Consider the following 115343-nt stretch of genomic DNA (forward strand, 5'->3'; position numbering starts at 1 on the left):
GCACATTTGAGATAGCCGAACACGACGGCCTGTTCGTCCCTGCCCAAGCAGAGATTATCGGCGGCAAAGTCAAGGTATGGAACGAGAAGATTACTAATCCGAAACTGGTACGTTACGGCTGGCAGCCTTTTACCCGCGCCAACCTGGTCAATGGGGAAGAACTTCCTGCATCAACATTTAGAACTGAAATAAAACCGAAAGAGATCATGATTAACTGGAGTAAATTACCCGACCTGCCCGGAATGGCAGATACGGCATCCCTGGGAGTATCGGCTCCGTTTGTCGGCATCAGTAACGGAAAACTATTGGTAGCCGGCGGTTGTAACTTCCCCGACAAACCCGTTACGGAAGGAGGAGCCAAGAAATATTACAGCGATATATTCGCCCTCAACCTTTCTGCTCCGGCTGCCGGATGGAAGAAAGCAGGCAACCTGCCTCACCCGGTAGCCTATGGCGCAGCAGTCACTACCCCCGAAGGCATCGTTTGCATCGGAGGCAACAACAGCGATTCATTCTTCCCGGATGTCTACCTCTTGTCATGGAACAAGACCGATGAAAAGGCGAATATCCGCAAACTACCCTCACTTCCGGCTCCCATGGACAATCTTTCCGCCACATACATCGACAACACGGTTTACGTAGCCGGAGGAAACGAAGACACGCATCCCTGCAATACCTTCCTGTCAATGGAACCGGCCACGGAAAGCAACTGGAACAGTCTGCCCGGCTTCCCGGGAGCAGCCCGTGTCCAACCTGTTTTAGCCGCCCAAAAGTCAAAAGACGGTACCCGTATCTATCTGGCCGGCGGTTTCCAGCCGATACAAAACGATATGGACGCGATCGTACCGACAGATATGCTCTCGTACCATCCGGCATCAAAAACGTGGAGAACGGAAACGAAATTGCCTGTATTTGCCAACGGAGATCCCCGTACCTTTACCGGAGGTTGTGCCGTTTCATACGGTGACAGTTCGATCTTGCTGATGAGTGGCGTCAATTACGACTGTTTTTTTAACGCCATCAACCGTCCGAAACGAATGGCCAGGGCGGTAGAGCAATTTGACACAACCGGTATCGATTGCCTGGAAAGAGAAGCGAAAGAATACATGCATCATCCGGTGGAATGGTACAAATTCAACACTGCCTTGTTGCAATACAATACCTTTACCAAAGAATGGAAAGAGCTGGGTAACTACGAACAATTAGCCCGTGCCGGAGCCGGTGCCGTACTGACAGACGACAGCCTGATCATCGTCAACGGCGAACTGAAGCCGGGTATCCGTACCCCGCAGGTGAATTGTGCACAGATCAAATAGTTTATACACAAAGTTTTCAGAAAACATCTGTCATCTGTCACACAAACAGATAAAAGACTATAGATTAAGACATAAAGGGTTGCAGATAAAATAAAACATCTGCAACCGCATCTGCCACCTGTCACACAGCAAACATCTACGGCAACAACTAACCGGAATATAGTATACTACTAATTGTTAAGTGCCGACCTACTAGCACAAAAGTCCTTACCTACTAAAACTACCCTGTACAGGATAATCCACCAGGCTGTACAGGCTGAAAAGCTAGGGTGTACAGGATAATCAGCTAGGGTGTACACCCTAGCGATACTTAGTCGGAAGTTTTGAGTTAGTTTCTCCCTTAGTTGGATTTAAAAGGTAGTAAGCTTGATGATAGTTTCCCTTGAAATCATTAAAAAAGGCTGATCGAATGATCAGCCTTCTCTTCATATAATAACCTTTTATTATTTAACGTCCCACCATACACGTGAAGTGAAAGAATCACCATTATCCAGACGGCCGACAGCATCATTGTAGTTAGTCATATTAACCTGAGATTCTGTTGTCGGATAACGGAAACGACGAGGAATAGAACCGTCGGTAGCACATTCGGGATACGGGTTAGAAGCTTTCTGAGTCGGTGTTAATTCAGGATAACCCGAACGACGCCAGTTCGCAAAAGACTCATATTCATCGCAGAAACAAGTAATCCAGTATTGCGTATTGATCTGTTCCAGAGCTTTGCTCTGATTAAACGGATTTTCCTGCAAATAAGTTGCAATTGCACTCGGTGTTAAATACTGATTGTATAAAGCTGACGCACTTGAATACTGACTGAACTGTTCCATTGCCGCACGTACACCCTGTTCATAATAAGTTTGAGCATTTCCGCTTACCCAACCGCGTACGGCTGCTTCAGCCAGTAACAGTTGTTGCTGAGCATAAGTTAAAAGATAGGTATGCGATGTCGGATTGGAATAAGTATAACGGTTGACTGTCGAATAGTTACTTTGATAGTTATTCAAATAATCAGCTGTATTAAATTCCGGATAATCACGACCTATAAACCAATTATTTGTAGGGTCATTACTATATCCGCAAGGAAGACCTTTCTGGATGGCAGGATCTGAGTTTCCATATTGGAATGAGCTACCAGCCTGATGGGAGATAGTAGGATCTTCACAAACCGTTCCGATCAAAGCTAAACGGGGATCGTTGTCACTTTTCAGCATATCTACAAATACGTTACTCAGAAAGAACTCGCCGCGAGCTTCATGAGCAAAGATCTTGGCATACGGTTCGGATGAATCATCTGTTGTTACAGCTCCCGGATGATCCAACTTGACATTATCGGCAACCGATTCAAGTAAACCGTTGGATACAGCAGTCTGTACCCATGTCTGGGCTGTTGTCGGATCCACTTTCGACATACGCATAGCCAGGCGTAGCATCAAAGAATTGGCAAACTTACGCCATTTCTCAGTATCTCCCTGGAAGTATACATCATGTGATTCTAACGGAGCCGTACCGCCATTTCTCAAATTAGCCTGTGCCTCATTCAGCTCCTTCAACATATCCATATAAATATCCTGTTGTTTATCATACACAGGGTAGGAATACTCTTTTGGCTGACCTGCCTGTGAATAAGGAACATCTCCGTAAAGATCGGTCATACGGTGCATGATATATACACGTGTAACGCGTGCTATATTATAATCCAATGCATGCTTAGGATCATCTTTCCATATATTCAATACAGTTGTTACATCACGCACAGCACCACGATCGCCGGCATAAATGTCCCAATAAGCAGCAGAATAACCATCATTCCAACTGTAAAAAGCATATGTCCACCAATTGTAAATAGAAGCAATATGTTGCATCCATTGTCCCGAATAAATACAACCGGTACGCCAGATATCCCAATCAGAGCCTAAACCCTGATGCTGAGCATTAGTAAATAACATTTCATAAGGGGCATTCCCCTCGTTCATACTCTCCGGGTCGATATTCACATCGCCAAAATCACTACAACTTGTGGTAGCAGCCATCAACCCTACTGTCGCAAATGCATATTTAATATATTTATTCATAATGTATCAATCTAATTAAAATTTAACATTGACATTGAAACCAACACTTCTGGTTGCAGGGTAACCGTTCAATTCCAGACCCTGACCGTTTGAGTTGTTATAGGCAGCTTCCGGGTCAATATTGTCCGTATGTTTGATAATAGTCCACAAGTTACGTCCTACCAACGATACGTTCAAACCTTTCACGACTTTCAGTTTTGTCAACATTGTCTGTGGGAATTCGTAACCGAGAGATAGTTCACGTAATTTCAGAAAGTTCGCATTGTATACGAATTCTTCTGCAATATTATTTCTACTGATGCCACTGTAATACGTTTGTGCATCCACCGCAACCGTATTAGGTACATAATTTCCGCTTCCATCCAGCATAACACCTGCACCGACTACGCTTCCACCTGGGTTTTCAGCAGTACGTCCAACCAATGTATTCTTGTGCAAACCTTCGCTATACAGTGAATAGTTCGTTCCAGAGAACAATTTTGCACCGACCTTGAAGTCTAACAAGAATGAGAGAGAGAAGTTTTTATACTTGAATGCGTTACTCCAACCACCAGTAAAATTATAAACACCATTACCCAAGCTTGAAAGCTCATCTGCTCTCTGAGGAATACCGTTTTCATACACAATCTGTCCGTTATGACGTTTATATTTATAACCGACCAATTCACCATAGGAAGAACCCACGATATTCTGGACAGTTACATTTCCTGAGCGAGAGGAAGCACCGTCGATCTGCAAACGATCTACTCCTTCACCCAGATACTTTACTTCACTATCGTTATAAGCAAAGTTCAATGTAGTATTCCATTCAAAATCTTTTGTATGAACCGGAACTGCATTTACCATAAATTCAAAACCCTGGTTGCGGATTTCACCGACATTCATAATCATTGATCCGTAACCGGAAGCGGTAGAGGTAGAAACCACAGCGATATCATCCTTCGTATTCTTCACATAATAAGCCATATCGAATGATAAACGGTTATTCAGGAATGCCAGGTTCAAACCACCTTCCCACTCGGATATACTTACAGGTTTCAAATTAGCATTCGGATACTGGTTTCCGTTATTCTGTGTTATTGTATTTTGTCCGTTTACCGTATAATTTCTTAATTGATAAAGCAACAGATTTTTATAAGGGTCTGTACCATTAGAAGCAGTAGCAAACGAACCACGTACTTTACCGAATGTGAACCATTCCGGCATTTCAAATGAATCGGTAAATACCCAGGATAGAGTAACCGACGGATAGAAATAGCTGTTGTTATCCGGAGACAGGGTTGAGAACCAGTCGTTACGACCGGTCAGATTCAGGAATAACTGGTTTTTCCAACCGAAATCGGCTGTTGCATATACTGAGTTTACACGATATTCCGAATAATCCTTGCTGGCGCGTTTGTCTCCCAGGTTATTAACAGACCACAAGCCATCTACAATAAACGGACGACCACCATCTGACGGAGTATATTGTTTGGTTATGGTACGCTGACGGTTACCACCCAACGTTGCACCTATCGACCAGTCGCCAAATTCCTTATTGAAAGCAACCAGGTAGTTCAGGTTCATTTCAGAGAAACTCTTGGAATACTCTGTCAACCAACCGGCAGGGTCGGCAGCAGCACCAGTCGGCTGTACCTGCTTGAAGTCCATATTGAAACCATCACGCTGAATAGCTCCCTGAACAGACAACCAGTCGGTAATATCATATTTCAAGGTCATAGATCCCGTCAAACGGTTCTTGTTCATATCGTTGGTCTTGCGATACTGCAACCAGTACGGGTTATTGAAATAAATATTCGTACCACCCAGTAATTCGGATCCGTCTTCAGCCGTACCCCAGTCGCTATCGGCACTACCTCTTTCCAGCCAGCGGATATCGAACGAATTACCACGGTGTATCAAAGAAGCGTTGGTATTACCGTTACCATCCGATAAATTAGAACGACCATTTGCTTTTTCAAAGATATAGTTAGCATTCACCATCAAATGCAGATTTGACAAGATATCGTACGTAGTGTTCAAATTAATACCCTGCTGCTGGTTACTGGCATTAGGCAAAATACTCTTTTCATACACATTGGATATACCGAAACGATAGGTGATCTTATCCGCTGCACCGCTGATAGCGACAGAAGCCGATTCATTGATACCGGTACGGTAGAAATTATCCCAGTTATCGACGTAAGAATAGTTATAATTATTTCCTAAGAAGTTAACGGCATTACCGCCATCCAGAACTTCACCCCAGCTGGATTGTTCCGAAGCCTTGGCCGAGTTGATATCGGTCGGACGGCTACCATACGTACCCTGACCGAATACTTTCTGATAATCGCGGTAATCGTAAATAGCAGTAAATGTCAAGTTATTATTGAATTCGATTGAAACAGGTTTACCCTTTTTACCTGATTTAGTAGTGATCAGGACTGCACCGTTACCGCCACGATAACCGTATAGAGCAGAGGCGGCTGCTCCTTTCAATACCTGAATCGATTCAATATCATCCGGGTTGATGTTGTTCAAACCGTCACCCATATCCATACCACCCCAAGTTCCGGCGCTACCCAGGTTCTGATTACTGAACGGGACGCCATCCACTACATACAACGGCATATTATTACCTGTCAAAGAGGCATTACCACGAATAATAACGCGAGAAGAACCACCGGAGCCGGTAGCATTACCAGACACACTAACACCAGCTACTTTACCAGACAACGCGTTACCCAAGTTTGGGTCACGCGCTAAGGTGAAGTCTTCACCTTGAACTTGCGTCGTCGAATAACCCAGGGAACGTGATTGACGTTTGATTCCCAAAGCAGTAACCACTACTTCATCGATCTTCTGTGTGTCTTCCACCAACTTGATGTTGAAATTGGTCTGACCTTTCACCGGGATCTCCTGAGTGGTATAGCCAATGTAACTGATTTCAATAATAGCACCATCGGGCACTTCCAAGGAGAAGTTCCCATCCAGGTCTGTAATTACTCCATTGGTAGTTCCTTTTTCAATGATGTTGGCTCCAATAACAGGAAAACCTGTTTCATCCACCACTACACCTGTGATTTTCTTTGTTTGCTGTGTTACAGCTGAAACATAATTTGATGTTTCCATTGCATTGTCGGTCGGTGCGGCTTGTGCGCCTACAGCAGCGCAACATAATGTTAGACCAACGCACAAATGCTTGACAGAAGTAATGTTATTACTCTTTTTTTTCATACGTTTTTGTTTAAAAGATTAACCGATACTATAAAAAATTAACAAGAAGCCAGTAGGGCATTCATTTTAGTGTTTTCACATAGGCATTACTTTTTAATTTATTTTTGTCGTTTAGCAAAAATAGTAATAAATATATTCAATGCAATAAATCGATATGTTAATTTACTGTACAGGAGACACTCTGTCGCAAATAAGAATTGAATATCAACATCTACATAAATAGACAAAGTCAAACATTTAACATTTTCAAAATAAATAAAACTTTCTGTCTAACTATACGTTCATTAAAAGTAATTGTCAAAAAGATAGCGAAACAGTCAAACATCACAGTCATACCCAACTAATTAATTAATATTTTTTCCTCTTAATCGTTTGCTTTTATACCTAATTTTTCTGAATTTTGCACGCGACATCAATATGTATTTAATACAATAAGCATATTTAATATCATGAAACCTACTAATTTATTATTATTATCGATCCTTATTCTCTGTTCTTTCGCTCCGGCCAGTGAAATACCACCTTACAAAAATCCGTCACTTCCGGTAGAAGAACGAGTGAAGGATTTATTAGGGAGAATGACGATCGAAGAGAAGTTCTGGCAAACATATATGATGCCAGGTGATCTGGATAAAGGGAAAGACCGCTTTTCCCACGGTATCTTCGGATTTCAGGTTTCTACCGTAGGAGCCAGTAACCCGGAACTCAAACAATTGCTGCAATACAACCCGAAATTGACAGCAAAAGAAATGGCTAAAAAAATCAATGAGATCCAACGTTATTTTGTAGAAGAAACCCGTCTGGGCATACCGATTATTGCCTTCGATGAAGCTTTACACGGATTGATACGCGGGGGTGCCACAGCATTTCCCCAATCCATCGCATTAGCCGCCACATTCGATACAACTCTGGTACGAGAAGTTTCGCATGCAATCGCCATGGAAACCAAAACACGCGGTATCCGGCAAATATTATCGCCCGTGGTTAATCTGGCTACAGATGTACGCTGGGGACGTACGGAGGAGACATATGGGGAAGATCCGTATCTTTCGGCATGTATGGGTGTCAATTTCGTGAAAAGTTTTGAAGAAATGGGAGTGATCACCACCCCCAAACACTTTGCCGTCAATTCCGGTGACGGAGGACGGGATAGCAACCCGATCCACTTCACCGAACGGTTCCTGGAAGAAACGCATCTGATTCCTTTCAAAGCTTGTTTTCAGGAAGGAAAGTCACAGTCTGTAATGACAGCATATAATATGCTAGATGGAACACCTTGTACAGCCAATCACTGGCTATTGATCGATAAACTCAGGAACGAGTGGGGATTCGACGGATTTACGATTGCAGATGCAGACGCCGTCGGTATCATCCATAAGTTACATCATACTGTCAATAACTTCTCGGAAGCGGGAGCAGATGCCATTAACGGTGGCCTGGATGTGATTTTCCAGACAACTTACGACGAACACCGACCATTCTTACAAGCTTGCCTGGATGGTTTAGTTACGGAAGAAGCACTAGACAGGGCTGTGGGACAAGTATTAAAAGCAAAATTCCGCTTGGGCTTATTTGAACATCCTTATATCAACGAAAACGATGCAGAGAGATGGAACGCTTGCGCCGAACACAGGGAGCTAGCGCTCGAAGTCGCCCGTAAATCAATTGTATTATTGAAAAACGAAAACCAGGTTTTACCTTTATCCAAACAGGTAAAACGCATTGCTTTAATCGGTGAAGATGCTGCTGAAGCCCGCTTAGGGGGGTATAGCGGACCGGGAGTAGACAAAGTAAGTATTCTGGAAGGATTAAAAAATAAAGTAGGAAATCAGATTGTTATCAGTTACGAAGAAGGGTGCAAGCGGGTAAACCCGGAATACCTGACCGTTCCAACCGATTATTTATTTACTTCAGACGGGCAACCGGGACTGGAAGGACACTATTTCAATAATATCTCCTATGAAGGAATGCCGGATTTAATACGGATCGACGAACGTGTACAATTCTCCTGGACGTTGTTTGCCCCGGATTCCTGCCTGGCTGTCGATTGGTTTTCTGTCGAATGGAACGGGAAATTAAAATCTCCTGTCTCCGGAACATATCGGTTAGGGTTGGAAGGGAATGACGGTTACCAACTAACCGTTGATGGAAAAGTGCTAGTGGACAAACCACATAAAACCTCTTTCGGCCATACTTTGGTTCCTTTTACTTTTGAAAAAGGGAAAGAATATGACATTCGTATCCGGTTTTATGAGAATACGAAAAACGCACGTATCCGGTTAGTTTGGGACGTAGATACGAAAAATGAAGACCAGTCCATCGAGCAAGCCGTACAAGCTGCCCGCGAGTCTGACATCGCCATCGTTGTCGCCGGCATTGAAGAAGGAGAGTTCCGCGACAGAGGGTATCTGACATTGCCCGGCCGACAGGAAGAGTTAATCCGTAAAATTGCCGCGACAGGTAAACCCACTGTTGTCATTTTGATCGGTGGAAGTGCCGTTGTTATGTCTGAATGGCTGGATCAGGTTCCGGCTGTACTGAATGCCTGGTATCCGGGAGTAGAAGGAGGTAACGCGGTTGCCGATGTTTTATTCGGCGATTATAATCCGTCGGGCAAACTGCCAATCACTTACCCGATCGACGAAGCACAGTTACCACTCAATTACAGTCATAAACCGACCGGACGGAGCGACGATTATCTCAACCTGACCGGTGAACCGCTTTTCCCCTTCGGCTACGGATTGAGCTATTCTAAATTTGATTATTCAGGGCTGAAAGTGACGAAAGCGGCACAAGGCACAGCCTTCCATGTTACTTTCTCTGTGAAAAATACAGGAAAATATGCAGCGAATGAAGTCGTACAACTCTATTTACGCGACCTGATCGCTTCCGTAACCCAACCAATTATACGGTTGATCCACTTTAAACCGATATCACTGGCACCGGGAGAAACAAAAGAGTTGCACTTCACCGTAAACGAGAATGACCTGTCTATGTTGGATAAAAAGCTGAACCGCGTGATCGAGCCGGGTGACTTCAGGCTGATGATCGGCCGTTCATGCAAAGATATCCGGTTGAAGACAACACTTACGGTAAACCATCCAACGGCTTTAGAGACTAATCATAAATACAAATAATTACCATGAAACAATTGACTCAATGCATGAGCGTTCTCCTGCTGTTACTTTGTCTTTCGTTCAGGACATCAGCACAGATAACTCTTGTGAAGAATGGCAAAGCCACTTCACGTATCATATTAATTGAGAAAAATGAAGTAAATAAGCAAGCAGCCACCTTGCTGCAAGACTTTGTCAAACGGATCAGCCAGGCTACGCTTCCGATTGTTTCCGATACAAAGACTAAAAGCGGGGATATCCTGATTGGCGGAAAACAAGTTTCAGCCGGTGAAGACGGTTTCTTGCTGAAAACGACGGCAAACGGACAACTGCAAATATCCAGCGGAGGAGATAAAGGCGCCATCTATGGTGTTGTTACCTTACTGGAGCAATATCTGGGTGTATCCTATTTTGCAAAAGAGGTTTATACATTGACTCCGATGCAAACGATCACCCTTCCCGCCATCCACAGGGAAGAAACACCGGCATTCCGCTACCGCCAGACTTACAGTTATAACAATGACGATCCGATCTATAAACTGTGGTTTCGCCTGGAAGAGCCGAAAGATATGTTTATCGAAAACATGTGGGTACATACGTTCAACCGTATTCTGCCGTCCGACCGGTTTGGTAAGGAACATCCCGAATATTACTCATTCATCAACGGTGAACATCGTCCGGGACACAACAGCCAATGGTGTCTGACCAACCCTAAAGTATTTGATGCAGCTGTACGCCAGCTAGATTCGATCTTTAAAGCTCATCCGGACATGAATATGATTTCGGTCAGCCAGAACGACGGTAACAACACGAATTGTTCCTGTCCGGCTTGTAAGGAAGTAGACGAGTACGAGGGTTCACCTTCCGGTAACCTGATCCGGTTTCTGAATAAACTGGCCGAACGTTTCCCAGATAAAGAATTTTCCACACTGGCTTATCTGTATTCCATGCAGCCGCCCAAGCATGTGAAACCGCTACCCAACGTTAACATCATGTTGTGTGACATCGATTGTAAACGTGAAGTTCCATTAACCGACAATGCCTCCGGCCGTGATTTTGTGAAAGCACTGGAAGGATGGTCGAAGATATCCAACAATATATTTGTATGGGATTATGGCATCAATTTTGATAACATCGTCTCACCGTTCCCCAATTTCCATATCCTGCAAAAGAACATCCAACTATTCAAGAAAAATCATGTAACAATGCACTTTTCGCAGGTAAATGGTATCCGGGGTGGGGATTTCTCTGAAATGCGGGCTTATATGATCGGCAAATTAATGTGGGATCCGTACCAGAATGCCGATTCCCTGATGCAGACCTTCATGAATGGTTATTACGGAGCAGCCGCCCCTTATCTGTATCAATACCAGAAAATCATGCAAGGCGCACTGCTGGCCAGCGGACAACCGTTATGGATATATGATTCTCCGATATCTCATAAAAACGGCATGTTAAACCCTGTTTTGCTGAAAACATACAACGAATTGTTCGACCAAGCCGAAGAAGCCGTCGCCGGAGATACAGTATTGTTGCACCGCGTACAATTATCCCGCCTTCCTCTGCAATATTCGGAACTCGAGATCGCCCGTACACAGGTCGGTACAGATAAAACGAAGATCAGGGAACTGCTCGGGCTATTCGACCAGCGTACCCGTCAGTTCGGCGTCACGTCATTGAATGAACGCAAAAACGCACCCGGCGAATATTGTGAATTGTATAAGAAACGATTCTTACCGCAAAACAAACAAAGCAAAGCCTCCGGAGCTTCCCTCACCTGGATCATCCCGCCTCAAGAACGTTATAAAATATTGGGCGAAACAGCTCTGACGGACGAACTGTTCGGAGGAACAACATATGTAGAAAGCTGGGTAGGATGGAACGGCACAGACGGTGCTTTCATTCTTGACTTGGGAGAAGAGAAAAGTTTTACCCAGATAGAAGCAGATTTCCTCCATCAACTAGGTGGCTGGGTTTTATTACCTCATAGTGTCAGCTATTCTATTTCTTCGGACAATACAACATACAAACCTTTCGGCTCGTTTACATTTGCTGAAGACCGCGACCTGCAGGTTAAATTTGTCGGAGGAAAAGCAGAATCGGATAGCCCTGTCAAGGCCAGATACATCAAAGTTGAGGTCAAAGGGATCGGATTATGTCCAGACTGGCATTATGGTGTAGGTTATCCGGCTTGGTTTTTTATGGATGAGGTAAGTGTATATTAAAAAAATCCGATAAACTGATCCAATTATGAACAGAAAACTATTATTCTATATAACAGCAATCCTGCTTTGCTTTGGGATACTTTCCTGTAATAAAAAAGAATCCATCGCTACATGCAACTATGAAGTAGTACCTCTGCCGAAGTCGATTACTCCGGCCAAAGAAGCTCCTTTTATATTGAGTACATCTACCCATATCGGATATCCGGAAGGAAACCAGAAGTTGAAACAAACAGCAGATTTTCTTTCCGGATATATCCGCGAAATGACAGGCATCGAAACAAAAGTAACAGAAGATAGGGGTTCTTCCAATGGTATTCACCTCGTATTGGATCGTACTGCTGCATCTTCACCGGAAGGCTACCGGTTAAAAGTCAACAAGAAAAATATTACCATCACAGGAAACTCGGAGGCCGGTATATTTTATGGTATACAGACACTTCGCAAATCACTGCCCGTAACGACACAAAAGGAGATAAGTTTTCCGGCTGTACAGATTTTAGACGAGCCTCAATACCGTTATCGGGGAATGCATCTTGACGTAGGTCGCCATTTCTTTTCGACTGATTTCATCAAGAAATACATCGACATTATTGCTCTCCATAACTTGAATACTTTCCATTGGCACCTGACAGAGGATCAAGGATGGCGTATTGAGATCAAAAAATACCCGAAGTTGACCGAAATTGGTTCCAAACGGAAAGAGTCGTTACTGAATGACGGCTCCGGGAAATTCGACGGAAAGCCGTACGGTGGTTTTTATACGCAGGAGGAAGTACGCGACATCATCGAATATGCAGCAGAACGTTATATCACCGTTATTCCTGAAATCGATCTGCCGGGACACATCACTTCCGCACTTGCAGCCTATCCGGAGCTAGGATGCACAGGAGGGCCCTACGAAGTGGCTACTACGTATGGCGTCCATAAAGAGGTATTATGTGTTGGCAATGAACAGTCGCTTCGTTTTGCAAAAGATGTGTTATCGGAAATTATTGAGCTTTTCCCTTCCCATTACATTCATGTAGGAGGCGACGAATGTCCACGTGACCGCTGGCAACAATGTCCGAAATGTCAGGCTTTGATCCATAAAAACGGATGGAGAGATACGAAAGAACACAAAGCGGAAGACAAACTCCAGAGTTATTTTATGACAGAAGTGGAGAAGTTCGTCAACAGCAAAGGACGTCAGATTATCGGCTGGGATGAAATATTGGAAGGAGGATTGGCTCCCAATGCAACCGTCATGTCGTGGAGAGGTACGGAAAACGGCGTCAAAGCAGCCGAAATGCAACACGATGTCATTATGACTCCGGCAGGTGTAACCTATTTCAGTGGCCGCCAGTTATTAGAACTGGGAGGCAACCGGGGTGTTCGCCGTGTCTATGATTTCAAAATTTGCCCGGATACATTACCGGAAGCCGCCGCCAAACATATCATCGGTGTACAGGCCTGTCTATGGTCGGAGCGGATCGATACTCCGGAACGGGCCGAATACCTGATCCTTCCACGTCTGGCTGCATTAAGTGAATTGGGCTGGGCTGATCCGAAACAACACGATTTCGACGCTTTTATGGATCGTTTGTATCGTTTGATTCCTGTATATGACAAATCGCATTATACTTATTCGGAACATGTTTTTCAAATAACTGAAAACTTCCGAACAGACACGGTACAGGGTGCACTTGAGGTTTCCCTTTCCACTATCGGCAACCGCCCGATTTATTATACGATAGACGGAAGCCAGCCGGATACTACTTCCCTGATTTATACGGAACCCCTAAAAATACAGGAAGACACCGAACTAAAAGCCATTGTCATTACTACCAAAGATACCAGTGATATATTTGAAGAACATATCCGTGTAAACAAAGCGACTTTCAAACCTTCCTGGCTGGCCAATGCACCACATGAGAACTATACCTTCAATGGGGTAAGCACATTGACCGACGGATTACTGGGTAATCAGAACTACAACACCGGCCGCTGGCTCGGCTTCCTGAAAGATATGGATCTGACCATCGACCTGCAAAAGCCGACACCTGTCTCTTCAGTATCGCTGACTGTCAACGTATCAAAAGGAGCTGCCGTAATGGATGCCACCGGGTTGGAAGTATGGTGTTCGGAAGATGGGAAAGAATACCGGAAACTAGCTTCAGCCTCTTATCCGGTTTTAGGAAAGGAAGATAAAGATGGTATTTACCCGCATTCACTTTCTTTCTCCGAGGTAGAAACCCGTTATGTACGGATCATTGCTAAAGTAACGCCGAAATTGCCAGCCTGGCACATGTGGCCCGGCAATCCGGCATTTTTATTTGTAGATGAAGTTTGTATAAAATAGATCACTTCTCTCGGCCGGGAGTTTTACCACTTCCGGTTGAGGGATTATTAATATCATACCCAAACAATGCAAAATCCCCCAGGCACGGATCATCGGGAAATACTTTCTTCAAGGCTTCGGTAATCTCGACAGCCGTCTTAAGGGTGGCGACCTTTTGTTCGGTCAACCCTAATTCCAGGGATATCTGGTGAACATGGGTATCTAAAGGAATGATCAATTCATGCGGTTGGATCGAAGTACCCCAGATACCGAAGTCCACAATACCATCTTTTCGAACCATCCAGCGGAGAAACATAGCCAGACGCTTACAGGCTGAAGTGCCGGTTAACACAGGAATACCTTGAATGCCACGAAAGACATCCTGTATTTTAGTCACCGGATTAGGGTAGGGACTGGCAGCCAAAGCCTCTTCCAATGAGTCATACTGCTCGTAGACCGCTTTCAAACGGGCACACAACTGCCGCAGATCGGAATAGGTATAGAAGCGATAAAACGTATCCCGCTTACCTGGCTCCGGCTTACAAACAGGCCACTCGTTGTATCCCTCGTCCATAATCCACTGATAAGGGCTGGGACGCATGGCATCATGCAGTTCGTTAGCCTTCCGCAGAATCAATTCCCGGCGTCCATAAGAGATCCAGGAAGTGAGAAAGGCGGATATTTCAATATCCTTCTTCTCCGTATACCGATGCGGAAACTGCACAGGGTCGTCCGGGATAAATGTACTTACGTTATATTCTTTCGCCCACCGGCGAAGCTTCTCTTTTATTTGTTCATCCATTTTTTCTACCCGTATCTGTCTTTTTCCCTTTCAGTCGTTTTACATCCTCATCCAGTTCTTTAATACTATTCAGTCGTTCTACCGCACGCTGCACTTCTTTATATTGAGTATATTCCTGTCCGGCTTTTTGTACAGCCAATTGATGAGAGATATGGCCCGCATCTTCCAGAATACTTTTTTCGTTCATTGTCAAAACCAACTTCAATTTCTCTATCCAATCTCTCATATACAGCGGTTTATGAGCCATTGCCTGCGCCTCTGCAAAAGCTAGAAACTGTTCGACTATCAGTTTCAACATACTTACTTCTTCTTCATTCAGATAGTTTTTTCCAACGGTTATATCTGCTTTAACAACTTTATCGGGATGACTTGTAGAGGTCAATCCCATCATAGGTAACGAAGCATTAGCCCTGTAATAGATCAACTCCGCTGCAGTTTTACCACTAACAGCCCAAAGTAGCTTGTTTTGAACCTCTTTATAAAAAGAAAGTGTCATTTCATCAGTCGGATCATAGTCGATACTTGTGGCATAAATATCTTTGATTTGCTGGTAAAATACCCGTTCAGAAAGCCGGATTTCCCTGATACGTTCCAGCAATTCCCTGAAATAATTCATGGAAGAGCCCGTTTTGAAACGTTCGTCATTCAACGCAAAGCCTTTAATAATATAGTCACGAAGCCTTTGAGTCGCCCATATACGAAATTGGGTGCCTTGCTGTGATTTTACCCGATAACCGACGGATATGATGACGTCCAGATTATAGTAGTTAGTTTCGTACTCTTTCCCATCATTAGCAGTTGTTCGGAAATTCCGAACAACTGCCGACGGGTTTAGTTCTCCTTCCTCAAAAATATTCTTAATATGCTCACTGATTGTTGATTTCGACTTTCCGAACAAAGTACCGAGTTGTGACTGTGTCAACCATACAGTTTCTCCTTCAAACAGAACATCTACTTTGATCGTCCCATCCTGTGACCGGTATATTAATACCTCATTGTTACTATTATCCATGATATCAATTATTATTTCTTCTTCAGGAAATACTGCCGTTGTTCCTCCGGATAATGTTCGATAGCGTAACGGAGAGCCGTACGGGGGAGACGTGTCGCGTATTCTTCGAGGAATTCCGTTAATGTTTCCCGGTCTTTCTTGCCGACTTCGCGGAGCATCCAGCCAACCGCCTTATGCATAAGGTCGTGTTTATGCGTCATCAGCTTTTCGGCCAATGCCAACGTGTCGGTGAATTCGCGGTTACGGATAAAAGTAACGGTCGAAACCATTGCGATCCGTTGTTCCCACAGACATTCGCTTTCTGCCAGTTCATACAAGCGCGAACGGTCTTTATCCAACAAATAAAGCCCGACCACATACGGACAGGTGACATCTACCAAATCCCAGTTATTGATACGCCTGGCATTATCGAGATAAAAGTCATATAATTTCTTACGTTCGGCTTCAGTTGCCTTTTTGAACTGTTCGACAACGATCAGCAGGGCACAAAGACGTGCTTCGTGGTATTCGCTTTCGATCAGTATCTGCAATTCGTCCAGAGGTATTTTCTTGTTTGCCTTTGCGATACTGCGGGTCAGGGGAGCCACCAGCCCGAGGAAGACATCGCCTTCGGCATACTGCCCGGGGCCGGTCTTAAAGAAGCCCTGCAGGAAAGCGGCCTTCTCCGGATTAGCCATCGAGAGAAGCTCGCTCAGTATAAAAGCCGCCGTCATGGGCGTAAGACGCGTGACACAGGGCGGTCGCCTTCCAGGAACCCGATCACATTATTGCAAACCGTACGGGCCATTACGATACGCACATCCATCGTCTGCGTACCGATGTGGGGAGTTAATACTACGTTATCCATCTCCAGCAATTCCGGCAGGGGATAATCGCCGAACTCGAATACGTCGAGACCGGCACCGTGAATTGTCCCGTCCTGTAAAGCTTTTACCAAGGCATGTTCATCCACCAACGGGCCGCGGGCCGTATTGATCAGGATAGCCGACGGCTTCATCTGTTTCAATTCCGCTTCACCGATGATATGGTAGGTATCGGGAGTATAAGGAGCATTCAGGGAAACAAAATCGGATTTTGCCAGTAGATCTTCCATCGAAACATACGTTACATTCAACTTTGTTTCTTCCTCTACATAAAGAGGACGGCGGTTATGATAGATCACGTCCATGCCACAGGCATTTGCACGTTTGGCCAATGCTTTGCCAATACGTCCCATACCGATAATACCGAGTGTCTGTCCGGTGATGTTAACGCCCAGGTTTTCCAGAACGCCGATCTTCATTTCTTTACCGAGCGTACGCAGTTTGCGGTCGCATTCGGTGATACGGCGGGCGGTATCGATCATCAGTCCCAAAGCCAGGTTGGCGGTAGGGGCGGTGACGGGGTCAGGCGTATTGGCAACAGTGATACCTTTTTCAAGGCAGTAAGCCACATCGATGTTATTATATCCCACCGCATAGTTGGCTACCATTTTCAGGTTCGGGGCATGGTCGACCAGTTCCTTGTTTACCGGGAAGTCGAACATGGAGCATAACACATCATACTCCGGGATCATCTCCATCACTTCTTCATACGTAAAATCTCTTCCTGCGGGAAAAGTTACATCATATTTGCTTTCCAGCTCGGTGAAGCCTTCACGAAACATGTCGTAGGTCACTAATATCTTCATATTCCAGTGTATATTATTTTCTTTATCAGCCGTCAAATTTAAACAAACAGCCCTTTAATACAAAGAAGAATTGCTACTTTTGTCAAAACATTTAGTAAAATAAACGACTATTGATCTATGGTTTTAAACTATATCTGGATTGCCTTCTTTCTTATCGCGTTCGTTGTCGCACTGGGGAAACTGATCTTTGCCGGAGACACGGCGGTATTTACCGAAATTATCAATTCATCTTTTGCCTCTGCCAAAACAGGGTTTGAGATATCCCTCGGACTGACCGGGATATTATCGCTCTGGCTGGGTATCATGAAGATCGGTGAAAAGGGGGGAGTGATCCAGTCGTTCGCCCGCCTGGGGGCACCGGTTTTCAGTAAGTTGTTTCCGGGCATACCGAAAGAGCATCCGGTAACAGGTTCGATCTTTATGAACATCTCAGCCAATCTACTGGGGCTTGATAATGCGGCTACACCGATGGGCCTGAAGGCCATGCAGCAGCTACAGGAACTGAACACCGAGAAGGACTCGGCCAGTAACCCGATGATCATGTTTCTTTGTATCAATGCGTCGGGACTGACATTGATCCCGATCACCATTATGATGTACCGGGCACAGATGGGGGCGGCTAATCCGTCAGACGTTTTCCTGCCGATCATGCTGGCTACGTTTTCTTCTACACTGGTAGCCATACTGGCTGTCTGCATCAAGCAACGGATCAATATTCTTCAGAAAAATCTTATTCTATTCTTCGGTGGATTGGCTGCTTTTATAGGCGGGTTGGTCTGGTTGTTCAATTCGTTGGAGCAGGAACAGGTATCGCTTTACTCGGCTTTGTTTGCAAACACTTTACTGTTTACGATCATCTGCGGTTTTATCGTCAGCGGCATCCGTAAAAAGATCAATGTATATGACACGTTCATTGAAGGGGCCAAAGAAGGATTTAAGACAGCGATAACGATCATTCCGTATCTGGTAGCCATACTGGTCGGGATAGGGGTGTTCCGCGCTTCAGGTGCAATGGATTTTATCATCGAGGGTATTCGTGTGGGTGTTGGCGCACTGGGTGTCAATACTGATTTCGTAGGCGGATTACCGACCATCCTGATGAAGCCATTAAGCGGTAGCGGAGCACGCGGAATGATGTTGGATGCGATGAATACATATGGTGCCGACTCATTTGTGGGACGACTGGCTTCGATCGTACAGGGTTCGACGGATACGACTTTTTATGTCGTGGCTCTGTATTATGGAAGTGTCGGCATACGTAATACCCGTTATACAATACAATGTTCTTTATTGGCAGATCTGGTAGGGGCTATTGCAGCTATTGCATTGACTTATCTGTTCTTTGCCCAATAGGATTTACCGGTTATCAAAATGTCATTACTATAGCGGGTAATCGGGATTAATATAGCGACTAATTAGAATTAGTACCGCGACTAATATTTTTTAACGTATCATTTAGATCAGAAAATAAGAATAACAATAGCAATATGGCAATATCATTTTATGCAGAGGATATCGAATTCCCTGCCATCAAGAAAAGAGCAGTAGGCAACTGGATAAAGGCCGTTGCAGAAACATACGGTAAAAAAACAGGAGATATCAGCTATATCTTTTGTTCCGATGAAAAGATACTGGAAGTAAACCGCCAGTACCTGCAACATGATTATTACACGGACATCATCACCTTCGATTACACCAGCGGCAATAAAATATCGGGAGATCTCTTTATCAGCCTGGATACGGTAAAGACGAATGCAGAAGCATTCAAAACCGACTACAACGAAGAATTACACCGCACCATCATCCACGGGATTCTCCATCTTTGCGGCATCAACGACAAGGGGCCGGGGGAGAGGGAGATCATGGAAGAAAATGAGAATAAGGCACTGGCTATTTTGCCGGAAGAATGCCGGGAGAGTTAACCCCGGCATTCTCTTTAATCTTTCATATTTCTTTCAATCTCCTCAATCGTAGGCAAGCTACTTTTAAATTCTTCGGGCAAAATATCCTTTGGGGACAGATTCTCACCCAAACCCGCCATTCACTCATTTTTCAATCGAGGGAAAGTCTTTCATCTATACTTTTGAACTGTAATCGGATTTTTCATTTAAATTTACAGTTATGAAAGTGAGACTCTTATTTTTATTCCTATGCCTGACATGGAACGGCTGGGCGGACACATTCGTCCCTTACAATCCCGACTCCCTGAAAAAAGGAGATTGGATAACCCTCGAAGCTGTCCATTATTATCCCTATGTCGCCCCGGGGATTAAAGATGAAATTCCCTGGAGGGCGGAAAACATACGTCGGATCACTATACAAGCAACAGTGGCAGACAGAACCGATAAGTCCATTTCTATCGACTATACGCTGGGGAACTTGTATGATTGCCGTAATGACAAAGAGAAGCCAGGCTTTTATTATTTCGACAGCCGTTATCAGCAGGATTTCGCTTTTGATAATAATACGTCAAACAAACAAATTATGCGCGTTACGTACGACCGGAAAAGCCGGAAACCACTTACATCCGATAAAAAGGACTCATTCTATTCCTATTCGAAAACATATGTTCCTTTCGGAGTAAGACAAGAGGGATTACCTGCTTATTCGGAAACATCTGTACGGGATTCGTTAAACCTGGAGGAGCTAATCACCCCGGTAGCCAATGATTTCCTCATCGGCTGGAAAGAAGACGGGATTATCCAAACAACACCGGGTACACGAGTTATCGATGCCTCATTCGCTCTTCCACCGAATACGGAATTTACCTGTAGCAATTTCGATATCAATGCATCTAAAGATTCGACCATTCACAAGAAACTATTTATCGCTTATCCGACAGAATACAAGGTAGGAGAACGAGTAACGTTGTTGCTTACCCCGGGAGACTCCATTACTCAGGACAAAGAGGTATATGCAAATACACATACCTACCATTATGAGGGACGGGGAAATGAACAAAACAACCTCCAATACAACTACCGGCGGTTCTCTTACTACAATACCGATGACTTCAGATCTTCTCCCGACGAACTGGAAAAAGCCTTCCAATCCCGCGATTCGCTTTTTCAAACGGCTTTTGAGAAAGACTTTAAGAACATGGATCCTTATTGGTACAGAGTATTCGAACTCTCGGAACAGTATTTCAAAGGAGCATATATCCTACAACGATATTACTATGCCGACGATAAAGAGACCTGGCACAAAAGCAGCTTACTTGACTGGCAAGCTCCCCACTTCGCATCGGTCAATCCGATTATCGATTATGCATACAGCCTGAAAAAACCGTATGCGGCAAGCTACAATTATTTCCTGTACGCATATGCTATCCATAAAAAACAGGAACTCAAATCAGACAATCTATGTCTGAATAAGCAGAAAAAATTAACTCCGCAGGAAGATTATCTCCTGAATAAACAGATCCTCTCCGGTTATCCCCAATATCTGGTAAACGGAGCAAACCTATCAACTTTAATGTACAGTAAGATGCTATCTGAACTAGAAGAGGATTATAACGATTTTATCACTTCCTGTCCAGATACCAGCTTGACAAACAATGTAAAAAAAATATACAATAAACTATTACCTTTCGAAGCAGGAAAGAATATCAAGGAGACCGGTCTGATTATAACCGATAGTCTGCATCTGGTAAAAGGAAGCGATCGGAAATACATCCTGTTATTTTTATCAGCAAGCAAAGGTCTCTACGGAATAAACCTTCAAAATGCGCTCGACCTGAAACAACTCCTTAAGGAGAAAGGATTGGATTCTACCGTACATCTCGAACTTTACGCAGATTTTGAACGTCGTAATGCAGAAGTAGTAAAGCCATACAAAGCCATTCCTGAGAAGCAAGCACACGATTTGAATTATAATCTGGAAGTCGGTTGGATTACTATCCTGATGCGCGAAGACGGGACTATTCTCTATCGAAAATTCAGCAGTATTTTAGACACGGAACCAATCCTTGGATTAGTTGAAAAAGACCTGAACAGAGAAGACAAATCATTGAATGATTTTATGAAAGGATTCAAAGAAGGTATTCTAGGTGCGCTTTTGATCTCGGCAATCATTGGTATCATATACTATTTCCGGAACAAAAACAAACAGAAACAGGAACGTAACCGCCGCCGTATCCGCGAACTCGAGCTCCGTGCGATCCGTTCCCAGATGAACCCACATTTCATCTTTAATGCACTAAGCTCGATACAGAACCTGATCAATCGATCGGCTAACCAGGAAGCAAACAAATACCTGATCGATTTCTCACGTTTGCTCAGGAAAGTACTGGCAACATCCGAAAAGAAACTGGTTCCTCTCTCGGATGAGATCGAACAGTTGCAGCTCTATTTAAAACTCGAACAACTTCGTTTCCCCTTCTCTTACTCGCTGACAGTAGACGAGAACATCGAACCGGATACGATCGAGATTCCGGGAATGCTGATACAACCCTTCGTTGAGAACGCGGTTAAACATGGAATCGCTCCGCGCGGTACGGGGGAAATCACAATTCGATTATCTTTGCAAAACCAGTTGTTGATAATCGACATTACGGATGATGGCCCGGGATTGAGGACAGAGGCGAACGGTGGTTTCGGTATCCGTGCCGTCACTAACGAATTCGAGATATTAAAGACTTTGTACAATACGGAAATCGGCGTCACGATCGAAAACAGGCAGGAGAAAGAAGCCGTTTCCGGTTGCCATGTCCGGTTATCCATCCCTTTATAAGACGAAATATGGAAACAAAGATTACCGCAGCGATTGTAGATGACGAGCAGGGGAACCGGGAGAACCTGCTCCGCATGCTCGGAACCTACTGTCCGCAAATCAAAATATCGGTCATTTGCAGCTCTGTCACGGAAGCTTGCACCGTGCTACCCGAAGTCAAACCGGATATCCTTTTTCTGGATATCCGGCTGGGCGACGATACCGGTTTTTCCCTGCTGGAAAGTCTTCCGGATGTTCCTTTTGAGGTGATCTTTGTAACCGCCTACGACAGCTACGCGATCCAGGCGATCCGCTTCAGCGCACTCGATTATTTGCTGAAGCCGATCGACCCGGAAGAGCTGGCACATGCCGTAGAGAAGGCCGTCCAGGTCGTCCTGCAAAAACAGGAGAACAAACGGATGCAAAACCTTCTCCAAAACACGCGGGTATTGGATAAACAAAAGAAAATAGCATTGTCCGTAGCCGACAAAATAGAGTTTGTGGAGATCGGTTCGATTATCCGCTGCGAATCGGAAAGCAACTATACCACCTTCTATTTAAAAACGGGGGAGAAACTGGTTGTCTCCAAAACCTTAAAAGACTTCGACGAACTGCTAACGCCCCATAACTTTCTGCGCGTACACCAATCCCACCTGATCAACCTAGATGAAATCAAAAGCTTCATCAAGAGCGACGGGGGATATATCCGTATGAAAGACGGCTCGTCTGTCCCTATCTCACGGCAACGGCGGAACTATGTGATGGATGTACTGAAAGAATTATAATTCTATAACGAAACTAAGCATAAGCAAAATATCCTTCGGGATGGTGAGTAAAAGGCGGAGTATGACTATCTTTGCAAAAGAAACAAAGATAATTACGACAATGACTTTCAATTACGATGTGATCGTGGTAGGTGCTGGTCATGCGGGCTGTGAAGCCGCTTCAGCAGCCGCCAACCTGGGTTCGAAAACGCTTCTTATCACTATGGACATGAACAAGATTGCACAAATGAGTTGCAATCCGGCCGTTGGCGGTATCGCTAAAGGACAGATCGTCCGTGAGATCGATGCGTTGGGAGGTTATATGGGAATTGTTACAGACCGCACGGCCATCCAGTTCCGTATGCTGAACCGGAGCAAAGGCCCGGCCATGTGGAGCCCGCGTGCACAAAGCGACCGTGCCCGCTTCATCGACTGCTGGCGGGGGATCGTGGAAAACCTTCCGAACCTGTATATCTGGCAAGACACCGTTCAGGGATTATTACTCGACGGAAACACGGTCTGCGGTGTAAAAACCAGCATGAACGTGGAATTCCGAGCCAAAAGCGTTGTATTGACCAACGGAACATTCCTGAACGGATTAATGCATATCGGACGCACGCAAATACGCGGCGGACGTATCTCCGAACCCGCTGCAACCGGACTTACCGAACAGCTGGTATCCGCAGGCATCAGATCCGAACGTATGAAGACAGGAACCCCTGTCCGTATTGACGGCCGCAGCATCCATTTCGATGAAATGGGGGAACAACCGGGAGAGAACGACTTCCATAAATTCTCCTATCTCGATTTCCAGCCGCGCCCTTTAAAACAGCTTAGTTGCTGGACTACATTCACCAATGAAGCTTGTCATGAGATCCTGCGCGAAGGCCTCCCCGACTCTCCCTTGTACAACGGACAGATCCAGAGTATCGGCCCGCGCTATTGCCCGAGTATCGAAACAAAGATCGTGACCTTTGCAGATAAAACGCAGCACCAACTGTTTCTGGAACCGGAAGGCGAAACGACACAGGAATACTACCTGAACGGCTTCTCCTCCTCTCTCCCATTAGATATCCAGTTGCGTGCCCTGCAAGCTATCCCGGCCTTCAGGGACATTCAGATCTACCGTCCGGGATATGCGATCGAATACGACTTCTTCGACCCTACCCAACTGCATCACAACCTGGAAACAAAACAGATCAAGAACCTGTTCTTTGCAGGACAGATCAATGGAACCACCGGTTATGAAGAGGCAGGCGGACAAGGACTGATTGCAGGTATCAACGCACATATCAATTGCCACGGCGGTGAACCGTTTGTATTGGGCCGCGACGAAGCCTATATCGGTGTACTGATCGACGACCTCGTAACCAAAGGAGTGGACGAGCCCTATCGTATGTTTACCTCCCGCGCAGAATACCGTATCCTGCTCCGCCAGGACGACGCAGATATGCGCCTGACAGAAAAGGCATACAAAATAGGTTTGGCAAAACAAGACCGTTACGACCTGCTAAAAGAGAAAAAAGAGCACAGAGACGCTATTATTGCTTTTGCAGAAAACTACTCTGTGAAGCCGCAATACATCAACGACGGATTAGAAGCACTGGGTACTACCCCACTCGCTCACGGCTGCAAACTGATCGACCTGATCCTTCGCCCGCAGCTCACGATGGAAAGTATTGCCACCCTCGTTCCGGCACTCCGCGCAGAACTGGACAAGGTTCCCGTTTCACGTAAAGAAGAGATTATCGAAGCGGCAGAAATCCTGATCAAGTACAGCGGGTACATCCGGCGCGAACAGATCATCGCAGACAAGATAAACCGCTTGGAGAATATCCATATCAAAGGCAAATTCGACTACAATTCGATCCAGTCCTTATCCACGGAAGCACGTCAAAAGCTGACGAAGATAGACCCTGATACGATTGCTCAGGCAAGCCGTATCCCGGGTATCTCCCCAAGCGATATAAACATCCTGCTGGTACTGCTCGGAAGATAAAACGCGAATTGTTCCACGTGAAACATTTACTTTAGGTAAAAGAAGGTAAAACACTGGGAATAGGCCAGAAACAATTAAACAAGATGAGTTCAGAAACCGATAAACATATAAAAATGATCCTTTCGATCCTGCCGGACAAGCCTGGGTGCTACCAGTACTTCGACGACAAGGGTACGATCATTTATGTAGGCAAGGCTAAGAACCTGAAGCGCCGTGTATCCTCCTATTTCAACAAGGAACACGACAGCAACAAGACGCGTGTATTGGTGAAGCAAATACGCGACATCAAATACATTGTAGTCGATACGGAAGAGGATGCGTTATTGCTCGAGAACAACCTGATCAAACAGTATCGCCCACGATATAACGTGATGCTGAAAGACGACAAAACATATCCGTCTATCGTCGTAAAGAACGAATACTTTCCACGCATATTTCAGACCCGGAATATCGTGCGGGACGGTTCGCAGTACTACGGGCCCTACCCTTCCGTGTACACAGCTAAGGTGATGCTGCAAATGCTGAAAGAGCTCTATCCGTTGCGCACCTGCAAACTGCCGCTTACACCGGAATCGATTACCGAAGGGAAATACAGCGTTTGCCTGGAGTATCACATAAAACGTTGCAAAGGCCCCTGTGTAGGATTGCAATCCCTGGATGAATACCGGCAGAATATCTCCGAGATAAAAGAGATCCTACGCGGAAATATTTCCCAGATCAGCAAACATCTGTATGAAGAGATGCAGGTATTGGCAGGAGAATTGAAGTTCGAAGAAGCGCAAAAAATAAAGGAGAAGTATGAGGTAATAGAGAACTACCGCTCGAAATCGACGGTCGTTACTCCCATGCTGCATAATATAGATGTCTTTTCCATTGCCGAGAACGAGCGTTCCGCCTATATCAATTTCATGCATATCGGTAACGGGGCCATTGTACAGGCTTATACGTTCGAGTATAAAAAACGGTTGGACGAAACAAGAGAGGAACTGCTTAGCCTGGGCATTATAGAAATGCGCGAACGTTTTAAAAGTACGGCACGGGAGATCATCGTACCTTTCGATCCGGACATGGAACTGGCAAACGTCAGCTTCACGGTACCCCAGCGCGGCGACAAAAAGAAGCTGCTAGAGCTGTCTGAAATGAATGTAAAGCAATTCAAAGTAGACCGCCTCAAACAAGCAGAGAAATTAAATCCGGAACAACGCAGCACACGTATATTAAAAGAAGTACAGGATGCCTTGCACCTTCCCAAATTGCCGATGCATATCGAATGTTTCGACAACTCGAACATACAAGGCAGCGATGCCGTTGCCGCCTGCGTTGTGTTTAAAATGGCGAAACCATCGAAGAAGGACTACCGCAAATACATCATAAAAACAGTGGTCGGCCCCGATGATTACGCATCGATGAAAGAAGTGGTACGCCGCCGTTACCAGCGGGCCATCAACGAAGGTTCTCCCCTGCCCGACCTGATCCTTACCGACGGTGGAAAGGGACAAATGGAAGTAGTACGCGAAGTCATACAAGACGAACTCCATTTGGATATACCTATAGCCGGGTTGGCGAAGGACGGGAAACACCGCACATCCGAATTGCTTTTCGGCTTCCCCCCGATTACGGTCGGCATGCAGATACAAAGCCAGATGTTCCGTTTCTTTACACAGATACAGGACGAGGTACACCGCTTTGCCATCACCTTCCATAAGGATAAGCGCAGCAAGAGCCAGACACGTTCCGAACTGGATAATATCAAAGGGATCGGAGAAAAGACAAAAGTATTGCTTCTGCGCCACTATAAGAGTGTGAAAAGGATACGCGAGGCCAGCTTCGAGGAATTGAAGGAATTAATCGGAGAAGCCAAAACAAATACATTAATAAATGGTTTAAAGTAAACATACAAATGAGGACAGTTATACAGCGTGTACAGCATTGCTCCGTCACGATCGACGGAGAAGTCAAATCTAAGATAGGAAACGGGATGCTGGTTCTGGTAGGTATCGAAGACCGCGATACGCAGGAAGATATCGAGTGGCTATGTAAGAAGATCACCAACCTGCGCATTTTCGACGATGAAAACGGGGTTATGAACCGTTCTGTGATCGAATCGGGGGGCGAGATAATGGTGGTTAGCCAGTTCACTCTCCATGCGTCTACAAAGAAGGGAAACCGCCCTTCCTACATCCATGCATCCAAACCGGATATCGCCATCCCGATGTACGAAGCCTTTTGTGAAGAGATGGGGCTTCAGCTGGGCAAGGAAGTGGCTACCGGGACATTCGGTGCCGATATGAAAATAGAGTTATTGAACGATGGGCCGGTCACTATCCTGATCGACTCGCAAAACAAAGAATAAGATGGCGGATATTACCTTGCAGGAAGCCCAGGAGAAAGTAGACCACTGGATCAAAACATACGGTGTGCGCTACTTCAACGAGCTTACCAATATGACGATCCTGACCGAGGAAGTAGGCGAACTGGCCCGTATCATGGCCCGCACCTACGGCGAGCAGTCTTTCAAAGAAAGCGACAAACACCGCGATTTAGGCGATGAAATGGCAGATGTACTATGGGTACTACTTTGCCTTGCCAACCAAACCGGCGTAAACCTGACAGCAGCATTCGAAAAGAATCTGAAGAAGAAAACCGACCGGGATAAAGAACGACATATGAACAATAAAAAATTATAACCTATGGCACACGAACACAATTGCAGCTGCGGACACGACCATGATCATGATCATGATCACGATCACGATCATGAACACGACGGACAGATGGATAAATATCACGAAGCATTCAGTAAATTCGATCCCGCCGGGACAGAGGAAATAGTAGGCAAACACGTCAACTCGATCCTCGAAAACCATGAAAAGGAGAACTTCACTCCCGAGGTTCTGAAACAGATACACGGTTGTATCGACCTGACGTCGCTGACCAGTATCGATACGAAAGAAAGCATCTGGAAACTGGCGGACAAAGTGAACGATTTCGAAGGTACGCGCCCCGACGTTCCCAACGTAGCGGCGATCTGCACCTACCCTATTTTTGTCGAAACAGTGAAGCAGGCACTGACAGCCCAGAACGTAAAGATCGCTTCAGTGGCCGGAGGTTTCCCTTCATCACAAACCTTTATGGAGATAAAGATAGCGGAAACAGCGATGGCCGTCATGTCGGGAGCAGATGAGATCGATGTCGTTATGAACCTCGGCTATTTCCTGGAAGAGAACTACGAAGAGCTCACCGAAGATATCCAGGAGATCAAAGAAAGCTGCCGCGAAGCCAAGCTGAAAGTGATTCTGGAAACCGGAGCTTTGGTTACTCCGGAGAATATCCGTAAGGCAGCTATCCTGGCTCTCTATTCCGGTGCAGATTTCATTAAAACATCTACGGGCAAGGGTTATCCCGGTGCCACCCCGGAAGCTGTTTATACGATGTGTAAAGTGCTCAAAAAGTACCATTCCATCACAGGTAATAAGGCCGGCATCAAGATTTCAGGTGGCGTGCGTACAGCAGAAGATGCAGTGAAGTACTATACCATCGTGAAAGAGGTTCTGGGAAATGACTGGCTGAACAGCGAACTATTCCGTATCGGAGCCAGCAGCCTGGTGGAAGATATCGAGCATAGACTGGGGAAATAAAGTTGCCAGTTGAGAATAAAAAAAGGTTCAATCCATCGATGGGTTGAACCTTTTTTATTGGAATATTTACTTATTTCTGTCTTTCCATTATATAGTCGGCAAGTAGCAAAAGCCCCTCGCGGGCATCCGACTCCGGCAGCTCCATAAGGACTTCCACCGCCTTGGCGTGATACTCCTTCATACGCATTTCCGCATATTCGATACCGCCGTTCGCTTTGGCAAATTCGATCAGGGCATCGATATTCTCAGCAGAAAAATCCTTCTCGTGGATCACTTTCAGCAGAGACTCCACTTCCTCTCTCCTGCCCTGTTCAAGCGCATGCAACAGAGGTAAAGTAACCTTTCCTTCGCGTATATCATTACCGGTAGGTTTTCCGATATTCATTTCCTTGTAGTAATCGAAAATGTCGTCTTTGATCTGGAAGCAGTACCCCAGGTATTCACCGAACTTACGGCATTTCAACACCAATTCTTGTGAAGCATCCGCCGAAATAGCACCGATCTCGGTACAGGAAGAAAGCAGCGTTGCCGTCTTTTTCTTTATGACCTGCATATAGCAAGCTTCGTCCAGAATGCTTTCTTCGGCTGTTTCCAGCTGCTTGATCTCACCTTCCGACAGGTCGCGTCCGAGGTTGGATACGATATTTATGATCTGCAGGCTGCCTGTCTGGATAGAACGGATCAATGCGGTAGAAAGGACATAATCGCCCACCAGCACAGAGATACGGTTATCAAAAATAGCATTCAGGGAAGGTACTCCACGACGCTGTTTGGTCTCGTCGATCACATCGTCGTGTATCAGCGTAGCCGTATGCAGCAGTTCCAGGAAAACGGCCGAATTGATCGTATGATCGGTTACTTTTCCACAAGCTTTAGCGGTAAGCAGCACCAGCAACGGCCGTACATGTTTACCGCTGGCATGCAGTATCTGGTCAATAGCCGATTGCAATCTATGCGTCTCACTACGAAGTGAATCCGCAAATTCCTCGTTAAAGCGTTTAAACTCTTCAGCAACCGGTTGTTCTATTTTCGTTCTATCATTCATAATCTATCCAAAGATTCGCAAAAGTAACAAAAAGTATTGAGTAAGCGAGTTTTTTCGTACATTTACCGTCTATTGTCACCCTAAAACGTGTTAAAAGAGATGAAGTTATTCCTCATAGATGCGTATGCACTGATCTACCGGTCGTACTACGCTTTTCTTAAAAATCCGCGTATCAACTCAAAAGGCATGAATACATCGGCCATTTTCGGGTTCATAAACAGTCTGGAAGACGTTTTAAAACGTGAAAATCCGACGCATATTGCCGTGGCCTTCGACCCCAAAGGGCCGACTTTCCGTCATGAGGCCTACGAACTGTACAAGGCACAGCGCGAAGAAACACCGGAAGTGATCCGCCAATCCGTACCTATTATTAAGGATATTATAGAAGCATACAATATCCCTATCCTGGAAGTCCCCCGTTTCGAAGCGGACGACGTGATAGGCACCATCTCCAAGCAGGCGGAGAAAGAGGGTTTCGATGTCTTTATGATGACACCCGACAAAGACTACGGCCAGTTGGTATCCGATCATATATTCATGTACCGCCCCAAGTTCGGAGGCGACTACGAAATTATGGGAGTGAAAGAAGTGCTGAACAAATACTCGCTGACTTCGGTCGACCAGGTGATCGACCTGCTTGGTCTGATGGGCGACAGCTCCGACAACATTCCGGGTTGTCCGGGTGTGGGAGAAAAGACAGCACAGAAATTACTCGAAGAATACGGCTCGATCGAAAAACTGTTAGAGAATACCGACAAGCTGAAAGGCGCACTCCAAAAAAGAGTAACGGAGAATGTGGAACAAATCCGCTTCTCCAAATTCCTGGCAACGATCAAGACGGATGTCCCCATCCAGTTCGACGCCGTGAAATGCGTCCGCGAAAAACCGAACGAAGCCCGGCTGACTGAGATTTACACAGAATTAGAATTCAGAACATTTATTAACAAGTTGACAGCCGAGGAGAAAAAGCCCGCTCCGGCCAAGGTTGCGAAAGGCCCTGTTCAAGGCTCTCTGTTTGATATATTTGCGCCCGAAGAGCCGAGCGTTCCAAAATATTCGACTCTCGCGGACTTAAAATCGATCCCCCACACTTACCATCTCGTTGATAATGAAGAGAAAAGGAAGAATTTAGGCCGTTTTTTATTGAGTCAGGAATTTTTTGCTTTTGACACGGAAACCGATGGCATCGATCCGCTTACTGCCGGATTGGTCGGGATGTCGTTCGCCGTGAAGGAAAATGAGGCCTGGTACGTCCCCGTTCCCGCCGATGCGGAAGAAGCGGCAAAAGTGATCGCCCACTTCTCCCCTGCCCTGCAAAATCCCCAATCGTTAAAAATTGGACAAAACATAAAATTCGATATTCTCGTTCTCCGCAAGTATGGCGTCCGGGTAGCCGGCCCGCTGTTCGACACGATGATCGCCCATTACCTGCTGAACCCGGAACTCCGTCACGGGATGGACTACCTCGCGGATACTTATCTCAAATATAAAACCATCCCTATCGAGAAGCTGATCGGCCCCAAAGGGAAGAACCAGTTATCCATGCGAGATGTCCCCATCGCCCAGATCGCGGAATACGCGGCCGAAGATGCAGACGTCACCCTGAAGCTGAAAAACTACTTTGCCCCCGAGTTAAAGAAGGAAGGACTCGAATCGCTTTTCTTCGATATCGAAATGCCTTTAATATATGTATTGGCAGAAATGGAGGAAACAGGTGTCAAGCTCGACACGGTTGCCCTGAAGCAATCGTCGGATGTACTGACCGGCGAACTGAACAAGCTGGAAAAAGAGATCCACGAACTGGCAGGAGTAAAATTCAACATCAACTCGACGAAACAGGTCGGCGAAATCCTGTTCGAGCGGCTTAAGATCGAAGAGAAAGCCAAAAAGACAAAAACAGGAAGCTACAGCACCAGCGAAGATATTCTGGAGAAAATGCGCTCCAAACATCCTATCGTCGGCAAACTACTGGAGTACCGCGGACTGAAGAAATTGTTGAGCACATACATCGATGCCCTGCCCGAACTGATCAGGCCGGAGACAGGCAAAGTGCACACTTCTTTCAACCAGACAGTGACTTCGACCGGCCGTTTGAGCTCTACGAACCCCAACCTGCAAAACATCCCGATCCGTGACGACCTGGGACGTGAGATCCGCAAGGCATTCATCCCCGACAATGAAGATTGCATCTTCTTCTCTGCCGACTATTCGCAGATCGAACTCCGCATCATGGCGCATCTGAGCAAAGATGAACATATGATCGAAGCTTTCCGCAGCGGAGCCGACATCCACGCGGCAACGGCTGCTAAGATTTACGGTATCCCGGTCGAAGAAGTGACCAGCGATATGCGCCGCAAGGCTAAAACGGCCAATTTCGGGATCATCTACGGCATTTCGGTGTTCGGGCTGGCCGAACGGCTCAATATTCCCCGGGCGGAGTCAAAAGAGCTTATCGACGGTTATTTCAAATCCTATCCGGGCATACGCGATTACATGGATGAAAGCATCGAAGTAGCCCGTGACAAAGGATATGTAGAAACGATCTATAAACGTAAACGTTTCCTACCGGATATCAAGTCACACAATGCGATAGTCCGCGGATATGCCGAACGAAATGCGATCAACGCCCCTATCCAGGGAAGTGCCGCCGATATTATTAAGGTGGCTATGGTAGCTATCTTCAAACGTTTTGAAGCGGAAGGCCTGAAAAGCAAAATGATCCTTCAGGTACATGACGAACTTAACTTCAATGTACTGAAAGAAGAACAAGAAAAAGTAAAACAGATCGTCCTCGAGGAGATGGAAGGCGCCATCAAGCTGGAAGTTCCACTGATTGCCGATTGTGGCGAGGGAGCGAACTGGCTGGAAGCACATTAAGCAGAAACTTTACGAAGTTCCCTGCCTAAAAAGGACTACATCACGACCTTTTTTCACGTAAATAAGCAGAAAAGGTTCCCGACGCCCCCTTTTTACCGCCTTTCAGACCCCCATCTCAAGAGTATCGAGACCCGGGTGTAGCAACTGCCAACACCCGGGTCTCAATATAAATATCTGCCTTATCCGCTGAAAATAAGTCATATACCTTATCAAAATACATCCTTATCCAACGAAATTTCAGTGATAGTGTGATAGTTGGAGTGATAGTTGAATTTGCCAACCATCACTCCTTTTATGCTTTATATTTCAAGTCATACAATAATATTAGTGATAGTGTGACAGTTGTTTTCAAAAACAATTTGGTTATCGATCCCTCATACAGATAAAACACACGATATTCCCTGTTCATGAAGAATATACGAGAAAGAATAGCTATCTTTGCCGACTGAAAATAATAAAAACAACATAATAGTTTATGGCTTTACAATGTGGCATCGTAGGTCTTCCTAACGTAGGGAAGTCCACTCTTTTCAACTGCTTATCAAATGCAAAAGCACAATCAGCAAACTTCCCGTTCTGTACGATCGAACCGAATGTGGGTGTGATCACCGTTCCCGACGAACGTTTGAACAAACTGGCAGAGCTGATCAACCCGCAACGCATCGTCCCCACTACGGTAGAAATCGTCGATATCGCCGGTCTGGTAAAAGGTGCCAGCAAGGGAGAAGGATTAGGAAACAAGTTCCTTGCAAACATCCGCGAAACAGATGCGATCCTGCACGTATTGCGTTGCTTCGACGATGAGAACATCGTGCACGTGGACGGCAATGTCAATCCCGTACGCGATAAGGAAATTATCGATGCCGAACTTCAGATCAAAGACCTGGAAACAATAGACAGCCGTATTGCCAAAGTACAGAAACAGGCTCAGACAGGTGGCGACAAACAGGCCAAGCAAGCTTACGAAGTTCTGGTAAAATTCAAAGAAGCCCTCGAACAAGGAAAGAGTGCCCGTACGGTTACTTTCGATACTAAAGACGAACAAAAGATCGCCCACGAACTGTTCCTGCTGACCAGCAAACCGGTCATGTATGTATGCAACGTTGACGAAGCCAGCGCCGTAAACGGTAACAAATATGTAGACGCCGTACGCGAAGCGGTAAAAGACGAAAACGCAGAGATCCTGGTGGTAGCCGCCAAGATTGAAAGTGAAATTGCCGAGTTCGAGACGTATGAAGAACGCCAGATGTTCCTTCAGGAAATCGGGTTGGAAGAATCAGGCGTAGCGCGTTTGATCAAATCGGCTTACAGCTTACTGAACCTGCAAACTTACCTTACTGCCGGTGTACAGGAAGTACGTGCCTGGACATTCGAAAAAGGATGGAAAGCTCCGCAATGTGCCGGCGTGATCCATACGGATTTTGAAAAAGGCTTCATCCGCGCCGAAGTAATCAAATACGACGATTTTATCAGCTACGGTTCTGAAGCTGCGGTGAAGGAAGCCGGAAAGATGAGCGTGGAAGGAAAAGAATATGTTGTACAGGATGGCGATATCATGCACTTCCGTTTCAACGTATAATAAAAGGTATAAGATCCCATGCCTGATATAGGATAACAGAAGGCCGTTCCGTTTTATACGGAGCGGCCTTTATTTTTAGCATTACGATATTGCATCGGAGTCACCCCGAAGTATTCCTTAAAGCATTTACCCATATAACCGGGGCTTGAGAAGCCGGCTTTCCAGGTTATTTCCGAGATAGTCAGATTGCTGTTCTCCAGCAGGGAAGCACATTTACGGAGTTTTATCTGAAGGATGAAATCATTCAGGGTCAAGCCTGTTATCGCTTTGATCTTTCCCCCGAGACGGGTACGTCCGATGGCAATCTGGCGGCACCACATGTCGATATTGAAGTCTTTATTCTCCATATTCTCCTCAATGATCCGGACAGAGTCTTCCAGCAATTGCTGGTCAAGACGGTTGGTTGCCAGATCGGTCGGAGCCGACTCTGCTTCGGTACGGAAACGTGCCTGCTGACGCCGCAACGTATTGATCACGTTATTACATTTCAATAGGAGCAGTTCCAGGTTGAACGGCTTCATTATGTAATCGCTGGCACCGCATTTCATCCCTTCCAAAGCACTCTCCAGATCGGTACGGGCAGTAAGCAGCAGGATCGGGATATGCGATGTCTCGAACTTCTTCTTCAACCGCTGGCACATGGCTATCCCCGACAGACCGGGCATCATCACATCGCTGATAATCAAATCCGGCTGCATTTCTTCGGCAACGCGGATACCTTCTTCACCATCTCCGGCCTTATATACCTTATATTTGATGGAGAAGGCTTCTTCCAATACCTGCAACAGATCTTCATTATCTTCCACGATCAGGACAGAGAGTGCATTCTCTTTCATTTCCGGCGAAGCTTCTTCAACAGGTTCGGAAAGTATAACTTCTTCCTCAGTATATTGTGGTTGCACGGGGAGGATATCGACCGGGACAGTCTCCTTCGTTTTTTGTTCCTCCGTCAGATGCTGTTCGCCGAGTTTAAGGGTAACGATAAAGGTCGTGCCCTTCCCCAATTCGCTACGCACTTCGATCGTACCTTTGTGTTGCAATATGATTTCGCGGGTCAGTGCCAGCCCGATACCACTGCCGGAAAGAGAGACGCCGGAAGCATTGTCTGCCTGGTAAAAACGATCGAAAATATGATCTTGTTGGCTCTGGGGAATACCAGAGCCAGTGTCGGAGATACGTATCTCCGCTAGATCCTTTTTCTGTATAATAGTAATGGTGATACTACCCTCCTTCGGCGTAAACTTAAAGGCATTCGACAGCAAATTATTGAATACTTTCCGGATCTGTGCCGCATCGAACCAGACAGGGATATTCTCCTCCGCCGTTTCCAGTTTATACTGGATTTGGTTCATCGAAGCGTAATCGCGGAATGAGTCGAAGATTTGCTGTATGAAGGATACCAGATTCTGTTTACTTGCATGGAAGGGCATTTTACCTTGTTCCAGACGACGGAAATCAAGCACTTCCGTAATCAGCTGCTGCATCTGTCCGGTATACTGGCGAACCTTTAGCAACTTGTTGCGGAACGTTCCCCCTAAATCGTAGTTTTGCAGGATCAGGTCGATCTGGCTGACCATCAAAGTAAGCGGGGTACGCAGTTCGTGAGATATATTGATATAGAACTTCAGCTTCATCTGGTTCAGTTTCTCGATACGCAGTTTCTCCCTGTGTTCCATTTCCAATGAAGCTTTCAATACGGCACGGCTCCGGTTGAAGCGGATAAGCCAGACCAGAAATAAGATGGTCAGCAAAGCATAAATTCCGAAAGCATAAACAGAAGCGTAGAAAGGAGGACGTATCCGGATATTTATCGCAATCTGTTTGCCCTCTCCTACTTCACGCACAACCAGGCGGTATTTACCGGGAGACAGAGAGGTATAGATTATCTGTGGAAGCCGGGTACGGGTCCATTGCTTGTCGAGGCCTTCCAGTTTATACTCAAACAGGTTCTTATCGGCATAACGGTAATTGGTGGATGTAAACCCGATCGTAAGGTTGTTACGGTCGTAAGGTAAGACCAGTTCGGAGGTATAGGCAATACCTTCCTTCAATATACTGGAACCGGAAGAAGGTTTGATACGGGTATTATCGATAAACAGGCTATTGAATGAAATCGTATAAGGAACGGAAGCAGCGGACAAACTCGACTCTTTTGTCGATATCAGCCCTTCCACACCGCCGATAAAGATCGTGCTGTCTTTCGGGGAGATATACACGCCGCAGTTTGAATTCAGCCGGTGAAGCGGCGAAGAGATACCCAACAGGGTATGCGTACTTTTCCCTTTCTTTATATCCAGCAGGGTTATTCCACGGATCGATGTGATCAGCAATCGTCCCATTGGTGTAACACAGACTTTGTAAGATTCATTCGTGAGCAGTTGCCCTTGCTCCTGGTTATAGCAAGCCCAGAAATCATTTACCGGTTCATATTGCAATACACCTGTACCGACTACGACAAAATAGAGGTTTCCCTTGCCGTCACCGGTAATGCTTTGTACTACTTTTTTCCCTATCATTCCTTTTACAGAAGGGATTTCTTCCGCCTGGCGGGTTTCCATATTCACACAAACAATCTCCCTGTTAGCCGGAGCCAGCCAAAGCCGGTCCTCCGTATCCAGATAAGCAGCCCGGATAATCACACCGGTCTGGCTTAGCAACCCGGGGTCGGTAAACAACTGCGAAAGTTTCTGCGTTTCCAGATCCAGCAAGTACAAACCACCCTGCGAAACGACGATCAGGTTACCTTTCCAGGGGATAAGGTCTGTTACTATCTGCTGGTTGTCTTCCAGCAACACATCTTCTCCTATTTGTTCAAAACGCCCGGAGGAAGTGGAACAAAGCAGTCCGGACTGGAAAGTACCGACATATAACCGGTCGCGTTCATCATCATACCAGACCGATTTCGTTGTCCGGCAAGGTATACGCGAAGGGCCGGAGTCAAAGCGCTTTATCTTTTGGGTGTTAAGATCCATGCTGTTCAGTCCGCCATGTTCGGTTGCGATATACAAATTACCTTTCGTATCTTCCGCCATTTTACCGAACAGGAAACCATTCAGGCTATTGGGATCGCTCAGTGAGATGCCATAAAAAGTATAATTCTCCGTATCCGGATTAAAATAACTGAGTCCTCCGTAATAAGTACCGACCCACATTCCCCCCTGGCTATCCCGGTGGATGGCATAAACGGACGAATGTTGCAACGACCACGATACCTGCTCTTTATGGGACAAGTGGTAACAATCCTGCAAAGAAGGCCTCACCACCGTTATCCCGCCAAAGGTTCCGATCCATACATTACCATTAATATCCTGGTTTATACAACGTACCTGATCGTTGATAAGCGGACAGAGAGGGCTGTTCTCCTGCAAAGAGATCCATACTCCGTCGTTATACACCTTAGCTCCATTCGAGACGGTTCCTACCCATAGCCGGTTCTGTACATCCATAAATAAGGAAGAAACAGACTCATTCTCCAATAGAGTATGGAAAGTCCCGCCGGAGTATTTATACAGACCTTTGGTTGTACCCAGCAGCCAACCGTCATCAGATAAAAGCACAGACTTTATCGTGTTCGTCGAGTCCTGGAAAGCACAGACCTTTTCGGGACTTCCGCCGGGGCGGTAACGATAGAATTGATTTCTGTATGAGTAGTACAAATACTCATCCTGCCAGGTTAATGTACTCGCAGAAATATCCGTACGTTTAAACTCTTCCGTACGTATATTGTAAGTAACCACCCGGTTATTGGCCAACATATAGATAAACGACTCGCTATCTCCACAAATAGCATGGATATTATTATCCTCTACACCGTCCATATAAGTTGAGAGACGAAAAGAACGGACAATTCTTCCATCGTATAGATTGAAGTTATCATTACCAAACCAGATATAGCCCTTCGCATCCTCATAGATGGAGATAGCCGACGGTTGTGTAATGCCATCATTCAAATCGATATGTTGAAAGTAAAGCTCCTTCGCCGATAAAGGAAATACCAGTAAGAGGCAACAAAATAATTGATGAAGGTTCTTAAAACTCATACACACTATATTTACATACAAATGTAGCTTATTTCCAACTAGTAAGCAACAATAAAAAAAGGTAATAAGCGATAATCCCAACAGGTAATACCGCTAGTATTAGACTTGTTTTCGTAAATGAACACAAAAAATAACGAAACGTTGCACGGGCATGATGGTAATATCCGTCAAATAGATGGTAAAATCCGTCGCTAACAGTATTTACCATCCTATCAACAGATTCTAATACGGCTTTAACACAACACCTTAATAGATTTGCAGCATTGAAATTAAATTTTCTTGAATCTAATTAAAGATTTGTTTATGAAAAAAGTATTGAGACCTATCGGACTTATTTTACTGTCCGGCGCTCTCTGTTCTACCGGTCAGGTATTTGCAACAGGAGCTACGTCGGAAGCTGTAACTAACATCGCTCAACAAAAAAAGCAAGTAACAGGTACAGTTATTGATGCATTTGGCCCAGTAGCCGGAGCTTCTGTTTCCATAAAAGGAACAAATGAAGGAACTATTACAGACATGGATGGAAACTTCTCCATCGCTGTAGCTCCCGGAAGTACCCTATCTATTTCTTTCATCGGATATGTAACACAAGATATCAAATACACCGGACAAGCTACTCTGGATGTAAAATTGATGGAAGATAGCCAGAAGATCGACGAAGTAGTAGTAACCGCTATGGGTATTAAGAAAGAAAAACGTGCCCTGAGTTACGCTATGAGTGAATTGAAATCGGAGGATATCCAGTTAGTTCCCGTACAGAACGTAGCCAACTCATTATATGGTAAGGCTGCCGGTGTACAGATCCAGCAAACGGCTGCGGGGCCAACAGGAGGTACCAAGATCCAGATCCGTGGTATCAACTCCGTGGAAGGTAACACGCGTCCGCTGATCGTTGTGGATGGTATACCTATCAACGACACTGATTCCAACTGGGCTGGTCGCGAACGTAGCGAAACACAGCAAGGTTCCGCCCTTAACGACATCAACCCGGACGATATCGAATCGATGTCTATCCTGAAAGGTGCTAACGCTGCTGCCTTGTACGGTTCTCGTGCAACTAATGGTGTGATCGTAATCACCACTAAACGCGGAGGCTCAGGTAAAGGTTTAGGTATCCAGGTCGGTACTTCTTATACGTACGACCAGCGTGCTTATATGCCGGAACTCCAGAACGTGTTCGGAGGAGGAACAAACCCTTACTTCACGACAAATGCAGACGGACAACCCATCTATAACGGGGATACTTACCGCAGCTTCGGCCCGCGTATGGACGGAACGGAAGTGCTTTGGTGGGATGGTGTAAAACGCCCCTACTCTCCACAGCCAAACAACTATCGCGACGTATTTAAAGACGGTTTCACCAATAATAATAGTATCGCTATTACCAATGGCTCGGATAAAAACAGTATCCGTCTTGCCTATACGAACATGAACTACGGCGGTTACCTGGAAAACTTCAAGCAGAATAAACATAACTTCAGCTTCTCGGGTAACTTCAAGGTACACGAACGACTGACTTTCGATGCATCTGTTTCGTTCAATATTTCAGAAACAAAGAATCCTCCTACACGTATCGACCGTGTATCGAACTATCCGATGCCTCGTAACGAGATCACACAATTGTGGAAAGACAATTATAAGGACGAAGATGGCTACTTCTTGACCGATAATATCTCAAATATCAGCTCAGGAAACCGCGATAACATCATTAAATACCTGATGTGGCAGCAGAATGAGAACGAATATACACAGAACCGTGAACGTTTGATCGCTTCTCTGTCTGCAAACCTTAAGATATTCGATTTCCTTAACTTCCGCCTGCGTGGGGGTACGGATCGTTACCGCGACGATAAAGAGAACAAAGAATACTTTACCAAGTATGCAGATCCTTCGGATATGAACACGCTGGAAGGTAGCTACCGCAAGGAAGATGCCCATTATCAGAAGAATTATATAGAAGGTCTGTTGATGTTCAATAAAGCTTTCGGTGAAGACTTCGATGTGTCCGCCAACTTGGGTGTTTCCGGTGAAGATATCACAGAATCGAAAGTTATCTGGGAATCCCACGGATTGAAGTACAACGGAATGTTCTCTTCTAATAATAACAAACGTGACCCGAAAGCCGCAGGTAGAGATAAGGTAGTTAACCAGGGTGAATTCCTCGGTGCTGTATTCGCTTCCGCCCAGTTAGCTTACAAACGCTTCCTGTATCTGGATTTGACAGCCCGTAATGACTGGTCTTCCCGTCTGACTGCCGGTAACCGTAGCTTCTTCTATCCTTCTGCCGGTTTGAGCTTCGTATTTACGGAAGCGTTGGATCTGCCGGATTGGTACAATTACGGTAAAGTAAGAGGATCATACGCTATCGTGGGTAACACGACACCATCTATCTACTTTACGAACTCTGAATATCAGTACGGATCATACAACAGCTCGATTATCACCAATGAATTCAAAGCCGACGTACCTCCGACCAATGTCGTTCCTGAAAAGACTTATTCATGGGAAGTAGGTTTGGAAAGCCGCATACTTAATGGCCGTTTGGGATTAGACTTTGCGTTCTATACCAATAAAACGAAGAATCAGATCATCACCGTTCCGGTTGCTCCTTCAACAGGTGCCACAGGTATGAGAATGAATGCCGGTGAAATCGGTAACCGTGGTGTGGAACTTCAGGTGAGCGGTACTCCGGTCGAAACAAAGAACTTCAGCTGGGAAGGCGTGCTTAACTTTGCCTATACACACAATGAACTGCTTTCTTTGATCGATGGAATGGAAGACCGTCAGATCAGTAACCCGTGGAGCGCAGCTATCTTCAAAGCTGTTCCGGGATATGCAACTCCAAGCGTATTTATCCGTAAATGGGTACGTGACGATCAGGGAAGAATCGTTGTCGATAAGAACGGTAACTATCAGCAAGAATCGGAATTTACGTATGCAGGTAGTGCAGCTCCGAAATTCACAGCCGGTTTCACGAATACGTTCCGTTACAGAGACTTCTCTCTGAGTGTACATATCGACGGATCGTTCGGTGGTAAATTGCTTTCATTTACCAACAATTATCTGAAAGCATCCGGTGCAGGTAAAGAATCTCTTTGGGGACGCGACGAAGAATACGGTGGTAAACCTTATTATATCGACAAGAACACCAACCAGAAGATCGCTTTAGACAATCATCAGGCATCAGCTCCGGCCAATGCACTCGACGGACGTGTTCGCCACGATGGTATCATCGTAGACGGTGTAAATGAGAAAGGTGAAAAGAATAACATCATTGTATCGGCAGCCGATTATTACAACTCCCGCTACAACCGCGCCGGATCGGAAGATAACCTGTATGATAATACATACATCAAACTACGTGAGATGAAACTTTCTTACCGTGTTCCGAATAATATCGTTTCAAAGATCGGTTTGCAGAACCTGAATGTTTCGTTGGTAGGAAGCAACCTGTTCTTTATCTATAAGAATGTTCCTAATGTGAATCCGGAAGCAACACTGGGTACAGGCGGTACCAATCCCTACGTGGAATATACCTCTTATCCGTCAGCAAGAAGCTTTGGTTTCGCTATCAATACCAGCTTCTAAACATAGTAACTCATTCATCATAAAAAACAGAAAACGTTTATGAAACACATATTATATAGCCTGCTTTTAGGCACTGCCATCACATTCTCCTCCTGCGAAAGCAAACTGGATGAGAAGCACGACAATCCCGATGGGTTTACATCGGCCGAGATTGGATACCTTTTTACCAAAGGTGCTCAGAAAACAATTGAAATAGACTATGCCGATACCTGGAATTACAACTTCCGACTGATCGGAAACTATATCCAGACCACTGCACGTCAGGCGGGAAAAGACCGCGTCAACCTCTATCAGAATATTCAGGATGATAAGGCCCGTTGGGAAAACTATTACGTAACACGTATGAGTACGCTGACCGAAATAGATAAGATGTATGCCAACCTTTCGACAGAAGAGCAGGCAAAATATAAGATCTATGTAGAAGCAGGCAAGATCCTGAAAGCATATAACACGGCGATTGCTACCGATTTCTTCGGAAATATGCCTTATTCGGAAGCTTTTACCGCCCGTAACGTGATGTACGGCGGAAGCGTGATTTTCCGTCCTAAATATGATACGCAGAAAGACATATACTACGCTATCCTCGACGACCTGAAGTCGGCAGCCGCCTATTTCCAGACAGCAACGTCGAACGATGGTTTCAATCAGCAGGATATCGTTTATCAAGGTAACTGCAACGGTTGGTACAAATTTGCCAACTCCCTGCGTCTGCGCTATGCCATGCGTATCTCGAATGTAGATCCTGATAAGGCTAAACAGGTATTGGCCGAACTGTCGCTCGACCAATTGATCACCACCAATGCCGACAATACCTATATTAAGACGGATAATCAGAGCACTGCTCCCGATGGTATCTGGCGTGCTATGCGTGAAAGTCATTCAAAGGCACAAAGTTATTATATGTATCCCCCTGAATTCACCGTTAATCTGTTGAAAGAAGCTACCGACCCTCGTCTGGTTGTATTCTATCAGCCGGCAACAGATGATGAAGGAGATGTTTACGAAGGCAGCACGGAAATACTCGGTTATCCTTCTTCGGCCGACGAAGCAATCAAGCTGGTGAATGGCCCGGACGGTACACGTCTGTTTGAGATCTACGGATGTCTGAACACAGTAACTTTCCGTAAAAACTTTAAACTTCCTGTGGGAATCGGTATGACGGCAGCCGAAGTTTACTTCTGTCTGGCAGAAGCAGCACAGCGCGGCCTGAAAAGCGGTAATGCTGAAGAGTATTATAATAAAGGGGTGATCCTTTCTATCCAGAACTATTACGAATATTACAAAAATAGTGATGCTCCGAAAGGAAAAGACGCGAATATTGCCAACAGAGACGTATCCGATGCCACATTGGGCAGCTGGTTGGCCGCTTCAAGCTTCAAATATAATCCGGCAAAGGCATTGGAACAGATTGCTACCCAGAAATGGTTGCATCTCGGCTTCCTGCAGATCTATGAGAACTGGGCTGAATATCGCCGTACAGATTTCCCTATATTCGATGACGACCGTGAAAATGGTGCACTGCTGAATAAGGAAAATGCACCAGTACGCTTCCTCTATCCATCGAAAGAAGCTTCCATGAACACAGAAAACTATAACGCACAGTCAGCATATAACAAAATAGACGCACGTCTGTGGTGGGATGTAAAGTAATACAAACCCCGGAATAGCTACTAATCATTGACCGTATGGTCGATAATTGTTACCTTTGCGCTAATGATTACCGACCATACGGTTTTTACATTACTACAAATTACATAAATCTATAAAAATATGAATTTCAAATATTCATTACTAGTTGCGATCTGTCTTGGTACCGGTACCATGCAAGCCAAAGACTCGATCTACAAAAAAGGATGGATAGATCTCAACAAGAACGGCGTAAAAGACGTATATGAAGATCCTTCCGCCCCGATCGATGCCCGTGTACAGGATTTGCTGAATCAGATGACCCTCGAAGAGAAGAGCTGTCAGATGGCTACCCTTTACGGCTTCAGCCGTGTCCTGAAAGACTCGCTTCCGACGGAAGGCTGGAAAAATGAGATCTGGAAAGACGGTATCGCCAATATCGACGAACAATTGAACGGAGTAGGAAGCGCCCGCCGCCGTACGCCTGAACTGATCTATCCTTTCAGCAATCATGCCGAAGCGATCAATACTACTCAACGCTGGTTTATCGAAGAAACACGCCTCGGTATTCCCGTCGACTTCTCCAATGAAGGCATCCACGGACTGAACCATACCAGGGCTACTCCCCTGCCCGCTCCTATCAGCATCGGTAGTACCTGGAACCGTGCATTGGTACATCAGGCCGGAGATATTGCCGGTAAAGAAGCCCACGCACTGGGATATAATAACGTATATGCCCCAATCCTCGACGTAGCCCGTGATCCTCGCTGGGGACGTGTACTTGAGACCTACGGAGAAGATCCTTACCTGGTTGGTGAACTCGGTATACAGATGGTAACCGGTATACAGCAGAACGGCGTAGCTTCTACCCTTAAACATTTTGCTGTATACAGCATTCCGAAAGGCGGACGCGACGCAGCGGTACGTACCGACCCGCATGTAGCTCCCCGCGAACTGCATGAAATCCATCTTTATCCCTTTAAAAGAGTTATACAGAAAGCACATCCCAAAGGTGTAATGAGTAGCTATAATGACTGGGACGGTGTACCCGTAACAGCCAGCCATTACTTCCTCACCCAGCTGCTGCGTCAGGAATATGGCTTCCGTGGATACGTGGTGAGCGATAGCGAAGCCGTGGAGTTCGTACAGACCAAACATCATGTGGCCGATTCGTACGAAGAAGCCGTTCGCCAGGTAGTTGAAGCCGGATTGAACGTACGTACCAACTTTACCCATCCGGCCGACTATATCCTGCCGGTACGCAAGCTGGTGAAAGAGGGCAAACTGTCTATGAAGTCCGTCGATCGTATGGTAGGCGATGTTTTACGCGTCAAATTCGAACTCGGACTGTTCGATGAACCCTATGTAAAAGATCCCAAGGCAGCGGATAAGATCGTAGGTGCCGACAAACACCGCGACTTCGTGCTCGATATGCAACAACAGTCGCTTGTCCTTCTGAAGAATGAAAATAATCTGCTTCCGTTAGATAAACGGCAAACCAAAAAAGTACTTATTGCCGGCCCGCTGGCTAAAGAGACCAATTACATGATAAGCCGTTACGGCCCACAAGGTCTCGATAACATCACAGTGTATGATGGATTGAAAAACTATCTGGGTAATGAAGTAGAAATTGCTTATGCCAAAGGTTGCGAAATAAAAGACGCCAACTGGCCCGATAGCGAAATCGTACCGACTCCATTGACCGACGAAGAAAAGAATACTATCGCTGAAGCCACATCCGCTGCTGCCGATTGCGACGTGATTATCGCCGTACTGGGAGAAGATGAAAGCTGCACAGGCGAAAGTAAGTCGCGCACAGGCCTCGATCTTCCCGGCCGTCAGCAACAACTGCTGGAAGCGCTGCATGCTACCGGAAAACCGGTCGTTCTTGTTCTTATCAATGGTCAACCGCTCACAATTAATTGGGCAGACCGCAATATTCCTTCTATCCTCGAAGCCTGGTTCCCCGGTCAGCTGGGCGGTGAAGCCATTGCACAAACCCTGTTCGGTGATTATAATCCGGGCGGACGTTTGTCTGTAACCTTCCCGAAAACAATCGGACAGATCGAGTTCAACTTCCCGTTCAAGCCGGGTTCGCAGGACGGACAATACTTCAGCGGCCCTAACGGTTCCGGGAATACCCGTGTAAACGGCGCTCTTTACCCATTCGGCCACGGATTGAGTTACACTACCTTCAATTACTCCAACCTCGCTATCAAGCAGGAAACTCCCTATTCGCAAAGCCCCGTGCATGTAACGGTAGACGTAACCAATACAGGCAAACGTGCCGGCGACGAAGTAGTACAGCTCTACGTTCGCGACAAGGTAAGCAGCGTGATCGCTTACGAATCCGTATTGCGTGGCTTCGAACGTATCTCCCTGCAACCGGGAGAAACCCGCACCGTTTCTTTCACGCTTCTTCCCGAAGATCTCGAAATTCTGGATAGAAATATGGAATGGACGGTCGAACCGGGCGAATTTGAAGTCCGCATCGGTGCATCTTCTACAGATATCAAACTGAAAGATACATTTGTTGTAAAGTAACAACTTAATGATATATACAAGGCAAAGGGTAGAGTAGTTAATGCTATTCTACCCTTTCTTTTTCCTTCCTTTTATACTTTATTAAAAAGAATCCTGCCCTCATTCCCAATGATTTGAATACCTTAGCAGAAAATCAATTATCTCGATAGACTGACTGTTTATGGATAAACTGCAAAGATGGAAAACACAATACCGGTTTTACCGGACATTCTTCCTCAGTACATTAAAATTCAGTGTCCTGATCGGTTTTCTCTTTGCATCTATGGGTAGCATTACTTCCATTATTCTATATAACGGAAGTATGATGGATTCCGTCAAACTCTGGTTTCGCCTCATCCCTACGGTCGGACTAGGATTCGATTATATCTACAAGGAACTGACACACAAAGAAGAATACTTTTTCTATTATAATCAGGGAATCAGCAAGTATCAACTCTGGATCGTTACGTTTATCGTCATGTTCATCTGCTGTAATCTACTGAATCAAATCATCGAGCTATGCATACAGGCCTTGAAATAGATAGTGTACTTAAATCGTTCGGAGAACGAACCATACTGGCAGATGTTTACCTGAAATGCTGCCGGGGAGACATCATTGCCCTTTTCGGACGAAACGGGACAGGCAAATCAACCCTGCTGAATATCATCTTCGGGACACTTAAAGCTGACCGGAAATTTATCCGCATCGACGGAAAGGTCATAAACGGGCCGGCCTTCCGCTCCGGACTGATCGCCTACCTGCCACAGCATCCATCCTTTCCCTCACATCTGAAAGTATCACAGATAGCAGAACTTTGTATCGCTCCGGAAGACAGGAAACGCTTTCTTGCCGACAAAATGCTTCTCCGCCTCAGAACCTCGCGTATCTGTGAAATCTCGACCGGAGAACAACGTTACCTGGAAATCAAAACTACCCTTTTCAGTCCGGCTCCTTATATCCTGCTCGACGAACCTTTCAGCGGCGTCTCCCCTGTCGTAGCCGAACAGCTCCGGATACTTATGACCGAAAGCGCCAAAAATCATGGAATTATCCTGACAGACCATAATTTCCGCGAAGTACACAAAATAGCCAACCGCCTGACTTTGCTTAACGAATGCTATCTTAAAGAGATCAAACAAGTAGAAGAGCTGATACCTTACGGTTATTACCAACCATAAAGTAAATCCGGAAAAATGGAAATAAAAAAGGGATACCCTCACGGACATCCCCCTAACACTGAAAAGATTTCTTTTATTTTATTCCATACTTCTGCATCGCATATTCACCCAGTATCTCCAGGTATTTGACGCATTTACTAACTACTTTTTTCATAGCGCATTTCTATTTATTTAAAACGATCTCTTAGTAAAACATGTCACATAAATATGTTTTACAACACAAAAGTAGTAGTAATACGCATACGTTATACCTGCATCACCCGGTTTTAACATCATTTGTACAAAACCGGATCCCTATTTGTCGAATGCCTTTATCCTATAATGTATTTTGAATAAGGCAACTTAGACAGCAACCAGACAAATCCCCAGGTCGCAGCCAGCGTAAAGACAGCCGAAACAGGCACGATAGCCGACACTGGTATTCCCAGCCAGAGAGTCAACAGATAAGAAGGCCCTACAAAGAAATAATGCACGCAATAGACTCCGAATCCCAACTTTGTCAGATTAGCCAACGCGCGACAGATCAAAGGAGACGAAATACGTACCTTCTGTACCAGCAGGAAGATAGCAGCCGTCATCAGCATCGCATTCGGCGAACAATAGGTGAAAAACAGCTCCATCCCCTCCTCGCTTACATTCGGATCGGAAGTCATATAGCGGAAACCGTTAAAAGTGATCAGGAAACCGACCACAAACAGCGGAATAGTGATTGTCAGCGTCTTTGCAACCGACCAGTTATTCCCTTTCCCCAGATAATGGCCCAGCAGTAGGTATCCGTTGAATCCGGCGAAATAATAGAACAGCCCGTAGGCATTCCATGAACAGGTTCCGAATAGATAATGCGAGACAAACTCCATCAGATAAGGTATAAACAGCGAAATACCCCAACCTATCAGAAACCAGCGTTTTGCCTTATCGGAAGCTTTCTCTACCCAGGCCGAAAATACCGGCATATACAAATATAGCCCGATCAGCGCATAGATATACCACATCGGCGTAGCATAAACCGTAAAGTTGATCGGGATCATGGCTATATCTTTCAATCCGTCTGCCAGAGATGCCGAAGGATCGGGTGCCCAGGGGAAGAAATCAGTCACCAGTTCTGCACTTCCTCCTACCCATTGGATAAACCACGGAGCCAGATTAAAAAGTACCGACCAGATCAGGAAAGGAAAGAATACGCGTGGAATGCGTTTCTTATAAAAGACGGAAGCCTCCTGCTTCACCGGCAACAACAGAAAGCCTGTCATCATCACAAACAGGGGAACACAAGCCCTCAACATAGAGCCATAGGCCGATCCCCAGAAATTAATTTCCGGATTGGCACGCGACTCCGGAGAGGCATTAAACGGGTCTGTACAATGACAGGCTATGACCATCAGGATAGCAACGAAGCGAAGTGCGTCCAACCATACGATATGCGGACGCGCGGTAGTAGTGTTATTCATGATAAGATTATTTTCTTTATTCAGGATGTAAAAGTAAGTAATCTTATCAGATTCTACAAGACAGAGGGTTATCCTCGCTTATATTCGGAAGGTACAATCCCGGTTTGCTTCGTAAATGCCCTGCGGAACGTACTGATGGAATGAAAACCGGAGCGTTCGGCAATATCCTGGATGCTGGCCAACGGTTCGGCATCCATCAGGCGTTTGCTCTCTTCCACCCGGAACTGATTGACATAATCGGAGAAGGACATTCCCAGCTCTTTGTTGAATAACTGGGAAAGATAGGAACGGCTGATAGGGAATACCCGTTGCAGGTCAGTGAACCGCAAATCGTCACGCAGGTAAGGTTTCTCTTTCTCGAACCAGGTGTTTACTTCTTCTGCATAACGTTTAAACAACATGCTTTGCTGTTCATCGTCGTCATCATTTTCTTCGTCGTTCTCATCCACAGGCGAGTTCCACCCATTCCTGAAAGTACGATCTAATTGGATATTCTTAAGAAACAGGGCATTATAAAAGAAATAAAACCAAACTACAAGGAGCACTGCCTTATCAATAACATAAAGAATCGGAATATCCGTAAACAGCAATATCAGGTAAAGAACATAAAGGATCAACAAGACGATCATAGTTCTTTTCAGCCAGATCAGGTCGTAATTTTCAGGGTCAGACACATTTTCACTAAGATATTCCGAATACTCTTTCCCGTATTTCATGACCAGATAAATAGGCAACGCCATATAAACGACAGTCAATGCAAAGACAAGCAAACGTAGACATACATCAAGATTCAAATCATTAAAAACGTCCCGTACGGAATAATAAACATGGATTTCTTCGCCACACAAGCGGTAAGTCAGATAAGATAAACCACCTATAATAACAGGAGAAAGAAAGATAGAAAAACGCTTAAAAGTAAGATATCCGGGGCGTAGCTTTTCAATCACATAAGCGGCCAGACAAGCTACTACGAAACAACTGGCAATAAGTACATCCGGATGGAACGCTTCTTTTGCATCGTGCAGGTAAAAATTAACTATATTCCTGATTACGGCCATAGCGGCCCACATAATCATACTCCAACCCAGAATATGTCGTGCCCTGTTGCCGAATGATCTCAATAGCATCATAATGCCGCCTAAAATGCATAGGCCAATTATTTGCATACTCAATAAAAACTGTATTTTTTCCAACATACTTCTTCCCCTCGTTTATCTATAAACAAATTGCTCTCTCAAATAGTTGATTTGCACCATATTTAGACAATTTGACGCATTTAGATTATTTGCTTCATGCGTTTTTATACGATTTCATCGTGGTTTTATACCGTATGATCTCTTATTTTGCTCAAACCGCCGGATATTTGCAATATGAAATTTGATACAAAAATAGCATAAAAGTATGAGAAATTTATTACTATTTATTACACTGATTTTCTGTTTGGCAGGTTGCTCCAACGAGGGCAATATCGCAGCCATTGAGAGTATTAGCGCAAAAGAGAAACCATTAAAAATTATTACACGTATTTTAACTACCAAGTCTGCAAATTTCATCCAGGAATTTAAAGACGGATCGGAAATCGGACTGCTGATCACCCGCGAAGAGGACGGCGGATTGTATGACGAGGATAGTGATTATGTAAACGTAAAAGCGCACGCAAATTTAATTAGTAATAAAATCTCCTGGCAGCAAACGCCGGAAGTCACACTTAACTTTGATCCGGCCACCGTGTATGCCTATTATCCATATCAGTCGCAGATGCGACTGAGCGTAGCCAGTATTCCTGTAAGGCTCTACTCGGATGCAGCTCAGACTCCCGACTATATGTATGGCACACACGCTGTTGGTCAGAAAATAGTGAACAGTATATCACCCGTGGTTCTCCTGAATATGAATCATGCCTTATCTCTCCTCTCCTTCCAGGTCAACCTGCAAGGAAGTGGCAACGAAGATTATCAGCTGACGGCTATCCAGGTAGGCAATAAAGCCGGAGGAAGTGCCCTGATATGTAAAGGAATGATGGATATACGCAGCGGTGAAATAACCGGTACGGCAGGCTGCAAGACCTCGACCCGGCTACATCTTCCGGAACCTGTCACATTGACAAAAGAGTTCTGCGATCCGCAACAGATCATGGTGATCCCAACATCGGCCCCTATCGCTGAAGGAGACATTGAAGCGCTGTTCACCATAAATGGAAATTCGTACAAGTACAAGATCCCGGCTCAAACCGTCTGGGAGAAAGGACATAAATACCTCTACAAATTAACTCTCAGCGGAGAGGCTCTTACATTGAAAGAGGTATCCGTTACCGACTGGATACAGGGTAACGGTGAAGATGCTACAGGCAGCATTATGTAAGTTTTATTTTATGTTTTGGTTATGGTTAGAATCTCTGGATAACTGCATTTTGTTGTGATACCGACGAGGGCTGCCCGGATGTACGGACGATAAGTCTGATAGAGCATACCCCCGGCATTGCAAGAAGAAATACAGTGATCGTTAAGAAGGAAAGTCTCCCTCATTAATTACCCGACATCCGGTAAAGAGGCCTAAAAAACATCCTTCAAACAGGATTCTATAAGTGTAAACGCCGTGGCAAGTTGTTCCATGCATCTTGCCACCGGCCACTACACCGAATCGACCATCCGGGATACGGCAGCGGCCAATCCCTTGAAAAAGAATTAACGAACTAACTCGTGAGAGTTACGTATACATTTAATTAATACTAAAATAGTAGTAATGAAGCCGGCTCCGAATACCGCGTCTTGCACTCAACAAGGCGCATATTCCCTCTCAACTTATCGCCGACAACACTCTTTTATTTGACCCTAACCTTACCGGAGCCGGTTTCATTATGCTACTATTTTTTTCCTCTGTATTTTATCAATCAGTATCATTATTATCATTATTCTATTAAAGAGATTTGAATTTTGTTTATTTTCCCTACATTTGCCCTCAAACGACTATTGAGAAAAGATGATCGGGACTGAGATACATAATTTCAATACTTTATACACTAAATTCTACAGAAAATCTTTTCTGTTCACAAAATCCTATGTACATGATGAATGTATTGCCGAAGATATTGTGTCGGATGTCCTGATCAAATTATGGGAAATATTGAAAGAAAAGGAGATCGAACACATTGAAGCTTTACTACTGACCACACTAAAAAACAAATCGCTCGACCATCTGAAGCACGAAGCGATCAAGACCGAAGCCCTTCACTCGCTGACAGACATGAAACAAAGAGAACTGGATATCCGCATCTCTACCCTGGAAGCATGCAATCCCGAAGACATATTCTCTACCGAGGTACAACAGATCATCACAACTACTTTAGCCCGTTTACCGGAACAAACCCGGCGTGTTTTCGAAATGAGCCGCTTCGAAAACAAAACAAATAAAGAAATAGCCGAAGCGCTCCAATTAACAGTAAAAGGTGTTGAGTATCATATCACTAAAGCTTTAAAACCACTACGGGAGAATCTGAAAGATTATCTTCCTCTTTTCTATTTCTTCTTCTTTTTCCAATAAATCTTCATTTACACACTAGGGTTATTACTTTATGAATCGTTTTAATAGTAACGGGGCATAAAACATGCCCATAAAAAGAAGTAAATGAACCAGGAGACACTACATAAATATATTGCAGGTGAAGCAACATCGGAAGAAAAGGAAGATGTTGCCCGCTGGCTGGATGCTGACAAGAAAAACATGAAAGAATTTCTTGCCCAGCGCAAATTATATGATATATCTATCTGGCAGCAGGAGCAAGAGCCCGTTTTTGTTGCCGGGAGTAATAAACGATGGACATTACGATCTGCTTCCATCGAATTCTCCAAGATAGCAGCCATCTTCCTGATTACTTTCACCGTCTTATATTCATTTATGATGAATAAAGGTACAATCGACCCGGCAAAAATGCAAACAATCTTCGTTCCACCTGGCCAACGGGCCGAACTGACATTGACCGATGGTACCAAAGTATGGTTAAATGCAAAAACGACTTTCACCTTCCCCGATAAATTCACAGCTTGCAGTCGTGATGTTACATTAGATGGAGAGGGTTACTTTGAAGTGACCAAAGACATAGAAAAGCCTTTCACCGTTAAGACCGATAAATACAATATAAAGGTACTGGGTACGGAATTCAATGTAACAGCTTACTCTACTTCTCCTGTCTTTGAAACTTCCCTATTAAAGGGAGCTGTCGAGGTCTCTTCGCCTGCAACAAATACCAGGATCAACCTGGAACCCAATACCCGCACATATATTGAAAACGGGATATTGAAGAAAGGAGTGATTGAACATCAAACCTACTTCTTATGGAAAGAAGGTCTGATCTGTTTCTATGACGAACCGGTCGGCAAAATGATAGACAAACTCGAATTATACTATGATGTAAAGATCGATGTACAGAATGAAAAATTACTCAAAAACCGCTATTCCGGAAAATTCAGGACAAAAGATGGTGTCGAACATGTATTGAGAGTTCTTCAGTTAAGTAACAAGTTTACCTACATAAAAGACAATGACTTGAATCTGATCACCATTAAATAAATTAATCACAAAAACAGTTAGCCTATGACGTAAAAGACATGAACAAAACAAAAAACCGGAAAGTGCTCGAACACTTCCCGGTTTAGAGCAAGTCAATACCCGACTTCATTCCTTAAATATCTAAGTATTAACTAACACAGTTTACAAAAGTATGAAAAATATTTTGTACGGGGATTCTTTTATCCCACTTAAACCACATTTTAAATACACATTCCGTATTATGAAATTAGTCTTCGTGTACCTCTTTATTTTCGTATCCGGGGTATTTGCAACGGAAGCGACTTCACAAACAACCAGAGTGTCTATTGTCGCAAAGAATATTTCGACGCAGGAGCTCATGCAGGAGATCGAAAAGCAGACAGATTACCTGTTTGTATACAACAAAAATGAAGTGAACCTAAATCGTAAAGTAACTATTCAGGCAACCAACCAAACAGTTATTGAAGTCCTGAATAAAGCTTTCAGTCAGACAGATATCGCTTTTGCTATGGAAGGTTCAAATATCATGCTAATGAAAAAAGAGTCGAAAGAAACTTCTCCTTCTATCCAACAAAAAGGACGTACCATTAATGGAGTAGTTACAGACGAAAAAGGTGAAACGATTATCGGAGCCAACGTATCGGTAAAAGGAACAACTATCGGCACAATCACGGATATAGACGGGAAATTTACCCTGGATATACCGGAAGGAGCAAAGCTCCAGGTTTCTTATATCGGCTACCTGACTCAGGATATCACAGTAGGAAACAATACCTCTCTTAATATAAAACTCCTTGAAGACACACAGAATCTGGATGAGATCGTAGTTGTCGGATATGGTGTACAGAAAAAGAGCAGTGTATCCGGAGCGATTGCTACAATCGCACAAAACGATATTAAGAAAGCGGCAACATCGAATTTAAGTGATGCTTTGGTTGGACAGATGCCCGGCTTGATCGCTGTAAACGAATCCGGAAAACCTGGTTCCGGTTCCAAACTTCTGATCCGTGGACAAGGAACCTGGAATAATAGTGATCCGCTGGTAATCGTCGACGGTATAGAACGTGACTTCAGCAATCTCGACCCGAATGAGGTTGAAACGATCTCCGTCCTGAAAGATGCAGCAGCAGCTGCCGTCTATGGTGCACGCGCTGCTAACGGAGTTATCCTGGTAACAACCAAGCGAGGAAAAGACGGAAAACCTTCCGTAAAACTGGATACTTATTACGGACTGAAAAACGTAACACGTTACCCAGATCTGGCTACCCCTTATGAATGGGCTTCTACCCGTAACAAGGCATACCTGATGGATGGTGTCAGCCCTAACGATAACCGTATTTTTACTCAGGAACAACTGGAGAACTTCAGAACAGGTGGACAGGGAACAGACTGGTATAAAGAGACATTCAATAAAACAGCACCTCAGTATTATGCGAACCTCAATTTATCGGGAGGATCGGAAAAAGTAAAATATTTTGTTTCTTTAGGACACCATTCAGAAGATGGCCTGATCGACAATTTCAACTACAAGAAATACAATTTCCGCTCCAACATCGATGCGAAGGTAACCGAACGGTTCACCATCTCGGCCGATGTAGATGCCAGTACCAGAACTTACAATAGTCCGGGATGGAAAGCAGAAGATCTGTTTCATTACGTAGCTCGTCAAAATCCGACACTTCCGGCTTATCACCCGAACGGTTTACCAGCCAACACAAATGGCGAACACTTACCGGAAATGGTTCACAGTTCGGGTAATAATAAAGAAACTTACAATGATTTCCGTGTTACCTTTAAAGCTGACTACAAAATCCCCGGAATTGAAGGATTGGTGGCTAGAGGGATGTTCTCCTATGGCAAAAACTATATGTATAATAAGAAGTTCTTTATTCCATACTCGATGTATGACGTTAACGAGAACGGAGATATCACGAACACAAAAGTAGTAGGAGAGAAAACGAAGCTGGATGAAAAATTCGATCAGGGTGACGGTTATACTTACAATGTCTCCTTAAACTACAACCGCACATTCGGTAAACATGATGTAGGCTTCCTGTTCCTGTATGAACAAGAGTCTTCCAAAGGCAATGAGTTTTCTGCTTTCCGCACCAACTTTGTTTCCAATTCGGTACCACAGCTTTCTGCCGGTGGCGATGCAGATAAAACAAACGCAGGCAAAGCAAATGAGTGGGCACGCAACGGTCTGGTCGGACGTATTAATTATGCATTCGACTCCAGATATATGGTTGAAGCCTCTTTCCGTTACGACGGATCCATTACATTCCCCAAAGGACACAGATATGGATTCTTCCCTTCAGTTTCCGGAGCTTGGAGAATATCTAACGAAGCGTTCATTAAAGACAACTTCTCCTTTATCGATAATCTTAAGTTAAGAGCCTCATACGGAACATTAGGTAACGACCAGGTAAAACTATGGCAATACATGTCTGAATTTGTATATTCGGATGTAGCAACCATAGGTGGGAAAAATACCAACAGTATTGCCGTTTACAAAGATTTATTCCCTAACCCTAATATCACCTGGGAAAAATCATCCACTTTCGATGTCGGGCTCGAAGGTATGTTATGGCAAGGCTTACTGAGCTTTGAACTCGACTTCTTCTCCAAAAGAACTAAAGACATCTTAGCTCCTCAGATCAGGACGATTCCGGAAACATTCGGAGCCACCCTGCCTGACGTCAACTATGGTATCCTGGATAATAAAGGGATAGAAATAGCGGTCAGCCACTCACATAAGATTGGCGAATTCACTTATAAAGTAGGTGGAAACTTCAGTTTCGTCCGCAATAAAGTAATCAAGTTTGATGAGAGTGAAAGTACTCCGGATTATTACAAAGTCGTTGGCAGGCCATTTACCCATACATTAAGTACCAGCGGTGGAAAAGTATCATTAATGGATAAAACGACGGAGAAAATTGGCCGTCCTTATGCCGGACTTGTCGGCATGAAAGCGATCGGCATCTTCCAGTCACAGGATGAAATCGATGCGTGGCCGAAGCAGTTCAATGGAGGCCAAAAGCCGGGTGACGTTAAATATGCAGATGTAAACGGTGATGGAATGATCAATGAAAATGACCTGATTGTTGTAGACCGTTACGGCTCAATTCCTGAAATTATTTACGGATTCAATCTTGCATGCGGATGGAAAGGTTTCGAATTGACAGCTTTATTCCAGGGGGCTGCTCATAAATCCATCATGCTGGAAGGATACGGAACTACTATGTTCCTCGACGGCTCAAGTAACTATTACAGCTATTTGTCTGACGGCTCATGGTCGCCCGAAAATACAGGAGCCAAATATCCGCGTGCCTATGTAGGAGGAAACAGCAATAACAACCGTGCATCGAGTATATGGATGAAGAATGGTAACTACCTGCGTCTGAAAAATATTGAATTATCATATACTTTCCCGAAATCGATATTAGAGAAAACGAAAGTTATCAATGGATTACGATTATACATTAACGGCACGAACTTATTAACGTTCGATAAGTTGGATATCATGGATCCGGAAATGACCGGCGGTTCCGCCCAATATTATCCGCAACTGAAATCAGTAAACTTTGGTCTCAATTTCACATACTAAATAAAGAAGGAATCATGAAAAAATATATTCTATTATTAAGCGCAGTTTGCATGTTTTCATGCAACGACCTGTTTGATAAAACAAACCTGGAGTCTATGGGCTCTGATATTGTCTGGAAAGACCCTCTTCTGGTTGAAAGTTATGTAAACAACCTATATGCAAAATATCCCAGCTGGAGCCGTGAAGAAAATGACTTCACGGATGAAGCCAGAAACGGATACCGTACACATAAGGCATGGAATGTAGTAAAAGGAGAATGGGGATTGGAAAGTAATCCGATGGAATACTGGGCTTACAGTTATATCCGCAAATGTAATGAAATACTGCAGAACATCGATGATGTAACAATGGATGAAAAACTGAAAGACAGGATGAAAGGTGAAACGCTTTTTTTCAGGGCTACCGCTTATTTCAAGATGGTGATCCGCTATGGCGGCGTACCTCTAATCTTGGAACCTCAGACCTTTGACTCGGAAGATCTCTATCCCAAAAGAGCCAGTGTCGACGAAATATTCGATTTCGTTACAAAAGAATATGAAAAAGCTGCAGGCTTCCTTAGTGAATTTAAAACACAGGATAGCAATAACTTCGGACGTGTAACCTGGGGAGCCTGTAAAGCGATGGAAGCGCGTGCTTTTTTATTCTGGGCCAGCCCATTGTATAATACTTCACAAGACATGTCCCGTTGGGAAAATGCATCCCAATTAAACAAAGAAGTAATAGACAGCGGACTATACGAATTAAAAGAGAATGCCCGTGATCTGTTTCTGGATTACCAGTCACCTGAAAATATCTTTGCAGTCTACTACAAAATGCCTGAACGATATAATGGAGTAGACGCCATGTGTAAACCGCTTGGTATCGCAAATGGGGATGCAGCTCATTGGGGGCCGCTACAGGAGCTGGTTGATGCTTTCCCAACAATAAATGGCTTGGATATAGCAGATGACAGTACCTATGACCCTACTAATCCATACGCAAACAGAGATCCCCGGCTCAATGCCTTTGTGGTTGTCAATGAAACACAATATTGCGGCCGTACCCAATATAGTTATTTCGACCTGGGGACGATCGATCCTTCTTTCCCCAAAGAGGAAGCAGACAGATACAAATCATGGGAAGCCAAAGGAGAATTCCAGGATGCTGCCGGTTCCGCACACAATTCCCTTACTTCTTATCTTTGCCGTAAGGTAATTAAAGAAGATCTACCCAAAGACGGTTATTCTTATGGTTGGGGTAGCGAAACTCCATTTATTGAAATCCGTTTAGGCGAAGTTTATCTTAATTATGCGGAAGCTTTAAATGAACAAGGCAATATCAACGGGGCTTGTGAACAACTAAAAATAATCCGTCAGAGAGCTGGCATATTGAATCCGGAAGTACCGGCAAAAAACAAAGCCAGTAAAGAAGCACTTCGCAGATTCATCCAGAACGAACGTTATATCGAGTTATGCTTCGAGCAGAAGCGATACTGGGATTTACGGAGATGGAAAATAGCGACAAACCATCTCGGAGGACAGAAATTCTCCGGCATGAAAATATATCTGAACTTGTTGAATAATTCAGATATCATATCTTCTGAACAATACAAAAAAGCATCTTTCACCGAACAACTGGATATGCTGAGAAAAAGCTGGACATACGAACGTTATACAGTGGACGAAGCGCCCTATGTTTTTGATGAGAAAATGTATTTTATGCCTATCCCACGAAACGATATGGAAACAAATCCGAATCTGGAACAAAACAATGGTTGGTAATCGATTTGACAGAATAATAAAACTAAATGACGATGAAACATTTTATATATACTATATTTGTATGCCTGTTTGTATTAACGGGTTGTGACAGTGAAGAGCCTGGTTACGGATATAAAGATCCGGTCGTATATTTCTCAAGAGCAGGCATTCTGGAAACAAAGATCACCGGCAGTGAAATACCGGTATCCGTTTATTGCAGCGGGAATCCGGATCGGGGATCGGTAACAGCATCTGCAGCAGTAGAAAGATCTCTATACGACTCTTTTACGGGGAAATCGGAATATCAATTAGTTCCGGAAGGCTTCTATACCGCCTCTTCGTGGACAGTCGATATACCTAAAAAGGAACAAATAGGAATATTCAATATCCCTATACAGGCTTCTGCCTTAGGTAAAGGGAAATATGTATTGCCATTGAAGCTTACGGACTCGTCTCCTTTCGAACTGCTGAAAGATAAAGACATATTATACCTTACATTCGTAATAGAATAGGAAATACCAAGAATTACCTGCCTTACTTTAAGACAGGTAATTTTTTTATATGAAAATACTGAATTTCATAATCAAAGGCAACACCTTAAAACTCAATATCATGAAGACAAAATTATTTCTTTTCTTATCTATCTTCGTCCTGTCCTTGACAGAAATAAATCTTTCTGCCCATACTCCCTCAACGATCGGCCCTTCCGAAAATTCAGGGAAAACATTAAGAAGGAGCGAAAGCTTCCTGGGATTTCATTTTGATTTTCATGCAGGTATGGATTGTCATGAAATTGGTAAAAGGCTCACAGAAGGGATGATCGACTCCCTGCTTATCCTCACTAAACCTGATTACATACAGGTCGATTGCAAAGGCCATGCCGGTTATTCCAGTTACCCGACCCGGATAGGTAATCAGGCTCCCGGTTTTGAAAAAGATATTCTGGATATATTCCGGAAAGTAACCAGAAAACATCATGTAGCCTTATATGTGCATTATTCCGGTGTGTGGGATACCCGTGCCATGCAATTACACCCCGAATGGGCCATTGTTCATCAGGATGGTTCTTACGACCGCGACAAAGCTGCTTATTTCGGCCCCTATTCTGATAAGCTCCTGATCCCACAACTAAAAGAAATAGCGGCCAAAGATATTGACGGAGCATGGATAGACGGCGATTGCTGGAGTGCCATACCCGATTACTCACGGTATATGCAACAATTCTATACCACTGAAACCGGCAAAAAAGTAATGCCTAAAAAGGGAGAAGAAGGGTATGAGGAGTTTCTGGAACTAAACCGGAAAGCCTTCCGCATATATATGAAAAAATATATCGATGCCATACATCAGGCTTACCCCGAATTTCAGATAACAAGTAACTGGTCATACTCATCCATGATGCCCGAAAAGATTGATACTCCCGTAGATTTTCTCTCCGGTGATGTAGCCGGCAGGAATGGGGTATACAGTGCAGCCTGGGAAGCCCGTTGTCTGGCTTTACAAGGAAAGCCCTGGGATTTAATGTCATGGGGATTTAACTACAATCAGGGGTTGCCTTCTTCCAAATCACTGGTTATGTTACAGCAGGAAGCAGCAGAAGTGATCGCCATGGGCGGAGGTTTTCAAACTTATTATCAACAAAACAGGGATGGTTCATTAAAAACAATCTATTTTGATCAAATGGCAGAACTGGCCTCCTGGTGTCGTGACAGACAAACATTTTGTCATCATAGCAAACCTATACCACAAATAGCCTTATGGTATTCCACACATGCTTGGAAAAAAGCTCAATCAAGCTTATATACCAGCGAACAGAGTTGGCGGATGGCAGAAACATTAAATATGTTACTGGATGGCCGACAGACTGTCGAAGTACTAATGGATCATTACCTGGAAGAGCATATAAACGAATATCCGTTAGTTGTTTTACCAGAATGGGCAGAGATCGGTACGGAGATGAAAAAGATCGTCCTTCAATATGTTGAGAATGGAGGAAACCTGCTTATTTCAGGGGTTGAGGCAAGCCAGGCTTTCGCAAATGAAATAAAAGTCGAATTGACAGAGTATCCGCAAAACAGCAATGTATTCCTATTTGCAGATAATGAATCAGCGGCATTGAATACTCGGTGGCAAAAAGTTATTCCTTCAAAAGAGGTCGTTTCTTTCGGCGTTATCAAAACATGTGATGATCCGAACTATGGTAATGAATCTTATCCGGTAGCTACCATAGCTCCTTATGGAAAAGGGAAAATAGCTGCAATATACTGTGATCTGGCTGAACCTTATCGCTCAAATCGTTCTTCGAATGTCGCTGCGATCTTCAATTCTTTAGTAAGAACCTTACATCCGGAAGCATTAGCAACCCTAGAAGGCAATGGCCGTATGCACCTTGTATTAGCTCAAAAAGAGGATAACTGGATTGTCAACATCATTAATATCGACGGAGAACATAACAACAACCAGGTCTCGGTCTACGATACGGTTCTACCAACAGGCTCCGTCGAGTTAGTAATGAATACAAACAGAATTATAAAAAAGGCAGTCCTTCAGCCGGAAGGAAAAAGACTATCCATAAAAAAAGAAAAGGGAAAATACATTATTCCCGTTCCGCCTGTCGCCATTCATAGCATAGTGGAACTATCCTTCTAAATAAAAAATTATTATTAATCTTTATCGGGTTCATACTGATCTGTAATAAGTATGAACCCGATATTTTCAACTATCATTTTGACATTAGTATAGCGACTAATTGGGATTAATATAGCGGGTAAATGAAATTAGTATTGCGACTAATATTTTTTAACATATCATATAGACAGGTACAAAACAAATTATCTATCAAATTGTCTTTTCGGTGAATTGAAATAATCAGATGAGAAATAGACATAGTTCTAGAAGAACTCAATCTTAAGCGATACGGCATTATATTGATTGTCTGTTATATAGGTATTTTAGTAGAATTATTCTGCTATATATTCATTTTTTTCTATTCTCGGATTTAGTGCACAATATTAACCACTTATACTATAAATAGATTATATTTGCACTGAATAAAATACAATAGTTCTTCTAGAACAAAGTTAACTTATGGCAACAGAAGCATTGACTGATCAAAAAGAAAATATCAAATTTGAAGATATTTATCTTTCTTACTTCTCCAAAATGAAGTACTTTGCCCTGGAGTATGTTATACGAGAAGAAGATGCAGAAAATATCGTTCAGGATGTATTCACCGAACTTTGGGAAAAGAAGGAAATGCTCTCTATGCACATAAACCTGGTTGCATATCTATTCACTACAGTCAAGAATAGATGCTTAAACCACTTACGCCACAAAACAATCGTTCAGGAAACAGCCACTCTGATACAAGAAGAATATCTTATCACACTACGAATGAACCTGAACTCATTAGAGGCATTCGATCAAAATTTATTCTCTGATCAGGATATTGAGAAACTAATAACGCGTGCGCTCGATAGCTTATCTCCCAAATGCAGAGAAATATTTGTTATGAGCAAAATAGAAGGGAAAAAGCAGAAACAAATAGCTGCGGAATTGAATATATCAATCAATACCGTTGAGACTCAGATAGGTATAGCCTATAAAAAATTAAGAACAGAACTAAAAGAGCACCTTCTTTTATTCATATTCTTCCTCTATCTTTAAAAAATACAGAAAAATAGGGTTCGTCCTTTAGCGGATTTTTTCGGCATAGGTGTTTACATTATAACAAGCCGATCATATGGACGAACAAATAAGAAAATATTTCCAGGGAGAACTTGACGCAACCGAAAGGTTGAAATTGCTAAGACAAGTTGAATCCGACCATAAATTGAAAGAACAATTTATCGAGTATAAAAATATGTATGCTTTATTATCCCTCTCTAACGAGGTAAATGATAAAAAAGCAAATCAGGACGGATACATTCGCTTCAATACTAAAATCAAAACAAGAAAAATTAGACGACTATTATTAAATGCAGCAAGTTGCGCCGCTATCGCAATATTATTAATAGTATCAACCTATTGGGTTACCGTCAATCATCAGTCAACCATGTCTTCAATTATTGCAGACAACAGGCTATATGTACCTGCCGGTCAGCGGGTTAAATTAACATTGCAAGATGGGACAGATGTATGGTTAAACGCACAGACCACATTAGTCTATCCGGCCGTCTTCTCTGATAAAGAGAGACGGGTATCCGTTGAAGGAGAGGCATTTTTCGATGTTGCCAAAAATGCGGACAAACCTTTTATCGTTTCTTCACGAGGAATAGATATGAAAGTATTAGGTACTAAATTCAATGTACACAGCTATCCCGGAGAAAAAGATATTCAGACGAGTCTGATAGAAGGTTCCTTACATGTCTATTTTTCACGGCCGGATAAGAAAGGTGTTATTCTAAAACCGAATGAACAGGTAACAATAAAGAATGGAATCATGAAAGTCGGTTCTATCCCGCATTACGATCACTTTTTATGGAGAGATGGCATATACAGCTTTGAGAACGAGCTTCTTATTGATATTCTTAAAAAGTTGGAACTCTACTACGACGTAAAAATAGAGGTGAAAGATCCTTCCATATTCAAATGGGAATACACCGGAAAATTCCGTCAACGTGACGGAATCGATGAAATTCTCCGTATGATCCAAAGGATACACAAATTTAACATCGAGAAAAACGAAGAAAACAATATTATCACTTTAAGTAAATAAAATGTATAACCCCTAAATAGTAATGCCTATGATAAAATCCATGTAAGAAAATAACGGCAGATGCTGTAACATCCGCCGTTAATAAACTAAGTAAACATCAAGTAGTTAATTTTAATATTCACCTAATATTCAGCAAAGATATGAAAAGAAAAGCTTTGTTACCACTCTTTACTGTAGATCATAAACACATTAAAGAATATTACAGAATCATGAAAATATCACTGTTTATACTTTTCGCCTGTGTGTTTCAAATGGTCGCTGTCAATTCAGAGGCACAAAATACCATTATAAAACTTGAAACAGACGTACTTTCCATCGGTCAGCTTATCAGCCAAATAGAAAAGCAAACAGATTATCTGGTTGTATTCAGGAACCGGGAAGTTGATACTGAACGTGCAATTACCGTACACAAAAAGTCCGGTAAAATAATCTCTTATCTGGATGAAGCTTTTAAAGGAACCGACATTTCCTACGAGTTCGATAATAAGTACATTTTATTATTAAAGAACAAGAGTACAGACAAATCGGAACTCATCAATCAGCAAACCCGAAAAATAACGGGTACGGTTACTGACTCCAATGGAGAACCCATTATCGGGGCTAATGTCGTTATAAAAGGCACCACAACAGGAACTGTCACCGATTTTAACGGGAAATACACATTGGAAGTACCACAAGGTGCCGTTTTACAAATCTCCTACATCGGTTATTTGACAAAAGAGTTTGCTATCAATAATAATAAATCGGCAGACATTAGTTTGATCGAAGATATGCAAAGCATTGATGAGGTTGTAGTAGTAGGCTACGGTACACAGAAAAAAGGAGAAGTTGCCAGTTCTATTTCCACAATCAAGTCTGATAATTTTGTTAAAACTCCAACGACAGATGCTGCCCAATTAATTAAAGGCCAGGTTCCCGGTTTAAGCATTATCATGCCGGATGCCAACCCAACATCGACTTCACAAATCTCACTGCGTGGTATCACGACCTTAAAAGCCAGTGCCAGCCCGCTAGTATTGATCGATGGTATCCCGGGTGATCTAAATTCGGTATCTCCCGATGATATAGAACAGATCGATGTATTAAAAGACGGATCGGCTGCAGCTATCTACGGAACACGCGGTACAAACGGTGTTATTTTGATCACCACCAAGAATGCAAATGGAGAAATGCCGACAGAGGTAGATGTTAATGCATACATTTCAACCCAGCAGATAACAAAGACCCTTCCGTTTATGAACGCGGAAGAATATCGCCAGCGCGTTAAGGAAGGATGGCCGGGCGGTCAGGACGACGGTGCTTCTGTCGACTGGTTGGATGAAATTACCCGAACTCCCCTTACACAGATTTATAATATCAATCTACGTGGTGGCAGCCGTACGACAAATTATGTTGCCAGTTTCGAATACAGAGGGCTGAACGGTTTAATTAAGCGGACAAACAACCAGATGTTCTATCCGCGTATTGAAGTAACACACCGGATGTTTAACAACAAACTAAAACTGAATGCCAGTTTAAGTGGATATAAACAGACTTATTTTTCCGGTTCAGATGGTGGCAGTTATAACAGTGAAGTATATAGAAATGCGTTGATATATAATCCTACTACACCTGTATATGATAAGGAAGGCAATTATTCCGAAAGTTCTAAAAATGAATATTACAACCCTGTTTCACTATTAAATGAAGTAGAAGGTGAAAACCAGGCCACAAACTTAAAAATGTTTGCCAATGTGACTTATTCACCGATCGAAGGATTAGATATCAAATATCTGTTTTCTTCAAACACTTATAATCAAACCAGAGGATATTATGAGACTCAAAAACATAAATCCAGCTGGCGGGATGGTAAAAACGGGTATGCTTCACGTGGCGCAACACGGAACACGGAAGATTTATCCGAATTAACCGCTCAATGGAGAAAAACATTGTGGGAAGATCATTCATTCACCTTGCTAGCGGGCTATAGTTGGCAGAAGACAAATTATCAGAATTTCTATATGCAGAACTTCAACTTCCCTTCTGACGATTATACATACAACAATATGGGGACAGGCCAGGCTTTAAAAGATGGACGAGGAACTGAGTACTCAGAGGCTAATGAAAGTAAACTGATCGGTTATTTCGGTCGTTTGAACTATAGCTACAAAGGTAAATATATGTTTGCCGCAAGTATTCGCCATGAAGGTTCTACCAAGTTTGGAGCCGATCATAAATGGGGTAATTTCCCCTCTGTATCCGCAGCATGGAATATAAAAGGAGAAAACTTCTTAATGGATATAGATGCGCTGTCTATCTTGAAATTACGTGCCGGATACGGAGTAACAGGTACAGTGCCGACTGATCCCTACATGTCACTAAACACATTGAACTTTGGTACATATGTTTACTACAACAATGAATGGATCAAGACTATCCGACCGGATTCAAATGCCAACCCCGATCTGAGATGGGAAAAGAAGAAAGAGATCAATGTCGGTTTAGACTTCGGCTTCTGGAATGACCGGATCACCGGTAATATCGATTATTATAATCGTAAGACAGAAGATCTATTATGGGATTATGACGTTCCTTCCCCGCCTTACTTATTCTCCAATATGGTGGCGAATGCCGGTTCAATGAGAAACCAGGGTATAGAAGTTGGCGTCACAGTGATTCCCGTACAGACAAAAGATTTCCAATGGACAACATCCATGAACTATTCTACAAATAAAAATGAATTGTTGTCATTGTCAAACGACCAATTTATTTCAAGTGGTTATTCTGACCAGGGATCAACAGGAGAACCTTTGCAGACAACTACCCACCGTATTCAGGAAGGTCAGCCTATCGGTAATTTCTGGGGATATAAGAGTATCGATATCGATGAAAACGGCCATTGGATCATTGAAGGAGCGGACGGTAACCCCAAGTCAATCTCAGAACAACAGCCTACAGATAAACAAATCATCGGTAACGGCCTTCCCAAGCATTATCTGAACTGGAACAATTCGTTATCATGGAGAAACTTCGATTTTAACGTAACGATGCGTGGTGCTTTCGGTTTTGATATTTTGAATATGCCACGCTTACAGTATGAGGCTCCGGTTATGTTAGCCAGAGGAAATGTCCTGAGTGCCGCTTTCGATAAAAAATTCGGAAAAGTACCTTTGGCAGCCGATCAGGAACTACAGTATGTCAGCTATTATATTGAAAAGGGAAATTACTGGAAAATCGATAATGTAACCTTAGGATATACTTTTAAGTTTAATTCATGGATCAAGAATCTAAGACTCTATGGAACGATATCCAATCTGGCAACTATCACCGGTTATTCTGGTATCGACCCGGAAGTCAGTATCAGTGGACTGAATCCTGGTGTGGATAACAAAAACCGTTATCCGTCTACACGAACCTATACTTTAGGAGTTTCCGTTAAATTTTAATGCGCAATAAATATGAAAACCTATATAAAGTTATTTTTAGCACTATGTTGTTCAGGCTCCATTTTATCCTGCAGTAACGATTTAGATGAAAAGGTTTATTCCAAGATCACTGAACAAACATACAATTATACAACTGAAGATTTTGTCCCCTCTGTGGCCAGCATTTACAGTTATTTACGCAGTTCCACCGATCACTGGGGATATTTTGCAGCTCAGGAAGTAGCAGCCGATGCCATCGTTATGCCGCCAAATGCTTCCGGATGGGATGACGGTGGAGTCTATCGGCGTATGCATTATCAGACATGGAACTCTGAGCAGGATCATGTTAAAAACATTTGGTCCTGGTTCTATCAGGGAGCTTTACTTTGCAACAAAATAATCGAACAGATTGAAACAGGAGTACTTCCTGCTCCTTCTGATGCGGAAAAAACAGTAGGATTAGCCGAGTTACGAGCCATGCGAGCCTATTACTATTGGCAAATATGTGATAATTTCGGTGATGCTCCGTTAGTAGTCACTACCGCAATGGATCTGCCTGCTAAAAACACACGCAAAGAAATTTTTGACTTTGTCGTTAAAGAACTGCAGGAAGTTATTCCTTCATTGAATGAAGAACAAAATGGCAATAATTACGGTCGAATGACCAAATGGGCAGCCAAAGCTCTTCTCGCCAATGTATATTTGAATGCGAATGTTTATGTAAATGAAACCCATTGGGATGAGTGTATCCAACAATGCGATGACATCATCAACAGCAACCGGTTCGCATTGTCGGAAAACTATAAAGATCCTTTCCGTACAACAGGTGTAGAAAACTCCAAAGAGGTTATATTCACAATACCTTTTGATGAAAACCTGGCAGGAGGACAAAGTATCTTTATGTTCTCCTGGCACGGCGAACTAAAGAAAAAATATGAAACGGAAGCAACTCCGTGGGGATGCGGTTCTGCAATGGGAGTCAGCCAGTTTATCGATACCTATAATGTGGAAGATTCCCGTTTGGCAGATTCCTGGTTGATGGGACAGCAACTTGCAGCCGACGGTTCCACCTTATACGGTACCTATGACAAAATGGGAGAACCTCTCATTTATACCAAAGACTTACCGGATGGAAACTACACCAGTGAAATGGAAGGATATCGTATGAATAAATTCGAAGTGGCCAAAGGCTCACAAAGTTCATCCGGTACAGATGTCCCCATATTCCGTTATGCTGAAATATTAATGATGAAGGCAGAATGCCTGTTACGTTCGGGAAAATCGGGGGCAGGTACACTGGTAACAGAAGTTCGTAAACGGGCTTTTAAAAACAATCCTGAACTGGCAGCTGTAACAGATGCTCAACTAAGAGAAAACTCCTCTTACCAGTATGGAACCGTACAAAACTACAAGATTGTCGATAAGGGTAACACCGATCCTGTTGAGTTTGGCAGAATGTATGATGAGTTAGGCTGGGAATTTGCCTGGGAAATGCATCGAAGAAGAGATGCCATCCGCTTTGGTGTATTTACCAAGAAAAGTTGGCTATCACACAAACCTCAAGGGGATTATAGAACTGTATTTCCTATACCGGAAAAGGTGTTGACTTCTAATCCAAACCTGGAACAGAATCCCAGCTACAAGTAAACAATCCATAAATACCTAACATTAATACAGGCTCCCCATCCATACAAAAGATGGGGAGCACTAAACTCTATTGCTTCCATGAATAAATATATTGTATTCATTGCGTTACTCTTATGCAGTCTGGTACGACCTCCTGATACGGTCAGTCATGAGTGTCAGTGGAATGGCCCATCCTGGCCGTACGCCACATCCATGACATTAACGGGTTTGGCCAATTTATTAAATAATCAGGAGCAATCCTTTATTTGTTCACGCGATTATGTAACTTTACTTTCTGTTTATGCGCGAAGCCAATATAGGCAGAGCGTTGACGGTAAAAAGGTAATTTCTTCTCCTTCATTGAAGAAACTAAGTTGTGAATTATAACATTAAATTTAAGACCATGAAACAGTATTTCGTATTGTCTCTAGCTTGTTTGGCTTTATGGGGATGTGCCGAACAAAAACAAATAGCAGATCAGCCCCCTTTGAAAATGATAGACCAAATTGACTTCTCCCATGTCCACATACAAGACAATTTCTGGTCTCCTCGCTTAAGCAAGCATATCTCGGCTACACTGCCCGTTTGCATCGATCAGATAGAAAATCAAACAGGCCGTATGCAGAACTTCGTCAATGCATCTAAAGGGGAAGGAGAACATTCCGGAATCTTTTTTGACGACTCGGATGTTTATAAAGCGCTCGAGGGAATAGCCTACAGCCTGATCAATAACCCGAACCCGGAATTAGAGAAGAAGGCTGACGAGTGGATCGATAAGATCGCTGCGGCACAACAACCCGATGGATATATCAATACATATTATACACTGACCGGACTGGATAAACGGTGGAAAAATATGGATAAACATGAGATGTATTGTGCCGGACACATGATGGAGGCTGCTGTAGCTTATTACCAGGCTACCGGAAAACGGAAACTACTGGATGTAAGTACACGGATGGCAGACCATATGATGAGCTTATTTGGCCCGGGCAAACGCCATTGGGTTCCGGGGCATGAAGAAATAGAGCTGGCACTCGTAAAACTTTATCAAACCACCCAAGAGCAAAAATACCTCGATTTCGCGAACTGGCTATTGGAAGAAAGAGGCCATGGGCATGGAACCAAAGGAGACGAAGGCAAATGGGATCCTGCTTATTATCAGGATGTCCTTCCTGTCCGGGAATTGACAGATATCTCCGGCCATGCCGTTCGTTGCATGTATCTTTATTGCGGAATGGCCGACGTTGCCGCACTAAAGAAAGATACCGGCTATGTAGCTGCACTAGATCGCTTATGGGACGATGTAGTCCTGCGCAATATGTATGTGACCGGTGGTATCGGTTCTTCCAGACACAACGAAGGATTCACCGAAGATTACGATCTGCCGAACCTGGATGCCTATTGCGAAACCTGCGCATCCGTCGGTATGGTCTACTGGAACCAACGAATGAACCAGTTCACGGGCGATTCCAAATACGTAGATGTGCTGGAACGTTCCATGTACAACGGAGCATTAGCCGGTGTATCCCTGGCCGGAGACCGTTTCTTCTATGTCAACCCGCTGGAGTCGAAAGGCGACCACCACAGACAAGCCTGGTACGGCTGCGCCTGCTGTCCAAGCCAGATTTCCCGTTTCCTGCCTTCTATCGGCAATTACATTTACGGAACTTCCGACAAAGCATTGTGGGTAAACCTTTATATGGGAAATACGACACAAATCCAGGTCGATAATAAAGAGGTCACTTTAAAACAGGAGACTAACTACCCGTGGGACGGACAGGTTAAACTAACGGTTACATCTGCACAGCCATTGAATAAAGAACTCCGCATCCGTATCCCGGGATGGTGCAAAAACTATACACTATCGGTAAACGGCAATCAGGTAAAAGCATCGACCGATAAGGGATATGCAGTGATCAAAGACTGGAAATCCGGTGACCGGATCGACCTGAATATGGAAATGCCGGTAGAGATCGTTTCTGCCGACCCGCGTGTAAAACAGAATATCGGTAAACGAGCCGTACAACGTGGCCCGCTGGTATATTGCCTGGAAGAAATCGACAATCCTAAAAACTTTGCCAACTCCAACCTGACAGCCTCCACCTCTTTCGAAGTGAAAGATGAACCCGGCAAGTTGGGCGGGATTAAATCGGTAGAAGCAACCACCGGTGATCAGAAACTCTCTTTAATTCCTTATTACACATGGGATAACCGGGATGCCGGAAAGATGGAAGTATGGATCGACTATAAAGAGTAACTACTTAACCTAAATAATCATGAATATACTAGCAAAAGCATTTATAGCCTCTTTCGCATCCATTGCGATCGCTTCGGCTGCCCCTGTTGGAGAAGTGTCCGTATCAGAGAATTATCAAAACAACCGTCAGCCTTTGTTGCAAAAAACTTATATAGAGTTACCGTTGGGAGCGATAAAAGCAGAAGGCTGGATGCAGGAACAATTAGTTCGTATGAAAAACGGGATGACCGGCCATCTGGACGAAGTCTATGAGAAAGTAATGGGTTCCCGCAACGGATGGCTTGGCGGCGATGGCGATGTATGGGAACGTGGCCCTTACTGGATCGACGGGCTCCTGCCTCTGGCGTATATACTGAACGATCAGGCTCTGATCGAAAAAACAAAGCCCTGGGTGGAATGGACGCTGGCTTCACAAAAACCGGACGGATACTTCGAGCCGGATACCGACCGGAGCTACGAACCGGGACTTCAGCGTGATAATGCCCGCGACTGGTGGCCTAAGATGGTTATGTTGAAAGTCATGCAACAATACTATACAGCCACAAACGATACCCGTGTGATAGACTTCATGACAAAATACTTCAAATACCAGTTAGCTGAATTGCCCGTAAACCCGCTGGGAAAATGGACATTCTGGGGCGAACAACGTGGTGGAGACAACCTGATGATCGTTTACTGGCTCTATAATATCACGGGAGATAAATTCCTGCTCGATCTGGGCGAACTCATCCACAAACAGACGTTTAACTGGACTGATATCTTCTTAAACCAGGATCACTTGTCGCGCCAGCACAGTCTGCATTGCGTCAATCTGGCACAAGGTTTCAAAGAACCGATCGTCTATTATCAGCAAAATAAAGACCCGAAACAGATACAGGCCACTAAAAAGGCGGTACACGATATCCATAATACGATCGGGCTACCTACAGGATTATGGGGAGGTGACGAGTTACTGCGCTTCGGAAAACCGACAGCCGGCTCCGAACTATGTACAGCTGTAGAGATGATGTATTCGCTGGAAGAAATGCTGGAAATAACAGGTGATGTACAATGGGCCGATTATCTCGAACGGGTTACTTATAACGCATTACCCACACAGGTAACCGACGATTATTCCGCTCGCCAGTATTATCAGCAAACCAATCAGGTAGCTGTAACCCGCGACTGGAGAGAATTTTCCACCCCTCACGAAGATACCGATATATTGTTCGGTGAACTAACCGGTTACCCCTGCTGTACCTCTAATCTTCACCAGGGCTGGCCTAAGTTTGTCCAGAACTTATGGTATGCGACAGCCGACAACGGAATTGCGGCCTTGGTATATGCGCCTTCTCAGGTATCCGCTAAAGTAGCCAATGGCATCCAGGTAAACATAAAGGAAGAAACGGCTTATCCTTTTGAAGAAACGATCCGTTTCCATGTCTCTTTTGCAGACAAAAAGGTAAAGCAAGCCTTCTTCCCTTTCCATATCCGCATACCAGGCTGGTGTAAGGAACCTGTTATCAAGCTGAATGGTGAAGTCATTTCCGCCGACACCTATCCGGGTGCTGTTGCAAGAGTGAACAGGGAATGGAAAAACGGTGATGTCTTAAGTATGGAACTTCCTATGGAAGTAGCTGTAAGCCGATGGTATGACAACAGTGCCGTCGTTGAACGCGGCCCACTGCTGTATGCGCTAAAGATGAATGAGAAATGGGAAAAGAAATCTTTTGAAGAAAAAGCAGCCGGTATATATGGCAAATGGTACTACGAAGTAACTTCGGATACTCCCTGGAACTATGCGCTATCAGGCCGTTCACTTTCAGCAGACCGGATTAAAGATGCTTTCAGCGTAGAAAAGTCATCTACCGTTCCTGCCTATCCGTGGAATGTAGAAAATGCCCCTGTCCGCATTAAAACAAAGGCAAAACGGTTAAACGGCTGGACACTGGTACGGGGATCTGCCGGGCCTATCGCCTATTTCACACAACAAGGTATGGATTTCAGCGATGAAGAAACGATCGAACTGATACCTTACGGTTGTACAACGCTCCGTATTACCGAATTTCCGGTAAGATAACAACACTTTAAGCCACCTTCAAATAAAAGAAGGTGGCTTTTTCTTTTATGATCAGCATAAAGCCAAAATGCATAACAATAATATCAGAATTGAAACATTACTCTCCTGATTAGTAAGTACTTTTGTTCCATTACAGATTATAAACTGATCAGCCATGAAAAAACTCTTTATTTTAACCTTATGTGCTTTATCCCAACTTCTTTCCGCCCAGGTAAAACAATTACTTCCGGGACATCCGGATCGTTCTGCCAAAATAGATTTGAAAAGCGGTTTTACAACGCCGCCTAAAGGATACGGTGAAGTACCCTTCTACTGGTGGATGGGAGATACATTGACCCGGGAGCATCTTACCTACCACCTGGATCAAATGGCAGCCAAGAAGGTAACCAGCCTACAAGTTAATTATGCGCATTCAGACAAAGGAGGAGTCAGTTACGGCCTGACTTTCCCGTCCCGTCCGGCTCTTTTTACAGAAGAATGGTGGGATCTGTTCGGCTGGTTTATGGGAGAAGCCAAAAAGCGGGGCATGACCGTCAGCCTCAGCGATTACACACTGGGAGTCGGACAAGGTTCTTATGTGGATGACGCACTGAACGAAAATCCGGAACTGAGAGGAGCCGAACTGAAATTCGAGAGTGATACCATTCAGGGAAACTACGATAAAACATGCCGGAATAACCTGCTTTCCCTATATGCCTATCGATTGGGAACAGACAGTAACATCATAGAAAACTCCGGTATCGACCTGATCAAGGAACTCACAAACAACAGAATACAATGGCATTCGCCGGAAGGTAAATGGATCGTAACCCAGGTGTACAGTGCCGAGAAGAAACCTTCGCTCGATCCGATGCATCCTCTCTCCGGTAAAAGCTATGTCAAACATTTCTTCCAGCGGTTTGAAGACCGTTTCCCCGAACAATCCAAAGGCGGACTGAACTTCTTCTTCTCCGACGAACTGAACTTCAACCTGCAGGGCTGTATATGGAATTCAGTCTTCCGGGACGAGTTCCGGAAACGGAAAGGATATGATGTCGTCCCCTACCTCGCCGCCCTCTTTACCGATATCGGTTCGATCACCCCGAAAATACGGTTGGATTATAACGATGTAATGGTCTCCCTCAGCGAAGAAAACTTTTTTATCCCCGTATACCAATGGCACGAAGACCGCGGCCTGATCTACGGTTGCGACCACGGCGGACGCGGAAGGGATGTGAGCGAGTTTGGCGATTACTTCCGTACCCAGCGATGGAACCAGGCACCGGGTTGCGACCAGCCCGACTTCTCGAAAGACATTATCAAGAATAAAGTAGCCTCTTCCATCGCCCATCTTTACGAGCGTCCCAGGGTATGGCTCGAAGGTTTCCACAGCAGTAAATGGGATAGCAATACGGCCAGTGTCACCGACGCGATCTTTTCAAATTTCGCGATGGGACAGAACCTGCTCAGCCTGCATGGTTTCTATTACAGCACGGTAGGTGGCTGGTGGGAATGGGCTCCGCCCTGCAATCACACCCACATGCCCTATTGGGAGCAAATGGGGCCGTTACTGGAATGTTCCGAACGTCTGAGTTATGTGCTCTCCCAGGGACATCACCGGGCTGATATTGCGCTCCTATACCCGGTAGAACCGGTAGTGGCCGGATACGGTAACGAGTCCGTGCAAAAGGCATTCAGCCTGGGCGACTATCTCTATAAGAAAGGTATCGACTTCGACTTTATGGATTACCAATCGCTGGATAAGGCAACTGTCAAGAACGGGAAACTCCATATCTCCGGGGAAGAGTTCAAAGTCCTTATTATCCCCTCTATGAAAGCCATCCGCCATTCTTCCCTGGAAAAGGCGCTGAAGTTCAAACAAAACGGAGGTATCGTCATCAATCTGGGTGATCTGCCCGAAGCAACGGAAAAGAAAGGGCTGAATGACGCCCGCGTAAAAACAGTACTCGACAAACTATTCAAAACAACTGGTAACAATGCCTTTATCGCAGCCGATAACCAGGAGGTGCTTCATATGCTCGACTCGCATCTCACCCGCGACTTCCGCATTACTTCCCAACAGGATAACCAGGAAGTACCTTATATCATGCACCGGAAAATAGCAGGCAAAGACCTCTACGCCGTCTATAACGTACCGAAAGATACAGAATGCTTTTTCCGTGCGACAGGTAGCATAGAACTATGGGATCCGTGGACTGGAACCTCCCGTGAAATATCCGCCTCATCCGTTAACGGTGAAGGTACCTGTATCCGTATGCCGCTCAACAAACAGGATTTGCACCTTTTTGTATTCGACCCGACAAAAAAAGCAACGATCTCCACACCGGCAGAACGCAAAGTTGTTGAAACAGTCGTTCTCGACGGTGAATGGTCATTCGAACTCAAGCCCAGCCTGAACAATGAATTCGGTGATTTCCATTGGCCTGCCACCCCGGAAATGCTGGGTGCCTATATCTATAAAGCCCGTTACAACCAGAGTTTCACACCGACAGATGGCTGGCAATCCCCCTCTTTCGACGACAGCGACTGGACTGCCCAAACTTTTACATTCGGCTCCCGTTTCATGTTGCTGGAAGCGACTCCTGATCTGTCGGAAGAACTTATTTTCAGCAATCTGCCGGGAACGTCCGCCGGTGTCGTTGCCGATAACAAAGAACACCGGTGGAAACCCTATGAATACTCCTGGCGCTGGGGAGTAGAGAACGATTACGGCCATCAGGGATGGCACGGTCTGAAAGCAACCGTACATGATGAATTTATCCGCCTGGGAGAACTCAAACAGGAATTCAGGGAAACCAAACGGGTAGAAGATCCGAGCGGCAATAAAAACTATTATCTCTATTCCAATATACTGGCTCCGGAAGCAGGGATGTACCAACTCTCACTCGGAGAACTGAAGCCGGCTGCCGTCTATATCAACGGCAAACGGATAAAAGACCTGTCGGCAGGCATCGCCCTGAACGAAGGGCCGAACGAAGTCGTACTGCATTATGATACGTTCGGCGTGACCTGGTGTGTCATACGCAAACAAGGCGACACCCCGCGTGTAATTAAAGAACTAACAACCGAAAAACCGTTGGCAACGAACTTCAGAGGAGATTTGTCGATACTACCGTTCGACACCCGGGCAACCAGAAGGACGACCTACGGACAATACCGCTTCACATCGGCTCCGCGACTCGAAAAGTTCGTATTCTCCGCCTTCGGAAAGCCCGAAGTCTGGGTAGATGGAAAAGCCTGCCCGCTGACCACGACAGGAAAGCGGCCGGACGGTTGCACCACCTACGAAGCGACAATCGCGACCCCCAACAAACGGATATCCACAGTAGCTATCCGCATAGAAGAAGAGTGGGGTAACACAGGAGGAGCCGCCATAGACGGCCCGATCAAACAAATATGCGGAGAGGGGCTGATCTCCATAGGCGACTGGTCGCAGATAGAAGGTATATCCACTTATTCCGGTGGTGCCCGGTACCGTAAGAGTATCCGACTGACGGAACTAAAAGACGGCCAGAAGGCATTTTTAAACCTCGGCAAAGTCGTTTCGACAGCCGAAGTTCGGGTAAACGGCAAAAAGGCCGGATTGAAGCTGATAGCCCCCTGGCAATTCGATATAACAGACCATGTAAAAGTCGGAGACAATGAGATAGAAGTGCTGGTACATAACACGGCAGCCAACTACTATCTCTCCGTCCCGACCCAATACCGCGGAGACACGGCAGCCGGACTTTTGGGTACCGTCTCGGTAGAAATCACAGACAGTAAATAAAGACAAATAAGGGACGGAACCGTTCAGGTTCCGCCCCTCTTTTTAATAGGTAGAATAGAAATTACATAAGTATTTATTATGCTTGTGTATTATTCTTCGTAGTCGTATTTGTTGTTGCGTTTGTACTATTTGTGTTGGCAGTCGGAGTAGCAGCAGTTGTACCGGCAACAGGAGCCTGTACTTTTGCTTCTTCCCAATGGAACGGTTCGAACTGTGCGTTCGGATCGACCCACGATGCTTTCTTGGAAGCAAAGATAATGAACGGAGCAGCCACAACAACAATAGCACCGATAATCAATACGGCAAACCAGACAGTATTACTACCGACAGAGATCTGACTCGGTGGAATAAAGCTCAATATAAACGCCAGTAAAGATCCACAGAAACCAAGACCACCGATAAACCACATCAACCCGTTACCACTTTTACCGATACGGAACGGACGGTTAGCCTTTTTCATCCGGTAACGCAAAGCAATAGCGCCGGAGAACATCAGCAGATACATTACCAGGTAAAGAATCACGGTCAACTGTGACAGGATCTGGTAGAAACTCTGTACGGAAGGCATTACCACGAACAGCAAGCTCAACAGAGTAACGGCACATCCCTGTACCAACAAAATATTTTTCTGTACCCCGATCTTATTTGTTTTCTGGAAGAAAGGAGGCAGATAACCGGCCTTACCCACTGTAAAGATACCTTTTGACGGACCGGCAACCCATGTCAATACACCGGCCAGCACACCGAATGCCAAAGCAACGGCAATGATCGGAGACAACCAGGAAGCATGGATAAATTTAAAGTAATTGTCGAAGCCGACCAGCAAACTCTGTGTCAGGTTAATATCCTTCTCAGGGATAATAATACCCAGCGCAAAAGTACCCAGTACGAAGATAAGAACAGTGATCAACGCACCGATAAATACAGCTTTCGGATAGTTCTTGGAAGGATTATCAACATCCTTTACGTGGATACCGCCCATCTCCATACCTGCATAAAACAGGAAGATACTGGAAGCAAGCACCAGATTATCGAACTTAGAGAAATCGGGGAAGAAATTACCGTGGAAGTCCATGTTGGAATGACCGCCCATAGACAGGTAAACAATTCCGAGAATGATCAACAAGGCAGCGGGAAGGATCGTACCGACGATACCACCTACTTTAGCCACTTTACCAACCCAACTCAAACCTTTCAATGAAATAAAGGTAGCCAGCCAGTAGATGATCAACACCACAGCTAATGTGTACATTTTGTTTGAAGCCAGTGTCATGTCGTGTGCATCGTTCATCCCGATAAAGGCGATGGATACAGCACCGAAGGTCAACACAGTCGGATACCAGATCGTACTTTCAATCCACTGCACCCAGATAGCGAGGAACCCCCATTTCTTACCGTAGGCCTCCCCGACCCATCGGAAAACCCCACCTTGTTTATCCTGGAACATGGCCGCCAACTCAGCTGCCACCAGCGACGTCGGGATCAAAAAGACAATTGCCGCAAAGAGATAATAAAAGGCTGAACTCAATCCGTATACAGCCTCGGCTGGTAGTCCGCGGAGAGACACTACCGCCGTAACATTCATAATCGCAAGAGTAAAAACTCCAAGTTTTACTGCTTTTCCTACATTTGCCATGAATTTACTGTTTAAATGTGAATTTTGTATTGTTTAGTTTCGCTTTAAATATGACAGTAAAACAAATCGGTATTGTGTTAGTTTGTCAATAGGATGTCAAACTAGGTTAATTAACAGAATAGTGTTAAAAACAAAATCAGGGGATTCGCTGTTAGATAACCTAAAATATTTCTGTCTAAACGCCTAAATATGAAACGCAATGAAGTCTGCACTGAATGATTTTATTTATGAGAAGAAAGGGATCTATGGAATACTGCATGTTATCATATTGCTACTTTCATTATTTCTTATTGTAACAATTTCAATCGATACGTTCAACAATATCCCTTTCCTGACACAGGGATCTTACCTGAAAATACAGTTCTGGATCTGTATGTTCTTTATCGCCGATTTCGTTTTGGAGTTTTTCTTATCAAAACGTAAAATATATTACTTGCAGACTCACCTCATTTTCTTAATTGTATCTATTCCTTATCTTAATATTATCAATTATTACGGGATCGAATTCTCACCGGAGATCACTTATTTCCTTCGCTTTATCCCGTTGGCACGTAGCGGTTACGCACTGGCTATCGTGGTGGGATGGCTATCCTCCAATAAGGCTTCAGGGCTGTTCGTATCCTACCTGACCATGCTGCTGGCTACCGTTTATTTCTCCAGCCTGATATTCTTCGTGATCGAACATAAAGTAAACCCGCAAGTAGTAGCCTATGACGATGCCCTCTGGTGGGCGTTCATGGATGTAACGACAGTCGGTTCGAATATTTACGCCGTTACGCCCACAGGCCGAATACTGTCCGTCCTGCTGGCAGCCCTGGGAATGATGATGTTCCCCATCTTCACCGTCTATGTAACCAGCCTCGTACAGAATGCGAATAAAAGAAAGAATGAGTTATATAACGGGGAAGATGCACCGGAAACAGACACAAAACAAAAGTCTCAAAATGGATGATAAAAGTCAAAACAATTTATAATAATAAAGGCTGTGCCCTGATTCCGTATGGAAGGATGGCACAGCCTTATTTATGTAAGAGCAGATAGTTATTCGCTTATGCTAACTTTATAGCTTTGGTCATTCAAACGGACAACGTAAATGCCCTGTGGCAATTGCATTTGGGCATCACCGGAGATCATGGCTGACTTTATCAACCGGCCTTGCATATTAAATACACTTACCTTAACAGGGGCTTCCGGTTGGATATACAAAACTCCACCTGTCACATAGACCTTTGAGCCCGTTGTTATCTTTTCGTTGGCAGTTGCCGTATTCTTAACAATGCCGGTGATTTTGATAACCATATCCGCAGTTACCCTATCTGTTACGTAATTCATATCGGCATCCGGTTCCAACGTCTTGTCACCAACAGTAACAATCGGTTTCGACTCGTTGTATTCTTCATCCAATGTCAATGTGAAGCGGAAACGTTCGCCTTCTTCTATTTTAGATATACCTTCACTCGGCGTGGTTGTTGCACCTGTCAAGAGAGGAAGCGTTACATTGTGCAAGGCTTGTAGAGCTGGGTAATCGTCTTTTCTCAACTGCCATGTAAGAGCTCCTTCCGGCAGATTTTTATTGAGTTCACCAACAAACTCCTGGCTCTTCATCGATGCTTCGCTCGCTTCGTCTTTAGAATAATAACAATTGCTAATCGTTGATTCTCCTGTTGATAAACAGCAAGTAGGGTCAACGTAAGATCCAGTAATAGCTTGACTCTTTAATGCTGGAACAACACTCCAACTATTTGAAAGTATACTCTTAGCAAGTAAACCAGGAACTATCCCTGCTGTATATGCATAAGATGTACCACCCTCCTGTTTGTTTTCCACTTTCGCGGTAAGCGACTCACCTCGACTACCACAGTTCAGGATTTTACTACTGTTATTGGCATAAGATGCGATTCCGCCAGCATAAGCAACTAACTGGTCGGCATCTCCGGAACCATAACTTTCTATCTTACCATAGCTAATGCAATTAATAACTTTCGTACCATTATCCACAATTCCGACAATACCAGAAGCCTCTGCGGTACTGGAACCGCCTGTCGAAATAACTTCACTACGAAAACTGCCATAACTACGACAGTTGTCAATCGTACTATTATATGCTTTAGCAACCAAACCAACAACATCACACCAAGCATTCTTACCGGTTATCCGTACGGAATAAGTACCTTCTGTCGTGCAATTGATTATTTGACCATCCCAAAAATTACCAGCTAACCCTGCTACCGACCAACTGATGCTGACAGCTTTCCCTTCGATATCGATTTTTGTATCAACCATGCGGATGTTTTTAAGGATAGCCCCTTTCGAGTTATTGAATAAAGCTGTAGAGACACTATGATTAGCCTCATCTTCATAAATCCTACTAAATTTTAAATTACAATTCTTTATGGCGTACCCGTCGCCATCATACGTCCCTGCAAACCATGCACCATTACCGATCCTAGGCATATCTTCTCCATCCTCATAAACGATATCAGCAATTTGCTTAAAATAAACCCCTTCCAATATTTTAGGCCAATTACCGGAAGCATCCTTAGCCAATGTCTCAAGACTACTTAAATGTTCCTTGGTAGCAATCAGATAGGGATCCGCTTCCGTACCGGAACCTCCGGCAAAAGAGGAAGCATCTGCCTTGGTTGTGATTTGTGGAATGGCGCTGTCAAACATGACGGGTTCACCAAGTTTCATTGACGCAAATGCACCTGCATTTGTCTGTGCCTGGGCACAATAGATACCCAATACAAGGGTAACAAGCGTTAAAATCTTTTTCATACGCATTAATATATTTGTTGATAAAATAGAGTTAGGCCAACTGTTGAGTGTGGTCTGTTTTAGTTGTTAACATATTTTAGGCGCACTGTTTAACCAACGTTGATTAGACGGGCTGCAAAAAACTATATAATCAGATTCTTACTTTAACTGACTTTTGGTTGATACGGACCAGGTAGATACCTGACTGCAGTTTTGATATTTGTGCTGATCCATTAACGAACGCATTATAATAACATCCACCAAGGATCGAATATACTTGAACCGACATATTTTCCGGAATTTCTACATAGAGAATACCATCTTGACTATAAACACGTACATTCTCCAATACAGGAGTTTCCACCTGAGTAGATGAGTTTTCCGGGTAATAGGTATAAGTCTGACTTGTAACTACCCATTCCGGGTTTTCATTATCCCAATAGTTTTTTACTTTGACAGTAGTAGTTACCGGATTTTCCCCTTCCGTCTCAGTCAATGTCTCTGATAAAAGAGCCAAATCTGCGTCTGCAGAAAATCGTTGATAAAGTTGCATTAATTCACTGTTATCCGTATAACTATATATCCATTTCCCTAATTGATATGTGGCATTATCCAAGCTTGTTTCAGACAACCGTCCCTGATCATCATAAGTATATGTCAGCTTATTATTAAACACCCATTCGTCTTTATCTGCTTCATTACTATTTTTGTTATAGTTTATATAACTCTTTATTTGTCCGTTTTCCATATATTCCGTTTCTATTTTTCCCCGAATAACAGTAAAAGCTGTTTCACTTGTCCGGGTTGTATCAACATATATTTCAACACCATTCAATCCATTATATGTATACTCTTCCACACGATGACGATTAACCAACAGATCTCTCAAATCATAACTCAAAATATGCCCCTGATCATTATATGTAGAAGTTATCTTTATTGAATCATTCCAGACTTTACCATCCCATTTCTGAGTAATGACCGCTGTTTTATTACCAGCTGCATCATAGGTATTAGATGTTTTAGAAAAATTAGTCCAATCCTTTGACAAAGCATTCCAGGTATACACCAATTCTTCCGACACCTTTTTATCGTCAGTATACGTATAAACCGTTTTGGATACATTCTCCGCAGCATTGCGTTGGATAATGCTATCGACATTTTGTGTAGCATTACTTTTTACAAGAGGATTACTGACTTGTGCATTTACAGTTGAATTAAAAGCTAATCCAATAGCTACTAGTGCGATGTAATAATGTTTCATGATAAATTTACTTGATTATTAAATGAAATATATTCTCTTTCTTGTTTTAACATTCTTTAGGCGCACCGTCTAACCAACGTTGGTTAGGCAGGCTAAGTGCCTTTAGTGAGTGTGTGTAAGTGCCGTTGGTTAGACAATCTATCCAACGGCACTGAGGAAGACTATTCAATAACAGGACGGTCATCCTCACCACCGCCACCCGGTTTTTCGCCTACATAAAGCAGTACCGGGAACGTATAGGTACGTGGTTCTTTTACCAGCTTGTTGCCGGCAGCAGACTGGGTAACAATACTTAGCGTGTATTCACCGTCTTCGAGAACAGGCAGCATTACAGTCAGTTCAGAAGGATTGTTGTGAACCAGCAACGGGCTTTTCTGTGCCGTGCCGCCCGCCTTGGTGAAGAAAACACCTATACCGGCATCGTCGCCGGCTACTTTGATGTTCGATCCGGAAATAACGACAGGAGCAGCAGAAGTGAGTTGTGTGTTCATCTCGCCGGTCGTAGAGTCGATAATCGAGTTGATGACCGGGCCGGTGACGGCGGGACGGGTATCTATCTCCACGTTCTTCAACGTATCACGCAGCAGTTTACCGGGGACGTAACTGGCTGTGAGTTTGTTTTTAGCAGGATCGAAAGCGGCTTTTTCGCCTTCGAAAGGGCCTGTGATGGTAGCCATATACTGGCCAACACCGTCAACGACACTTTTACCTTCCGCAATAGCGGTTACCTTTTCCTGATCGCCCATCCCCAGGATGTATTCGATCGTATCCAGTCGCAGTTCGGAACCACGAGCCAGGATGCGTTCGGCGATTTGTTTGTTACGTACTGTTCCGGTTATACGGGGCTTCGCTGTGTAATCGCCTTTACGCTCTGTAACGGCATTGTCGTAAAGATCGGCAGTTAAAATGATTTTTTCAGCCATAATACTTTGAATTATACCCGCTGGTTGGGCAGGGAGTTACCTTTGATACTCAAACCTTATTTGTGAAATAAGGGTCGGTTTATCTTAGGGTTTAATATTGACAGAGAGTAACTTACTCCCCTCTGGAGAGGGGGTAGGGGGTGTGTAATTTGCCGAACTAAAGCACGAACTATATAGATTGAGCGGATTTTATCTGTGATTTTCTATCTGGATAGTCTTTATTTGAAGCTTTAACACACCCCCTGCCCCCTCTCCAGAGGGGAAAAGTTACCCTCCGCCCCACTATGCCCATACCCCACGAAAAACCGCCTGAATTCAGTCTTTTTAGCGAAATCGTCCCCCACCCACCTAAATATAAGCAGACAAGTTTGTTTTGTTTAAAAGAAAATACATATCTTTGCCCCGTTCCCACACTAGTACAAGCCGTGATTTTCAAGATTGGCTTCAAAGGGGGCAACATACCTTATTTCACAAATAAGGTTCCTTAAGCCCTCATCCCTACCAGGCCATCCAGTCCTTTTGTGATTATCTTATTGGCAGCATCAAGCTTCGACTGATCCAGTTTTGCCAGATAGTGCCGTGTCGTGCGCTCCGACGTATGGCCGAGCATCTGACCGATGAGGGCTACCGGTGTGCCGTTGCGCAGCGCTTCTGTTGCCCAGGTATGACGGAAGACATACGAGGTAAGGTGGATCGGGATGGATAACTGCTCGCCGATCTCCGTCAGATAACCGTTATACCGGTGCAAGGCACGTTTATAGGCTTCGTAAAGCTGTTCGCTGTCACCGGTTTCGGGCAATACCGGAAAGAGGTAACAGCTGGCGGGTGAAGCATATCGGTCGAGCAGTCGCTGCATACCGGGGGTGATACGGATGTGTATCAGGGTACCGGTTTTGCAGCGGTTGTACACCAGTTCACCGTCCACGATATTCTCGCGGGTGAGGTGTGCCAGGTCGACAAACGGCATTCCGCAGGCCAGGAAGGAGAAAAGACCGAAATCTTTCGCCTGTTGCAGACCGGGATCACCGGAGACGTCGAGCCGGGCGATTTCTTCGAGCGTCTCGATACGCAGCGCACGTTTGGCGGTCTCTTCCGGGCGCAGGATGAGGTGGGCGAAAGGCGACAGACGACCGACCGGGGCAACGCCTTCGCGCACGGCCGTGTTGCAGATAGCGCGGAGATTGCTCAGGTAGCTGTTTATCGAGTTGGTTTTCAGATGTCCACCGGCTTGCAGCCAGTAGAGGAAGCGATCGATCATACCGGGAGTGATGTCGGCAAAAGACAGTTCGGCGTTGCCGCAGAACCGCCGGAACCAGTTGGAGGAAGCCCGGTAAAGGTCGGCGGTAGCATGTTTGCCCGCCTTGCGTTTGCGTTTCACCAACGTGTCGGCGTAGGTGAAGAAGGTTGTTGTTGTCATAAATAATATATTAATGTGGCAATATGCCGATAATGCGAAAAAGTGAAACAATTTGTCTTGCATATCAATTGAAAATAATATCTTTGCCTTCATATTAACAATCAAAACATATTAATTATGAAAGACAAAGATGAAATCCAATTAATTCAAAACAAGATCTATGAAATAAGAGGCCGGAAGGTTATGATCGATAGCGATCTAGCTGAATTATACCAAGTCGAAACACGCGTGTTAAATCAAGCAGTAAAGCGTAATATAGATCGGTTTCCCGAAGATTTCATGTTCCAATTGACAAGCCAGGAATGGGAAAATATGTCATCACAAATTGTGATGACATCACGTACCAAACGTCCCAAATCAGCTATTCCACTTGTTTTTACCGAACATGGTGTAGTAATGCTGTCAAGTGTACTTCGCAGTAATATAGCTGTACAAACAAGTATTCTGATAACACGTGCTTTTGTTGCTATCCGGCATTTAATAATTGATACTCCTGCAGACAAAGTACAGGAACTTCAACATGAATTGAAAGAACTAAAGGAATATATAGAAGATGTATTTACCGATTACAACGACATCAACGAAGACACCCGTATACAACTGGAACTGATCAATAAAACATTGGCAGAGCTACAGGTACAAAAGGGACTATCCGACAAGCCTCGCAATCCGGTAGGATTTGTTAAACCCAAACAATAACCAAACAAGCCTCCCACCCTCTGAACGAGGGATAAAGAGGCTTGCCAATTAAAAGAACAAACTGTTTATTCAGTAATTGTTACCCGGTCGCCATTGAAAATGGACAGACCCAGTTTATTCATTATATATTTGATAGCCAATTGAGCTTTTACAGAGTTACCTGCACTGTCAATTGGAGGGGCAAAGGCTGAGATACCGAACAGGCCGGGCATCACACCCATCACACCACCACCTACACCTGTTTTTGCAGGGATACCGGAAGTGTACAACCAGTCGCCGGTATGTTCATAGAAGCCTACGGTAGCGATCAGCGAAGTGATCTTCGGCGACAATGATCCGTCGAATATCTGCTTTTTCGATACCGGGTTCAGACCATCGTTGGCAATAGTAGCTCCGCAGACAGATAATTGAGCTACTGTAATTCCCAGCGAACACTGACGGGTATAGAGGTCGAGCGACATATCCGGATCGTCGTAGATACGGTTGTAGTTCTTCAGCAACCAGGCAATGGAGCGGTTGTTGAAGTTGGTGGCAGACTCCGATTTGTATAACTCGTCGATCAGCTGGGGGGCACTGCCGCAAAGGTCGGTGATATTCGCAACAATGGCATCCCATTTCTTGGCGGAGTCGCCTATCGGTTGAACCATACTGTCGGCGGTAATCGCACCGGCATTGACCAACGGAGTAGACGGATGGTCTTTCTCCAGCAGGATCGCCATGATCGAGTTGAAAGGCAGTCCGGTAGCATCGGCACCGATCATTTGCAGTAACTTCTCTGCACCGTATTGGCGCAAGGCCAGTATGGCGGTATGCACTTTCGATACAGACTCTATACCGAAACGGTATTCGGAATCGCCCAACTGGATGAGTGTCCCGTCCATCAGACAGATACTGATACCGAACAGGTTCTTATCTATATTGGCCAGATAAGGGATGTAATCGGCATTCTTACCGTCTGTGTTCGTCTTGAACATCTCATAGGCTTCCTGGGCTGCTTCCTTGATTTGTGAAACGGAAATCTTCTTATCCATACTAAACAAATTATTTAGTTGATTTAGGAGAACCGGTATGAGTGAAGACAGAGCCTTTTACGGGTTGTTGTTTGTCTTGTGCGATACGGGTTGGAGTAGGATATTCCAGTTTTTCCAGGTCGGCGATCGCATTACTGATGTCGCCCAGCAACTGGTCTGCCATGTCGCGGCTGAAGCCCTGACGGACAACGATACGCATAACTACCCAGTTTTCGAGGTTGTCAGGCAATGTATAAGCAGGAACCATCCATCCGCTTTGTTTCAGTTTATCCTGCAAGTCGTAAAGTGTCCATTTGGCTGTCTTGGCATATTCCGGTTTCAGGTACCAGATGAACAATGGATTCACTACTTCTTTACTGTAATTCTGGAACGGAGCGAACTTAGCGATTTCAGCATGCAGATAATCGGCAATAGCCAGACTGTTCTGCTGTACTTCCTTGTAACCCTGGAATCCGAGACGGATAAACTGATAGTATTGTCCCAGAATCTGAGCGGCAGGACGAGAGAAGTTCAAACCAACCTGCGTGATGTTTGCGCCTAAATAATTCACACTGAAAGACATGGAGCCCGGCAGGTATTTTTTATCTTTCCAGACAACCCAGCCCAGACCCGGATAAACCAGACCGTATTTGTGGCCGGAAGTACTGATGGAAAGTACCCATTTCAGACGGAAGTCCCATTTTACTTCCGGTTTCAGGAATGGCAGGATGAAACCACCGGAAGCGGCATCCACATGGATAGGAATATCATAGCCTGTCTTTGCATTGTATGCGTCGAGGGCAGCGTCCAATGCTTCCACATCGTCGTTCAAACCTGTCCATGTAACACCCTGGATAGGAACGATACAGATAGTATTTTCGTCACACATATTCAGGGCATCCTGCGGGTCGAGTGTGATATGTTCCTGTGTCAACGGCACCTGGCGCATTTCGATCTGCCACAACTGGGCAAACTTTTCCCATACAACCTGGAATCCGGCAGAGATCACAAAGTTAGGTTTGTCGACCGGTTTGCCCTGAGCCAATCTTTTTTCACGCCAGCGCAACCAGGCTGCAACACCACCCAACATACATGCTTCGGAAGAACCGATAGCCAAAGCTCCGGCTTTCCACTGTGCCTGTTCGGGGCTGTTCCACAAGTTAGCCATGATGTTGATACATTTAGCGTTCATCACAGCGATACGCGGGTACTCAGTTTCGTCGATATAGTTGATGTTGATTGCTTCGTTCATCAACTTGGTTGCGTAATCGTCCATCCAGGTGGTAACAAATGTAGCCAGGTTCAAACGAGGTTGAGTCTGTGCATAAGTTTCATCTTTTACCATCTGGTAAGCGATCTCCGGAGTAGTTGGTCCGTCAGGGATCACGTCTACTGGAGCCGGGTGCAACATCGCGTTCGAGCCAAAAATTGCGGTTTTGGCATCACCTTCTCTAAAACTTGAATCTTTCATGTCTTTTTGTTTTTAAATTATTAAGAATTGGCGCAACCGACATTCGTGCGTCGATTTGTAGTGCAAAAACAGCCTCTAAAAAGAATTGTTCTTCGATTTTAGTTAATCCTGTAAGATTTGGAGTTTATTATCACAATGTTATATAAAAGAAGTTAGTGCGCTCACCGCACTCGAGAGGGTGCGGTGCATGCGCATTAGTTAGTGCGGTGCATGCGCACGGGAGGGTGCGGCGACCGCACTCGCTGGCCTGAATTTGCAAAATGAACATTCAGCCCTAATAATTGTTTTCTGTCTTATAAAACAGCCATTTAATATGAGAATAAAAACCGGACAGGGGACGATCCCCCTTATCACACTAATAGGCATATGGTCGATCTCGGCGCTGAATGCGTTGCCGGGGCTGGCAGTCTCTCCTATCCTGGGGAAGCTTTCGGCCATCTTTCCGCATTCGACGGAACTGGATATACAGATGTTATCTTCCTTGCCTTCCTTACTGATCATACCTTTTATTATATTGTCCGGCAAACTGACGGAGAAGATCAATAATATATGGTTGTTACAGATCGGTCTGGGGATTTTCGCCGTCAGCGGTCTCCTGTATCTGCTTTCGACGAAGATGTGGCAACTGATTGCCGTCAGCGCCTTGCTGGGAATCGGTTCGGGGCTGATCGTTCCGCTGTCGACCGGGCTTATATCGAGGTTCTTTATCGGAGCTTACCGGACAAAACAATTCGGGTTGAGTTCGGCCATCACTAATGTGACGCTGGTGCTGGCAACCATATTGACCGGTTACCTGGCGGAGATCAACTGGCATCTGCCGTTCCTCGTTTATCTGTTCCCGCTTGTTTCGATCGTCCTGTCGTTCTATCTGAAAAAGAATATAGATCCCCTACCCGTCCACGCAACGACTTCTTCGAAAAGCAAAACAACCCCGACCGATCCTTCATTCGGGAAACGGGGCATACAAATCAGGTATTTGATGCAGATCATGGGGTTCTACGGGCTGGCCACTTATCTGGTGATCATCGTCAGCTTCAACCTGCCTTTCCTGATGAAGGAATATCATTTCACCAGCGGTAACTCGGGCATTATGATCTCGCTCTTCTTTTTGGCTATCATGGCTCCGGGATTCGTGCTGAACCAGATCGTCGATTATTGCGGTAAGAAAACCAAGTTCTACAGCCTTCTTTCCATCGCCCTCGGCATGGGTTTGATCCTTATCTCCCGGACAGAGTGGCTGATCGGGTTAGGTTGTATCTTTACCGGATTAGGTTACGGCATTATTCAGCCTGTCGCGTACGACAAAACGACCCGCACGGCTATCCCGGAAAAGGTGACATTGGCACTGGCTTTCGTCATGGCGATGAATTACCTGGCTATCCTGCTGTGTCCATTCATTATAAATGTATTCAAAGATTTATTACATATAGAAACACAACAGTTCGCGTTCATATTCAACCTGATCATAGCCCTGGTGGCTGCCGCATGGGCTTATATCAAACAAGACTCGTTCCTGTTCAATGATAGTATGTAAATTACTTAAAAACGTCAAACAGTATGAAGAATAAAAAGACAGAAGCCAACCTTAGTATGATCGTATCGAAGACTTTCAGCGGTCTGAATGCGAATGCACTCAAATATCTCCTACCCTTATGGATCGCTCCGCTGACAGGAGTTATGTTCCGTTGCGTATTCGCCGCTGTCGTGTTCTGGATCATCAGCCTGTTCTGGAAACAGGATAAAACGACCCGGCGGGAGAAGATAACCCTGTTCCTGCTGGGGGCGATCGGTTTATATGGCTTTATGTTCTTCTATCTGCTCGGGGTCAGCAAGACGACACCGGTATCCAGTTCGCTGTTCAGCAGCCTGCAACCGATCTGGGTATTTATCCTGTCGGTCATCTTCCTCAGGGAACGGATCACGGCGATGAAGGTCATCGGTATCGTGATCGGGTTGGGCGGTGCACTGCTCTGTATCATGACACAGAAAAGCGATGATCTGGCTTCGGATGCTTTCACGGGTAATATGCTCTGCCTGCTCAGCTCGATCGCTTATGCAGCCTACCTGATTGTGAGCAATGTGGTACTGGGCAAGGTCAGCTCGCTCAATATGTTGCGGTATAGCTTCCTGGGGGCGGCCGTTTCCTCTTTGGTCGTGATGGCTTTTACCGGCTTCGACGGACACCTGTTCAGTCATTTCGAATGGCAACCTTTCCTGATCCTGATGTTCGTCCTGATCTTCCCTACCACGATCAGTTACCTTTTAATTCCGATAGGACTCAAATACCTAAGTACTACGCTGGTCGCTTTATACGGTTACATTATATTGATCGTTGCCACCATCGTCTCCCTTTCCATCGGCCAGGATCGTTTCAGCTGGTATCAGATGATTGCCATCGCACTGATCTGTTCGAGTGTCTACTTCGTTGAAATAGCGGAAAGTAAGGATAAAGCAACCGTCTCTAAATAATCGGCACATTGGGCTGTTAACACATTGCCGCATTATTTTTTTCCCTTTCTTTGTAACAACTTATTCTTCGATCCCGTCTCTCTTATGAAGGCTCTTCACAAAGCGCGCATCAGAGGGGCCGGAACAAATAGAATCAGTAATCACTTAATACAACAGAAAGATGAAAAAGTATATGCTTATCCTGATGTTAATCCTGATCTGCCAGGTAGGAAAGAGCCAGACAATGGACGATTTGTTCAATGAGTTCACAAAAACGGAACAAGTCAAACACGTGAAGATCCATTACGATGAAATTAAAGAGCTAGGCATCAAACAGATAAAAGTGACCACCCCGGATATGGGGATCAACGCAATCGAAATATTACACACCGAAGGTTGCACCCCCAAAACTAAAAAGCGCTTTACCAAAGCAATCCGGGAACTGGACGACCCGCGTTTCGAAACAATCGTCACCTTCAATGAAAAAGACAACCGCTGCAAAGTACTGGTACGTGTCGAAGGGGAAACGATACGCGAACTCGTGCTCCTGCGAACAGGCGGCAACGATGACGATAACCTGATACGCATCAAAGGAAAGATCAAATCTTCCGATATCGACAAGATGATAGCAAGTCTATGGTAACGGATGCCGGTCACTTCAAACGAACGTATCTATCCTTCCATCCCAAACTTTTCCGGATCGCTTATGCCCTTGTCGAAAACAAAGCCGATGCAGAAGATATCCTCCAGGATGCTTACTATAAACTATGGAATAAGCGGGATGAGCTGCCTGACATAGAGAATCCGGAAGCCTTCTGCGTCACACTGGTCAAAAACCTCTGTCTCGATTTCCTCCGGTCGCCCCGTGCAAACCGTCGGGAAGAAGAGATAGAAGAAGCTATTACACAGGCGACCGGCTCCTCACCGGAAAAGGAGCTGGAAACCAAGGACAAAGAACAACAGATCCGCCGACTGATAGAACGATTGCCCGATAACATGCGGCAGATCATCAAGCTAAAGGGTATCGACGATTGTTCGACGGATGAGATAGAACAGATAACCGGCCTGAGTGCCGTAAACATACGCGTGCTGCTTTCCCGGGCACGAAAAGTAATCAGGGAACAATTTGAAAAATTATACGAATATGAACGATAAACAGATAGATGAATTAATCAACAAGGTTCTCCGGGAGGATCAGACATTGCCGGAAGGACTTTCCGAGCGGTTGGAACAGCAGATAGATGCCTGGGCTGCCGCCGAAAAGAAAGAGACGATCCGTTCATCTTTCCGCCGCCGTTCCCTCTACTGGCTCAGCGGAGCGGCTGCCGTCGCACTGTTATGTGTAGGTATCTTCCAGTTTGTTGCCCCCGAAAAGGAACATCAGTTGGCAGACACGTATACCAATCCGCAGGAAGCCGCCATTGCCGCCCAGGAAGCACTCGCTTTCCTGTCTATAAACCTGAATAAGGGCATCGAGCAGGTAAACGAAGCTCAACAGGAAATGAATAAAGTAAACGAGATCCTGAATATACATTTAAAAGACAAACAAGATGAAAACTAAAAATATATTGCTTATTTTCTTTCTATGCTGCACAAGCATCTGCTTTGCACAGAACAAACTTTTCGACAAATACTCCGAAATGGATAACGTCACTTCCGTCTATATCTCAAAGAAAATGTTCCAGATGATGCCCTCTTTCGACACCAACGGACTTAACCTGATGAACATGAAAGGTAAGATAGAAGGCCTGCAAGTGCTCTCGACCGAAGATAACACCAAAAAAGAAAACATGCGCAAAGACTTTAAAGGGTTGATCAGTAAAGACCATGAGGAATTAATGCGTGTAAAAGACGGCAACACCCGTGCTACTTTCTATGTAAAACAAAAAGGAGACTTGATCAGCGAACTGATCATGCTGGCCGACACGGATAAAAGTTTCAGCGTTATCCAGCTGATAGGAAACTTCACCCTCCAGGACATACAGGAGATCACCAAAGAGATGAATAAATAAAAAAAGAACTCATAATAGGCTATCTAACCGCTTCAAAATATTATATTTGCGAAATATAGGGTACCTATCCCTTTACATGAATCAAATAACAAACGAGTGGAGCGGCGTATGGAAATAGAGAGGTTGAAAGTAATGGTCGTTTTGATTACCATGCTTTTCTTGTCTGATATAGCACTTGCAGAAGAAAGAAACAAAGATATTTTACCGGGCGGCGGGGTAGACTCCGTCGCTTATTCACGGCGATTGATTCACCGGCTGGGGATCGACGGCCGGCCGGCTTATATTTTCCCTACCAACTCTTTTCTGCGGGGAGACAATATGGATATGGAACCGATCCGAAAATCTATCTCTGCCCATTTAAAATATTCCTTTCAATATTATCCGAACAGTTACACGGACCGGATCTACAGAGGTTCTTACCAGGGACTCGGACTGGCCATGTATTCGTTTGATAATAAAGAGGAAATAGGAAACCCTTTTGCCCTTTACCTCTTTCAGGGTGCACGTATTGCCCAGTTCAATCCCCGCCTGTCGTTCAACTATGAATGGAACTTCGGAGCCTCTTTCGGCTGGAAGCCTTATGAAGAATATGATAATCCGTACAACAAAGTGATCGGTTCGAAAATCAACGCTTATATCAATGCTAATTTCTACCTGAACTATATTCTTTCAAAAGAGCTGGATCTCACAGCCGGAGTGGATTTAACACATTTCTCAAATGGAAATACTCGGTTTCCGAATGCGGGACTGAATACGATCGGTCTGAAAGTGGGACTGGTATATAACTTCAACAGGAATGGCGATTGCTTCTCCAAACCTTTCTTCCGGTCACCCGTACCGAATTTCCCCCGTCATATCAGTTATGATGTAGTCTTGTTCGGTTCCTGGCGACGGAAAGGGGTGTATTTCGGAGAAGGACAAGTTGCCGCACCAGGTGCTTTTGCGGTAGCAGGATTCAATATCAACCCGATGTATAACTTCGGATACAATTTCCGGGCAGGAGTATCGCTGGATGGTGTTTACGATGAGAGTGCCAATATCTACACTGAAGATTATATCGTTGGAACCGAACAGCCTTTTTACCGTCCGCCGCTCAGTTATCAGCTGGCATTGGGGCTTTCCGCACGGGCAGAGTATGTGATGCCTTACTTCACTGTCGGCATCGGTCTGGGTGGAAACGTTATCCACCGGGGAGGTGATTTGAAAGGTTTGTACCAGGTACTGGCACTCAAGATTGAAGTAACCCGAAGCTCATTCATCCATATAGGATATAACCTGCAGAACTTCCATACTCCTAACTATCTGATGCTGGGTATCGGATACCGGTTCCATAACAAGTATCCGACGTTTCATAGGTAAGAAGAAAAGTTTCATGCTTATGGAACTTTTGTTTCTCTAGGGTGAAACTTTTGTTTCATGCCTATGAAACTAATGTTTCTTCCTAATGAAACAGTTACTACTTCCCTGAAATGATCTTACGGATCTCGCTTAGTTTGTTCAGTGCTTCGATCGGAGTAAGGTTGTTTACATCGAGGTTCTTTATCTCGTCGCGTACCTGGCTTAATACGGGGTCGTCGAGCTGGAAGAAGCTAAGCTGATAGCCTTCGGCGGCGGATGCAATCTCTTTGACAGGCTTTGCTTTCACCTTGCCTTTTCCTTTCGCTTTGTCTTTGCAGTCGATCCCCTCCTGGCGGTTATCCGTTTCCAGTTGCTTCAGGATCTCGTCGGAACGTTTCACGATGCTCTTCGGCATTCCTGCCATCTTGGCCACATGGATACCGAAGCTATGTTCGCTACCGCCGGGAACCAGCTTACGCAGGAAGATCACCTTGTTGGAGACCTCTTTCACCGATACATTATAGTTCTTGATACGCTTGAACGAGCGCTCCATCTCATTCAACTCATGATAGTGCGTGGCAAAAAGCGTCTTGGCACGGGCATTCGGATGCTCATGGATATACTCGACAATCGCCCAGGCAATCGAGATACCGTCGTAAGTACTCGTACCACGCCCCAACTCATCGAACAGCACCAGGCTGCGCGACGACATATTATTCAGGATATTCGAAGCTTCGTTCATCTCCACCATAAAAGTAGACTCACCGACAGAGATATTATCGGAAGCCCCCACACGGGTAAATATCTTATCAACAAGACCGATGCGGGCAGACTCAGCGGGCACGAAGCAACCGATCTGCGCCATCAGCGTGATCAATGCCGTCTGACGAAGCAAGGCAGACTTACCCGCCATATTCGGCCCCGTTATAATGATGATCTGTTGCTTTTCGCTATCCAGATACACATCATTGGCGATATAAGGTTCTCCCAGCGGCAATTGCTTTTCAATCACCGGATGACGACCCGACTTGATATCGATCACCTCCGAATCATCCACCAGCGGACGGATATAACGATTGTTTTCGGCTACCTTGGCAAAAGACAACAGGCAATCCAGCCGTCCGATCAGGTTCGCATCCAACTGGATAGGCGGAATAACCTCAGCCAGGCAAAGTACCAGGTCATTAAACAGACGTCCTTCCAATGCCAGGATCTTCTCCTCCGCACCTAATATCTTTTCTTCGTATTCTTTCAGTTCCTCAGTGATATAACGTTCGGCATTCACAAGTGTCTGCTTACGAATCCATTCTACCGGAACCTTATCTTTATGGGCATTACGCACTTCGATATAATAGCCGAATACGTTATTGAAAGCAATCTTCAGACTGGGGATACCGGTCTTTTCACTTTCGCGCTGTTGCACCTTCAACAAATAATCTTTACCGGAGTAAGCAATCGCACGCAGATCATCCAATTCGGCATTTACTCCTTGGGCAATAACGCCTCCCTTATTCAACAAGGCGGGCGGATCGTTGTTTACTTCCTTTTCTATTCGCTCACGTATCTCCAGGCAGGCATTCAACTGTTCTCCGATGCGGCAAAGACTGGGCTCGTCGCTATTCATACAGGCCTCTTTGATCGGCTTGATAGCGCGAAGAGCCACTTTCAACTGAACTACCTCACGGGGCGATACACGTCCTACGGCCACCTTCGAGATAATACGCTCCAGGTCGCCTATCTGATCGATATGTTCGTCCAGAAGCTCTTTTACCTCCGGGTGACGGAAGAAGTAATCCACCACATCCTGCCGTTCCTGTATCGGTTTCACTTCCTTCAACGGGAAAAGAACCCAACGTCTCAACATACGCGAACCCATCGGCGAAACCGTCTTATCGATCACATCAAGCAGACTGGTTCCTTCATCATTCATCGTACCGACCAGCTCGAGGCTGCGCACGGTAAACTTATCCAGACGCACATAACGGTCTTCCTCAATACGCGACAGGCCGGTGATATGCGAAATATGTTTATGTTCCGTCTGATCCAGGTAATAAAGGATAGCTCCCGAAGCGACGATACCCAATTTCAGATGCTGTACGCCGAAACCTTTCAGGTTCTTCGTTTCGAAATGCTTCAGCAGGCGGTCGTTGGCGGCTTCGTCGGAGAAAACCCAGTCGTCCATCTCAAAAGTAAAGAAACGGGGGCCGAACGATTCTTCAAAACGCTTCTTATTGTTGCGCTCTATCAGCACCTCTTTCGGGGAGAAGTTATTCAGTAGTTTGTCGATATAATCGACCGTTCCCTCAGCTGTCAGGAACTCACCGGTGGAAATATCCAGTAATGCGATACCACAAACATCCTTTCCGAAATGAACGGCTGCGAGGAAGTTATTTTCTTTATGATTAAGAATATTATCGTTGATGGAAACACCCGGCGTAACCAGTTCCGTCACCCCACGCTTCACCAGTTTCTTGGTCAACTTCGGATCTTCCAACTGGTCACAGATGGCAACACGTTTACCGGCTCGCACCAGTTTAGGCAGATACGTATCGAGGGCATGATGCGGGAAACCGGCCATTTCGATAAACTGTCCCGGCCCGTTGGCTTTCTTCGTCTGAACGATCCCGAGAATTTCAGCACCAATCACGGCATCCTCACCATACATTTCGTAAAAGTCTCCTACACGGAACAGAAGGACAGCATCAGGGTGTTTCGCTTTAATATCGAAATACTGCTTCATCAATGGGGTTTCAACGATCTTTGCCACGGGATATATCTTTTATCATTTTATTTAAACCGTACAAAGGTACAATTTTTTACGAGAGTATAAAGGAGGAGAATATCGCTTTACCTTATTGTTGCCAAAAGTTACGGATCGCCTGTTCATTCACGAAAACACCTTCTATGCCCGCAATGGTAATCGTATCCATTAATTGCGACAAGCCGCCAAAGCCATCATTTGCTTTATCTACTATCTTCTGATAAGCTTCTGATGAATAACGGGCATTGGCATCTTCCGGCTTCACCATGAACTTACCCAGATAATAATTACCGTCGAACGTATTATTTGTCGACTCTGTGAAGTTGAACGTTGTGCTTTCAGCCGTATAGAAAATATTATCTTTTACCAGCGTACTGTCGGAGAAACCGCCCCAGGAGTCGAATGTCATCATGCTGCGGTCTACTTTTCCTTCCGGCTTTTTATTCACATGGAGGATGTTGTTACAGATGGTCGTGTTCTTTACAGGGCCTGCCAGATGAATATTAGGCGAGAAGGTTCCTACCCGGGTAAGGCGCGTACGGATACCGTCATTGATACTGATATTGTAGCGGACGATTGTTCCCCGGTTACCGATATTGGACGGCTCGGAAACTTCACCGGAATTGCAGATCAAGACCATGCCGCCTTCGTTATCGTGACTGTAATTATACTCGATCACCGTGTTCGTACAGTTCCAGTCCGAATCGAATCCCTGGGCATCCCAGGGAGCCTTATGATCGCTAACTTCGTTGAAACGAATGATCGTATTGTCACAGCTCCACGGCCAGATACCGGCTGCGGCTTCCGTATCAGGAAGTATGGCCGGACAATTACGCATCACATTATATTCAATCAGCATGCTGTCGCAACCGATCGGAACGATACCGTCGCCGGGTACTTCTTCAATCAGGTTATTACGAACAACCGTATGTTTGCTCGGGTGCCAGTTGCGGCGGTCGCTGTAAGCCGACCATATCATCGCATTACGGGAACAACGGCGTATGCAGCAGTTCTGGATGGTCAGGCTGTCGAACATGGAGATCACCTCTTTTCCCCCGTTGACGATCAGGATACCGCTGCCGCCGCCTTCCGCTTTCACCAACGAACCGTTTACATCCCGTATATCAATCCCATCTACTATAATATTATGTGACACGCCATAGTCGGAAGCTTCTATCTTCAAGCCGGTACGGAAAGGTTTACGTTCTTTGCCTGTATTCACTATTTCAATATCACGGAATGTGACGTAATCGGAGTTGTGGATACGAACGGCATACAGGGAACTGTCGTTTCCAACAATACATGGCTTACTTCCTTCACCATAAGCTTCTACATATATCCTATTATCTGAAGTTCCCTGTCCCGAGATTTCCAGTTCGCCGGAGTAAGTATCTCCCCTCTTCAACAGGATACGGTCACCCGGTTTCAGTTGGAGAGATTGAAGTTTGGAGAGGCTCTTCCAGGCAGCCTGTTCGGAATGTCCGTTATTATTATCATTTCCGTTCACAGCATCCAGATAGTAGCAGGAGGTATCCGGTGCACAGCCGACACAAAGAAAAACAAGGAAAAAGAACAATAAGTAACTGTTTACATGCTTTGTCATAGCCAAAAGAATATTAGATTAAAACGACAGTAAATATAATAACTATCTGTAACAAAGAACCCAAATGAATAATTATTATTCCGGATAAATAATATAACTTTGTCGACAATCTGACAAGAAATAACTAAAAGATCATGAAAAAAACTATTTTACTCGCTTCCGGCCTTATCCTGGCTGTTCCTTTTGTGCAGGCGCAAAAGAGCAAAGACAAAAAACCAAATGTTGTATTTATCCTGGCCGACGACCTTGGATACGGCGACTTAAGCTGCTACGGACAAGAGAAGTTTAATACACCGAATATCGACCAACTGGCTCAAAACGGTATGCGTTTTACGCAATGTTACTCAGGTACTACCGTCAGTGCCCCTTCCCGCTCTTGCCTGCTGACAGGTACACATAGCGGACATACTCCCATTCGCGGAAACAAAGAACTTGACCCGGAAGGACAATTCCCGTTGCCCGAAGGGGCACGTACCATTTTCCACGTCATGCAGGATGCCGGATATAAGACTTCGGCTTTCGGTAAGTGGGGACTGGGTTACATCGGTACTTCCGGTGATCCTAAAAATCAGGGATGCGAAACATTCTTCGGATATAACTGCCAGCTACTGGCACACAGCTATTATCCCGATCATCTGTGGGACAACGACCAGCGTGTCGAACTGAAAGATAATGTATTGGACGTCGAATACGGAAAAGGTACTTATTCACAAGACCTGATCCACTCGAAAGCACTCGACTACCTGGATAATTTGAAGGAAGACGAACCTTTCTTCATGTGGTATCCGACCATTCTGCCCCATGCCGAACTGATCGTACCGGAAGACAGCATCATCCAGAAATTCCGTGGCATGTATCCGGAAAAGGCACATAAGGGTACCGAACCGGGCAGTCCGGCTTTCCGCAAAGGTGGTTATTGCACACAACTATATCCCCACGCTACATTTGCCGCGATGATCTATCGTCTGGACGTATATGTGGGACAGATCGTGCAAAAACTGAAAGAAAAAGGTTTATACGACAATACAATCATCATCTTCGCCAGCGACAACGGCCCTCACATGGAAGGTGGAGCCGATCCTGATTTCTTCAACAGCAATGGCATCTACCGCGGTTACAAACGCGACCTGTATGAAGGTGGTATCCGTGTACCGATGATCATTTCATGGCCGGGACATATACAGCCGGGAACGGAAACGAATTTCATGTGTTCGTTCTGGGATGTGTTACCCACATTCGAAGAGATCATCCATCCGAAAGCTAAACAGAAAGAGATGGACGGTGTAAGTATGTTGCCGCTACTGCAAAACCGTAAAGGACAAAAAGAGCATGAGTTCCTGTATTTCGAGTTCCAGGAAATGAACGGTCGCCAAGCAGTACGCCAGGGCTCATGGAAACTGGTTCATATGAATATCCGTGGTGATAAACCGTATTACGAGCTTTATAATTTAGCAGCCGATCCTTCGGAAAAGTATAACCTGCTGGACAAGTATCCGGAAAAGGTAGCCGAACTGAAAGAGATCATGGTACGGGAACATATCGAAGATCCGAACTGGCCGTTACTGAAGAAATAAAGATATGATCATTTCGTTGACGTCAACGAAATGATCAAAGCATTGAAAAAAGCAGGCTGAATTGTAATTAATAGAACAATTCAGTCTGCCTTTATTTTATCTAACCATTATATATTACTTCTTTACCACCTTATGGCTACTTCGTCCTTCCGCAGTCTGTACCTCCATCACATAAATACCTGACGGATAGCTGCTGTAAGAAAACGTAACAGTCGAATTATCGCTTCCCGGCTGCTTTTTCAACAGGCGGCCGTTCATATCATACAAAGCGATTTCCCGGATAGCGACAGGAGAAGTTACGTAAGCCGTTCCGTTCGTATCATAGGAAACAGAGATATTCGTCTCTGCTGATATCTCTTCCGTTGAGGTCGGATCGCCGGCTACCAGGATCTCTCCGGTCGTATTGCTGCCACCTCTCACCCATTGCCAATCCTGCGCGTCGCTGCTCTTATATAGCAGGCGGATACGGTCGCCGGGTACCATTTGCTGCGTGATCGTACAAGGTACTTCCTGAGCTACTCCCTGTTCAATCTGTATGCTGACAGGCTCTTCACTCGAAATGAACTCTTTGGTATTACCATCCTTATCGACAAGGGCGACAACCAGGTTACCGGAAAAATCACGGATACTCATATTACCCACATAGCCGTATTCAACACCAAACAGTTTGTTTGGTTCGAAAGTATCCGTTGTTGCTTCGAGGCCGGCAAAGACCGTTCCGCTGTTCTCACCATAGAAAAAGGCCAGTACGTCCTGATAGGTGGAACCTTCCACCGGTTTCTTCATACTGATGATAGCATCCTGGTCGAGCGAGAAACCGCCAATGTTACCACCTGTTCCCTGCTCTTCGGGTTCAAGTACCGCCAGCAGGTAATAACCGTTGGCCAGTCCGCCCCAACCCCAGTTCACATGATAATAATCCGCTTCGTTATAACCGTCGATGATAAACTGGTGGCCTTCGTTCTGATCGTTTTCCCCCCCGTAAATCACAGGGCGGTTATCATCCAGTTCACCTTTGATGATAGACTCCCATTCGGCTGTCTGGTAGTTTTCACGTTGCAGGACATGAAGGGATTTATCGTATTTCATATAATTGACAAGACCCTGGGCGGCTGTCAATGTCAGCGCACCACTGTTTCCGGGGGCATAATTCATATCGGACATAACACCGACATCATACATCAAGGTAGCTATGTTCTGTGCCTGTTCAGTAGTATATTGCCCGGCCGTATAGGTAGAAGGCATGTTATCCCACTGGTAAGGAGTATCGAAGGTAGCCGAAAGGGAGAGGTTGTAAGTCTGGGAAGTATAAGAATGGCTGCCCTCACCCACGTCCGGCCATTTATGATACTGCATGGCAATAGATGTCGAGGTGGCGACACATCCGGTCGGTGTGCGCTGGCTGTTTACCACGGGACACAGATTGTTATAAGGTGTCATTTGATCCCATAGAACGGTTGTCAGGGACACCCCACCCGACTTCAACTGCATAGTTCCCTGGCGAACCTGATTCCAGGCAACTGAAACTTCACGGGATGCTTCCTGCTTATTCTCACGTATCCAGTTGATCTGGCGTTGGTAACTATCAAACCATCCGCGCAGATTCGACGGCATGGAGTCTTTTTCAAACAGTTGCTGCATACCATATCCTAAGATAGGATAAACGGCATCGTCACCCGCCACAACGACAAAGCCGTCGGCATCTTCGCGGTTGAATACGTAAAAAGTAGCATCCTGCACGGAACCGACTGACTTGGTAGTTGTTCCGGCATCCGACCAGACCAGAGTCAATCCGGGTTCTGAAGCTTTTGTCTGCGGAGAATTCGCTTTCAGGAAACTGAGGGCTACACTCCGTGCCTGCTTCACATCAATAGGTGCGGCACTTATCGACATAGTCAATAAGGCGGTAAAGAAAACAATAGTACATCTTCTCATTACTCGTAATTTTTAAGTTTACATTCAGTTTGCGCTTATCAGAGGCCCGGTTAAAGGTGTTTTTATAACAAGGAAAGGAGAGAAATAGTTTCTGTCTTTTCACACCGGCAGATCAACAACTATTGCTTGCCAAAAAACTCCTTCCGGAATCTATCCTGCCCATTTTGAAATGTCGACATTGCAAAATACCCTATAATTTATACTTCCCGATAAATATTATTGTATCTTTGCATCACAATTTAACACATTAGGCAGAAAAATGAAAAGCAAAATTGATTTTCAGCCCAAGCTTATATCGGCGCTGAAAAATTATTCCAAAGAAAAATTCATGACCGACCTGATGGCAGGGATCATCGTGGGTATTGTTGCCCTTCCATTGGCCATCGCATTCGGTATTGCTTCGGGAGTAAGTCCGGAAAAAGGATTGATCACGGCAATAATCGGTGGGTTTATCGTTTCTCTTCTAGGAGGAAGTTCCGTGCAGATCGGCGGGCCGACCGGAGCTTTCATTGTAATCGTATATGGTATTATACAAAATTTCGGTATCGAAGGATTGGCCATAGCGACAGTTATCGCCGGAATTATATTGGTGGTAATGGGAGCTTTAAAGCTAGGAACGGTCATCAAGTTCATTCCTTATCCTATCGTAGTCGGTTTTACCAGTGGTATTGCGCTGACTATCTTTACCACACAGATGAAAGACCTGTTCGGTTTGACGATGGAAAAGGTTCCGGCCGATTTTATCTCCAAATGGATTGCTTATTTCGAACATTTCCATACAATTAATCCCTGGTCGTTCGTCATCGGGATTATTAGCATCGTCATTATAGCCGTTTCACCCAGATTCTCGAAGAAGATACCGGGTTCGCTGATCGCTATTATTGTGATGACAATTATTGTCTATATCATGCGTAACCATCTGGGTATTGCAGGCATAGAAACGATCGGCGACCGTTTTACCATCAATGCTTCTCTCCCACAGCCAGAAGCTATTTCTTTCAATATGGAAACGATCAACCTGTTGCTTCCTTCTGCATTTACCATTGCCATGCTGGGGGCGATCGAATCGCTTCTTTCTGCAACAGTGGCAGATGGTGTGACAGGAGACAAACATAATTCCAATACCGAACTGATTGCACAAGGGGCTGCCAATATCATTGTCCCTATTTTCGGTGGTATTCCGGTTACCGGTGCTATTGCCCGTACGATGACGAATATCAATAACGGTGGCCGTACGCCTGTTGCCGGTATTATCCATGCAATTGTATTACTATTGATCCTCTTATTTCTGGGCCCGCTGACCAAGCATATTCCAATGGCCTGCCTGGCTGGTGTATTGATCATCGTTTCTTACAATATGAGTGAATGGCGCACATTCCGTTCGTTGATGAAAAATCCGAAAAGCGATGTTTCCGTTTTGCTGGTAACCTTCTTCCTGACAGTGATATTCGACCTGACTATCGCTATCGAGATAGGTCTGCTAATCGCCATGTTCCTGTTTATGAAACGGGTAGCTGAAACAACACATGTTTCAGTGTCCAAAGATGAAATAGACCTGTCCGATGAAGGTGAGATACACCATGACGAAGAGGTGTTGACTTTACCGAAAGGGGTTGAAGTGTATGAAATCGACGGCCCATTCTTCTTCGGTGTCGCCAATAAATTCGATGATGTAATGAAAGTCATAGGCGATAAACCTAAAGTGCGTATTATCCGTATGCGTAAAGTTCCGTTCATGGATTCAACAGGGCTGCATAACCTCGAAAGTTTATTCCGCTTATCGAAAGCGGAGAATATCCACATGATCCTATCCGGGGTAAATGAAGATGTACGCCGTGTATTGATCAAATCAGGCTTCGACCAAAAGATCGGTGCGGAAAATATTTGTTCCAATATTAACGAAGCGGTCAGAAAGGCAGAAGAGGCAGTAAGGTAAATCTATTTTTTCAGTTTTGAAAGTTACTAAAGAAATAAATATGTATGAATGGGGAGAACTTTAGGAAAGTCTCCCCATCAATTCTTATAAATTGAATTTATATCCAATAGTTATAGCTACGCTTCTATTCTTATACTTAAAATAATTATCCGGATCAAATTCTTTCCATGTCTTTTTAAGCCCTAAGTCATAAGCCAAAGATAAATTAAACTTATATACCTCGGCACTTAGAGCAAATCGTAAACCGGAATCAAAGCGTTCAAAAGGTTCTATGTATTCATTTTTTCCCGTCTTTAAATCAAAACGTTCAAACGGATTATACCATATCCCATCTGTATTACCGATTCCCGTATGTACAAAATTGGACCCAAACTCTCCATATCCATTTACTCCACAAGCAAAATAAGCCCCTAGCTGAGGAACTAAAGATATATGTTCAACAACCGGAATACGGTAGCCAAACATGACAGGCAATTCCAGATACCCCAAACGAACCATTAATTCACGACTGCCATCCACCAAACCATTGGCACCTTTCGTTGTATGATAGATTCCACTTAAAAGCATTATATTATTCCCTAACTGATAGTCAATTGTCAAACCACCAACAGGCAGAACCTGCCTATGATCTCCTTTCACTCCTAACCTAGCCATATTAACACCAACCTCAGCTCCCAAACGAACTTGAGCACTCAACTTCACTACACTCATACCAATGAGCATACTTAAAATAATACACAACTTTGTTTTCATAATTTTTTATCATTTATATATATGACAGATTCTGACAAAATACCCCTATTCCAAAGTAATTACTTTGTCAACATGGTTTGATCTCGGCAGACAACTCAGCTATATAAGCATTCCTTAAAAGACCAGATATATTTCCAATTACCCTACTTATTAAATAGAATTACTATGGCGACTAATCAGTGGTTAATAACCATCAACCGTATGGGTTACAATTATCAGCCGTATGGTTGATAAATATCGGCCGCTCGGCTGACAATTGTGAGCCATTAAAAAGTACCCTATAAATGGGCAAAAACATAAGGTTGATTGTACTGAAGGTTAGTGTTTTATTTTTAAAATAATATCACCTTGTTCTTTTTTCCATTACATTTGCGTCTTTACAAACCTAAAATCTAAGATATGGCACAATCAGGAAGATTACTCTCGTTGGATGTAATGAGAGGTATCACAATTGCAGGAATGATCATGGTGAATAATCCCGGAACCTGGGAATATGTATATGCTCCTTTACGGCATGCATCCTGGAACGGCCTCACTCCTACCGATCTGGTCTTTCCGTTCTTTATGTTCATCATGGGAGTTTCGATGTTCTTTTCATTGCGGAAATATAATTTCAAACTATCCAAAGAAAGTGTTACGAAGGTATTGAAGCGGACAGCACTTATCTTTCTGGTCGGATTCGGACTGAACCTTTTCTCCCATATCTGTTATAACGGATTCACTCACTTTGAAAACCTTCGCATCCTCGGCGTTATGCAACGCCTTGCATTGGCTTATGGCGCAGGTTCACTGATCGGGCTGGCTGTCAATCATAAATATATCCTGCAAACAGCTACCGTGATACTCTTATTCTACTGGATACTCCTGGCCCTAACAGGAAGCACCACATTATCGGAAGATAATATCATTGCCGTTGTAGACCGTGCCCTGTTTGGCAACACACATATGTATCACGATTATCTGGCCGACGGAACACGTATTGCTTTTGATCCGGAAGGATTGTTAAGCTGTCTCGGAAGTATCGCACATGTATTATTAGGTTTCTATGCCGGTAAAATAATTCTGGACAGCAAAAAGAATAATGAATTAATTATCAGGAATTTGTTTATCTTTGGAAGCATTATTCTGTTTCTGGGATTTCTATTCAGTTACGGTTGTCCGATCAATAAAAAGTTATGGAGCAGTACTTTTGTTTTAACCACTTGTGGATTCGGTTCATTGTTCCTGGCCTTATTGATCTGGATTATCGACATTAACGGTAAAAAGAAATGGTCATTATTTTTCGAATCATTCGGGATTAATCCGTTATACCTGTATGTACAAGGCGATATACTGGCTGTCATACTGGATAAAAGCGGTATAGCATCTTATATTTATACGGATATATTGGCTCCCTTATTCGGAAACTTCGGCGGTTCATTAGTATGGGCTATTTTCTTTGTTATTCTGAACTGGATCCCCGGATATTGGTTATATAAGAAACGTATCTATATTAAATTATAATGAATAGTAAAAACCTCTTTTGTCATTACATTTATATAAGTATTGTCTGTTTATTTTTGTTTTGCACTAATAAGGCAAAATCTCAAATAAGCGAAGGGGGAATGCCAGCCAGTTTCAATGAACAGAATACATTGAAAAGCCAACTACCGGTAGTTGACATTCCTATAAACTTCAGTGTGGAAGATATGAAAGTGGTGGATGCATGGCAAGTAAGCCAGGGAGCACCATTAGCAGTCTCTACCTTGTTAGATACGGATCTGAATATGGATAATGCCGGCCTTTGGCTTACTTTGTCTTCCGGACAAAAAATATGGCAACTGCATCTGCAGGCAAAAGGGGCTATCGCATTAATGCTTTATTATGATACATTCTACATACCTGAAGGAGGAAAACTGTTCATTTATAATGCAGAGAAAACTCATTTACTAGGGGCGTATACTTCACGAACTAATCCAGCAGGGAAATCGTTTGCTACCGAATTCGTAGCCGGCGATAATATCACGTTGGAATATGAACCCTCGCCTTCCGGTGAACCAGCCTGCATAAAAATCAATCAGATAGGATATGGATACAATCATCTATCCGTTTTCTCCGGGCTAAAAAGTACCGGCCCCGGAACATCAGGCTCCTGTATGGTGAATATCAATTGCGAAGAAGGAGAGGAGTGGCAGACTGAAAAGAACGGGGTCTGCCAGATGGTTCAGAAGATAGGAACAGCGGCTTATCTTTGTACAGGCTCCTTAATAAATAACACGGCTTTGGATATGAAACCTTATATTTTATCCGCTTTCCATTGTTCTCAAGATCTTAAGAACAATACCATTGCTTCGGATGAGGATCTGAACCAATGGGTATTTCATTTTCATTTTGAACATTCCGGATGCGATAATTCTTCTCCCGTAACGGAACAGAAATCGATGGTAGGCTGTACCCGTAAAGTCAGTATCCCACTCGACGGTGGTTCCGACGGACTTTTAGTATTACTGAATAATGATATTCCTAAAGATTATAATGTCTATTTCAATGGTTGGGACAGGAGGGACACACCTGCAAATTCAGGTGTAAATATTCATCATCCATCCGCCGATTACATGAAAATATCAACCTTCGGCAGTTATCCGGTTGAAACAGTCACTTGGCTGGATGATACTAATACAACGGGAGCTCAAAATGCACACTGGAATGTAGTGTTCGATCCGACTCCCAATGGACATTCTATAACCGAAGGTGGCTCATCCGGTTCCCCTCTATTAAACCAAAACAAACTGATAGTAGGCACCTTAACCGGTGGTAACTCCACCTGCCGCTATACGGACGGGCGAAATATATACAGTAAACTGTTTTATCACTGGAATAAATACGGTAAGTCGGATAACGAACGCATGGATATCTGGCTCGATCCACTGAACACAGGTACAGTCAACCTCGCAGGATTATCTCAGACAGGTGAGGAGGGGACTTTAATAAATTATCAACCGCCAACGGATGTGACTTCAAAAACCATATCTTCCAATAATATTCTGATCGAATGGAATGCTCCTTTATACAAACAAGTTATCGGATGGGGAACTCAAAATTCATCAAAACAGATAGGTTATACAAACACTCCATTCTATTTCGGTCAAAGATGGGATACCAAAGATTTAAAGGATTTTCATAAGAAAAAGTTGATCAGTGTTAACTTTATTCCGGTTTCCAACGCTTTCTATGCTATTTATATTAAGCAGGGGGAACGTACTTACAGCCAGGAAATAACTAATCCGGTAGCTAATAAATCAAATTCGGTTCAGTTGAGAACTCCATTTGTAATAGATGCCGGACAGGAGTTGATTGTCTCTATTCATGTAAAAAAATATAGTCGGTCGACTCCCGCATTTATGGACGGTGGGCCGTCCATTCACGGAAAAGGGAATCTTATTTCTTTTGACGGAGAAAAATGGGAATATTTGCAAAATGAGAAAACGGACAATAACTTTATCTTATCAGCGGTTGTAACTTCCGAAGAGGGAACCCTTACACGCAGCAGTGCTTTCCCTGTTATCACGGGATATAATATCTACAAAAATCAGCAAAGGCTGGCTTCCGTTTCTGCTTCTACATTACAATATACAGACAGAAACATCACTTCAGGCACACATTCTTACAGTGTTTCAACATTGTATGACAAAAATGAAAGTAGACAAGTTACAGCTGCTAACGAAATAAAAGTAAACTCTGAAAAACTTACGGAAGCTGATGAAATAACCGTCACTCCGACAATATTCAAGGATCAATTACGGATCATTAATCATCAACAGGTAAAATCTATCGAGATCTATACCGCCGACGGAAAAATGATCCGGAAAATAAATAACCCATCAGAACAGATAAACCTATGCAATCTATCACAAGGCGTTTATTTCTTCAGGTTATTAACCGATAAATCAGCAAAAACGATTCGCTGTATCAAACAGTAAAGAAAATATCAATAGGAAACCGTTACATCGAAGCCTTCTTTGCGGGCACAATCGGCTATTTCATCCAATGTTTCTTTTGAAACTTTCTGAAGACCTTTCAGCGGAGTTTCACGTTCGATGGTATAGATCATTACCTGTTTCGGTTTTATTCTCTTCAGAGCCTCGAGCCAGCCTTCCAGTTCCGTTTCTGTGGTGTTATCAACCGACTGACCGTTAACTTCCCCTTTCAGAAACATGGTCTGGATGATCAGGTTTCCTTCGAAACGGCAAAGTTGTACCATCAATCTGTCGAATGTAAATGCGGGAGAATTCGGAACATTCAACTGTTGTATACGGCTGTCCAGTACAGAGTCGAGTTTAAGGATATTATCTTCGATCTTATTCAATGCCCGGAATACACCTTCTTTATGAAGCATTGTCGAATTCGATAAAACCGCAATCTTTGCCTTCGGGAAAAAACGGTTACGGGTAGCAATCGTATCTTCAATAACTCCTTCAAACTGAGGATGCATGGTTGGTTCCCCATTACCTGCAAAAGTAATCACATCGGGAGCAATCCCTTCACTTTGCATAGTTGATAACTTTTGTATCAATGCTTCTTTCACCTCTTCACGAGTCGGCAGTTTAGTATGCGTACGGCGTTCTCCATTCAGGCCGCATTCGCAATAAATACAATCGAAAGAACAAAGCTTCCCGTCCACCGGAAGCAAATTCATACCCAAAGAAACTCCCAACCGACGGCTGTGCACCGGGCCGAATACTATCTTATCAAAGAGAATTGTTGACATAATTATATTGGTTTTTATCTATCAAGTTCTTTATATAACAAAGAACACTCCCATATTTCCATAAATTATGGATGCAAAGCTACAAAAGACGCTAATACTACCAATGAAGAAGCATATAAAAATTAGATAATTATCCATTACTTTATTAAAACATAATTTATTATTAATTAAACAGATGATGAAATTATGTTTCGCTATTTTTGTAATTAAATATAATCGCGCTATCAGCGATATTTATAATAGAAAGCGTCTGGCTTTATTCTTTTCAATTTATATTTCATAGTTTATAGTATTATTTACTCGCTACTATTTCGCGTTTACCTGTTCATAGGTAAGCGTGTATATATTAGCGCGTATAAACTATGTATTATAAATTATGAGAATGAACTATTGAATAAATAAATCTGGTCAATTCCTACGTTTTCTTTCTTAACAATTGTCACTTCAGGGAGTTGAGGACAGTAATTGTTTACTTATTGTGCTATTTAATTCTATAGAGTTTATCTTCTTCCTGCCAATCATATTCCTATTGTATTGGTTAGCAAATAAGAATTTAAAGTGGCAAAACTGTCTTGTTATACTGGCAAGCTATATATTTTATGGCTGGTGGGATGTTCGTTTTCTTCTTCTTATCATACTGACCAGTGCCTTTTGTTTTGTCAGTGGCCTGCTTATCGAACAAGCTGAAGGCCACCGAAATAAACAAAAGATAATCAATACGATTAATATATTACTTAATATTGGCATCCTGGGGACTTTCAAATACTTTGATTTCTTCAGTGCAAATATTAAAGTAGCATTGAATGCACTGGGATTTGGACCGGATTGGATTACATTAGATATACTTCTTCCTGTTGGTATAAGTTTTTATACCCTTCAAGCATTAAGTTATAGTATCGACGTATATCAAAAGAAAATATCCGCTTGTCATGATCCAGTTGCATTTTTTGCTTTTGTCAGCTTTTTTCCACAATTAGTAGCAGGCCCTATAGAAAGAGCTACCGGCTTACTTCCTCAATTTTACAAACAACGTACATTCGATTATCATAAGGCAATAGATGGTTGTCAGCAGATGTTATGGGGGTTTTTCAAGAAAATGATAATTGCAGATAACTGTGCAATAGCAGTCAATGAAATCTGGAACAGCTATCAATACCAAAGTAGTTTTACTCTTCTGCTTGGAGGTATTTTATTTGCTTTTCAAATATATGGAGATTTTTCCGGATATTCGGATATTGCTATCGGATGTTCCCGCTTATTTGGTATCGATTTAATGAAGAATTTCAATTATCCTTATTTTTCAAGAGACATTTCTGAGTTTTGGAGACGTTGGCATATTTCATTAAGTACTTGGTTTCGCGATTATATTTATATACCTCTGGGTGGAAGTCGCTGCCAGAAAACGAAAGCAATAAGAAATACATTTATCATATTCATTATCAGCGGACTTTGGCATGGGGCAAACTGGACATTTATAGTATGGGGTATTTATCATGCACTCTTATTCATACCTCTCCTATTACTCAACAAAAACCGAAGATATACAAAAAACATTGTAGCCGAAGGCAAATTATTACCTTCTTTGAAAGAAACCGTACAAGTACTTTTAACATTCTTCTTTGTCGTTATTGGATGGATTATTTTTCGGGCAAACAATATAACCGAAGCATCTGACTATTTGTTACGGATTCTTTCTCCCTCTTTGTTTGAAATATCATTTCCATACGGTAAACGAGCCCTGATATATTGTCTGTTGTTATTTATCATTGAATGGATACAGCGGGAAAAAGAACATGGTTTACAGATAAATGGGGAAATAAAATCACCTGCAATCCGCTGGGGAATTTATTATATACTGATTTTTGTAATTGTCTTTTTACAAGGTACACCTACTGACTTTATTTACTTTCAATTCTGATTTGTCATGAAAAACTTTATAAAACAATTGGTTATTTTTATCATTCCCCTTATAGTGATATTCATCATATTAGAGTATGCAATCCGGCAAATACCAAATACTTACAAATATAAAAATGAATGGATGTTACAACATGCCGACAATTTGAATACGCTCATAGTGGGTAATTCACATTGCATGTCGGGAATCAATCCTTCCTTTTTAACGAACAATGCTTTTAACTTCGCAAACTCTTCTCAGGATCTGGAGCGTGACTATTTTATATTGACTAAATATGAAGACATATATGCTGAATTAAAACAAGTGATTCTTTCTTTTTCTTATTGTACGCTTCAGGATAAAATGGATTATACAGATAAGCCACGTTTAAAATATTACGGGATTTATATAGGATATGAAAAATACAAATACAGTATGGAAATCACAAGCAACATTACTTATGAAAAAGTAAGGGAATATTTAAGAGATGGTTCTCTACAATGCTCTCCATTAGGATTCAGAGTGAATATTCCTTCAAAAGACGATTTGAACATAAGTGGCATAAAAGCAGCAAAACGGCATACGCTAAATAATCAGGAAAGTTTGACCGATAATCTTAAATTTCTGAATAAGATCATTCAGTTTTGCGAAAACCGGCAGATAAAATTAATCCTCGTTACTACACCAACCTGGCACACTTACTATGAACACCTGGATGAACATCAGCTTAATCAAATATATTCCATAGCAACAGAGATAACTGAAGATCACAAAAATGTATTCTATCTTGATTTTCTGAAAGATATTAGATTCAATGATAAAGACTTTAGCGATGGCGATCATTTATCAGAAGAAGGAGCTGAAAAATTCACTAAAATATTGAAGGACTCTCTTGACCATACCTTCAAAATAAAATTATAAGATTTAGAAATAAAAAAATCATACAATATTTCAGTGAATTATTAAAGCCACAAAACCTATTCTAAAATTTATATCTTAGGAGAACATACATATCTGTTTTATTATGTCCTTCTATTTCTTCCTGGTCTGTACCTATCAAGTCCCGGTCTGTATAATAAGTATGAGCCAATTTAGCTGAAAGGGATAACTTTTTCAACAGATCCCAACGAAAGGAAACAGAAAGTCGGATACCTTTTCCATAAAAAGAAGGCATATTGAAAGCATAAAGAATATTCTTTTCATAGGAACTTATCCGACTGTAATAATCATCAGTATGAAAGTAACCAATATAAAAATCAGACTGAAAGGGAAGGGAAGACGGTTTCCAGCCTGCACTCTGCGAAACCATCCATCCAAAGCTATGTTTACCTTTATGTTCATCATAATAAACACCATCTACCGAAGTTTTCAACATCCATGCCGGTTGCGATCCATATAATAGTTGAAACCGGAAACGTTGCTGTGAATAAGGTAATATACTTTGTGTCGATTCATTTTCCAGTGTCTGGTTCTTTTCCTTCTTTCTATATTTATAACGCACATAAGCTGCAAGATTCTTACCCGAATTATAATCCAATTGTACCATGTATTCCTTCCCAGAAGAAGGTGAGTCAACTCCATATTTTAACCAGGGAAAACGAAATAAGTCCGCATATAAGGATAGTTTAAAATGAGCGAACGGTGTCCATTGCATTCCGGTATAAACACCCTGTTCGTTCTGAACGGTAGAGTTCTGACCAAAAGCATTTCCAAAGAAAGCTTGATAACGTCTGTCATAATAACGATGGAGCAATAATAACGATAAATAGGAGACAGGCGTCAATTGGAAAGCATTCAAAGTAGCTATTGCCTTATTGGATGATACGGCTGTTTCTCCATAAAACTTAAGCTTATTCGTTTTCAACATATAATCTACACTGATGTTCATATTCCTGTTTCCACGAAAATAAAAAAGATTGTACGGTTTTAAATCCGGCTGTATCTGATAATTCCCAAAAGAATAGGATAGTGCGGTTACTCCAAAATGAACATGAGAAGTTGCATATCGAATATTTCCTCCATACGTATGCATAGGTACTGTCCGTAACTTCTCCCGGTCACGTACCAACCGATGCAGACCATCTGTTTTAAACGAACTTACTTCGTAGTTATTAACACCTGCGTCCAGTTTCCTAAAAGAATAGAACAGGCTGATATCAAAATCTTTAATTGAAATGGTAGAAGCCACTCCACGAAAATAGTCATTTTCATTCGTTGAAAAGTGACGGCGAAATCCATTTGTACGTCGTTCAGCCTGAGCTACAATAGAACTGCGGCTAGGAGAGAAATCATTACTGATAACCAATCCCTGCCCAAAAGATATCTTATAATCACCGACTGCAAGACTTTTCAACCACTTATTCATATCTTTCAAAAAAAGATGTACCGAATAATAATCATATCCTTTATGATATTGGTTCCAAAAAGGTTCACCGGCATCTTTTTCCGCTACAACTCCAAATTGAAACCTTTCATCGAAAGCATATGAATAACGAAGGGAATGATAGAAAGGTTCACCCAAATATTTCCGGTTCGGATATTGCTGTAAAATACTATCCGGATATGAACAATATCCCTTTTTCTGTTGAAAACATTGATCATATCTGATTTGTAATTCATTAGAACCATACTTCAACATGTTCTTAACAGAAAATGGACGTTTATCAACAGAAATATCTGCAATATAAACAAAAGAGAGTAAAAGTGATATTGTCTGGAAATCTAACCCTTCGACATTTTTCAGTTCATAAAGAGTTACCAACTTTCCATACTTGTTCCGGTAAAAGATAATCTGTTCTATTTGCTGATCCGATAAAAAGGGCAGACGACTTAACTCCTCTTTAGTTACACTATTCAGTTCAAAAGGATGTTCAGCCAGATAAGAAAGGTCGGAATAAAGATTTTCAATACGAGCTTCATCATCTGTTTCAGAAGCCATTTCTTCTATATATTCCATCCACTTATCAACAGAGTATATATTCTGACTATTAAGATGATAACTGTTTATCAACAGATATACCAACAGGGTTATAAACAACTTTTTCATAGTTATATAGTTTTAAAATGAGTATTTCAAACCTATCCCGGTACTAATACCTAATACAGGGTGATATACGGTCGCAACATCAACAGTGAAACCTAAAAAGCAATATCCGACACCGATAGTGGGTAACAGAGGAATCGCCTTCATCCCTGCCCGCACATAGAATTGTTTATACAATTGATATTCTAAGCCGACACTACCGGTTAAAGTAACCTGTTTATTCGTTTCCATATTTCCTGTTATCAACAAGCTGTTAATTACTTCCCATTGAAAACCTATTTGTAAAGAATATCCTGTAAAAGAATCTATTTCAGTACTTTCTTTCTTAACAGCAACAGAAGGAAAATCCATTATCAACATTCCAATCAACAGTTTTTCAACCGGAGAATAACTGATACCAACATCAGTCGACAAGCGTTGCGGATGTTCTTCCGTCAATTCTGTCTGTATTATTGAATACTGGATACTTACACCTATACTCCATTTCTCATTTAAAGATCTTCCTAAGAAAAGCCGGAACATACTTTCCCTATGCCGATCGTAACCGAAAGAAGAGATATTAACACCGATTGGAAGAGTTTTGTTAGGATAAGAAAATGAGAAGTTAATAATTCCCAGTTCTTTTAATCCATAACGATTAAAATAGTTGATATCAATACTTTGATAGCTAGACAAACCGATTAATGCCGGATTAAAAAGATAAGATTGAGTTACTGCACATTCACCCATTCCCATGCTACGCATGTCCGGTAAACGCAAGTTATTAACAGCATACAAACAAGGGAAAACTCCCAATAACAGGGATAGAATTAATAGTTTCATAGATAAGATATTTTTGGTTGTTAATATATAAGTGCAATTAAATGCTAACAATATTATTCAATGTTCATAGTCAATTTGTTTTGTTATAATTCAGAATTGCCACAAATATAATGAAACTTATTAAGTTGACAACTTATTAACAAGTAAATCATCATTTCCATATAATTAGTCAAATTCTGTAAAACCTGCACAGGCTATTACTAAATCACCTATTTTTGTAGGCTATGACAAAGGTGAGATGGTATAAGATTGTGGTTATGTTTTTACTCTGTGTTACAGCTGGTCAAGCACAGAAACTAAAAATAAACACACTTCCCGAAGGAGTGCAAAGAGCTTATCTGGACGGGAAGGATACGGTTCCCGTTGTCAATCTTCAGGAAGTATTTATATTTCCGCAGATGCGTTTTAAGAACAATCGTGAACAACAGAAATATAATAAACTGGTTCGAGATGTAAAACGCACATTACCCTATGCCAAAATGGTATATGAAACTTTAATAGAGACATACGAATATATGGAAACGCTCCCTGATGACAAAGCACGCCAGGAACATTTGAAACGTATGGAAAAAGATCTGTTCAAAGAATATAAACCGGAGCTTAAAAAGCTGACCTTCTCACAAGGTAAATTACTTATCAAGCTGATTGACAGGGAATGTAACCAATCCAGTTATAACTTGTTGAAAGCTTACCTGGGCGGTTTCAGGGCAGGCTTCTGGAATTTGTTTGCCGGAATGTTCGGAGCCAGCCTGAAATCCGAATACGACCCGAAAGGAAAAGATGCCATGACCGAACGGGTCGTTATTATGG

The 115343-nt window shown here is 43.9% G+C and carries 74 protein-coding genes (2 of these 74 cut by a window edge); 50 read left to right on the forward strand and 24 right to left on the reverse strand.

Going from position 1 to position 115343, the window contains the following annotated elements; all coding sequences use genetic code 11:
- Positions 1-1316, forward strand: partial view of a cyclically-permuted mutarotase family protein gene (locus HMPREF1212_RS20830; RefSeq protein ID WP_082099951.1) — the end only. Its footprint begins 1912 nt before the window's first position; 1316 of the gene's 3228 nt are visible here — the last part of the coding sequence; its start codon lies beyond the left edge, outside the window; its stop codon occupies positions 1314-1316.
- A gap of 443 nt (positions 1317-1759) precedes the next feature.
- Here the strand turns inward: HMPREF1212_RS20830 and HMPREF1212_RS20835 are convergent, their stop codons facing one another.
- Both HMPREF1212_RS20835 and HMPREF1212_RS20840 read right to left on the reverse strand, forming a co-directional pair.
- Positions 1760-3388, reverse strand: coding sequence for a SusD/RagB family nutrient-binding outer membrane lipoprotein (locus tag HMPREF1212_RS20835; RefSeq protein ID WP_046150938.1), 1629 nt, complete (start codon positions 3386-3388; stop codon positions 1760-1762).
- A gap of 15 nt (positions 3389-3403) precedes the next feature.
- Positions 3404-6604, reverse strand: a complete 3201-nt coding sequence (locus tag HMPREF1212_RS20840; protein WP_082099952.1) for a SusC/RagA family TonB-linked outer membrane protein — start codon at positions 6602-6604, stop codon at positions 3404-3406.
- 449 nt (positions 6605-7053) lie between these two features.
- Between HMPREF1212_RS20840 and HMPREF1212_RS20845 the strand changes: the two genes are divergently transcribed.
- From HMPREF1212_RS20845 to HMPREF1212_RS20855, 3 genes are read left to right on the forward strand one after another with little or no spacing between them, the layout of a single operon-like run.
- Entirely contained in the window at positions 7054-9741 is a 2688-nt protein-coding gene (locus HMPREF1212_RS20845) for a beta-glucosidase (protein WP_046150939.1), read from the forward strand.
- A 5-nt stretch (positions 9742-9746) separates the two neighbouring features.
- Positions 9747-11945: a DUF4838 domain-containing protein gene (locus tag HMPREF1212_RS20850; protein ID WP_046150940.1), complete on the forward strand. Its 2199-nt coding sequence runs from the start codon at positions 9747-9749 to the stop codon at positions 11943-11945.
- 25 nt (positions 11946-11970) lie between these two features.
- Positions 11971-14283 (forward strand): glycoside hydrolase family 20 protein, encoded by a 2313-nt coding sequence (locus HMPREF1212_RS20855; protein ID WP_046150941.1) that lies wholly within the window; start codon positions 11971-11973, stop codon positions 14281-14283.
- 1 nt (position 14284) lies between these two features.
- Here the strand turns inward: HMPREF1212_RS20855 and HMPREF1212_RS20860 are convergent, their stop codons facing one another.
- Genes HMPREF1212_RS20860 through HMPREF1212_RS20875 form a run of 4 tightly spaced genes read right to left on the reverse strand, consistent with a single transcriptional unit; the run spans position 14285 to position 17745 of the window.
- A complete protein-coding gene (locus HMPREF1212_RS20860) occupies positions 14285-15064 on the reverse strand; it encodes a TIGR02757 family protein (protein WP_046150942.1) in 780 nt (259 codons plus the stop codon).
- Positions 15057-16076 (reverse strand): virulence RhuM family protein, encoded by a 1020-nt coding sequence (locus tag HMPREF1212_RS20865; RefSeq protein ID WP_028730075.1) that lies wholly within the window; start codon positions 16074-16076, stop codon positions 15057-15059. The genes HMPREF1212_RS20860 and HMPREF1212_RS20865 overlap by 8 nt, the downstream gene beginning before the upstream one ends.
- 11 nt (positions 16077-16087) lie before the next feature.
- Positions 16088-16789: a DNA alkylation repair protein gene (locus tag HMPREF1212_RS20870; RefSeq protein ID WP_046150943.1), complete on the reverse strand. Its 702-nt coding sequence runs from the start codon at positions 16787-16789 to the stop codon at positions 16088-16090.
- Positions 16786-17745: a 2-hydroxyacid dehydrogenase family protein gene (locus HMPREF1212_RS20875; protein WP_028730073.1), complete on the reverse strand. Its 960-nt coding sequence runs from the start codon at positions 17743-17745 to the stop codon at positions 16786-16788. Before HMPREF1212_RS20875 ends, HMPREF1212_RS20870 begins: the two co-directional genes overlap by 4 nt.
- Positions 17746-17862: 117 nt before the next feature.
- Here HMPREF1212_RS20875 and HMPREF1212_RS20880 point away from each other — a divergent pair, with 117 nt between their 5' ends.
- The 9 genes from HMPREF1212_RS20880 to deoC all read left to right on the forward strand — a co-directional run bounded on the left by HMPREF1212_RS20880 (position 17863) and on the right by deoC (position 28856).
- Positions 17863-19098 (forward strand): nucleoside recognition domain-containing protein, encoded by a 1236-nt coding sequence (locus HMPREF1212_RS20880; protein WP_046150944.1) that lies wholly within the window; start codon positions 17863-17865, stop codon positions 19096-19098.
- A gap of 134 nt (positions 19099-19232) precedes the next feature.
- On the forward strand, positions 19233-19667 hold the full coding sequence (gene ybeY / locus HMPREF1212_RS20885; protein WP_046150945.1) for an rRNA maturation RNase YbeY: 435 nt from the start codon (positions 19233-19235) through the stop codon (positions 19665-19667).
- A gap of 199 nt (positions 19668-19866) precedes the next feature.
- Positions 19867-22476, forward strand: a complete 2610-nt coding sequence (locus tag HMPREF1212_RS20890; RefSeq protein WP_046150946.1) for a histidine kinase — start codon at positions 19867-19869, stop codon at positions 22474-22476.
- An 8-nt stretch (positions 22477-22484) separates the two neighbouring features.
- Positions 22485-23240: a LytR/AlgR family response regulator transcription factor gene (locus HMPREF1212_RS20895; RefSeq protein ID WP_046150947.1), complete on the forward strand. Its 756-nt coding sequence runs from the start codon at positions 22485-22487 to the stop codon at positions 23238-23240.
- A 100-nt stretch (positions 23241-23340) separates the two neighbouring features.
- Positions 23341-25218 (forward strand): tRNA uridine-5-carboxymethylaminomethyl(34) synthesis enzyme MnmG, encoded by a 1878-nt coding sequence (gene mnmG, locus HMPREF1212_RS20900; RefSeq protein WP_046150948.1) that lies wholly within the window; start codon positions 23341-23343, stop codon positions 25216-25218.
- An 83-nt stretch (positions 25219-25301) separates the two neighbouring features.
- A complete protein-coding gene (gene uvrC / locus HMPREF1212_RS20905) occupies positions 25302-27110 on the forward strand; it encodes an excinuclease ABC subunit UvrC (protein WP_046150949.1) in 1809 nt (602 codons plus the stop codon).
- A gap of 8 nt (positions 27111-27118) precedes the next feature.
- Positions 27119-27571: a D-aminoacyl-tRNA deacylase gene (gene dtd, locus HMPREF1212_RS20910; protein WP_028730066.1), complete on the forward strand. Its 453-nt coding sequence runs from the start codon at positions 27119-27121 to the stop codon at positions 27569-27571.
- Between the two features lies 1 nt (position 27572).
- A complete protein-coding gene (locus HMPREF1212_RS20915) occupies positions 27573-27905 on the forward strand; it encodes a nucleotide pyrophosphohydrolase (protein ID WP_052725068.1) in 333 nt (110 codons plus the stop codon).
- A 3-nt stretch (positions 27906-27908) separates the two neighbouring features.
- On the forward strand, positions 27909-28856 hold the full coding sequence (deoC, locus tag HMPREF1212_RS20920) for a deoxyribose-phosphate aldolase (RefSeq protein ID WP_046150950.1): 948 nt from the start codon (positions 27909-27911) through the stop codon (positions 28854-28856).
- 70 nt (positions 28857-28926) lie between these two features.
- On the opposite strand, the gene HMPREF1212_RS20925 is transcribed toward deoC, so the two are convergent.
- Positions 28927-29901 carry a polyprenyl synthetase family protein gene (locus HMPREF1212_RS20925; protein ID WP_028730063.1) on the reverse strand — a complete coding sequence of 325 codons (975 nt, stop codon included), beginning with the start codon at positions 29899-29901 and terminating at the stop codon, positions 28927-28929.
- 99 nt (positions 29902-30000) lie between these two features.
- Here HMPREF1212_RS20925 and polA point away from each other — a divergent pair, with 99 nt between their 5' ends.
- Together polA and ychF are read left to right on the forward strand one after the other, a co-directional pair.
- Complete coding sequence (polA, locus tag HMPREF1212_RS20930; RefSeq protein WP_046150951.1) at positions 30001-32778, forward strand: DNA polymerase I; 2778 nt, start codon at positions 30001-30003, stop codon at positions 32776-32778.
- A gap of 475 nt (positions 32779-33253) precedes the next feature.
- A complete protein-coding gene (gene ychF, locus HMPREF1212_RS20935; protein ID WP_028730061.1) occupies positions 33254-34357 on the forward strand; it encodes a redox-regulated ATPase YchF in 1104 nt (367 codons plus the stop codon).
- Between the two features lie 53 nt (positions 34358-34410).
- Here the strand turns inward: ychF and HMPREF1212_RS20940 are convergent, their stop codons facing one another.
- Positions 34411-38397: a hybrid sensor histidine kinase/response regulator transcription factor gene (locus HMPREF1212_RS20940; RefSeq protein WP_046150952.1), complete on the reverse strand. Its 3987-nt coding sequence runs from the start codon at positions 38395-38397 to the stop codon at positions 34411-34413.
- Between the two features lie 303 nt (positions 38398-38700).
- Between HMPREF1212_RS20940 and HMPREF1212_RS20945 the strand changes: the two genes are divergently transcribed.
- The 5 genes from HMPREF1212_RS20945 (at position 38701) to HMPREF1212_RS20965 (ending at position 47313) form a co-directional block, all read left to right on the forward strand.
- Complete coding sequence (locus HMPREF1212_RS20945) at positions 38701-41985, forward strand: SusC/RagA family TonB-linked outer membrane protein (RefSeq protein ID WP_046150953.1); 3285 nt, start codon at positions 38701-38703, stop codon at positions 41983-41985.
- A 39-nt stretch (positions 41986-42024) separates the two neighbouring features.
- Positions 42025-43635, forward strand: a complete 1611-nt coding sequence (locus HMPREF1212_RS20950) for a SusD/RagB family nutrient-binding outer membrane lipoprotein (RefSeq protein ID WP_046150954.1) — start codon at positions 42025-42027, stop codon at positions 43633-43635.
- Between the two features lie 120 nt (positions 43636-43755).
- Positions 43756-46155 carry a glycoside hydrolase family 3 N-terminal domain-containing protein gene (locus HMPREF1212_RS20955; protein WP_046150955.1) on the forward strand — a complete coding sequence of 800 codons (2400 nt, stop codon included), beginning with the start codon at positions 43756-43758 and terminating at the stop codon, positions 46153-46155.
- A 160-nt stretch (positions 46156-46315) separates the two neighbouring features.
- Positions 46316-46675, forward strand: coding sequence for a hypothetical protein (locus HMPREF1212_RS20960; protein WP_046150956.1), 360 nt, complete (start codon positions 46316-46318; stop codon positions 46673-46675).
- A complete protein-coding gene (locus HMPREF1212_RS20965) occupies positions 46654-47313 on the forward strand; it encodes an ATP-binding cassette domain-containing protein (RefSeq protein ID WP_046150957.1) in 660 nt (219 codons plus the stop codon). The genes HMPREF1212_RS20960 and HMPREF1212_RS20965 overlap by 22 nt, the downstream gene beginning before the upstream one ends.
- Before the next feature lie 311 nt (positions 47314-47624).
- Here HMPREF1212_RS20965 and HMPREF1212_RS20970 read toward each other — a convergent pair whose 3' ends face one another.
- Positions 47625-48761 (reverse strand): acyltransferase, encoded by a 1137-nt coding sequence (locus tag HMPREF1212_RS20970; RefSeq protein WP_046150958.1) that lies wholly within the window; start codon positions 48759-48761, stop codon positions 47625-47627.
- A gap of 68 nt (positions 48762-48829) precedes the next feature.
- A complete protein-coding gene (locus tag HMPREF1212_RS20975; protein WP_046150959.1) occupies positions 48830-49957 on the reverse strand; it encodes an AraC family transcriptional regulator in 1128 nt (375 codons plus the stop codon).
- 205 nt (positions 49958-50162) lie between these two features.
- Between HMPREF1212_RS20975 and HMPREF1212_RS20980 the strand changes: the two genes are divergently transcribed.
- The 14 genes from HMPREF1212_RS20980 to HMPREF1212_RS21045 all read left to right on the forward strand — a co-directional run bounded on the left by HMPREF1212_RS20980 (position 50163) and on the right by HMPREF1212_RS21045 (position 76487).
- The gene (locus HMPREF1212_RS20980) at positions 50163-51122 is read left to right on the forward strand and encodes a fimbrillin family protein (RefSeq protein WP_046150960.1); all 960 of its coding nucleotides are present in this window, start codon (positions 50163-50165) and stop codon (positions 51120-51122) included.
- A gap of 618 nt (positions 51123-51740) precedes the next feature.
- Positions 51741-52301, forward strand: a complete 561-nt coding sequence (locus HMPREF1212_RS20985; protein WP_028730052.1) for an RNA polymerase sigma-70 factor — start codon at positions 51741-51743, stop codon at positions 52299-52301.
- A gap of 84 nt (positions 52302-52385) precedes the next feature.
- Positions 52386-53327 carry a FecR family protein gene (locus HMPREF1212_RS20990; protein ID WP_028730051.1) on the forward strand — a complete coding sequence of 314 codons (942 nt, stop codon included), beginning with the start codon at positions 52386-52388 and terminating at the stop codon, positions 53325-53327.
- Positions 53328-53547: 220 nt separating this feature from the next.
- A complete protein-coding gene (locus HMPREF1212_RS20995) occupies positions 53548-56913 on the forward strand; it encodes a TonB-dependent receptor (RefSeq protein ID WP_046150961.1) in 3366 nt (1121 codons plus the stop codon).
- 14 nt (positions 56914-56927) lie between these two features.
- Positions 56928-58673: a RagB/SusD family nutrient uptake outer membrane protein gene (locus HMPREF1212_RS26430; RefSeq protein ID WP_082099955.1), complete on the forward strand. Its 1746-nt coding sequence runs from the start codon at positions 56928-56930 to the stop codon at positions 58671-58673.
- Between the two features lie 32 nt (positions 58674-58705).
- Complete coding sequence (locus tag HMPREF1212_RS21005; RefSeq protein WP_157317087.1) at positions 58706-59164, forward strand: DUF1735 domain-containing protein; 459 nt, start codon at positions 58706-58708, stop codon at positions 59162-59164.
- Positions 59165-59264: 100 nt separating this feature from the next.
- Positions 59265-61301 carry a beta-galactosidase gene (locus HMPREF1212_RS21010; protein WP_046151274.1) on the forward strand — a complete coding sequence of 679 codons (2037 nt, stop codon included), beginning with the start codon at positions 59265-59267 and terminating at the stop codon, positions 61299-61301.
- 438 nt (positions 61302-61739) lie between these two features.
- Positions 61740-62318 (forward strand): RNA polymerase sigma-70 factor, encoded by a 579-nt coding sequence (locus HMPREF1212_RS21015; RefSeq protein ID WP_046150963.1) that lies wholly within the window; start codon positions 61740-61742, stop codon positions 62316-62318.
- 76 nt (positions 62319-62394) lie between these two features.
- Positions 62395-63369, forward strand: a complete 975-nt coding sequence (locus HMPREF1212_RS21020) for a FecR family protein (RefSeq protein WP_046150964.1) — start codon at positions 62395-62397, stop codon at positions 63367-63369.
- Between the two features lie 209 nt (positions 63370-63578).
- A complete protein-coding gene (locus HMPREF1212_RS21025) occupies positions 63579-66794 on the forward strand; it encodes a SusC/RagA family TonB-linked outer membrane protein (RefSeq protein ID WP_046150965.1) in 3216 nt (1071 codons plus the stop codon).
- Between the two features lie 12 nt (positions 66795-66806).
- Positions 66807-68420: a RagB/SusD family nutrient uptake outer membrane protein gene (locus HMPREF1212_RS21030; RefSeq protein WP_046150966.1), complete on the forward strand. Its 1614-nt coding sequence runs from the start codon at positions 66807-66809 to the stop codon at positions 68418-68420.
- A 382-nt stretch (positions 68421-68802) separates the two neighbouring features.
- A complete protein-coding gene (locus tag HMPREF1212_RS21035; protein WP_046151275.1) occupies positions 68803-70659 on the forward strand; it encodes a glycoside hydrolase family 127 protein in 1857 nt (618 codons plus the stop codon).
- 19 nt (positions 70660-70678) lie between these two features.
- Positions 70679-72718, forward strand: coding sequence for a beta-L-arabinofuranosidase domain-containing protein (locus tag HMPREF1212_RS21040; protein ID WP_046150967.1), 2040 nt, complete (start codon positions 70679-70681; stop codon positions 72716-72718).
- A 154-nt stretch (positions 72719-72872) separates the two neighbouring features.
- Entirely contained in the window at positions 72873-76487 is a 3615-nt protein-coding gene (locus HMPREF1212_RS21045) for a glycosyl hydrolase (RefSeq protein WP_046150968.1), read from the forward strand.
- Between the two features lie 76 nt (positions 76488-76563).
- Here the strand turns inward: HMPREF1212_RS21045 and gadC are convergent, their stop codons facing one another.
- Positions 76564-78123: a putative glutamine/gamma-aminobutyrate antiporter GadC gene (gene gadC, locus HMPREF1212_RS21050; protein ID WP_046150969.1), complete on the reverse strand. Its 1560-nt coding sequence runs from the start codon at positions 78121-78123 to the stop codon at positions 76564-76566.
- 199 nt (positions 78124-78322) lie between these two features.
- Between gadC and HMPREF1212_RS21055 the strand changes: the two genes are divergently transcribed.
- Positions 78323-79075, forward strand: coding sequence for a potassium channel family protein (locus HMPREF1212_RS21055; RefSeq protein WP_028730039.1), 753 nt, complete (start codon positions 78323-78325; stop codon positions 79073-79075).
- Between the two features lie 89 nt (positions 79076-79164).
- Here HMPREF1212_RS21055 and HMPREF1212_RS21060 read toward each other — a convergent pair whose 3' ends face one another.
- The 4 genes from HMPREF1212_RS21060 to HMPREF1212_RS21080 all read right to left on the reverse strand — a co-directional run bounded on the left by HMPREF1212_RS21060 (position 79165) and on the right by HMPREF1212_RS21080 (position 84547).
- A complete protein-coding gene (locus tag HMPREF1212_RS21060; RefSeq protein ID WP_198293291.1) occupies positions 79165-80868 on the reverse strand; it encodes a T9SS type A sorting domain-containing protein in 1704 nt (567 codons plus the stop codon).
- Positions 80869-81031: 163 nt separating this feature from the next.
- The gene (locus HMPREF1212_RS21065) at positions 81032-82144 is read right to left on the reverse strand and encodes a hypothetical protein (RefSeq protein ID WP_046150971.1); all 1113 of its coding nucleotides are present in this window, start codon (positions 82142-82144) and stop codon (positions 81032-81034) included.
- Between the two features lie 161 nt (positions 82145-82305).
- Positions 82306-83067 (reverse strand): DUF4469 domain-containing protein, encoded by a 762-nt coding sequence (locus HMPREF1212_RS21070; RefSeq protein ID WP_046150972.1) that lies wholly within the window; start codon positions 83065-83067, stop codon positions 82306-82308.
- 484 nt (positions 83068-83551) lie between these two features.
- Positions 83552-84547, reverse strand: a complete 996-nt coding sequence (locus HMPREF1212_RS21080) for a tyrosine-type recombinase/integrase (RefSeq protein WP_232430175.1) — start codon at positions 84545-84547, stop codon at positions 83552-83554.
- Between the two features lie 54 nt (positions 84548-84601).
- Here HMPREF1212_RS21080 and HMPREF1212_RS21085 point away from each other — a divergent pair, with 54 nt between their 5' ends.
- Positions 84602-85183, forward strand: coding sequence for an ORF6N domain-containing protein (locus HMPREF1212_RS21085; RefSeq protein ID WP_046150975.1), 582 nt, complete (start codon positions 84602-84604; stop codon positions 85181-85183).
- 65 nt (positions 85184-85248) lie between these two features.
- Here HMPREF1212_RS21085 and glsA read toward each other — a convergent pair whose 3' ends face one another.
- Together glsA and HMPREF1212_RS21095 are read right to left on the reverse strand one after the other, a co-directional pair.
- Positions 85249-86214: a glutaminase A gene (gene glsA / locus HMPREF1212_RS21090; RefSeq protein WP_046150976.1), complete on the reverse strand. Its 966-nt coding sequence runs from the start codon at positions 86212-86214 to the stop codon at positions 85249-85251.
- 10 nt (positions 86215-86224) lie between these two features.
- On the reverse strand, positions 86225-87664 hold the full coding sequence (locus HMPREF1212_RS21095) for a glutamate decarboxylase (RefSeq protein WP_028730030.1): 1440 nt from the start codon (positions 87662-87664) through the stop codon (positions 86225-86227).
- 313 nt (positions 87665-87977) lie between these two features.
- Here HMPREF1212_RS21095 and HMPREF1212_RS21100 point away from each other — a divergent pair, with 313 nt between their 5' ends.
- From HMPREF1212_RS21100 to HMPREF1212_RS21130, 7 genes are all read left to right on the forward strand, one after another.
- Positions 87978-89198, forward strand: coding sequence for an MFS transporter (locus HMPREF1212_RS21100; RefSeq protein ID WP_046150977.1), 1221 nt, complete (start codon positions 87978-87980; stop codon positions 89196-89198).
- 23 nt (positions 89199-89221) lie between these two features.
- Positions 89222-90133, forward strand: coding sequence for a DMT family transporter (locus HMPREF1212_RS21105; protein WP_046150978.1), 912 nt, complete (start codon positions 89222-89224; stop codon positions 90131-90133).
- 160 nt (positions 90134-90293) lie between these two features.
- Positions 90294-90755, forward strand: coding sequence for a DUF4252 domain-containing protein (locus HMPREF1212_RS21110; RefSeq protein ID WP_046150979.1), 462 nt, complete (start codon positions 90294-90296; stop codon positions 90753-90755).
- Positions 90749-91267, forward strand: a complete 519-nt coding sequence (locus HMPREF1212_RS21115; protein ID WP_046150980.1) for an RNA polymerase sigma factor — start codon at positions 90749-90751, stop codon at positions 91265-91267. The genes HMPREF1212_RS21110 and HMPREF1212_RS21115 overlap by 7 nt, the downstream gene beginning before the upstream one ends.
- Positions 91257-91673: a FecR family protein gene (locus tag HMPREF1212_RS21120; protein ID WP_046150981.1), complete on the forward strand. Its 417-nt coding sequence runs from the start codon at positions 91257-91259 to the stop codon at positions 91671-91673. Before HMPREF1212_RS21115 ends, HMPREF1212_RS21120 begins: the two co-directional genes overlap by 11 nt.
- Positions 91663-92124, forward strand: a complete 462-nt coding sequence (locus tag HMPREF1212_RS21125) for a DUF4252 domain-containing protein (RefSeq protein ID WP_028730024.1) — start codon at positions 91663-91665, stop codon at positions 92122-92124. The genes HMPREF1212_RS21120 and HMPREF1212_RS21125 overlap by 11 nt, the downstream gene beginning before the upstream one ends.
- A 108-nt stretch (positions 92125-92232) precedes the next feature.
- Complete coding sequence (locus HMPREF1212_RS21130; RefSeq protein ID WP_046150982.1) at positions 92233-93483, forward strand: acyloxyacyl hydrolase; 1251 nt, start codon at positions 92233-92235, stop codon at positions 93481-93483.
- A gap of 97 nt (positions 93484-93580) precedes the next feature.
- Here HMPREF1212_RS21130 and mutS read toward each other — a convergent pair whose 3' ends face one another.
- Entirely contained in the window at positions 93581-96202 is a 2622-nt protein-coding gene (gene mutS / locus HMPREF1212_RS21135) for a DNA mismatch repair protein MutS (RefSeq protein ID WP_369800856.1), read from the reverse strand.
- A gap of 112 nt (positions 96203-96314) precedes the next feature.
- Positions 96315-97826 carry a right-handed parallel beta-helix repeat-containing protein gene (locus HMPREF1212_RS21140; RefSeq protein ID WP_052725072.1) on the reverse strand — a complete coding sequence of 504 codons (1512 nt, stop codon included), beginning with the start codon at positions 97824-97826 and terminating at the stop codon, positions 96315-96317.
- Positions 97827-97960: 134 nt separating this feature from the next.
- On the opposite strand from HMPREF1212_RS21140, the gene HMPREF1212_RS21145 reads away from it, so the two are divergent.
- Positions 97961-99400, forward strand: coding sequence for an arylsulfatase (locus HMPREF1212_RS21145; protein ID WP_046150985.1), 1440 nt, complete (start codon positions 97961-97963; stop codon positions 99398-99400).
- Positions 99401-99514: 114 nt separating this feature from the next.
- Here the strand turns inward: HMPREF1212_RS21145 and HMPREF1212_RS21150 are convergent, their stop codons facing one another.
- On the reverse strand, positions 99515-101335 hold the full coding sequence (locus HMPREF1212_RS21150) for a thiol protease/hemagglutinin PrtT (protein WP_046150986.1): 1821 nt from the start codon (positions 101333-101335) through the stop codon (positions 99515-99517).
- Between the two features lie 259 nt (positions 101336-101594).
- Here HMPREF1212_RS21150 and HMPREF1212_RS21155 point away from each other — a divergent pair, with 259 nt between their 5' ends.
- Positions 101595-103271 (forward strand): SulP family inorganic anion transporter, encoded by a 1677-nt coding sequence (locus HMPREF1212_RS21155; RefSeq protein WP_046150987.1) that lies wholly within the window; start codon positions 101595-101597, stop codon positions 103269-103271.
- Between the two features lie 84 nt (positions 103272-103355).
- On the opposite strand, the gene HMPREF1212_RS21160 is transcribed toward HMPREF1212_RS21155, so the two are convergent.
- Positions 103356-104024, reverse strand: a complete 669-nt coding sequence (locus HMPREF1212_RS21160) for an outer membrane beta-barrel protein (protein WP_082099957.1) — start codon at positions 104022-104024, stop codon at positions 103356-103358.
- A gap of 399 nt (positions 104025-104423) precedes the next feature.
- Here HMPREF1212_RS21160 and HMPREF1212_RS21165 point away from each other — a divergent pair, with 399 nt between their 5' ends.
- Positions 104424-105527 carry an acyltransferase family protein gene (locus tag HMPREF1212_RS21165; RefSeq protein ID WP_046150989.1) on the forward strand — a complete coding sequence of 368 codons (1104 nt, stop codon included), beginning with the start codon at positions 104424-104426 and terminating at the stop codon, positions 105525-105527.
- Positions 105528-105628: 101 nt separating this feature from the next.
- A complete protein-coding gene (locus HMPREF1212_RS21170; protein WP_232430176.1) occupies positions 105629-107983 on the forward strand; it encodes a T9SS type A sorting domain-containing protein in 2355 nt (784 codons plus the stop codon).
- An 8-nt stretch (positions 107984-107991) separates the two neighbouring features.
- On the opposite strand, the gene HMPREF1212_RS21175 is transcribed toward HMPREF1212_RS21170, so the two are convergent.
- Positions 107992-108771: a radical SAM protein gene (locus HMPREF1212_RS21175; RefSeq protein ID WP_046150991.1), complete on the reverse strand. Its 780-nt coding sequence runs from the start codon at positions 108769-108771 to the stop codon at positions 107992-107994.
- Between the two features lie 478 nt (positions 108772-109249).
- Here HMPREF1212_RS21175 and HMPREF1212_RS21180 point away from each other — a divergent pair, with 478 nt between their 5' ends.
- Both HMPREF1212_RS21180 and HMPREF1212_RS21185 read left to right on the forward strand, forming a co-directional pair.
- Complete coding sequence (locus HMPREF1212_RS21180; RefSeq protein ID WP_046151276.1) at positions 109250-110689, forward strand: MBOAT family O-acyltransferase; 1440 nt, start codon at positions 109250-109252, stop codon at positions 110687-110689.
- 6 nt (positions 110690-110695) lie between these two features.
- Entirely contained in the window at positions 110696-111589 is an 894-nt protein-coding gene (locus tag HMPREF1212_RS21185; RefSeq protein ID WP_046150992.1) for a DUF1574 family protein, read from the forward strand.
- Between the two features lie 61 nt (positions 111590-111650).
- Here HMPREF1212_RS21185 and HMPREF1212_RS21190 read toward each other — a convergent pair whose 3' ends face one another.
- Together HMPREF1212_RS21190 and HMPREF1212_RS21195 are read right to left on the reverse strand one after the other, a co-directional pair.
- Positions 111651-113714 carry a helix-hairpin-helix domain-containing protein gene (locus HMPREF1212_RS21190; protein WP_046150993.1) on the reverse strand — a complete coding sequence of 688 codons (2064 nt, stop codon included), beginning with the start codon at positions 113712-113714 and terminating at the stop codon, positions 111651-111653.
- Between the two features lie 12 nt (positions 113715-113726).
- On the reverse strand, positions 113727-114533 hold the full coding sequence (locus tag HMPREF1212_RS21195) for a PorV/PorQ family protein (RefSeq protein ID WP_046150994.1): 807 nt from the start codon (positions 114531-114533) through the stop codon (positions 113727-113729).
- Positions 114534-114790: 257 nt separating this feature from the next.
- Here HMPREF1212_RS21195 and HMPREF1212_RS21200 point away from each other — a divergent pair, with 257 nt between their 5' ends.
- Positions 114791-115343: the 5' portion of a DUF4294 domain-containing protein gene (locus HMPREF1212_RS21200; protein ID WP_369800849.1), read on the forward strand. 20 nt of this gene lie beyond the right edge of the window; the window shows 553 of its 573 coding nt (coding positions 1-553); its start codon is at positions 114791-114793; its stop codon lies off the right edge, out of view.

The sequence above is a fragment of the Parabacteroides sp. HGS0025 genome (assembly GCF_000969845.1).
In the GTDB taxonomy this organism is placed as follows: Bacteria; Bacteroidota; Bacteroidia; order Bacteroidales; family Tannerellaceae; genus Parabacteroides; species Parabacteroides gordonii.

What these genes read in the sequence shown, in the direction of transcription:
- HMPREF1212_RS20835 (WP_046150938.1), bottom strand. Translation starts at nt 3,388, where the DNA reads ATGAATAAATATATTAAATATGCATTTGCGACAGTAGGGTTGATGGCT.
- HMPREF1212_RS20840 (WP_082099952.1), bottom strand. Translation starts at nt 6,604, where the DNA reads ATGAAAAAAAAGAGTAATAACATTACTTCTGTCAAGCATTTGTGCGTT.
- HMPREF1212_RS20845 (WP_046150939.1), top strand. Translation starts at nt 7,054, where the DNA reads ATGAAACCTACTAATTTATTATTATTATCGATCCTTATTCTCTGTTCT.
- HMPREF1212_RS20850 (WP_046150940.1), top strand. Translation starts at nt 9,747, where the DNA reads ATGAAACAATTGACTCAATGCATGAGCGTTCTCCTGCTGTTACTTTGT.
- HMPREF1212_RS20855 (WP_046150941.1), top strand. Translation starts at nt 11,971, where the DNA reads ATGAACAGAAAACTATTATTCTATATAACAGCAATCCTGCTTTGCTTT.
- HMPREF1212_RS20860 (WP_046150942.1), bottom strand. Translation starts at nt 15,064, where the DNA reads ATGGATGAACAAATAAAAGAGAAGCTTCGCCGGTGGGCGAAAGAATAT.
- HMPREF1212_RS20865 (WP_028730075.1), bottom strand. Translation starts at nt 16,076, where the DNA reads ATGGATAATAGTAACAATGAGGTATTAATATACCGGTCACAGGATGGG.
- HMPREF1212_RS20870 (WP_046150943.1), bottom strand. Translation starts at nt 16,789, where the DNA reads ATGACGGCGGCTTTTATACTGAGCGAGCTTCTCTCGATGGCTAATCCG.
- HMPREF1212_RS20875 (WP_028730073.1), bottom strand. Translation starts at nt 17,745, where the DNA reads ATGAAGATATTAGTGACCTACGACATGTTTCGTGAAGGCTTCACCGAG.
- HMPREF1212_RS20880 (WP_046150944.1), top strand. Translation starts at nt 17,863, where the DNA reads ATGGTTTTAAACTATATCTGGATTGCCTTCTTTCTTATCGCGTTCGTT.
- ybeY (WP_046150945.1), top strand. Translation starts at nt 19,233, where the DNA reads ATGGCAATATCATTTTATGCAGAGGATATCGAATTCCCTGCCATCAAG.
- HMPREF1212_RS20890 (WP_046150946.1), top strand. Translation starts at nt 19,867, where the DNA reads ATGAAAGTGAGACTCTTATTTTTATTCCTATGCCTGACATGGAACGGC.
- HMPREF1212_RS20895 (WP_046150947.1), top strand. Translation starts at nt 22,485, where the DNA reads ATGGAAACAAAGATTACCGCAGCGATTGTAGATGACGAGCAGGGGAAC.
- mnmG (WP_046150948.1), top strand. Translation starts at nt 23,341, where the DNA reads ATGACTTTCAATTACGATGTGATCGTGGTAGGTGCTGGTCATGCGGGC.
- uvrC (WP_046150949.1), top strand. Translation starts at nt 25,302, where the DNA reads ATGAGTTCAGAAACCGATAAACATATAAAAATGATCCTTTCGATCCTG.
- dtd (WP_028730066.1), top strand. Translation starts at nt 27,119, where the DNA reads ATGAGGACAGTTATACAGCGTGTACAGCATTGCTCCGTCACGATCGAC.
- HMPREF1212_RS20915 (WP_052725068.1), top strand. Translation starts at nt 27,573, where the DNA reads ATGGCGGATATTACCTTGCAGGAAGCCCAGGAGAAAGTAGACCACTGG.
- deoC (WP_046150950.1), top strand. Translation starts at nt 27,909, where the DNA reads ATGGCACACGAACACAATTGCAGCTGCGGACACGACCATGATCATGAT.
- HMPREF1212_RS20925 (WP_028730063.1), bottom strand. Translation starts at nt 29,901, where the DNA reads ATGAATGATAGAACGAAAATAGAACAACCGGTTGCTGAAGAGTTTAAA.
- polA (WP_046150951.1), top strand. Translation starts at nt 30,001, where the DNA reads ATGAAGTTATTCCTCATAGATGCGTATGCACTGATCTACCGGTCGTAC.
- ychF (WP_028730061.1), top strand. Translation starts at nt 33,254, where the DNA reads ATGGCTTTACAATGTGGCATCGTAGGTCTTCCTAACGTAGGGAAGTCC.
- HMPREF1212_RS20940 (WP_046150952.1), bottom strand. Translation starts at nt 38,397, where the DNA reads ATGAGTTTTAAGAACCTTCATCAATTATTTTGTTGCCTCTTACTGGTA.
- HMPREF1212_RS20945 (WP_046150953.1), top strand. Translation starts at nt 38,701, where the DNA reads ATGAAAAAAGTATTGAGACCTATCGGACTTATTTTACTGTCCGGCGCT.
- HMPREF1212_RS20950 (WP_046150954.1), top strand. Translation starts at nt 42,025, where the DNA reads ATGAAACACATATTATATAGCCTGCTTTTAGGCACTGCCATCACATTC.
- HMPREF1212_RS20955 (WP_046150955.1), top strand. Translation starts at nt 43,756, where the DNA reads ATGAATTTCAAATATTCATTACTAGTTGCGATCTGTCTTGGTACCGGT.
- HMPREF1212_RS20960 (WP_046150956.1), top strand. Translation starts at nt 46,316, where the DNA reads ATGGATAAACTGCAAAGATGGAAAACACAATACCGGTTTTACCGGACA.
- HMPREF1212_RS20965 (WP_046150957.1), top strand. Translation starts at nt 46,654, where the DNA reads ATGCATACAGGCCTTGAAATAGATAGTGTACTTAAATCGTTCGGAGAA.
- HMPREF1212_RS20970 (WP_046150958.1), bottom strand. Translation starts at nt 48,761, where the DNA reads ATGAATAACACTACTACCGCGCGTCCGCATATCGTATGGTTGGACGCA.
- HMPREF1212_RS20975 (WP_046150959.1), bottom strand. Translation starts at nt 49,957, where the DNA reads ATGTTGGAAAAAATACAGTTTTTATTGAGTATGCAAATAATTGGCCTA.
- HMPREF1212_RS20980 (WP_046150960.1), top strand. Translation starts at nt 50,163, where the DNA reads ATGAGAAATTTATTACTATTTATTACACTGATTTTCTGTTTGGCAGGT.
- HMPREF1212_RS20985 (WP_028730052.1), top strand. Translation starts at nt 51,741, where the DNA reads ATGATCGGGACTGAGATACATAATTTCAATACTTTATACACTAAATTC.
- HMPREF1212_RS20990 (WP_028730051.1), top strand. Translation starts at nt 52,386, where the DNA reads ATGAACCAGGAGACACTACATAAATATATTGCAGGTGAAGCAACATCG.
- HMPREF1212_RS20995 (WP_046150961.1), top strand. Translation starts at nt 53,548, where the DNA reads ATGAAATTAGTCTTCGTGTACCTCTTTATTTTCGTATCCGGGGTATTT.
- HMPREF1212_RS26430 (WP_082099955.1), top strand. Translation starts at nt 56,928, where the DNA reads ATGAAAAAATATATTCTATTATTAAGCGCAGTTTGCATGTTTTCATGC.
- HMPREF1212_RS21005 (WP_157317087.1), top strand. Translation starts at nt 58,706, where the DNA reads ATGAAACATTTTATATATACTATATTTGTATGCCTGTTTGTATTAACG.
- HMPREF1212_RS21010 (WP_046151274.1), top strand. Translation starts at nt 59,265, where the DNA reads ATGAAGACAAAATTATTTCTTTTCTTATCTATCTTCGTCCTGTCCTTG.
- HMPREF1212_RS21015 (WP_046150963.1), top strand. Translation starts at nt 61,740, where the DNA reads ATGGCAACAGAAGCATTGACTGATCAAAAAGAAAATATCAAATTTGAA.
- HMPREF1212_RS21020 (WP_046150964.1), top strand. Translation starts at nt 62,395, where the DNA reads ATGGACGAACAAATAAGAAAATATTTCCAGGGAGAACTTGACGCAACC.
- HMPREF1212_RS21025 (WP_046150965.1), top strand. Translation starts at nt 63,579, where the DNA reads ATGAAAATATCACTGTTTATACTTTTCGCCTGTGTGTTTCAAATGGTC.
- HMPREF1212_RS21030 (WP_046150966.1), top strand. Translation starts at nt 66,807, where the DNA reads ATGAAAACCTATATAAAGTTATTTTTAGCACTATGTTGTTCAGGCTCC.
- HMPREF1212_RS21035 (WP_046151275.1), top strand. Translation starts at nt 68,803, where the DNA reads ATGAAACAGTATTTCGTATTGTCTCTAGCTTGTTTGGCTTTATGGGGA.
- HMPREF1212_RS21040 (WP_046150967.1), top strand. Translation starts at nt 70,679, where the DNA reads ATGAATATACTAGCAAAAGCATTTATAGCCTCTTTCGCATCCATTGCG.
- HMPREF1212_RS21045 (WP_046150968.1), top strand. Translation starts at nt 72,873, where the DNA reads ATGAAAAAACTCTTTATTTTAACCTTATGTGCTTTATCCCAACTTCTT.
- gadC (WP_046150969.1), bottom strand. Translation starts at nt 78,123, where the DNA reads ATGGCAAATGTAGGAAAAGCAGTAAAACTTGGAGTTTTTACTCTTGCG.
- HMPREF1212_RS21055 (WP_028730039.1), top strand. Translation starts at nt 78,323, where the DNA reads ATGAAGTCTGCACTGAATGATTTTATTTATGAGAAGAAAGGGATCTAT.
- HMPREF1212_RS21065 (WP_046150971.1), bottom strand. Translation starts at nt 82,144, where the DNA reads ATGAAACATTATTACATCGCACTAGTAGCTATTGGATTAGCTTTTAAT.
- HMPREF1212_RS21070 (WP_046150972.1), bottom strand. Translation starts at nt 83,067, where the DNA reads ATGGCTGAAAAAATCATTTTAACTGCCGATCTTTACGACAATGCCGTT.
- HMPREF1212_RS21080 (WP_232430175.1), bottom strand. Translation starts at nt 84,547, where the DNA reads ATGCAAGACAAATTGTTTCACTTTTTCGCATTATCGGCATATTGCCAC.
- HMPREF1212_RS21085 (WP_046150975.1), top strand. Translation starts at nt 84,602, where the DNA reads ATGAAAGACAAAGATGAAATCCAATTAATTCAAAACAAGATCTATGAA.
- glsA (WP_046150976.1), bottom strand. Translation starts at nt 86,214, where the DNA reads ATGGATAAGAAGATTTCCGTTTCACAAATCAAGGAAGCAGCCCAGGAA.
- HMPREF1212_RS21095 (WP_028730030.1), bottom strand. Translation starts at nt 87,664, where the DNA reads ATGAAAGATTCAAGTTTTAGAGAAGGTGATGCCAAAACCGCAATTTTT.
- HMPREF1212_RS21100 (WP_046150977.1), top strand. Translation starts at nt 87,978, where the DNA reads ATGAGAATAAAAACCGGACAGGGGACGATCCCCCTTATCACACTAATA.
- HMPREF1212_RS21105 (WP_046150978.1), top strand. Translation starts at nt 89,222, where the DNA reads ATGAAGAATAAAAAGACAGAAGCCAACCTTAGTATGATCGTATCGAAG.
- HMPREF1212_RS21110 (WP_046150979.1), top strand. Translation starts at nt 90,294, where the DNA reads ATGAAAAAGTATATGCTTATCCTGATGTTAATCCTGATCTGCCAGGTA.
- HMPREF1212_RS21115 (WP_046150980.1), top strand. Translation starts at nt 90,749, where the DNA reads ATGGTAACGGATGCCGGTCACTTCAAACGAACGTATCTATCCTTCCAT.
- HMPREF1212_RS21120 (WP_046150981.1), top strand. Translation starts at nt 91,257, where the DNA reads ATGAACGATAAACAGATAGATGAATTAATCAACAAGGTTCTCCGGGAG.
- HMPREF1212_RS21125 (WP_028730024.1), top strand. Translation starts at nt 91,663, where the DNA reads ATGAAAACTAAAAATATATTGCTTATTTTCTTTCTATGCTGCACAAGC.
- HMPREF1212_RS21130 (WP_046150982.1), top strand. Translation starts at nt 92,233, where the DNA reads ATGGAAATAGAGAGGTTGAAAGTAATGGTCGTTTTGATTACCATGCTT.
- mutS (WP_369800856.1), bottom strand. Translation starts at nt 96,202, where the DNA reads ATGAAGCAGTATTTCGATATTAAAGCGAAACACCCTGATGCTGTCCTT.
- HMPREF1212_RS21140 (WP_052725072.1), bottom strand. Translation starts at nt 97,826, where the DNA reads ATGACAAAGCATGTAAACAGTTACTTATTGTTCTTTTTCCTTGTTTTT.
- HMPREF1212_RS21145 (WP_046150985.1), top strand. Translation starts at nt 97,961, where the DNA reads ATGAAAAAAACTATTTTACTCGCTTCCGGCCTTATCCTGGCTGTTCCT.
- HMPREF1212_RS21150 (WP_046150986.1), bottom strand. Translation starts at nt 101,335, where the DNA reads ATGAGAAGATGTACTATTGTTTTCTTTACCGCCTTATTGACTATGTCG.
- HMPREF1212_RS21155 (WP_046150987.1), top strand. Translation starts at nt 101,595, where the DNA reads ATGAAAAGCAAAATTGATTTTCAGCCCAAGCTTATATCGGCGCTGAAA.
- HMPREF1212_RS21160 (WP_082099957.1), bottom strand. Translation starts at nt 104,024, where the DNA reads ATGAAAACAAAGTTGTGTATTATTTTAAGTATGCTCATTGGTATGAGT.
- HMPREF1212_RS21165 (WP_046150989.1), top strand. Translation starts at nt 104,424, where the DNA reads ATGGCACAATCAGGAAGATTACTCTCGTTGGATGTAATGAGAGGTATC.
- HMPREF1212_RS21170 (WP_232430176.1), top strand. Translation starts at nt 105,629, where the DNA reads ATGCCAGCCAGTTTCAATGAACAGAATACATTGAAAAGCCAACTACCG.
- HMPREF1212_RS21175 (WP_046150991.1), bottom strand. Translation starts at nt 108,771, where the DNA reads ATGTCAACAATTCTCTTTGATAAGATAGTATTCGGCCCGGTGCACAGC.
- HMPREF1212_RS21185 (WP_046150992.1), top strand. Translation starts at nt 110,696, where the DNA reads ATGAAAAACTTTATAAAACAATTGGTTATTTTTATCATTCCCCTTATA.
- HMPREF1212_RS21190 (WP_046150993.1), bottom strand. Translation starts at nt 113,714, where the DNA reads ATGAAAAAGTTGTTTATAACCCTGTTGGTATATCTGTTGATAAACAGT.
- HMPREF1212_RS21195 (WP_046150994.1), bottom strand. Translation starts at nt 114,533, where the DNA reads ATGAAACTATTAATTCTATCCCTGTTATTGGGAGTTTTCCCTTGTTTG.